Source organism: Paenibacillus sp. FSL P2-0136 (genome assembly GCF_037975325.1).
GTDB classification, from domain to species: domain Bacteria; phylum Bacillota; class Bacilli; order Paenibacillales; family Paenibacillaceae; genus Paenibacillus_AQ; species Paenibacillus_AQ silagei.
In genome coordinates, this window is sequence record NZ_CP150244.1 from 5,360,524 (window position 1) to 5,475,866 (window position 115,343).

Here is a 115,343-nt window from a genome sequence, read left to right on the forward strand (position 1 = left end):
ATCAGCCTGCACACGCAAGGTACGCGCCTGATGTTCATCTGCAAGCTCCTGCAGCTTTCTGTATTCCTCATTGCCTGAAGCCGCCTCGCCGGCCTCTTCAGCCGTGAATGAACCGCTGTCTGCTGTGGTATCAGTCTCTTCAGCCGCAAGATTGTCATTCATCGAGGGGTCATTCTTCTCATTCATTTCCTGAACCTCTTCCTCTTTCAAGTTGTCTTCACCTCCTTAGTATCATTCGCGATGGACTAGTACACTCTGTTCACTTATACCAGTGTGCCAGCATCGCTGTCAAATCCCGGGACAAAATCCCCAGAATACCCATTACACGTGCGTACTCCATACGGGTCGGACCCAGGATGCCGATGCTCCCCAGCGGCTTGCCGTCCAGTGAATAAGTGGCGGTAATCAGACTGCAGTTGGCAAAAGCCTCATGCTTATTCTCTGTACCAATGCGCACCTGCATTCCTGCTTCGCTGCTGGCCGGGGTGAGCATCTTGAGCAGCGTAGGCGTCTCCTCCAGCAGATCGAGAATCGTCTTCACCTTGTCGACGTCCTTGAACTCCGGCTGGGTCAGCATATTCGTGGCTCCGCTTAAGTAAATCCGCTGATCATGGTCGCTTTCCAGCGCCTTATCCAGCACCTGCATTAATTCTTCATAATGGGAGATGTGGCGCTGCATTTCTTCGCCCAGCTCGGAATAGAGCTGACTCTTCAGCTTGTAGAGCGGTACATTGACCAGCTTGCTGTTCAGCAGATTCACGACCTTCTCCATCTCGGAGACAGATATCTCCGGAGGAAGACTCACGGTTCGGTTCTCTACCTGCCCGGTGCTGGTAACGATAATCGCCACAGCGGTCTTGTCATCGAGCGGGAGCAGCTGGAAATGGCGCAATGAAGTATGAAAAACCTCCGGTCCCAGCAGGATGGAAGTATAATTCGTCATATTGGACAGGATCATTGCCGCATGTTGGATAACCTGCTCTGTAGCATTCAGCTTCTCGGCGAAAAAAGCGCGGATCGTGCCCAGTTCGGCCGTTTCGGCGGAATTCCACGGTACCAGATGATCCACATAATAGCGGTAGCCCTTATGGGACGGGATTCTCCCTGCCGACGTATGAGGTTGCTCCAGATAACCCAGATCCTCCAGATCGGCCATTTCGTTGCGGATCGTGGCTGGACTGTAGCCCACATCCCCGCGTTTCGAGATACTGCGCGAGCCTACCGGCTCAGCGGAAGAAATATAGTCATCGACAATGGCATTCAGTATCATTCTCTGGCGTTCAGTTAACATGTTATTCCCTCCTATCCGGCTGTGGCTCCGATTCGTTAGCACTCTAGTGAGATGAGTGCTAACCACTAATACAAAAATACCAAACTGACCTCGGCATTGTCAAGTGAGTTCAGCAACTTGATTGCGCCTATTTTAGTCAAAGCAAGATTTTGTATATTTCACCGCAACCATTTCCCGGACAATGCCGTCCAATACTCAGGGAGTGATAAAAATGCGTTTCAAGAAAACAGCATTATGGGCTATAATCGCAGGCCTCTTAACTGCATTAGCACTTACGGGCTGTACAGGTAAAATCTTACCGGTCAAGTGCATCGGTGTGGATGCGGATTATATATCCATCCTGCAATGGGACGGCGTGATGTACTACGATGATACCGGTCCTGACCCCGCCCCACTGGGCAAAGGCAAGGAGATCGGCAAAATTACCTACAGCAAATCCGAGCAGAAGTGTCCGCACGCTGGGCTGCAGGATGGAGATGCGACAACTCTTAAGACAGGCACACTGCTCTACGAGGTAGAAGGCTATAAGACATCGGCGAGACTCTGGGCGGGAGACCGGCTGTATGAAGCACGCAACAACCCTGACGCCAACACCCTTAACGATCTGCTGGATATCGAGGGAAAAATACAAACCGTCCGTTTTGTGAGCGGCAATGACGGTTCTGACCTGATGGACTTTACTCCGGAGGCCAACGCCGTGTTCATCCGCGAATTCCCCAAGCTGGAATACCTCCCGTTCGAGCAGCTCTACAAGCAGACCAAGGGTTGGGTGGGAGACAAATACTGGCTGGAGATTGAGATGACGGACGGGTCCAGCATCGGAATTACTTATAATACACTATCCCCTTCCTTTAACCCTTCCGCATATGCTACACCGGAGCTTGCCGAACTGGTAGAGCAACAGCGCAAGCTTATCTACGCACAATAAACCTGTATCCGCAAAAAACCACTGTCACCCTGAAGCAGCAGCGTCCGGGTGAACAGTGGTTTCTTATTATATAGTTTATTACCGGGGGCTAGAGCCCGCCGGATTAGTCCAGTCTCTTCAGCACGGCGATCTCGTCGCAGGCATGCTGCTTCTTGCAGTTCACACAATCGGTCCAGACCTTCTCGGGGAAAATCTCCTTCTGCACCACATCGAAGCCGTTCTTAAGGAAGAAGTCCACAGCATAGGTCAGGGCCATAATCTTCGGAATCTGCTGGCGTCTCGCTTCTTCAACCAGCTTCTCCAGGATCATCGTTCCTACACCTTTGCCCTTGCCAGCATCATTCAGGCCAATCGAACGGACCTCAACAAGGTCATTTCCGAGCCGGAACAAGGAACCGCAGCCGACAAACTTGCCGCCGATCTCGGCGATCACGAACTGGTCGATCTGGCGGGTCAGTGCTTGCCTTGAACGGGGCAGCATAATCCCCTGCCTGGCATACTCCTCTATCATCAGATACAGCGGCTCTACATCCTCCACCGTAGCATTTCTGCATATCACTTGCTGCTCTCCTGCTGGAGAAGCCTCTTGGAAATGATCCGTTTTGACAAGCACCTTGACTCACCCCTTGTTGTTAATATGAATAAATATACAACAAGGTGAATTACAATTCAAGAGGTATTTCAAAATTAAACCTCTGTCAAAGCACCGACAAATTCCCCGAAAACATCGTTGCCGAACAGGATTCCCTGCTTGCTCAGACGATAGGTTTCCCCGGCCTGCTCCAGCAGCCCGGCCTTCAGCATTTTATGCAGCGGTCCTGCAAAAACAGCCTCCAGCGGCTTTCCGAATTGTGAACGGAACGCCGCATCCGACACCCCTTCGCGCATCCGTAGGCCAACCATCATGAAATCCTCCATCGCCTCCTGCTCGGAGATCTCAAAGCTGTCCAAACGCGGCAGCCCGCTGCGCGAAGCCTCGTTATACGGGTTCACGCCCTTGATATTCATGTGCCGCTGCCGGCCCACATATCCGTGCGCCCCTGCGCCCAGGCCGTAATAATCCTCGTTGCGCCAGTACGTGATGTTGTGGCGGCTCTCCAGCCCCGGCTTGGCAAAATTACTGATCTCATATTGCGTATACCCCGCAGCCTCCATGGTAGACATAAGCAGCAGGTACATCGCCAGCTCATCCTCTTCATTCGGCAGCGGAAGCTTGTTCTTGTTGAACAGGGTGTGGAACAGCGTATTCTCCTCCACCTTCAGACTGTAGATGGAATAATGGGGAAGATCTAGCGCCAGCGCCTTGTCGATACTCTCTCTGAGCATATCCACCGTCTGGTTTGGCAGGCCGAACATCAGATCCAGCGACAGGTTATTAAGCCCGACCGCACGGGCATTCTCCAGACTGCGGTATACGTCATTCACATCATGAATCCGGCCGATTCCGCTCAGCAGCTCATTCTGGAACGCCTGCACCCCGAAGCTGACCCGGTTGACGCCGCCTTCCTTCATGACTCTGAGCTTATCAATATCGGTAGTTCCGGGGTTAGCTTCCATAGAGAACTCAATATTCTCGTCCCACTGCGGGAAATGCCTGCGGACCGATTCCAGGAAATAAGCCATCTCATCAGGCTTGAGGACAGTAGGCGTACCCCCGCCGACAAAAATCGTCTTGATCACACCCGGAGGCGTGTGCTGCACGGTCAGCTCCATCTCGCGGTCAAGCGCATGGAGATAGTCCATCACCGGCTGGTCCTTCAGCACGTAAGAATTGAAATCACAATAGAAGCATTTATTGGTGCAGAACGGGATGTGAATATATACGGCCTCAGGGGGACGGCCATGGTGTGCAGTGCTCGTAGCTGTATTCATTAGCTGTCTCCTTTGTTCTATTAATATACAGGCCTGCCACACTACCTGCTGCTAAAAAGCAAGAAGAAACGGCTGCACCGCCCTGCGTAGGACGGCACCCGTTTCTGCGATAAACCGAAAGCTCCGGGGGAGCTTATATGCTGCTACTCAATCTGAAGCACGGCCATGAACGCTTCCTGCGGCACCTCGACGCTGCCGACCTGCTTCATGCGCTTCTTCCCTTCCTTCTGCTTCTCCAGCAGCTTCCGCTTACGCGAGATATCGCCGCCGTAGCATTTGGCTAATACGTTCTTGCGCATGGCCTTAACGGTCTCACGCGCAACCACCTTCGTGCCGACGGAAGCCTGAATCGGCACCTCGAACATCTGGCGGGGGATAATACCGCGTAGCTTCTCACAGATGACCCGACCGCGGTTATAAGCGCGGTCGCGGTGAACGATGAAGGACAGCGCATCGACCTGCTCATTGTTCAGCAGGATATCCATCTTCACGAGATTGGACTGGCGGTAACCGGAGATCTCGTAATCGTAGGATGCATAACCCTTCGTGCCGGATTTCAACTGGTCGAAGAAGTCGTAGACGATCTCGGACAATGGAATCTCGTACGTAATGGTTACACGGTTGCTGTCCAGATACTCCATGTTGACGAATTCGCCGCGTTTGTTCTGGCACAGCTCCATAACGGTTCCCACGAAGTCGTTAGGCACGATAATGGCTGCTTTGACATACGGCTCTTCGATGAAGTCAATCGTCCCGATCTCCGGATAATGCGACGGATTGTCGATCTGAATGGTCTCCCCGTTCGTCAGCTTAATGCGGTAAATAACGCTCGGCGCGGTAGTAATCAGCGGCAGATTGAACTCGCGTTCGATCCGCTCCTGAATAATCTCCATATGCAGCAGCCCCAGGAAGCCGCACCGGAAGCCAAAGCCAAGGGCGCTGGAGCTCTCCGGCTCGAAGCTCAGGGAAGCATCGTTCAGCTGCAGCTTCTCCAGCGCTTCACGAAGGTCATTATAATCAGAGGTCTCAATAGGATAGAGACCGCAATAGACCATCGGATTAATTCTGCGATAACCCGGCAGCGGCTCAGCAGTCGGACGCTTGGCATCCGTCACGGTATCACCGACACGAGTGTCGCCCACATGCTTAATCCCGGCCACAATGAAGCCGACATCGCCGATGTTCAGCTCGGGTACAATGGTCATACGCGGCATGAATGCCCCCACCTCAATAACCTCAAAGGTTTTATCAGTGGCCATCATTCTGATCTTGGAACCGGCACGGATACTGCCATCCATTACGCGGACATAGACGATTACGCCCTTGTACGGGTCATAATGGGAGTCGAAGATCAGCGCCTTAAGCGGTTCTTCCGAGTTTCCAGTCGGCGCCGGAACCTGCTTCACGACCTGCTCCAGAATCTCCTTGATGCCGATGCCTGCCTTAGCGGAAGCCAGAACGGCTTCGCTGGCATCCAGCCCGATGACATCCTCAATCTCCTGCTTCACCCGTTCAGGATCTGCATTCGGAAGATCGATCTTGTTGAGTACCGGAAGAATCTCCAGATTGTTGTCAAGCGCCAGATACACGTTGGCCAGCGTCTGGGCCTCAATCCCCTGAGCAGCATCCACTACCAGAAGAGCGCCTTCACAGGCAGCCAGACTGCGGGATACCTCATAGGTGAAATCGACATGCCCCGGTGTGTCAATCAGATTCAAATAATATTCCTGGCCGTCATCGGCACGGTACGTCAGGCGTACGGCCTGCAGCTTGATGGTGATGCCCCGCTCGCGTTCCAGATCCATCTGATCCAGAACCTGCTCCTGCATTTCACGCGAAGTCAGCGCACCCGTATACTCCAGAATGCGGTCAGCCAATGTCGATTTGCCATGGTCTATATGTGCAATAATCGAGAAATTGCGAATTTGTTGTTGTCGTTTCTGAACGTCAGTCATTCCTTACCCCCACAGACAGCCTAATGTTAATCCACTTATTATAACAGTACGGGCTTCACCCATCAATCCCGCCGGACGCTGGAAAAGAAAGAAACCGCCTGAACCCTCTGCAATCGCAGGGTGAATCCTGCAAAAAAACACAAAAACGAGTGCGGACTTCCATCATCCGCAGCCGCTTTTGTCCTCAACCTCATTGCAGCCCGGGAGGTTCCGGGCAGTTCCTGCTCACTCCTCCGAGGAGTCGAAGAGGGAGACCACCCAGCGGATGCCCTTCTGCGAAGCCTGCTGGAGCAGGCCAGCGGTCTTATCCGCCAGCACATCCACAGTCGGCTTCTGCTCCTCCGGGATCAGAATCTGCTCAGGACTGAGCGCAGAGTAGTCCTTCACCTCCTGTTGCGGGAGGCTGCCCGTGCCGCCAGCCGTCTGCGCCTGTGTACCTGCAACCGGCTGCTTCATGGGCAGCATGGTGTAAGCGCCCGTTACGGGATCAATAGTCACGGGCACATATACATAAGCCTGGCCGCCCGTGGCTGTACTGGCAGCCGGAACGTACGCAGTTCCGGCCGGAACGTTCTGTCCAGGCGCGCTGCTCCCGGCTGGCTTACTCCAGTCCGGCAGTATACCGGAGACTCCCGAACCGCCGCCGCCGAACTGCAGTCCGATCAGCAGCCCCACGCCCGCCCATATTCCGACCATTACCAGCTTTTTACCGAACCGTGTCATATTCTCCGCTCCTTTTCAGCTATAATCCGTTCAGGAACCTGTTGATGTCTCTGCCCCGGTGCCTCCAGATTGCGTACTGCCCTGATCTGGCGCAGCTGCCTTCTCGGCATCCCGGCTGCTCCAGTACACATCAGCGATGGCATCCGCCAGAATATCCGCCGTCCGCTTCAGCTCATCGGCGCTGTTGTCAATTCCGCCTACCTCAATCAGCACACTGTTCGGGGACAACGTCTGGTTATATTCCCCATTATTCCCGTTTCCGGACGATTTCCCCCATATCCCGCGTGAAATTCCAGGATAATTTTTCTCCAGCAGCTGATGGATTTTATTGGCGAAGGCCTCGTTTTGTTTCCAGTTTTTATTCGCATGCCCCAAAATAAAATATACCTGGGCATAATTTTTCCCGTTAATCAAGGCTGTTGTTTTGCCGTGCCGCTGCGAATCACGGTGAATGTCAATCAGCTCACTCATATTCTGATTGGAGGCCATGGCCGATTTCACAGTCATACGTGAATATTTATAAGAGAAGTTCCAGTTGTAGCCCGGTACCTCTGTAGCATAGTCCTCCTGGGCATGGACAGTTCCGATCCCCCGCTCTTCCAGCCTCTTGGCAATATAGGAGCCTACCAGCATGACATTCTTGGAAGGGACTGCCGAGCTGGGGTTGTCGCTCTGTGCGCCAAGCAGCGGATTATAGGCCTCCCGGGGATGGGAATGATAAACGAGAATACGCTTGACCGAAGTATCTCCTGTGCCATTCTCCGCATCTCCGCTTCCGGAGTAGCCCTCGTCAGGTTCTGTACCGGACGGGTCAGGGACAGGCGAAGCCTCGGGCTCTACCACGCCTTCCCCCGGGCTGTCATGGCCATTATCAGTCTCAGTACCGTTCCCTGAATCCGGCGGGGCTCCAGGATCGCTCCCTGCTCCGGGATCTTCCCCGGTGGCCAGTTCATCGCCCCCCGGATGATAATCGGCCGGTGCTCCTGTACTTCCCCCTGAGCCTTGCCGCAGCAGGAAGGGATCATCGGCAGCAAGTCCGGGCATCTCACGGGAGACCAGACTCTTGGGATCACCAGGATCAACACTGGTAAGCAGCCGGAATACGAAGGAGGTCACCTTGTCCCCGGAGAAGGCTGAAGGCTCCTCGCCCTTCGGCAGATGGGGGACCTCCATGCCCAGCAGCTCCATGAAGAATCCACTGGAGAGCGAAGCCGCCAGACCTTTCATGGAAGGAATGGGCGAAGAATTCAGCTTCTGCCCGGCCAATCCGCCAGCTCCAAGCAGCATGAACAACACAAGCGAACCTCCGGCCAGCAGCAGCATCGTCCTTCCCAGCGACAGAATATCCATCAGCCGTCCGCGCAGCCGCCCTATATTCCATAGCTGAAACCATTTTCTGTTCATGATTGTTATGTCCTCCTCTAAGCCCTCTGTAATCTCTCATACTCCAAATCTATGAGCGGAAGGGTTGTGCTAGAACCACAGAATGAGAGATAGCAGGGAGCAATAGATAGAGAAGTGAAGCGGCAGCATTGCAAAAAGCCCGCCACCAGTTCTGCGTTATAGCAGACGGTGCGGGCGAGGTGATAAGTGACAGATCAGTGAGTGTAAGCTCCGACATTGCCCGGATCTACCGCTTCATGGAGTGCAGCATTCAGTCCGCTTGCCACAATGTTGGCGATCTCTTCAATGAATTCATCGATCTCTTTGGGGGTCACAATCAGGTCATGTCCCAGCGGCTCAAGCACTTCCTTCACCAGGGCGAGACGCTCCTGCTCAGATATATCGTCAAGGAGACCCATAATTTCTTTGGTGTGAGCACCGCCGTCCGCCATCTGCCCGAAATGGGTCCGCATCATTTCCAGCACATTGTTGACAATGGTGGAAGCATAGCAGACCGTCGGGACGCCGATGGCGATGCAGGGCACGCCCAGCACCTCTTTGGTCAGCCCTCTGCGCTTGTTCCCGATCCCTGAGCCGGGATGAATGCCGATGTCCGCAATCTGGATGGTGGTATTGATTCTCTCCAGTGAACGGGAGGCCAGCGCATCAATAGCTATAATGACATCCGGGCTGGTGCGGTCCACAATCCCCTGTACCACTTCGCTGGATTCAATCCCCGTCAGGCCGAGCACTCCGGGAGCAATAGCACTGACATTCCGGTACCCGGGCGAAATCTGGTCGGGCACCAGCTCATAGAACTGGCGGGTAATCAGCGCATTCTCAACGACCAGCGGGCCGAGCGAGTCGGGCGTCACATTCCAGTTGCCCAAGCCTACGATAAGGACCTTGGAATCGCGGTCAATGCCGATTTTATCCAGAAAGTGCTCGAATTCCCGGGCAAACACTGTGGAGACCTTCTGCTGCAGCCCGGTGTCCCCTCCGCGCAGCCCAGGCACCTCCAGGGTCACGTAATTGCCGATAGCCCGTCCAATCGCCTGAGAACCGGCAAGATCTGCTACAGCAAGTCTCGTGACCTTGATACCGTCCGCTTCTTCCACTTCCTCATTGACACCCGGGATCGGCGTATTGGCGTGCCGCTCTGCCATTTCCTTCGCTTCCACCGCCAAGTCCGTACGTACCGAATACAGCTGAAGATCCAGTTCCATTCTTAGTTCAGCCTCCTTTTGCATATTGCTGATAGTGTGCGAGAGAAAGCCTCCGTTTATACAAACCGCTCTAAGGGAATTACAAAGCTTTTTATCTTGCTTTTTGCTACCCTTCATGCTAAACTATTTTAAGTTGTGAATCATTTGTTGATTTCGAATGTCTTTCAGGAGGTGAATGCAATGCCAAATATCAAATCCGCGATAAAACGCGTCAAGACGATCGAGAAACGCCGTGCACTGAACGCTTCCCAGAAGTCCGCTCTTCGTACAGCTGTGAAAACTGCTGATGTAGCAGTGACTGGTACGGAAGTTGAAGTAGCTCAGGCTGCTTTCCAAGCGGCTTCCAAAAAGCTGGACAAGGCTGTAACTAAAGGCCTGGTTCATAAAAATGCGGCTGCCCGCAAAAAATCCCGCTTGGCTAAGAAATTGAACGCTCTCAAGGCTCAAGCCTAAGCCAAGGGCGACAATCATAACGAGCACTGAAGAACCTGACCGCTATGCTGCATACGGTTAGGTTTTTTTATGCTCGTTAACTTCCTTCATTAATACCGCTGTACAATCAAAGAGCCTGTCCATCCCATGATACACGCGGGTGGACAGGCTCTTTGATTCGTTCCATGTAAGGCCGCTCTATTCAGGCTCCAAGGCGCAGCATGAACATCTCCAGCCCCAGCACCTTATCGACAGCTCCCGTCTTCATCTGATAGTCCAGATCCGCCAGAATACTCAGGATCTGCCGCAGCCGCTGGCTTCCGAACTTATGAGCCTGCTCTCCGGCAAGCTTCACTGCATACGGATGCAGTCCGAGCTGGGAGGCAATCTGTCCCTGCGAATAGCTAAGGGCTGACAGATCCTTGACCTGCAGGATGATTCTGAACTGCCGGGCAATCAGCGAAGCGATCTTGATCGGCTCCTCCCGCTGCTTGAGCAGCTCATAGAGCGTATTCAGTGCCTTGTCCAGGCGCAGATTCGCGATATCCTCCACCAGTGTGAAGATGTTCTGCTCCGTCCCCCGGTGGACCAGACTCTCCACCGCTGCCGCATCCACCCGCCCGCCAGTACCGGCGAACAGACACAGCTTGTCCATCTCTGCAGACAGACCCTGGAGTCCGGTTCCGCTGCTTGCAATCAGAACCTCCGCTGTCCCCGGCGCAAGGGAGCAGCCGCGTTCGCGGAAGCCCTTCTCCACCCAGCGCAGCAGCTCCTCCGCACCCAGGGGATTGAAGGCCAGCACGGTGCCGGCGGTCTTGATGCTTTTGACGATTTTTTTACGTTCATCCAGCTTGTCGCCGTTCACCATAAATACAATCACACTGAACTCGGCAGGGTGCTGCATATATTCGCTCAGCATCTCCACGTTATGTTCCAGCTTCGCCTTCTCCTTGCCTGCCGTGAACAGAGCCGCATCCCGCACCAGCAGGAGCTTGCGTTCTACCATGAACGGAACCGTCTCCGCCTCTTCAATGACCGCCTGAACCGGAGTTTCGGAGAGATCGAACGGGATCACGGCGAAATCGCGGTCTTCTTTGGGGATCAGGTGTTCCTCCAGCATGGCCGCGAATTCATTCATCCGGAACTTCTCACTGCCGTACAGCAGGTACAGCGGAGAGACCTTTCCTTGCTTGATGTCTTTGGCCGCCGTTTTGGCATCCATCCCGCCACTTCCTTTTTCATTTACTTGCCTGGTCCGTATCAGACACATACATTCGTACATTTTAACAAAAAAACGGCTGAAAACATAGGTATCACCATTATCACTTTGTCCTGACCGGGGCGCAAGCCAAAACGGAGCAACCTCGGCAGCCAGGGCCAAAGTTACTCCGTTTCAGCGGCGCATCTATATAAACGACGGAGGGAGCAGCTCTAGAAACTCTCCCGGCCGCCGGTCATACCGATGATACTCGCATAGCCTGTAATTCATGTCCTCTTGCCTTAGCATATTCCGCAGGCCGGAAGAACGTTCCGGTTATTTATCGGACGTTGCCGCGTCCGGGGTAATAGCCGGGCTGGTGACCGGTGAAGCAGACGCCGCCGGAGAAGCGGTAGGCGCTGAAGAGTTGGCAGGAGCCGGAGAAGCGGATGGAGCAGGTGTTGCGCTCTCTGCCGGAACCGTGTATACCTTCGTCGTCTGCGTACCGTCCTCAAGCTGTAGCACATAAGTGAACTGGGTGCCGTCTTCCGACCACACACCGGAGACCCAGTTCCCCTCCAAAGGAAGCGAAGTTAATACTGTCCGTTGTTGTTCTTCTCCTTCTGCGGTTAAGCTATAGATTACAACATGCTGGCCAGTCATCTCAGCCATATGCTGCCCGTCGGGTGAAGTCCACGAGGCCTGCGCAGCCATCAGTGACAAGGCTCCTTCTGTAGGGGCTGAAGTCGGCGCCATCCGCTCATCCCCCGCAGCCGCCTTATCGTCCGCTATATTCTCTTGTGTTGGCGCACTCGACGTCGTGCTTTGGGGCTCCGCCGACCGGCTATCCGCTTTCTTGGTGCTCTTGGGGCGGTCCGCCGGAGGCGCAGTAGCGGCGCGGTTGCTGATCGGAGCTTCGCTTACCGCAGGCACCTTGTCTGAAGCCATACCACCGCCGGCTGCGGCTGGTTGATCAGCACCCTCACTGGGAGCAGGCGGTGCAGATTTCAAATTAACGTCTGCAGATTCACTAGGCGTGGCCTGGTCCATCTTATTAAGATCACTGCTGCTGCCGCTGTTATTCTGTCCGTCCGCCTGCGGGGCGTCTGCACTGCTCTCCGTACTCATGCTGGAGTTCGCCGCTCCGCCGCTCATTAGCTTAGATGACATATCCAAGTCTGCGCCTGGCAGACTCTTCGGCATATTGAATACGGCGATGAGCAGAATCACCGCTGCCGCCGCAGCACCAATGCCTGTCCGCGCAGCCAGTGAAGGGCCCTTGGACTTCTTGCCCCGGTTATTTGCACGGGAGAAGGGAATAACCTTCGGATCTTCCGGCTCCATTACGGCAGGCTCTTCCGGGACACCGCGGTCCAGCTGATCAAGCTGAGGCAGGATAGAGTCAACCAGACTGAAGGGGGGCTTCACATCCGGAAGCTGCTCCAGCTGCTGGGAGAGCAGCGTCAGCCGGTCCAAGACTTCCGCGCAGGAAGGACAATCGTCGATATGACGGAACATTTCAAGCATTTCTTCCTGACTGAGATCATGATCTAAATAGCGGTGCATCCATTCCATCACCTCCGCGCACTTCATCCTGACACACCACCTTTCTGATACTCCTGAAGTCTATTCTGCAGCTGCTGCCGCGCCCGGAACAGGTACGATTTGACCGTGTTCAGAGGCAGATCCAGACAGTCTGCAATCTCGTTGTAAGAAAAATCCTGTAAATAGCGAAGCACGATTACCGTCCGGTGATGCTCCGGAAGCTGGTCGATGGCCTCGCGGATATCCTCCGCCAGATAACCCGACATCACTTCGCGCTCTACGTTATGTTTTTTATCCTGGAACACCATTTCGTGTTCATCGATAGAAACGGTAGGCTTCGTTCTCCGGAATTTGTCTATACATATGTTGGTTACTATTCGCTGAACCCATGTTTTGAACTGCGCCTTCTCCTCATAGGAGCCGATCTTGGTGTACACCCGGATCAACGCTTCCTGGGAGGCATCCAGAGCATCCTGTTCATTATGCAGAATGTAGAAGGCCGTCTTATATACATGCCCTTCAATTTCTCGCAATAGGGTGATTAGAGCGTCGCGATCGCCCGCTTGAGCGGCTCTGATGAGTCCCTGCTCCACCACGAAGGTTCCCCCTCTCTATGCAATCTTACTGACGCGCAAGACTGCGAATTTGTTGCAAGCCTGTAATGATTATTTTAAAAGATAAAAACGATATGCTTCGCGCATAAATGTTCCTTATCTTTCCCGCTGAAACGGTACCGTCCTAAAAAAGGACGGCAAAGCCGTTTCTACTTGTAGTCCACAATCCCTACTAAGCATACAAGGGATGCTGCTATCATTCAAATACTCTTTTTATAGAAGTTAGTTACAGAAATGACATGAGAAGCAGACCGTCCCGTACCTGACTTACGCTACGACCGAGACGGCTCCTCTAATGTATATAATGTAGTTGCGCACACCAGGAGCACAGCATAATTCTCCCTGGAGTCATCATCAAGCACATATACTTCCCCCTGCTCAAAAAGTTGCGGATGATTATAGTTACGATACAGTTTATAGATGGCTCCCGCGCTCACCCTGCAGCCGTGGACTGCAGTTCGAATCTCCACATAATCGGCTTCTTCCACTACCAGTGTCGGGTACAGCTTGCTGCGAAGATCGTCGCCAGTCATGGCATCACCTTTCAGGTATACTTCTCAATGTCCGCAGGCGCCTCTGCACTCTGCCTCTATTATAAGTATTGCCCGAAGCGGCAGCAATTCCATCATTTAGGCATATCTACATTCAACAAAAAAATGCCCTGCCCCATAGGGGCAAGACATTTCTGTTGTACATGTATTTTACTTGCCTTGAATCTCCTTGAACTTCGCTACATACTGAGCAGCCAGCTCTGTGATCTGGTCATAGCGGCCTTCCTTGGCCGGTGCGGTCAGGTTGCCGCCGATGCCGACAGCGATGCAGCCGTTCTTGATCCATTTCTCCATATTGTTCAGATCCACGCCGCCGGTAGGCATAATGTTGACATGCGGCATTGGCCCCTTAACCGCCTTGACATAGTCCGGTCCGAACGCACTGCCAGGGAACAGCTTCAGCACATCCACACCCAGCTTCAGGGCTTCCTTCATCTCATTCAGCGTCATGCAGCCCGGCATGTAAGGAATGCCGTACAGATTACACATCTTAGCAGTATCCTCTTCAAAAGACGGGCTGACCACAAATTCCGAACCAGCCAGAATAGCTATTCTTGCCGTCAGCGGATCAAGTACAGTACCGGCACCAATCACGGCGCGGCCTCCGTATTCTTCCACCAAGCGCTTAATCGCTACTTCGGCTCCCGGAGTCGTGAAGGTCACTTCGATATTGTTCAGTCCGCCCTCGATACAAGCCACCGACATGGCATAAGCATCATCGGCATTATCCGCGCGGATAACGGCTACTACGCCAACAGAGGTGATATTCTGCAATACTTTAATTTTCTTCATGGTTGTTACTTCCTCTCTGGTTATATATTCATAAGAATAATAATTTAGATAAACTAATTTATCTATTTTACTAACATCAGGCTTTATCCTTCTAAGAAAATAGTAATAACATTGCCGCTAACAGTCAATATATATTTATTCAGGAAGCGTTATCAATCCTTCGAAAATATTCAAAAACGCTTATGTATCAAGGACAAACGAATGTATCCCCCTGTTTCCTATACAAAATAAGCCCGCAGAATGAGCATTGCTATATTGTACAAAACCGTTTTATGTGATAATTTCAACTTATATTCTATTCCAAACCATAAACTAGGATCTAATTATACCCCTGCTATGCTTCCGAAGCGAGTTTTGCGAAGAAGACGCAAGGAGTGTATGCTATCAAAACTTTTAGGAGGAACTATTCATGAATAAACAGCTGGATGCAGTCACCTTCGGGGAGCCGATGGCTATGTTCTACGCCAATGAAGCCGGCCCCCTGCATGAGGTCACTTCCTTCTCCAAGGCGCTGGCAGGTGCGGAGAGCAATGTAGCCACCGGATTATCACGCCTGGAGCATCTGACCGGTTATGTGACCAAGCTTGGCGAAGACAACTTTGGCCAGTTCATCACCTCGGCGCTGAACAAGGAGAAGATCGATACCGCGAGCATCACAACGACCAAGGAATTCTCCACGGGCATGCTGATCAAATCCAAGGTACTCACTGGAGATCCCAAGGTGGAGTATTTCCGCAAAAATTCCGCCGCCTCCAAGCTGAGTCTCGCCGACTTCGATGAAGATTACTTCGCTTCCGCAGGCCATCTGCATGTGACCAGCATCTCTTCCGCACTCTCGGCTTCGTGTCACGAGTTCTCGCTGCATGCCATGGAGTTCATGAAGCAGCGCGGCAAGACCGTATCACTGGACCCGAATCTGCGCCCGACCCTGTGGCCAGACACCGAAACTATGGTTAATACGATCAACGATCTGGCTACCCGCTGCGACTGGTTCCTGCCCGGACACGGAGAAGGCAAGATTCTCACCGGTCTTGAGACTCCGGAGGAGATTGCCGGGTACTATCTGGAGCGCGGCGTATCCCTTGTAGTGATTAAGCTCGGTCCTGAGGGCGCTTACTACAAGACCTCCGCTGGTGAAGAGGGTTATGTGGACGGCTTCAAGGTCGAGCAGGTTGTCGATACGGTCGGTGCCGGAGACGGCTTCGCGGTTGGGGTGATCAGCGCTATGCTGGAGAAGCTCAGCGTAGCAGAAGCCGTGAAGCGCGGCAATGCGATCGGCGCACTCGCCGTGATGTCGCCTGGCGATATGGATGGCCTTCCCACCCGTGCCCGGCTGGAGGAGTTCATGAGCGCAGGCGTATAGCCAAAGAGCAGGTGCTCTGCTGCCGGCAGAGCCAGGCTTCAGCATGAACACACATTAGCACAGCAAAAAGGGTGTCCCTGAGCCGACAGACGGCTGGGACACCCTTTTGTATATGTTATTGACTTACGGACCGGAGAGCCGTTATTTGGGGAATTGCTGCACTATAGCAAGCCTAACGGACTCAGATGACTTTAAGCCGCACTTCGCGGGCATCTAGCGCCCTAAATAGCAATTTAACGGCTCCTGAGTCCGTAAAACTTACAAAACCCTTCTTTTCCGCACAATAACGGCCCATGGGTCCGTAAAGCCGTGGATTCCTGAGCAGATTTCCTATATGTTGTCACCACGATGGACCTTTCGCCGCCCCGACCTGCTCTATTCCGGCTTAACCGGCGGCTGCACCGACTCCCCCTGCTGCAAGGAAGGCGGGAACCTGTAGGTGATGGGCATCGCGCTGTCCGCATCGTTGATCAAAGAGAGCATGATCTTGGCCGCCTGCATCCCCATCTCGTAAGCCGGCTGGCGGATCGTTGTAATATCAGGATTATAGATCCGGGCGAATTCGGCATCGTCAATGCCGATGACCGACAACTGGCCGGGGATCGCAATGGCATTGCGGTTCGCATATTTAAGAATTTCGCCCAGCACCAGATCATTGGCGGCAAGCAGCGCTGTTGGAGGCTCGGGAAGCTGCAGCAGCTCGTCCATTGCAGATGCGATGTCTTCGCGTGACACACTTCGCATATACGAACCCAGCAGCGGCAGACCCGCTTCCTCCATCGCTTTTTTGTACCCGCTCATTCGCTCCTTGCGCGGGGTAATCGCATGTACGCCAAGCGGTAGGGATAGAATAGCAATCGCTTCATGGCCGTGGCCGGTCAGCTCCCGGATAGCAGTCTTCACCGCCATCTCGTTATCCAGCAGCAGGCTCTGGGTCGTGATCCCGTCAACCAGCCGGTCCATGAAGACCAGCGGATATTCCGCTTCAATTAATCTGGTATAAGGCGCAGGCTGATCTCCCGCCGGAAAAATAATCAGGCCATCCACCTGACGGGCGACCAGCGTCTCCACATAAGTATTCTCCTTATCGGCATTCTCGTCCGAGTTACAGATGATCACCTGAATCCCATGGCGCTGCAGCTCATTCTCGATCGCCCGGATACACTGGATGGATAGCGAATAATCAATATTGGCCACAATAATGCCAACCATATGCGTGCGGTTCTGCTTGAGACTGCGGGCAAGTCCGTTGGGCTGGTAATTCAGCTCATCGATAACCTCGGCAATGCGGTTTTTGGTCGCCTCACTCATATACTTGAACCGTTTATTCAAAAATTGCGAGACTGTGCTTTTCGATACGCCCGCTTTCTTAGCCACATCCTCAATAGTCAGCTTCTTCATTGATCCCGCTCCACTCTTCGATATCGAACTCCAGAAGTAAACACAAATCACGTTTACTTAGAGATATTATCAAAAAGTATAGCTTTTTTTTAGTAAATTATCTATAGGGAATGGAATGAAGCAGCAGACAGAAAAAGAGAACCCCGTAGCCTCACCAGGATTCCTCTATTAGATGCTGCAAACACTGAACGCTCACTTCCCTGTCTTAGCGGGATCAATCTGCTGTCCGTGTTCCTGATAAAACCAATCATAATACCACTGCTGGCCGAGGAGCAAGACAACATCCGCTCTACGCTTCTTCCCGTTCACTTCATAAATTGCCGTCTGCAGCTGGCCTTGAACGTCGATACTGATTTTGCTGCTTATATTCTGTATCGCTCCAGTAGCAATATCATATAATGCACCATGCATATCATAACCGTTATTACCATTCTTCGTATAATATACAAGCAGCATCTCGCTGTTAAATTTGTCAAAAGCAATTAAAGATCTGTACACGGTATATTTGTCATCTAAGCTGCTTAAATCCAGCAGTTCCTGCGGGGTTACTGTTTCACCTGCTGCGGCTGATTTTAAATTCAGAACAGATAACTTTTCAGGTGTCATTCCTATGCCCTTCCCCAAGGTGATCGTTCCGATACCCAGCACTACATAGTCACCTCCGTCACAGATCCCCGTAAGTTCATAATAACGCTGCGAGCCGCCGGCATATAGCGGTAAGGTATAAATCCGTTTAGCAGTAGCTTCAGATAGCTCAGACTGGCCTATTGGAGACAGATACAATGTGTAAGGCTCCGTAGGATGGGTGTATTTGGGCTTGCTGTAATTGACCATCGGCGGCGGCGGCGACCAGACAATCCCGGCGTTAGTCTTAACAGCACGCGCGCGCGTCTTGTCTCTGTTCATCGGCAGGGGCATGTAATACTTCATTCCGCCAAGCTCGAACTCCGCAGAACCAACCGGCGGGCTGTAGGATTGCGGTGACGCTGAAGAAGCTGCGTTCGGAGATGCCGAAGGCTGGACCACAGCCGCTCCCGAGCCAGGCTTAAAGACCGCTGCCAGCCTCCCTGCAGGATCGAGCCCGTCCCCTGGGCCAAACGGCCAGATCAGCGTGACGAGCAGCAGGATGGCTGCCAATCCCCCAAGGGCGGCCACCCGCCCGAACGGGCGGCGTAGTCCGCTTTTGCCCGATGAGCCTTCTGCCGCAGCTTCTTCAATCCGCGCCATGAGCTGTGGCGTGAATCCAGGCTCTGCAAGCGGGTTCCGCCCGGCTTGCTTATACCAGTCCTTCTCCCCGCTCATCACCTTCACTTGCTCTTGCTCTTGTTTTGTCTTCACAGGTCTTCCTCCTTTATCGCCGTTCTCACTTTCTCTCTGGCCCGTCCGAGCCGGGATTTGACCGTTCCCTGCGCGATCCCGAGCAGAGCGGACATCTCTGCCACCGGCAGGTCCTGCTGAATATCCAGTACCAGCACCTCCCGGTACTTGTCCGGCAGCTCCATGATAATCTCCCAGATGCGGTTAGCGTATTGATTACCGATGGCCTCTTTCTCCGCAGACAGGGAGGCCCGGGTGTCCTCATGTTTACCCAGCGGAGCGAACCTCCGCCAGAAGCTGTTACGCCTTAAGCTGAATGCGGTATTGCGTGTGATGGTCAGCAGCCAGGTTTTTAGAGTAGCCTGTCCCCGGTACTTGCCGATGCTCTTGTATGCCTTAAGAAATACCTCCTGGCTGATATCGCTGGCCTGCTCCCGGCTGCGGGTTAAGAAAAAAGCATAATTCCATACATCCTGTCCGTAAGTCTCCATCATCTCGCGAAGCGATACCGATGAGGCACAGGTCATGCTATACGTTAGTTCTTTACTCTGCATGTTCTCTCCCCTCTCACCTAATAAGACTCCTGCCGGCGGATATGGTTCCCTGTTATTGTAAAACTGAATATGCGGATTGCACTTTCTGCAATAGAATTGCCGATATTTGCCGTTAATCTCCATTCTATTGTATTTCCTGCATTAGAATTTCGAGAATCTGCTCATTTAGCCCCTGTTAGCTGAAATCGAGTGTACAAAATACAACGGATCTGATTCCCCTCCTGAATTTAAGGAGCATCTAATGTATAAAGTGCAATGAAATTCATATCCCCCGGAGGCTAAACGCTTTCAAAAATCACAGCCGTTTCCCCTTCCCTGGAGCCCCTGTCTGCATCATTCCACAGCCCCGCAAATTGCTTAAAAAAAATACTAATTAATTATAAGAGAATAGAATGCAGGCGGGGCGTGGGATTGGAGGTTTTAAGCTCTGTTTGGAGGGGCCGCAGAGGTCTGTCTGTCTCTTGACTTTTCAATATATGGTATATAAAATGATTAAGCATTACTAAATATAGTGTATATAAGAGCTAAGCCCATAAATCTAGTGATTTCGCCCAAGTTCATTTGTCAAGTAGAAAGAGCTGTAGAATGGGCAACATGTTATAGGAGGTTAGGAGCCATGTTGATTGCTTACGATTCCAAGACCGGCAACGTCAGAAGATTCATTAATAAACTGAAGCTTCCGGCGGTTCAAATCGAAGAGCATATGACGATCGACGAGCCTTACGTGCTTGTTACATACACTACCGGATTTGGACAGATTCCAGAGAAGGTGTCAACATTCCTTGAACGAAACCATTCCAGGCTCAAGGGCATCGCCGCGAGCGGCAACAAAAACTGGGGCGAGCTATACGCGCACAGCGCAGACTTAATTGCACAGCGTTACAACGTACCGGTGGTCGGCAAGTTTGAATTGTCGGGAACCTTCGGGGATGTACAGCGCATAAAACAGGAGGTGGACCGGGTTGCGGCATATTGAATTGAACAACATGTTGATGAAGAGAGACGAAAGCGGCTTTTTCCAATTGGATAAGGACCAGGAGGCAGTAGCCGAGTTCATGCAGGATGTGGAGCGGCGTAGCCTGACCTTCACGGATACGAAAGCCAAGATTGATTATATGATTGCCAATGACTACTACGAGGACCTGTACGACCGCTACTCCGCTGCTGAGATGGAGGATGTCTACCGGATCGCCCATGAATATAATTTCCGCTTCCCTTCCTATATGGCGGCTTCCAAGTTCTATACCGACTATGCCGTCAAAACCAATGACCGTAAGCAGTACCTGGAGCATTATCCGGACCGCGTAGCGGTAGTGGCTCTGCATCTGGGACGGGGTAACGTAGAGACTGCCCGTACACTGGCCCGCTCGATGATGGAACAGCGCCTGCAGCCGGCGACACCAACCTTCCTCAATGCCGGTAAAAGCCGCCGCGGCGAGATGGTCTCCTGCTTCCTGCTGGAGATGGATGACTCGCTCAATTCAATCAACTATGTGCTGAATACCTGCATGCAGCTGTCGAAAATCGGGGGCGGCGTTGCGGTCAATCTGTCCAAGCTGCGCTCGCGCGGCGAGACCATTAAGGGTGTAGAGGATGCGGCCAAAGGCATTATGCCTGTCCTGAAGCTCATGGAAGACGGCTTCTCCTATGCGGACCAGATGGGCCAGCGTAAGGGTTCGGGTGCGGCTTATTATAATATTTTTGGCTGGGACGTACTTGAATTCCTGGACAGCAAGAAGATTAACGCCGACGAACGGACACGCCTGAAGACGTTGTCTATCGGCCTGATCGTGCCTAACCGCTTCTACAAGCTCGCGCAGGACAATCAGCCGCTGCATGTGTTCGCTCCTTACACAGTCTATCAGGCGTACGGTACGCACTTGGATGACATGGATCTGGACGTCATGTATGACACCCTCCTTGCTGATCCGCGCGTGAAGAAAAGAATCGCCATGAGCGCACGCGACATGCTGACCAAGATCGCCATGATCCAGCTTGAATCGGGCTATCCGTATATTATGAATAAGAGTAATGCCAATAACGCGCATGCCCTGCGTAATGTGGGCCAGATCAAGATGTCCAACCTGTGCACCGAGATTTTCCAGTTGCAGGAGACTTCAGAGATTAACGACTACGGTCAGCAGGACGAGATCCGCCGCGATATCAGCTGCAACCTGGCTTCCCTCAACATCGTGAACGTGATGGAGCACGGCAAGATCCGTGAATCCGTACATGAGGGCATGCTGGCACTGACGGCTGTCAGCGATATGACTACTGTCTCCAACGCTCCGGGCGTAGCTAAAGCGAACAAGGAAATGCACTCCGTAGGTCTGGGTGTAATGAACCTGCACGGCTATTTCGCCAAGAACAAGGTGGCTTATGAGAGTGAGCAGGCCCGTGATTTCGCACGCACCTTCTTCATGACTATGAACTATCACTCGATTGAGAAAAGTATGGAGATTGCCGCTGAGACCGACGAGACCTTCTATGGCTTCGAGCAGTCGGACTATGCGAGTGGCGTGTATTTCGACCGTTATATAACTACAGACTACCGTCCGGTTACGACAAAAGCACAGGAACTGTTCGAAGGGATCTACATTCCTACAACTGAGGACTGGAAGCAGCTGCGTGACCAAGTGATGAAGCACGGCCTGTACCATGCTTACCGTCTGGCAATTGCGCCGACCGCAAGCATCTCGTACATCCAGAATGCGACCTCCAGCGTCATGCCGATTGTAGAGCAGATCGAGACCCGCACGTATGCTAACTCGACCACCTACTATCCGATGCCTTACCTGCGTCCGGACAATGTGTTCTATTATAAATCCGCCTACCAGATGGACCAGTTCAAGGTGATTGATCTGATTGCGGAGATTCAGCCTCATATCGACCAGGGTATCTCAACGGTTCTGCATGTGAACAGTGATGTTACAACCCGTGAGCTGGCCCGCTCTTACCTGTATGCGGCGCACAAAGGGCTGAAATCCCTGTACTACACCCGGACCAACAAATTGTCTGTCGAGGAATGCCTGGCCTGCTCCATCTAAGAGGGGCACAGGTACAGAAAGGGAGAATATACGATTATGAGCGCAATCCAAGCCGTGAACTGGAACCGTCCCGACGACGATTTCTCGCTGATGTTCTGGAACCAGAATATTATGCAGTTCTGGACCGACGACGAAATTCCATTATCCGATGACAAAATGTCCTGGCTCACGCTGAGTGAGATTGAAAAGGACTCTTATATGAAGGTGCTGGGCGGACTGACCCTGCTGGATACGATCCAGGGCGGTGTAGGGATGCCACAGATTATGGAGCATGTGGACGGCTTGCAGCGCAAGGCGGTCCTCGGCTTCATGGGCATGATGGAGCAGATTCATGCGAAGTCATACAGCAGCATTTTCACCACACTGGCTTCGACTGAGCAGATTGACGGGATTTTCCGCTGGGTGGAGGACAATACGTTCCTGCAGTTCAAGGCGGAGACGATCTCGGAGTATTATCAAAAGATTGAGACCAAGAAAGACCTCTATCTGGCGATGTCCGCATCGGTTCTACTGGAGAGCTACCTGTTCTATAGCGGCTTCTTCTACCCGCTCTATCTGGCCGGACAAGGCAAAATGACCTGCAGCGGCGAGATCATCGACCTGATCCTGCGTGATGAGAGCATCCACGGCGTCTATGTCGGCGTGCTGGCCCAGGAGATTTTCGAAGAGCTGTCCGAAGAAGACCAGAGCGATGTCTACGAGACACTGGTCGGCCTGCTTCGTCTGCTCCACGCGAACGAGGAGCAATACACCGAGCAGATCTACGCACCGATCGGTCTGGTGGATGAAGTGAAGACCTTCCTGCGCTACAATGCCAACAAGGCGATGATGAACCTCGGCCATGATCCGCTGTTCGATGAGGAAGAGATTAACCCGATCGTCCAGAACGGAATCAGCACCCACACGAAGCAGCATGACTTCTTCTCGAAGAAGGGGAACGGGTATGTGCGGGCTATGAATGTGGAGCCTTTGCGGGATGAAGACTTTAAGTTTTAAGGGGTAGATTAAACTTGTAGTCTCTTTATCTTGGGATAGTCGTGACTCCAGAGAATATTTGGACTTCCGGCCGCTGTTGTATACAGATTTCCTTGATTAGACCGCTGTTCGCGGTAGAAATCCGTATACAAAGGCGGACGCTATCGCTCCTACAGTTCCAAAATTCCCTTCCGCCATTCATCCCTTAATTTGTATATTACAAGTTCAATCTATTTGATGGTATGTAGAATAAGTACCCGGTCGCTTGGACAAGCTGCCGGGGCTTTTTTTGTGATACACCTTTTCAGTTCCCTCAAAGGTTCTGAATAAACATCGAAACCCAAGCTTCACTTTTCATTGAAACGGTACCGTCCCGAAAAGGAAGACAAAGCCGGTTCTACTTATGAGACCATATTGTTACTGGGACGTAGGAGTAGGAGTGGCTATTTTACAAGAAAGAGGTGTAACGGGATGGCGATACATATTCAGGAGTACGGAGACCCGGATGGGGCTTGTCTGATGGTCTTCCTGCATGGCGGGGGTGTGAGCGGGTGGATGTGGGAGAAGCAGGTGGCGGCGTTCGCCGGGTATCATTGTCTGGTCCCGGACCTGCCGGGGCACGGGTTCAGCCGGGAGGATACGGAGTTCACGATCCGCAGCAGTGCGGAGGAGCTTCTGTTGCTCATTGAGGAGCGGGCTCAGGGACGAAAGATCGTTGTCACCGGCTTCTCGCTGGGCGCACAGGTGTTGGTTCAGATGCTGGGGTTAAGACCGGAGCTGATCGATTATGCCATCATCAACAGCGCGTTAGTGCGGCCCATTCCCTCCGCCAGCAAGCTGATCGGGCCGGCGGTCAGACTGTCTTTTCCGCTGATTAAGTACAGATGGTTCGCGAAGCTACAGGCTAAGACGCTCTATCTGGGCGAGGAGTACCTGGAACGGTATGTTGAAGAGAGCCGGCAGATGGAGCTGAAGACGCTGATCCGGGTGCTGGAAGAGAATATGTCGTTCCGCATTCCAGCCGGGTTCAGTGAGGCCACAGGCAAGATACTGGTTACTGTAGGTGAACGTGAGAAATCTGTCATGAAGCAATCCGCCCGGGACCTTGTAGCTGTGAATCCCCGCTGCATGGGCGTGGTGATTCCCCTGATGGGACATGGCCTCTCTCTGGCGAAGCCGGAGCTGTTCAATAAGCTGGTCGATGCCTGGATTCAGGGCGGGGAGCTGCCCGGGGAATGCAGAAGAATCTGATTCCCTCAGGCGCGAAGTGACGCTAGTTCAGATCCTCCCTGATTTTGTAGCGGACAGCAAGATAGCTTAGTATTAGAATCGCCGCAACCGCTACTCCGAATGTATGAATCAGGTCGGCCGTGCTGCCTAGATCCTTGACCCGTACGAGCGTGTTGATCAGCAGATATTGCGTCAGATGAGTGCCTGTGAACTGATTCTCCAGCGCCCCCAGTACCATCCCGATCACATTCAGGGCCAGAACGAAGCCGGCGCTCAAGCTGATGAGCAGGTTCTTAGTCATCATAGCAATGCAGAGAACAAGCAGTGAGAACGCCCAATGCAGCAAGAATTGGCTGGCCAGCAGAGTAATGAGCGTACCTGGATCTCCCATATCCGTCTGGTCAAAGAACATCCTTCTCCCGATCCCATCCGCAATTAACAGCGTCAGGAATAGCATTGCCACGAATAGGGCGAGAATCGCCATTTTGGAGAAGACGGAGTGGATTCTTGCCTGTCTCATGGAGATATAGTTCTTGTGGAAGCCGGAATTCCATTCGCTCATATAGAAATAGATCGTGAATACGGCGATATAGATCAGCATCCAGGAAGGCGGCTGTGAGATCGTGTACTGGATGAAGTCTATCTCCGTTAAATTTCCGATCTGAACACCGCCTTCCTCCACAGGCTGCGCGTATTGCTTCATCATATAGATGCCGAAGATCTGAAAGGCACAGAACAAAAGCAGCAGCAAGTACATAATCTTGTTTCGCGTGAAGCGGTACAGGTCCATCCGCAACAGATTAATCATGGCGTTCACCTGCACTTTCCGTGCGTTCCAGGAAATACTGCTCCAGGCTCTGCTTATGTCTTGAGATGGAATCTACCATTATCCCATGCTGCGCCAGCTCCTGGACGATCTGCCGGATGCGGATATGCTCGTCGTATACATACACCGTACGGCTGTCCACCACTTTATATTGTGTAATCTTCAGCTCGCGCTCCAGCACCGGGAGAGCCTCCCGGGCTTCCTCCACGCTAATCTCGATCCGTTCCTCACAGCGCTGCTGTAATTCTTCCTTGGAGATTACCTCGGCGAATTCCCCCTGATGGATAATGGCATACTTGGTGGCGATTTTGGAGAGTTCCTCCAGAATGTGGCTGGAGATCAGAATCGTCAGACCCGTTGCGTTCAGCTCCAGAATGAGCTCTCTAATCTCTACAATCCCTTGCGGATCAAGCCCGTTAATCGGCTCATCCAGAATTAGCACATCGGGACTTCCAAGCAAAGCCACCGCGATTCCCAGCCGCTGCTTCATGCCCATGGAATAGCTTTTAACTTTGGCGGTATTCTTAGGGTCCAGTCCTACGAGCCTCAGCAATTTCTCTATCGTGGTCTCCCTGTCACTTAGACCATATGCGATGGCGAGCAGCTTCAGGTTCTCATAAGCCGAGATATTCAGATATAACCCGGGCTGCTCAATCAGTACCCCCATCCGCTCAAAAAAAGACTGCTCCCCCGCCGCCGCACGGTTGAAAAAATGTAGCTCTCCCGAGGTCGGATATACGTGTCCGCTGATCATTTTGAGCAGCGTGGATTTGCCCGCACCGTTCTTGCCGATGATGCCGACAATCTCTCCTCTGTAGATTTTGAGATTGGCATTCCTCACCGCTGCTTTCGATCGGTACATCTTGGTCACTCCGCATAGTTCAATGATGCAATCTGTCATGTCTGCCACCTCCTTACCCTAAGTTAACAGGATGAAGACTAATAGTTCGCCAACAAAAGGTTAAGAAAGTTCAAAGTTCATCATGGACTCAACCGGAAGCCGATGCCCCAGACCGTATCGATATAGGCTTCGCTGTCGTGCGCTTTGATTTTATTGCGGATATTGCTGACATGTACCGTTATCGTCTTGTCCTCGCCCAGATAGATCTCCTCCCAGGCCAGCTCATAGAGATCCTGCTTCGTGAACACGCGTGAGGGATTCCTGACCAGCAGCTCGACAATCCGGTATTCCTGGCGGGTCAGAGCGAGCACGCTGCTATGAATTCTGACACTGTAGGCCGTGCAGTCCAGTACCAGATTTTTATGCCTGAACTCCTTCACCGGCTCACCGGCAGCTGTCCGCTGGATATGGACATGGATGCGGGCGATCAGCTCCTCCAGCTCAAAGGGCTTGGTCACATAATCATCAGCGCCCAGCGTGAACAGATCCAGCTTATGATCCAGCTGATCCTTTGCCGAGAGGACAATAACCGGAATCCGGGACTTCAGCTCCTCACGCAAACGATGCATAAATGCCTCGCCGGACAATCCGGGCAGCATCAGGTCCAGGACAATGAGGTGGTACTCCTGCTCTGCCAGATTCAGCATCCCTTCACTGCCCGAATAGGCCCGGGTACACTGAAAGCCTGCGGCGGTAAGCCCGTCATGCAGAATTGCGTTAATATGCTCGTCATCCTCAACGATGAGAATTCTTTTGCTGTTACTATTGAGAGGGATGCCCATGGGGGTGCTCCTTTCCCGCTTTTGCGAATTCGATATCAATGCTGAAGATACCGCTGGCGGAATTGGCCGATGCGTCGCCGTTCATTTTCTCCATCAGCGCCTTCACAATCGAGAGTCCAAGACCTGAGGAATGCCGGGTACGCGACGGATCTTCTCTGTAAAAGCGGGTAAAGATCTTCTCCGTATCCACACTGCTGCCTGGCTTAAGCCGATTGGTGAAGCGTATACACAGCATCTCCTGCCTGTCTTCAACCTCTACGGTCCACGGGCCTTCGCCGTGGATGAAATAGTTGCCGATGATATTGGTAAAGATTCGTTCCAGCGCATGGATATCCCCCATCACCCGGGGAGAACGCTCCGGCAGCCGAAGCTCAGGCTCATTCCCGGACCGGGTAAAATCATCAATGAACGTAAACAGGTTCCGCTTCAACACCTCCATAACGTCCAAGGGCTGCAGCTCCAGACTGTATTCGGGATTCTGCAGCTTGGTATAGAGGAACAGCTCGTCCACCAGCTTAATAATCTGCTGTATTCTCGACTGGGCAAGCGCTACGTACCGCCCCTTCTCCTGCTCCGCCTCTGTCTGCAGCGCCAGCTGAAGGTAACCATCCAGTGAAGTGAGCGGCGTGCGGATATCATGCGACAGACTGGTAATCGCCAGATTCATCTCCTGATTCTTGCGGCTGAACTGTTCTCCCATCGCTTGCTGGCGGCTTAACAGGTTATTGCACTCCCACACCAGCCTGCCGATCTCCTTTGGCTTCAACTGGGTCGCTACCAGCTTACGGGATTGATGCTCCACGATAAAAGACAGCTGGCTGCTAATCTGACCAACCTGTCTCCGGTAGTTCAGCATGTACACAGTCTGGGCAATCAGCAGCAGCAGGAGTCCTGCCAGAACAATAAGGATACGATCAACTCCTCTCATATGGTTTTATTATATACGATTACAGAGTCTTAGTCCGGGGTGGGGGTGCGCTTGTGGCGTATAGAGATTCCCTCCTTGCTCACTCTAAGCTGAATCTCCCCCTGCTGATCGGTCCGGTAGATCTCAGTATTTGCGTCAGCCAACCGGTCCAGTACACCGCCATTGGGATGCCCGTACATGTTATTCACACCGGCTGAGATTACAGCGGCCCCGGGGTTCCAGAAAGCGAGCCAATCTGCACTGGTGGCGGTTTTGCTGCCGTGATGGGCGACCTTGAGGGCATCGATGGGTCTGCCTTGCCGAATCCCGGATTGACTTGCGGAATGTAGGATGGCCTCCTCTGCAGCCTGATCCATATCTCCTGTGAAAAGAAAGCTCCGGCCGTTCATCTCCAGCCGGAACACCACCGATTCGTGGTTCTGGTCCTCCACTTCCTCTGGCAGGATCTGTCCATCCGCTCGCGGCTCCGGCCAGAGGAAGTTCAGCCGCGTGGCCTCGTCCGGAGCCAGCGACATGCCCTGCTGCACCGGATACAGCCGGACACCCGCGTCCAATGCGGTCGTCATCAGCTTGGTGTACGGCTCTGTGTCGGCTAATGTTCCGTTGAACAGCAGCGCCGATACCGGCATCCCTTCCAGCACCGCCTGGAGCCCTCCGGCATGGTCCTGATCGCCATGCGTCAGAATAACCGCGTCCAGCCGGTGGATACCCCGCTGCTTCAGGAGCGGCAGCAGCGTCTTCGCCCCGACCTCGAACGGGCTGCGGCGGATGCGCCATTCCTCCCGGTTGCCGAAGCTCACAGTACCGCCGCCGTCCACCAGGATATGCGTTCCACCTGGCGTGGTAATCAGACTGCTGTCCCCCTGGCCTATATCCAGGAAGCTGATGGAACCGGAGCCGTCGCGTATAGCCTTGGCGTTATAGCCTTTGTAGAGCAGAATGGTCAGGCCTACAGCGCACAGTATCGCTGCGGGATTGCTCCAACGCGTAGCTCCAGTCGGCGGATAGGCTTGAAAGGCCAGCGCGGCTCTTCTACTGTTCGCAATGGATAGCAAATCTGGCTGGTTGGTGGTGTTGATAGGGTTACCCGGCCTCTCCAGTTCCGCCAGCGGACGGGTCTCATCATCCATGAACTGGGGAACAAGCCTAGCTTCAGTCCTCCGCTTCAACGCAAGTAACAGACCGTACAGTAGCCCGTAGTAGAGACAAATCCACAGAAAGGAAGGGGAAGCCCAGATCAGCACCCCGGCGGTGAATCCGTTCACCCACTCCACTGCTGCAAAAGTGATATTATTCAGTATCTCTGCAAGCTGTGCCAGCAAAAGTGCTGCTGTATTCCAGATCCGCCCAAGGAGCAGTGCCAGTGTCCCCAGGGGCAGTACCAGGAAGGTGATGAAGGGAACCAGCAGTAGATTGGCGGCAACCGACAACAATGAGAATTGGTTGAAATAATAAATCGTCAGCGGAAACGAGACCAGCTGAGCAATAATCGTTACAGAGAGACTGCTGCCCAGCCAACCCAGTAACCGCCTGAATAGCGGCGCAGCGAGTGGCGTGTACACCATGAGTCCTGCCGTCACCAGAAAAGACAGCTGAAAACTGATACTAAGCAGCAGATAAGGGTTCCAGACCAACATCATCAGAGCGGATGCAGCCAGAATGTTCAGTCCATCCTTGAGCATGCCCAGCCTTGCCGCCAGCAGGGCAATCATGCTCATGATCCCGGCGCGGATCACGGACGGTCCGGCCCCGGACAGCAGCACATAGACCGGCACCAGCAGCAGGGTCACCGTCAGTGCGGTTTCTCTGGTTAAGCGGCAGCGGCGCAAGAGAACAAGGATCACTCCGACGTACACCGCCACATGCATCCCCGAGATGGCCAGGATATGGGTAAGCCCGAGCTGCGAGAACTGTCTGAAGGTCTCCGGGTCCAGTTCCTTTTGGATACCAATGACGAGGCCCTTCATATAACCCGCATGAGGCTCCTGAAATAAGCGGCTCATTTCTGCACCGAGCATTGAGCGTGCCCGATCATTCCAGCGTAGAATAGTGGACGGCTCCCACGAGACTTGGGGGTTAACCGTTACACTGGCTGTTCCCGTTCCTTTGAGCAGCCAGTGAATCTTTTGGGTGAGCAGATAGGCACGGTAGTCGAATCCGCCGAAGTTGCGCGCTATCTGCGGTTGTATCAATTCCCCCTCAATGACCACCCGGTCTCCCCGCTGCCACAAGGCAGCCTCAGCGATCTCACTCTCCTCCTGGAGCTTGATTTGTACGGTTACACGTTCACCTTCAGCACTCCTCTCCAACGCACGCTCTGCGCCTGTCTTTGCCGTATCACCCGAATTCACTTCGGCCTGCACTTCGCCTTCCGTTCCCGCTGCGGCGGCCAGCTCCCCCTGATGCAGCCTGATCCCAGACAGCTTCACGACAAAATCAACCCGGTCCCCGTCCCGCTCTACCGGAGAAGCGATAACGCCTGCGGCTGTTATATATGCTTCATTCAGTTCGCTCACCGGTTGCCCCAACACCTCAGGCAGCAGACTCACATTGCGTACCTCGCTGTATTTCCAGTATAAGGCTGCCACAATCAGTGCTGTCACCAACACCCCAGCCGTCCTCCAGCGTATTCCGCCGCTCACCGCCCAGACTACAGGCAGCAACAATAGCCCTGTGAGGCAGAACAGCAGACTGCGGCCAGAGAACAAACATCCTGCGGCACTTCCCGCTACCCAGCAGACCGTAAAGCTTAAGAGCGGCCTTCTGTTCATAATCATCTCTCCTTCCTAATTAGCACTAGACGCCAAAGAACCCCTGCATACGCATACAAATGCGTGTACAGAGGTTCTTCCCCTGAAGCCCGTCACTATTCTTTTCGCGTCTCGTTCAGCCAACTATGTTAAGCCCGTCAGCCCATCCGTAGGTGCTGCTTATTCAGATACCGAAATCATCGTTTCTTTAGGCGGCTCATAGTTCTCCAGTTGACGGAACACAATGCCTTTGGAGGAGAGCATCGCCTGTACCTTTTCCATGTCTTTCTTGTAAGGACGCAGGTAGACAATCTCCACGATCCCGCTGTTAGCCAGCATATTGGCACAGGTCCAGCAGGGTTCATCCGTCACATAGACTGTACTGCCTTCCCGGTCGCTCCGGTCTGTGAACAGCAGCAGATTCTGCTCGGCATGGATCGTGCGGATGCAGCGCTGCTTTTTGACCATTGTCTCTACACCGTCTATCATCTCACGCTCGTATTGCTCAGAGACCATACAGCCTGCTTCCGAGCAGTCAGGAACGCCCATCGGCGCACCGTTATAGGCCGTACCCAGCAGCTTCTTCCCCTGCACCAGCACCGCGCCGACATGGCGGCGGGGACAGCGCGAACGGGTGGAGACCATGCAGGCAATATCCATGAAGTATGTATCCCAGTTCTTGCGGTAAGCCACAGTCATCAGTAATCTCCACTTTCTCTTCAATAGTTGTTCATTATTGTAGCATACCCGGCTGCGTTTTCACTAGGATATTGATAGCCCGCAACAACCTACATTTCGCCTATCTCTCGCTTAGATCTCCCGTCCCGCCACTTCTACACCTCATTTGTTCATCCGTAGAGTGGGGTGTGATTGCACTTCATACAGTAGAAATTGCATTCTCAGCGCCTAAGTAACGTTCTGCTGCACTTCATACAATTGATTCTTTCATTTAGTCTCCAAAGAACCTCTTTTGCAAAATTCTAATGTACGAAGTGCAGCAGCTTCAGTTATCAGGCGGATTGTGGGCTAATCTAATGTACTGAGTGCAATTGCAGCTTACTGTGCCTCTGTCCATGCTCAGTATGGAGCCCGCTAAGTGGAAAAACTACAACTGTTACTGGTAAAAGCGCCGAATGTAAGCTAGTAGTTGGAAAAACGACACTTAATTCGTTACAAATCGCTGATTCAGCGCATTCGGACCAAATTAGATGCCCTAAATCCACTTACTGTTCGTCAAGGTAGCATTTAAGATTTATTAAGTGGAGGAAATCCAACTGCTTCCCCGACAGACGGGTTGTTCGGAGACGGAGACATTCGGGACGGCGGCCTTAAAATGCCACCAGCGGCTTCAGCTTCTCCAGCAGCTTGGGGCCGATGCCCTTCACCTTGCCCAACTCCTTCACGCTGCGGAAGGCTCCCTTACTAGTGCGGTAGTCGATAATTGCCTGTGCTTTCTTCTCCCCGATGCCCGGCAGATCCATAAGGGCTTTGGCATCGGCTTTATTCACATTGATCCGGCCGTCAGCCGCTGCCGGGGCTGCAGTGCCAGCGGCTCCACCAGTTCCAGCTGTTCCATCACCGGTGGCCGCACCGCCAATAACTCCGCTACCCGCTTCGCCTACAACATTCGCACCAGCAACTCCATTACCAGTCACACTCCCGCCAGCTCCTGTGTCCACTGTTGCACCACCCGTGACTGCGTTGCCAGTTACTCCACTACCCGCCGTACCGCCACCAGCTACCTCGCCACCTGCCTCTCCACTACCCGCCGCACCTGCAACACTCCAGCCAACTGCCCCGTCCCCCGCCGCACTCCCTCCAGTTACTCCACTCCCTGCCGTACCGCCACCCGGTACCTCGCCACCTTCCGCTCTGCTCCCTGCCGCACCAACCGTACTCCCGTCATTAGCCCCGGCGGCTGCACTGCCACCCTCACCTTCAGCCGCTACACCCAGCGCCTGCGCCATTCCGGCGTTCAGTGTAGACCATCCGGCAATGCCGGCGTCCTGTGCTCTATGGTCTGCGGCCCATACCAGGCCGCCGCCCAGCAGCGCGGCGGTGATGGCGCAGATGATCAATCTTTTATCCATCAGGTTGTCCTCCCTCAATAAACTGGAATTTTATTCAAAACTGTGATGAATACCTGTCATGTGTCCAAGTCTGGCCTGCATACATATAACGAAGAGTATCACTGTAAGCCAGCAGCATAAGAAAGGAGGTACCACAGGATGAAAGTGGGATTTATCGGAACAGGCAGCATGGGAAGTCTGCTGATCGACACCTTCCTTCGGTCGGGAGCCCTTGAGCCATGTGATGTGATGGCCAGCAACCGCAGCCCGGGCAGGCTGATGGAGCTGAAGAAGCTTCATCCCGGAATTACGATATGCTCCGGCAACATCGAAGCCGCCTCGGAGAGCGACCTGGTGTTCCTGTGTGTCAAGCCTTTGCAGTTCAAGCGGGTAACCGATGAGATCGCCCCTTATCTGCGCAGCGACCAGATCGTTGTATCGATTACAAGCCCTGTGCAGCTCTACCATCTGGAATCGGCCCTGCCCTCCAAGGTCGCCAAAATCATTCCCAGCATCACCCATTCCGTCCGAGGCGGGAGCTCGCTGTGCATCTTCGGTAGCCGATTAAATAAAAAAGACAGGCTGCTGCTGCTCCAGTTATTCTCCTGCATTGGTGTTCCGGAGGAAATTCCTGAGAATCATACGCGGATTGCCTCGGATTTCTCCAGCTGCGGTCCGGCCTTTCTGAGCTATTTCCTGGAGCGGTGGATTGAAGCGGCTGTAGAAGCAACCGGCATCGACGAAGCCCTGGTCACCCGGCTCGCAGGGGAGATGCTGCTGGGTACGGGTAAGCTGTTGACCGAAGGCTCGTTCACCCCGCAGGAGCTGCAGGAACGGGTAGCCGTCCGTGGGGGTATTACCGCGCAAGCCCTGAATCACTTGCAGACCAGTCTGGAGGGGGTATTCGAACGCCTGATCACTACCACACACGACAAATACGATGAGGATGTGGAAAAGCTCGACGAGCTGTTCGGACTCGGCAGCATTGCCCAGAGCCGGATAGACCGCTAAGGCATCCTGCCCCCTGCCTTGGCCCTGTCCCTTCCCATGCTGGCAGTCGTCACGCTTCACAGGCCGCCCTGAAACCAAGAAAGCCCGCAGCACGGAAACCTCCGTTGCTGCGGGCAGAATTGCGTTCTTCGCTTAACCCACTACGATATTTACCAGCTTGCCGGGAACGGCAATGATTTTGCGTACGGTTTTGCCTTCGACGGCCGCCTTCACATTCGGCAGGGCCAGGGCGTGGTCCTGCATCTCCTGCTGGCCCATATCCGCCGGAATCAGCGCGCGCTGGACGATTTTACCGTTGACCTGCACCACGATCTCAACCTCAGCATCTACGGTCCAAGCTTCATCATAGGATGGCCAGGCGACATAGCTGATACTTCCTTCATGGCCCAGCAGCTCCCACAGCTCTTCGGCAATATGCGGTGCCAGCGGGGACAGCATCTGTACGAACTGTTCTGCCGCTTCCTTAGACAGGCTCTCCTGCTTGTAAGCGTCATTGATGAAAATCATCAGCTGGCTGATTGCCGTATTGAAACGCAGATGCTCGAAGTCTTCGGTTACCTTCTTCAGCGTCTTGTGCCAGGTGCGTTTGAATTCATCCGTGCCGCCGCCCTCTGTAATCTTCGCGCTGAGGCTGCCGTCTTCATTCACGAACAGGCGCCATACGCGGGAGAGGAAGCGGTGAATGCCTTCGACACCCTTCTCGTTCCAAGGCTTGGTGGCCTCCAGCGGCCCCATGAACATCTCATAGACGCGCAGGGTATCTGCCCCGTAAGCTTCCACGATCTCATCCGGGTTAATGACATTACCGCGCGATTTACTCATCTTCTCGTTGTTGTTCCCCAGGATCATTCCCTGGTTGACCAGCTTGTGGAACGGCTCCTTGGTATCGACTACGCCGATATCATAGAGTACCTTATGCCAGAAGCGGGCATACAGCAGGTGAAGCACCGCATGCTCGGCTCCGCCGATGTACAGGTCAACCGGCAGCCATTCCTTCTGCTTCTCCGGTGAACACAGCTCCTGATCGTTGTGCGGATCGATATAACGCAGGTAGTACCAGCAGCTGCCGGCCCATTGCGGCATGGTGTTGGTCTCGCGGCGGGCTTTCATGCCGGTCTCGGGATCAACCGTCTCGACCCACTCGGTCACATTTGCCAGCGGAGATTCCCCGGTGCCCGAAGGCTTGATAGCATCCACATCCGGCAGAACCAGCGGCAGCTGATCCACAGGCACAGTCTTCATCGTGCCGTCTTCCAGGTGCAGAATCGGAATCGGCTCGCCCCAGTAACGCTGGCGGCTGAACAGCCAGTCCCGCAGGCGGTAGGTTACTTTGCCCTTACCGCTGCCCTTCTCTTCCAGCCAGGCGATCATCTGAGCCATCGCTTCAGTATTGGACAGACCGTCGAGGAATCCCGAATTGACATGCGGACCGTCGCCGGAGTAGGCTTCTTCTTCGATATTGCCGCCCTGCACCACTTCGATGATGTTCAGGCCGAACTGCTTGGCGAATTCCCAGTCGCGGGCATCATGGCCCGGAACGGCCATAATTGCTCCGGTTCCGTAGCCGGCCAGCACGTAGTCGGCAATCCAGATCGGCACCTGCGCACCGTTCACCGGATTAATTGCATACGCGCCGGTGAATACACCGCTTTTCTCCTTAGCCAGATCCGTGCGTTCCAGATCGCTCTTGCGGGAAGCCTTGTCGCGGTATTCGGCAACGGCTGCCTTCTGCTCATCCGTGGTGATGGCATCCACCAGCTTATGCTCCGGTGCCAGTACGCAATAGCTTGCTCCGAACAGGGTATCGGGACGGGTAGTGAACACTTCAAGCACAGCCTCATGCCCCTCAATCGCAAAGGTCACCTCAGCACCGGTCGATTTGCCGATCCAGTTGCGCTGCATATCCTTGATGCTCTCTTCCCAGTCCAGCTCCTCCAGATCCTCCAGCAGGCGGTCGGCGTATTCGGTAATCTTCAGAATCCACTGGCGCATTGGTCTGCGGACCACGGGATGGCCGCCGCGCTCGCTTTTGCCGTCGATGACTTCTTCATTCGCCAGAACGGTTCCCAGCGCCTCGCACCAGTTCACCGATACTTCGGCCACATAAGCCAGTCCACGATTGTACAGCTGGATGAAAATCCACTGCGTCCACTTGTAGTACCCCGGATCGGTCGTACTGATCTCACGGTCCCAGTCGTAGGAGAAGCCCAGCGACTTGATCTGGCGGCGGAAATTGTCAATGTTCTTGAAGGTAATGTCACGCGGATGCTGGCCGGTATCCATTGCATACTGCTCTGCCGGAAGTCCGAAGGCATCCCAGCCCATCGGGTGCAGCACGTTGTAGCCGCGCATCCGTTTGAAGCGGGACACGATGTCGGTGGCGGTATAGCCTTCCGGATGGCCTACGTGCAGCCCTGCGCCGGAAGGATACGGGAACATATCCAGGGCGTAGAATTTCGGCTTGCCTGATTCTTCACTTGTCTTAAAGGTCTTGTTCTCGTCCCAGAATTTCTGCCATTTCGGCTCGATGGTCTGGGCGCGGTATCCAATATTGTCGCTCATCTTGTGCTCCTCCTTGGAGTGTTGCTGTATTAGGTAACTCTATTGTAAAAAAATACTGTAAATAAGGGTCACTGCAGAAAGTTTTGGGCTTCCGCCCGCTGTTATACTCGGATTTCTGAATTATAAGCTTCCAGGTAGAAATCCGAGTATAAAGGCGGCCACTAACGTTGCTACAGCTCCAAAATTTCTTTCCGTTCCTTTATATTTACATAAATCTGTAATAACCAATTCACTTGCCCAGTGCAACAGCAAAACCCAAGAGCCGCCCATGATTCGCCGGGCCGTAAAAGCCACGGCAAGGCCATGTACCCGCCCATGATTCGCCGGGCCGGGAGCCGGAGCGAGTCAACATAATCGCTCGGGCCAGCTCAGGACACGCCGTTCCCCCAGGTTAACCACAAAAAAACCTCCCATCCCTAGCGTATAATCGCTAGGGACGAGAGGTATGAATTCCCGTGGTACCACCCTAGTTAGCGGCGGACATTCTTTGTCCGGCACTCACTTTGACACCCTGTATCGGGGGTGAGGCGACGGCGGTTCACTCGCCGGTCCCTCTAAGGAACCTGCGGCTCGCGCCATTACTCGGAGGTGAGTTCACTGCGGTCCGTTAACCGGCTCGCACCTGGGGTGCCGGCTCTCTGCAATAACGGTCTCACGAATTAATACTCCTCTTCATCGCACTGCTATGATGACTCTTCTTATCGTAATATTCACCACATTATAACCAAAAGATACATGTACCGTCAATCCTTTCACCCGAAGTAGCCGCAAGTCCCCTTGTTCCTGCATGTGACGGGATGAATTACGGCTGCTTTATGCCGGCCTTCTGCGGATATAATAGCCGATGATATGCTGAATGACCACCTTGGCGGCAGCGAAGAAAGGAACGGCCAGAATCAGTCCGATCATTCCGGCAATCTCCCCGCCGACCAGCAGCGCGAAGATGATCAGCAGCGGATGCAGATGCAGCTTCCGCCCTACAACCTGCGGAGAGATCACGTTGCTCTCCAGCATTTGGCACAGGGTATTCACCACCGCCACCAGCAGGACAAGGCGCCACGACAAGGTTGAGGCCATTATAATGGCCGGGGCCGCCCCCAGAAACGGACCCATATAAGGAATAATGTTGAATACTGCGACAACACAGGCGAACAACAGCGCATAAGGCATGCCGATAATCGCGTAGCCGATATAAGCGAGCACGCCGATGATGATGCAGACGAGAAACTGCCCGCGGATATAGTTGCCGAGCGCTTCATCAATGTCTTTTAACAGCATCACAATCGACTTGCGGCGCGAACGGGGCAGACAGGATACCACCATCCGTTCGAATACCTCGAAGTCCTTCAGAATATAGAACACGAGAAAAGGCACAATGAATGCGTTGAACAGCACGCCAATGGTCGAAGCGATATTATTAAGGAAGTGGGAGATGCCTTCGGCCAGGCGGTTCTCCAGCTGATAGAACCAGTTATTCATTCCCGTCTCCACCCCGGGCGGAATCAGTCTGGAATTCATGCCCTTCATCAGCCCCTGCGCGTGCAGCGTCATCTCCGGCAAATGCTCGTTAAGCTCCTCCAGCTGTTCAATGAACATCGGGATCAGATTGATCAGAATCACCGCAAGCGAGGTCAGAAACACCGCATAGATCAGCAGGACGGCTACGCTGCGCGGCATTTTTCTCCGGGAGAGCATAGTGACCACCGGATTCAGTACATATGAGATAATCATGGCAGCCAGGAACGGGGCCAGGATCGCTTTTAGAAACAGGAATACCCCATTCAGCATCGGACGGAGCAGCCAGACGAAATATAGAATAATCAGTGAGAGCAGCACGCCGATCATCCAGCGGAGCCATTTACTGCGGAACCACTCCTCCATAATCTCCCTCCTGAACGTGTACAGCCCTTAACCATCATGCATATTAGTATGTGTGGGAGGGGAATGAAATACTCCGCTCTGCAAAAAATTGGTTTTTTGTTATTTCAGTTCGCAGGTTGGTATAGTGGCCGGGCTCAAGGTTCGCTACAATCATAGTGTAAAACGCTTACATTATTGAGGAGGGTATTGTATATGAGGAGAACGCTACACAAGCTATTCGGTGCAGGGATGACCCTGCTGCTTGCCGGTCTGCTGACAGGAGCTCCGTCCGTTTCGGCGGCCACCGTCTTTGATGAGCCACTGACCTACTTCAACCCCGCAACCTGGCAAAAAGCAGACGGCTACTCGAATGGCTCCATGTTCAACTGTACCTGGCGTGCGAATAACATCTCTTTCACCAGTGGCGGACAGCTTCGTCTGGCCCTGACCAGTCCCAGCAATAATAAATTTGACGGCGCGGAGTACCGCTCTGTGTACAAGTACGGCTACGGCAAATACGAGGTCAGTATGAAGCCGGCCAAGAACAGCGGGATTGTCTCCTCCTTCTTCACCTACACCGGGCCTTCAGACGGCACGCCTTGGGACGAGATCGATATTGAGTTCCTCGGCAAGGACACCACCAAGGTCCAGTTCAACTATTACACCAATGGTGTTGGCGGTCACGAGAAGATTGTCAATCTCGGCTTCGATGCTTCCCAGAGCTATCATACGTACGCCTTCGACTGGCAGCCGGGTTATATTAAATGGTATGTAGACGGGGTCTTGAAGCATACGGCCACCAGCAACATCCCCTCCCGGCCCGGTAAAATCATGATGAACCTCTGGAACGGAACGGGTGTGGATTCCTGGCTCGGTTCCTATAACGGGGCAAACCCGCTGTACGCCTATTACGATTGGCTGAAATTCACAGGCAACTAACTTGCAGGCAGGAGATGGACCCCGGCGGTGCGCAAGCGGCATCCGCCGGGGTCCTTTTGTCTATGCGGACCATGGCGGCTCATCTTCAATATTTGTTATTCCAATCGCCACATTGGTATGGCGGCTGCTGCCGTCCTTCTGTACGATATATAGCAAGAATACAGCACAGGAGGAACAGATTCGGGTGGGGCCGCCGCCAGGCAAATAGGCAGAAGCACCCAAGCGTATCTACGACAAGAAACCGCCTTATTATAGAGGCGGTTTCTTGTCCCTGCGGTATTTAGCGGCTGCTGCGGTCCCAGGCATTGACTTCCATGGTTTCGGTAAGTCCGCCGTAGGTGTTCCACTTGTGCACGAATTCGTCGAATTCTTCAAGCGGGCTGTCCGCGAAGATAATTTTGATGAAGCTTTTCTGCTCCAGCTTCTTCAGCAGCTCGCCGTCACGCTTCATCGTCGCTGTCGGAGGTCCCGTGAACTGCTCCTTTCGGGAAGCCTCCTTCTGGCCCAGCAGCACAGGGGCAATGTCCTTCGGAATCTCCCGGATGACCCCGGAGGGAATCCGGGCCCCGTCGAAGGTTAGCGTGTACGAGGCTACCCGGATGCCGCCCAGCGGCAGCGCCGAAGATTGGGCGCTCGGCTGGCCGCCCGCCATGGACCAGTCATAGCCCTCTGCAAGGCCATGGGCGAACTCGCCGGTCGAGGTAGCGTATGAATCGAACAAATAATTCTGATACGTAAAAAAGATTTCAGGGTGCTTCATCTGCTTATTAATCAGAATGGCACCATTGACAGGCAGGGTCCCTCTTCTCATGGTGAGCCCACCTGGCCCCGAAGGGATGGCAATTGCCCGGATGTGCGCCTCAGCGTCACTCTTGGTCAGGGAGGACAGCGGCCAGCCGCGCATCCAGTAGGGTCCGGCAATGATGCCTGCCTTGCCGGAGATGAACTGGTTCGCTGCTCCCTCTTCGTCCAGCCAAGCGCTGTCAGCGCTCAGATAACCGCGCTGTACCCATTGCTTCATGAGATGGACAGCCTTCCTTGCCCCGGGCTGGATGGAGCCGTATTCCAGAGTGCCGTCACTCCGGCGGTTCCACTGCTCAGGAACCGTACCGTAGGCGCCGAACACCCAGCTGCTGTCTCCCATCCAAGTGCTGGGGCCGTTGCGGAATCCGACCGACAGGCCGTAGGTATCCTTGATTCCGTTGCCGTCCGGGTCCCGGTTGACGAAGGCATCCATGACCTGCTCCAGCTCATCCAGGGTCTGCGGGGCTTTCAGATGAAGCTTGTCCAGCCAATCCTGGCGGACCCAGAGCAGCGGATCGGAGTTATATTCATAATCCATAATGGGAATGGCATACCGGTGCGCGCCGCGCATGAAGGGGTTCCATGCCGAAGCATCCTCGGCAACAGCCTTCTTCCACACCTCGGACGCATGCTGCTCGAACAGGTCGCCAACTTCCATGAATTGCCCTGAATCAATCAGCTCCTGGATAATAGCGGCATCTCTGGTCGTTACGATGTCGGGCATATTGCCCTTGGCCAGCTCCAGCCTCAGCTTGTTGGCGTAAGTCTCTGAGGTCCCGGAGATCGTCCAGAGATAACGGATGCGGATGCCAAGCCGCTTCTCGGCCCAGGCCGTATGTACGTTATGCTCCAGGCTCTCCCCTTTGATAAAGTTCAGATTGGGGTTCACGGAGCCTACGGTATACAGGTCTACCGGAGGATCATATTTGCCTTCCTTAACATCGAAGTAAGGGGCTGTACTCTGCGGTGAAGCGGGCGGCTGACTATATTCGGTGCTGTCCCAGGAGCAGCCCGACAACATCAGGAGCATCAGGAGCAGCAGGAACAGCGGTGAACGGACTTTCATGTAACCACCTGCTTTTCGTAGAGTTCATAATCTTATGATACACTTCTCCATATTACAGCAAATGTCTTGCAAAGGATGATCTTTATGGTGGCATGGCGTCCCAACCTGTTCATTAAAATGGTGGCAATCCTGCTCTCGCTGATTGCCGCCACACTCTTATTCTACGGATCATCCTACCGTAAGGATGTCGGAGTCATTACAAGTCAGATCAAAACCACCGACCTGAATCATCTGGAATTTCTGACCCAGCAGATGGATAACAACATCAACCAGCTGGCAGGCAGCATGTATGCCCTGCAGCGAGACCCCACCATCCGCGATTATGAGCAGATTACGCAGCTGGGCCATCTTATTGATCCCGCCCAGACGATTATGACGGTGCTTGAGAAGCTGTCCCTCCAGACCAGCTCCAGTACGTGGGAGAACCGGATTGTCTTGTACAAGCCCTTCAGCGGGGAGACCTTGGGCTCGGATTCCTCGCTGTCCTTCGATGTCTCTGTCCTGCACAAGCCGCTCCCGGCGGGCTGGGAGTATATCTCGGAGGATCGGGCCGGCGCGGAGGCAGGCTTCCGGCTGCTCTTATCGGACCCTGCCCAGGCAACAAGCCAGCCGCGCGAGGCGCAGCTGCTGATGTCCATGTATTTACCAGTCTCCAATATTGAACGGATGTTCGATGCCTACCAGTCGCAGAACACGGGGGACACCTTCCTGTACCATCCGTCATTCGGCGTCATCCTCTCGCGGAGTTCGGACCGGCAGATGGCGGAGCAGGTCACCGCGGCACTGAATATCACGGCCGGGAAGAGTACCTCCGACATCTTCGATCTTAAGCAGGGCAGCTTCCTGGTCAGCTCGGTGCCCTCCTCGGCCATCGACTGGCAGGTCGTGCATTATTCACCGCTGAAGGAGATTCTTGAGCCGATCCGCAGCAGCCGCTCTTCCTTCCTGACAGGATCGGCTATCCTGCTGGTGATGAGCCTGCTTTTCTCCTTGCAGCTCTACCGCCAGGTGCAGCGTCCGGTGAGCCTTCTGCTGCGTTCGCTCAACCGGATGAAGGAAGGGCGCTGGTCTACCCGTATCCATACCCGGACCAACCCGGAGTTCACGCTGCTTAATGAAGAATTTAATGACATGGCCGAGAAAATTCAGTCGCTGATCGAGCAGGTCTATCTGGAGCAGCTCCGGGCCAAGGATGCCCATCTGAAGCAGCTTCAATCACAGATCAATCCGCATTTCCTTTACAACTGCCTGTTCTTCATCAAGAGCAAGGCTGCCATAGGAGATACCGAGTCCGTGGAGGCGATGGCACTCAGCTTAGGCGAATATTACCGCTATATCACCAGGGTCGATCATTCCCTCACCACCCTTCAGGATGAGCTGAAGCTGCTGGAGAATTACCTGAAGATCCAGAACCTGCGGAAGCAGCGTATCTGCTACGAGATGGATATGGAGAGCGAACTGCTGGACCTGCACATTCCGCGGCTGCTGATTCAGCCGCTAGTAGAGAATAGTATCATTCATGGCATTGAGCGAAAAATCGGCCCGGGCTCCATCCGGATCACCGGCCGCCATACCGAGGAAGCCATTCTCATTACCGTCGAGGACAACGGCGCCGGGATGACAGAGGAAGCCATTGCCGCACTTCAGGCGCGTATCAACGAAACTACGCGTGAGGATGGAGGCTGCGGGCTATGGAATGTCCAGCAGCGTCTCAAATTACATTACGGCGAGGCTTCCGGCCTGATGATTGCCCCTTCACCGGAAGGCGGTCTAATAACAACTCTCCGTATGGAGAAGAAAGAGGAACCTGATGCACCAAATTCTATTGGTTGACGATGAACCCTATGTGGTCGATGATCTGTCCATTTCGATTCCCTGGGCGGAGATGGGCTTCGGACAGGTCCACAAGGCTTATTCCGGGTATGAGGCGCTGGAGCTGCTCCAGCGTCATCCCATCGATATTGTAGTCACAGATATCAATATGCCGGAGCTGTCCGGCACCGAGCTGATTGCCGCCATCCGCAAGCGCTGGAAGCATATCCGGGTGGTCATGCTGACCGGCTATGCGGAGTTTGAATATGCCCGCAAGGCCATTGAGGAGCAGGCCAGTGCCTATCTGCTTAAGCCGATAGCCAATGACCAGCTGATCGCCGTCATCGGTAAGCTGCAGGAGAAGCTGCGCAGTGACTGGGAGGCCTGGTCCTCCCACCAGCGGACGATGCAGACCTTCCGCGAGCATCTGCCCATTCTGCGGGACCGCCTGCTCGGGGAGCTGCTGCAGGGACGGAAGCTGCCCGGGCCGCAGCTTCAGGAGCGGCTGGACCAGTTCGACCTGCCGTTCAGGGCCGGACAGCCGGTCTGTCTGGCCGTGGTCCGTCCCGAGGAATTCTTCCGCCGCCAGGATATGCACAGCATGCTGCTGTTTGAATATGCAATCATTAATATCGCCCAGGAGCTGTTCCAGGACCGGTTCCTGATCTGGTCCTGCAAGGATGTGCATGACTATCTCGTATTCCTGCTGCAGCCCAGGGAGGATCTTGAACATGGCGGCAATCCGGGAAATGAGGTGGCCCAGGCTGCCTATCAGCTGCAGAATCATGTCAGTACCCTGATGGGAGGCGGCCTGTCCGTGGTGACCACCGGCTGGGGAGACTTCCCGGATCAGGTCTACACTCTCTATCAATCCGCCATCTCGGCCATCCGCCAGCATATCGGGAGCGAGACCGGCATCTATCTCGATACTACGGATAACAGCAGCTCCCAGCCCGTGGAGATTCTCCAGCCGCTGTATGAGCCTCCGCTGCTGTTCCACATGTTCGAAGCGAACAACTGGCAGGGCATTGAAGATAAGCTGAACGCTATCGTATCGGAGCTGATCCACAGTCCCGAGCGGTCACTGGAGCATATCCAGGAAGCCCGTCTGCACTTGGAGACGGCCTTCTATTACTTCGCCCACAAGAATAACAAGCTGCTGAGCGAGATTGTCGGCAATCCGCTGCTGGAGCAGGCTCCCTTTCAGACGCCGGACAAGCTGCGGGAGTGGGCCATGGAGGTTATCCTTCTGCTGAGAGAGCATACGGATTCCGAACGGCGGAACAGCCGGACCGTGCTGATCCGCAAGGTACATGAGTATATCAACCGCAATCTGCACTATGTCTCCCTACAGGCCATCGCCGACCATGTCCAGATGCATCCGGTCTATCTCTCCAAAATGTACAAGCTGGAGACCGGCAAGCGGATCAGCGACTACATCAGTCAGGTAAAGATGGAAAAAGCGGCGTATCTGCTTATCCATACGCCGCTCAAAATTTATGAAGTTTCCTCGGAGCTCGGGTACTCCAACGCCCACTATTTCATCAAGCTCTTCAAGGAATATGCGGGGATGACCCCGCATGAATACCGTGACCGGGCGCTGTAATTCCGTCAGCCTGCGAAGGTAAGCTCTACCTCATGGGCGAAGCCGTCATCTACGGCCGGTACCAAGCCGTCCTCCAGTACCCGGCCGTCCAGCATCAGGCGGGCCGCCCCATCCTGCATGCGGTGGAAGCCCTCCGGCTTAAGGACCTGAATCCTGTAGGAGGAGCTGCCAAGCTTCAAGGTGTAGGTAAGCTCCGTCTGCTCTTCCCGCAGCACCGGACTCAGGGCTATGCCCTGCTCCGTATATTCAATACCCAGCGCTTCCATCAGCGAGAGGGTGAGCCAGGTCGAGGTGCCGCTAAGCATCGGACCGATGTTCTCACCAGTCTCGCTGTTGTTGTATTGGGTGCAGAACCGCGGATTCCCGCAGACGGCAAACGGATCATCCATCGTCTTGAACGGCATAATCCGGTCCAGCAGCCAGTAACCCAGGCGGCAGAGCTCTGCTGCCAGATCCGGGCTGGATACTTCCTTGGCCCCCTTGAACATAGCCGCAGCAGCCATCATGCAGGCATGCTTGAATACGCCGCCGTTCTCACGGTCACCCGGGAAGTATTCATCCGATGCCGTGTGCGTGGATACCCGGCCCAGCGCCACCGGCGAGACCAGCTTCATGCCGTAAGGCGTCATCAGATGCGCCTTCATGGTGTCCAGCATCACCGCGATCTGATTCTCATCTGCACAGCCCGCCAGAATGCTCCAGCTGAACGAATTCAGGAAGTACGAGCCGTCCTTCGCAGGATCGGAGGACATCCCGTCCCCGGCAGCGCCGAGATACGTGTATTCTCCGTTCGCATAGCGGTTAAACAGCACACGGGCGAAGAAATCCCCCTTCCAGGCATGCTCCTGGATGCGTGCGCGCAGCTTGACTCCGAAGCCGGTCAGCTCATCTGCATACGCCTGCTCGCCTTTGCGGGCGGCCAGGGCGGACAATTCATCGACCGCCACCTTCAGCAGGAAGGCATTCATGACGCTCTCGGAATAATCACTCTCCAGCGAATCCCCGAAGACACCGCCAGCCTCCAGCTGCTTCCGGTAGAGTGCTTCCTTGGCCGGGCCGTTCAGGTAGGTGTCATCGAGCTTCAGACAGTCGTTCCAGTCTGCGAAGTCGAGCAGCGGCAGGCCGTGGCGTCCGATCGAGATCTGTCCGGAATAGACAATAATGGCCCTCAGGGTCTCGAATACCGGCCGTTCTGTGTCCGTGCCTGCTACCGGACAAGACTCATCGAGGAACTCCGAATCTCCGGTCAGCATGACATAACGGTAGACAGCCTGGATCAGCCATAGCGCATCATCGGACCATTTGCCCGGCTCTTTGCCGGCCCAGAAGAAATTGTGATACGCATACCCCAGCTCGAAGACCATGCTGGTCCATTCTTTCAGCAGGCTCTTGACGAGACCGCCCCGGCCCATCCCGACGAAATAATACATCGAGGCATACATATCCTGAATTTCACGGAAGCCGATCTCCCGGTAGCCCTTCTGGGTCTGACAGAAAGAACGGGAGACAAAGCTCTGGTAGAGCACCTGAAAAGGCAGATTACGGTTCACGAACTGGTCGAAATCCGCGTCCCCGGAGGATACCTGCAGGAACCTGGAGTAATTCCGCACGAACTTCAGGGATTGCGCCAAGGCATCTTCCGCCGAGCTGCGGCTTGTGAAGCGGGCGATCAGCGCACCTACCTCTTCCTCCAGTACCGTATCGCTCCAGGATGCACCGCTCTTGTCGGAGACAAGGCCCGTCAGCTGGTCAACTGCTGCCGTGGCTCCGGCAGCAACCTGAATCTCCCCCGCTACCGCGAAGAAGCCCGGCCCCTTGCGGTGCAGAATGCTGCTTAGCTTCAGCGCGCCGGATGGGCGGTGAAGCGAGCCGGTGCCGACGAACTCATTGTAGCTGACGCAATATTCGCGGGGCAGCACCGGTCCGTCTTCCCCGTGGATGATCATCGTGTGGAAGCGCAGATCATGACGCCCGCCTTCCGGGTAGTAGTCAGGGCTGATTGCAGCCACGGCACCATCAGCGTCCTGCAATACGCCGCCTTGCATAATAACATTGCTATACAGCACATCCTCGAACAGAGCGCCCGGTGCTGCCGAACCGAACATGCCCGTGTACACCAGACGAAGCTGGCGGCTGCTCTCTCCATGGTTCGTAATCGTAACGCGCTGCAGCTCGGTCGCCAGCGGCAGACCCTCAGCATGCGGCAGAATGAAGATGGTGCGCGTAATCTCAAGTCCGCCGTACAGGCGGTACGTGATGATGGTTACATTCTGTGAATGGCGGCAGACCGCCGATTCAATGCCTTCTCCGCCCGGATCAGCGGAATAGAAGATCTGCTTCCCGTCCTCGAACAGATAGAATTGACGGTTGGCCGGGAAACCGTTCTCCTCCTGGCGCATATCCCAGCGGGTCGCCAGCACCTGGGTAGCCGCATGGGAACGGAAGCTGCCGCCGCCAAGGCGGTCTACCACGCTCTTCGGTGTAGTCTGGAGCGGATGAGGGAACTCCAGCCGGTTGCCCAGCAGCAGATTGACCGCGAAGTGCGGACCCGGAACGGGGGAACGCAGGTCAATCACATGCTCGCCTTCAGCGTTAAGGGCACCAGCCCAGCCCGGTGCAGCCTGAAGCTGCACCAGTGCCGCGTTTGCAGCCGCCTCCGGTATAGCTATTGCCTGTTCCTGTCTTCCGGCATGGCGGATATGCAGGGATAGCTCCGTACCTGTATCATTCACGGTGAACAGCGCCGATGCGCCAGTCTCCTTCGGCAGCAGCGCTGCCACCTCCGGGAGCTTAAGCAGCTCCTGAATGGCAGGCAGCCGAAGCGGAAGGCCCGCTACGCCAACAGCCCCGATGCACCTGGAATCCGTGAAGACGGCGCTTAGCTGGCCGCCCTCGTCTATCCGGTCTGCGAATGCCTGTCTCAGGATATCTTCAGGCGAAGCAGCCGCTGCTCTTGCGGTATTGAATTTCAGCATCATGAATGGTTCTCCTCTTTTCCTGTTTTCTATTGGATGATACTCATTCCCTGTTATGTATACTCATTGGGCCGAAGAATTGGGGAAGGTTCTGGACAAGCATGAAGAACGGTTGCCCGTTCTCCATGTAATGATTATAGAAGTGTATGCGGCCAGTCTAAATACCAAATCGTAAGCCTGAATAACAAAATCCAAAGCATGTTCAAGGTGCTTAAGGTGCAGCTGCTGTCCCGTTATTCGTGAGCACAATATCATCCACGTCCACCGTCAGATGCCCGGTGCCGCCATCCTTGATATCCCCCAGCTCGAAGGAAATGCGGCCGATGGAGGTGCTGCCTCCGGCAACATCGAATTCTACGGTATATTCCTGATATTCACTGCCCAGATCAACAATTTTGCTCGTATACCCGTGCCAGTTGTAATTGTCTGCTACATCCAGCCAGCCGATGCTGATATTCATTTTGCGTTCAGCCGATGCCTTGGCCTTGAAGGTAAGTGTATAATGATTACCTTCGTTGTAAGCGACTCCCTCATAAAAGACCTGCCGGTCCCAGGTGTTCGTGCCGGTGGAGCCCACCTTGATCTGCAGCGCTCCATCCACATTGTCAATGGCTAACTCCCCGTTGTCGGAGGAGTAGCTGCTCCAGCCCTTAAGCGGCTCTGAGAAATCTCCGTTTGGAATCAGATTCTCCCCGTAAGCCTCACCATCCAGCACCGGGCTTACCTGAAGCAAGGAGATATGGCTCAGGTTGACCGTATGCGCTCCCAGCTCTTCGGTGATCTTGCCCAGACTGAACTGGAGCACCGCTGCGGGATCCGTTGCCGGGGCAGTGAACAGATATTCATAGTGTCCGCCGTCTTGGCTGAGTCTCAGCTCCTGTTCCAGATAAGGAGTCCAGTTGCCATCGTCAGTCCCGTCATGCTGAACCAGCGCTTTAATATCCCGGCCTACCGAAGCATCCGCATCGAAGCGCAGCAGATATTTCTTGCCCTGCTCTACCGGGATGCCCGGTTGCTTCACCTGTGCATGCCAAGCCTCCGTTCCAGTTCCGCCGAGGCTAACCTGCAGTTCTCCATACACAGCCTTCATTACAGTGCTCTTCCCCGGGTCATTGTCATCCCAGTCCTTCTTGTATAGCGTCCAGTTGTCGGTGGAAGCGTCCTTGAAGCTGCCGTTCACCACCAGCTCGCGGGACAGATCCAGCCAGGCCAGATTGTAGCCGCTGCCGCCAAGACGGATGTAATAGCTTCCCGCAGGCAACTCCAGTGGTGCTCCAACGATCGCCCGGTAGGACTGAAGCCCTCCGGTATCGCCTACTGCCGTGCTGTAGACAGATTCCGTCACCACATTCTGCTTGCCGGCATCCAATACGGACAGGGTAAGCTCCGAATCCGCGCGCACACTGGATACACGGGTTACCGGAACAATGCTGCCTGCCTGTGGCAGTACCACCTTGTATTCCACATAGTCGCCCTTATCCATATCCGTGATATCCTTGCCTCCTTCACCGCTCGGAATCAGGCCGGTTCCTGAGGCGCTCCAGAACTGGTCTCCGCGCAGATGCAGGTAGTTAGTGAGCACTGGCGGATCGGTCATCCGTACCAGACGCACATTGTCAAGCTCGGTCTGTCCCGCAGCCGCGCCCAGAAGGAACGATAATGCAGCTTCCGTACCGGACCCGCCGGACAGCTCAATTTCTGCTGTATAACTCTTCCACTCCGGTGTCAACGTGAAGGTGGTTCCGTCAGGATAGACCGTCTGTCCACCGCTGCTTGCCAGCTTAATGCCAAGCGGCTGCGCCTCGGCCGATCTCGCATCGAAGGCAAGCTGGTAGACGGCTGCCGCCGACACAGGAATTCCTGCCTGGGTCAGCGTCACATCCTCCGGCGATCCTCCGGCCTTCTGCACGTCCGCCCGGAATTCCCGCTTCATCATCGGCAGGGCAAGTGTATTGGTTACATTGGCCTTCGCCGCTGCTTCCGAGCCCTGCCTAACGGCAAAGCTCCAATATCCGAGCCGCGCTTCTCCCAGATCGAAGCCTCCGTTATAGATCAGGTTGCCGTCAGCAAGCGGGGTGCGTACTACCGGCGGTGCTTCTGTCTCTACCACTCTTACATTCGCGAAGTAGGCGGAAATGTTGTTCAGACCCAGATTGAATTCAAAGCGGGCATTATTGTCCGAAGCCTTGGCCATTGTGAAGCTGTACTCATACGGCTGCCAGTCCGGTGTAAGCTGGAAATTGCGCTCCCCGGAGTAAGCCGTCCATCCGCCGCCGAATTCGGTCAGCTTGCTCATCAGCGGCCGGGCTGCATCCGCTTTGGCATCGAAGGTTACCTTATAGGCTTTGCCCCGCTCCAGCAGCAGCGGCTTCTGCGCAAGCTGAATGGAATAATTCTGTTTGCCGGCCTCATGGACGGCAACCTTCACCGCCTTTCCCTTATCCTGATCATCAATGACGGAGGCTGTTCCGCTCCCGCCTTCATTCTCAATTAATTCCCAATATTCCGGCTGACCCTGGGCTGCTACAGTACCCTTGAAGTCCCCGTTGTAGATCTGATTCCCGTCTGCCAGGGCAGGACGCTGCGGGGCCGAGTGCCCCGGATCGATCGGCCGCTTGCCTGTTACATCCGGCCATTGGTCCAGGTTCTTGTACTTGTAGACCCTTACATAGTCCACATACATCTTATCCGACTTGAAGTCGGCCTTCGGATCACCCGGCCAGTCGCCGCCCACGGCCAGATTCAGAATCATATAGAACGGCCGGTCAAACGGAGCAGGGTACGTATAGTAATCCGGCTGGCCTTTGGCCATCGTTCCCCAGTCTTTGGTTTCAAAATACATTTCATCGTCCACATAATACCGGATCAGGCCCGGAAGCCATTCCAGCGTGAAGTCGTGATAATCATCCGCGAAGGTCTGGCCCTCCGGCAGTACATAGGTTTTGGTCTGGGATGCGTGCGGAATGTCGTAGTGAATCGAGCCATGGACCGTTCTTGGATAGAGATCCGCCTCTGCCTTGCCGGCAACCGGTCCCGTCAATTCCATAATGTCCATCTCGCCGCTTCCCGGCCAAGGTCCATACTGCGTCTCGTCATCGGTTGGCATCATCCAGATGGCTGGCCACATGCCCTGCTGAACCGGCAGCTTGGCCCGCACGGTAAATTTGCCGTAGGTCCAGTCGCCCTTCATCTTCGAGGTCAGCTTGGCTGAAGTATAATTCTTCCCGCCGTAAGCCTGCTTCCGGGCTTCCAGCTCCAGTACGCTCTGCCCGCTCTCTGTCGTAAGCGAAGCGTTGTCCGGGTGATAATATTCCAGCTCGTTATTGTACACCGTGCCGGTATCCTGTACATTCCATTTGCCCTCATCAATGGCCTGGCCGTCGAATTCGTCATTCCACACCAGCTCCCATGGATTGTTCTGGGTTGGCGGAGTCGGGGCCGGCGTTGGGGTTGGTGTGGTAGCAGGCGCCGCTGTCGGCACCGGCGTCGCTGGTGAAGGTGTTGAGCTTGGCGCTGGTGTGACACCGCCTGCACTTCCGCCGCCCGCTTGGGCCGGGGCAGTGGTAGCCTTGGCACTTGCCTGCGCTGTAGCTCCCGTGCCGGACAAGTCCCGAAGCGTCTCGCCGGACTTGAGTGCCTGGCCGTTGAGCAGCACACGATCTGCCTGGTTCTCAAGCCGGCCGATCTGCCCCCGGCTCACGATCTCTGATCCTGCAGCGCCTGCGCCAATGAGCACAGTCTCTGCGCGTGAGCCCGCTCCGATCTCCACCTTCGCCGGCTTAAGCAATTCAATGCGCGCTGCGGTGCTGCCATCCTCCAGTACCATCCTTACCAGGGTGGTAAGCTTATTCAGCTTGATCTGTCCCAGGGTAGATTGGCGGAACACCACCGAATGGTCACCGCCTCCTGAGATATGTGCCGTTCCCTGCACCTTAATGCCCGAGAACGAGACTTCCCCTTCCCCTGCTCCGGCTGTGACGTAGAGATTGCCGCTGACCGGGCCGCCTTCGAGCTGCACATTCGCCCGGTTGACAATCACATTGCCGGACACGGCTCCAAGCTTCTGGCTTCCCTCGCCTGAGCTGATCCACCCGACCATCCGGCTCAGCAGCTCGGCCAGCTCGGCCCGGGTCATCTGCGCCTTGGGATTCAGCTTGCCGTCCGCATCGCCGCGCAGGTAACCGGCGTCCAGCATCGCACTCACGGCTTCCCGGGCATAGCCGCTGACCACTGCCGCATCTGACTGTGCAGCCAGCGCACCCGGGGAGCCCGCCTCCAGCGTGAACGCCCGGCTCAGCATGGTTACAGCTTCCTGGCGGGTGACCGCCGATCCCGGCTGGAACCGGCCGTCCGCGTAGCCTTGAATAACGCCTGCGGCATTCACGCGGCTTACATCCTTGCCATACCAGGAAGAAGCGCTTACATCACTGAACACAGTGCTGCCCGAATCCGAATAACGGAACACGCGGCTGATGATGGCGGCCATCTCTGCCCGTGAGACCGCTTTTCCCGGTCTGAATTGTCCTGCCTCGTCCCCTTGCAGAATTCCTGCGGCTGACAGCTTGTTCACTGCAGCCGACGCCCAGTGCTGTTTCATATCGGTGAACCCTGCCGCCCGGGCTGCATCTGCCTGTCCTGTACATGCAGACAGCCTGTCTGCGTCTTTCCCGTTATCTGCCTGCGCTATTCCTGTAGTTCCCGGAAGCTGAATTCCTGACAGCAGCAATCCGGCAATCAGAAGCTTCGATATTCCTTTGCGGTACATCTGAATATTCCCCCTCGTGTAGAACCTTGTTGAATTCTGGCCCCGTGCCAGTCGATTTCAGTATAGGGTCCGTGTCCCGGAGACGACATACCAATTCCTTAGCCCTTATAACAAAGATGCAACTTTCGTAGTGTTGTTTTGCAGACGGCAAAAAGCCCAAATACCGGACGGCTTCAAGAGCCGCCCGGTATTTGGGCACGGCGAATCTATGTAACTGTTAGCCGGTTATGAATCAGGCAATGCTCAAGAGGAGGCGTGGATTTGCGGGAAATCCTGTGCAACCTCTTCACCCGAGAACAGATCGTCAAGCGAGCTGAGCGTGCCATCCTCTTCAACCTGATACACCGACATTTTCTCGCCGTTGACCGTTAGTTCGATGAAACAGCCCCAGCAATAGAACTGGTGGGAGCCGATCTTGCCGATATCCTTGGAGTTGCAGTTTGGACACTTCATATAATACATTCCACCTATCCGTTAACAATATTAATGGCATTTTGGAGCCGTTCTTCACTCATCGCGGGAACCAGTACAGAATCCTCTCCGATAGTCATCTCTTCAGAACAAGGCAGCCATTTGCGGCCTTCGATCAAATCAGTTACAAGCCCGTCACTGATTTCCAGCGCTACTATTGTGTTTCCCAACTTTTGGTCAAAATAAACATCCGATATTCGCCCAAGCACCGTTCCCGATGCTGTAAGCACCTGCCTGTCCTTCAATTTGTTCTTTCCCAAGAGGAAAGTGTAGGATATATGGTCAGCGTCAACCTTAACAATCGACTCTTTATTGCGGATCATGACAGCATCTTCGCCATAAGCGGCAATATTATCCCATGCCACAACTTTCACAAGCCTTCCAAAAAAAGATTTACTTTCCAGTTCAATACCCGTAATATTCCAGTTTGAATCCAGTCCAATGTCGATTATTTCACCGACTTCCGTACCTTCTTCAACTTCATATACAGTGAGGCCAATCATATCTTGAAGCTTCATGGTATCCAAAGTCCCCTCACCTTAAGTATTGCATACGGGTCCCATGGGCCAAAGACCTCCCGAACGTCTGCCAGACTGCACGAAAACCTAGTCTTTTGTACGCAGCCGGTTCAAAACGGTTCCAACTTTCTGGGCCACAACCTGCATTTCTTCATTAGTATTACCCAAACCTGTACTAAAGCGAATCGCAGAGTTCAAAAGTTCTTCCGGAAGCTTCATCGCCTGCAGAACATGCGAGATTTCCAGAGATCCTGATGTACAGGCTGAGCCGCTGGCTGCCGCAATCCGTTCCATGTCCAGGTTCATCAGCAGCACATCTGTCTTGGCCCCGGGGAAGCTGATATTCAGAATTCCAGGCACCGTATGCTGTTCATTTCCGTTGACGACATATCTCTCTGCTCCGACCTGCTTGTCCAGCTCTTCCAGCAGTGTTCTGCGGAGCTCCAGAGCCTGCTCATGATGACCCGGCAGCCCTTGTACAACCAGTTCAACGGCTCTGGCGAACCCGGCGGTATGAGCCAGACTCTCCGTGCCCGCCCGCCGGCCGCGCTCCTGAAGTCCGCCATGCTGTCTTGGCATAAGCGGCGCCCCCCGCCGGACGTACAAGCCTCCAATCCCCTGCGGACCTCCGATCTTGTGGGCCGAGAAGCTCATATAGTCTACCGGCAGATCGCGGAGCACCAGGGGCAGCGTTCCCAGAGCTTGTACAGCATCTACATGCACAAGCACACCCCGTTCGGCCGCTAATCTGCCAATCTCTTCTATAGGCTGTACAGTTCCCACTTCATTATTCACATACATTATGCTAATCAGTACTGTATCCTCGCGCAGAGCCGATTCTACATCCTCCAAAGAGACACGGCCGGTAGAATCGACAGGAAGATAGGTGACCTCGAAGCCCTGCCCTTCCAGTTCCGCGCAGGTATGCAGCACTGCATGATGCTCAACCGCTGTAGTAATGATATGTCTACCCTTGGAAGCAGAAGCATAGGCCGCCCCGAACAGGGCGAGATTATCGCTCTCCGTGCCGCCGCTTGTGAACACCCACTCCTCAGGGGAACAGCCCAAAAAGCCCGCGATTCTATCGCGCGCCCCATTTATAATTCTCTTGGCAGACCGTCCGAACTGGTGCACACTGGACGCATTGCCGTACTCGTTCAACAGCATATGATACATAACCGCTGCCACCTCCGGATGAACCGGTGTTGAGGCGGCGTGGTCCAAATAGATGGGTTTCATAACGAAATTCTCCACTTCTTGAAATTCAGGATTTTCTTACAGGACTACTAGATTATACTGCTGAACTGCCTGTTTTACCACCTGTTAATAAACACAATATTGTAACATTTGTCCATGGTTGGCGCTCCCGATCAGCCCTCTAATTCCGGCAACCGCGCGGCAAGCTGCTCCTCGGAGATCACTTCAATACCATGCAGCCGCAAGAGGGCTGTGGTCACCCCTTCTCCGGGGATTTTCCCGCCCGCAAATTCTCCGTTATAGATCCTTGAGCTGCCGCAGGAAGGGCTGTTCTCCTTAAGGACAACAAGCGTGGCAGCTAAGCTGCGTGCCTGCTCCAGCGCGGCATGCGCGCCTTCTATATACATTGCGGTTACATCATTCCCTGTTCTGTCAACCACCCGGGCCTGCCCCTCCAGCACATCTCTGCCGCTGCCGCCTATAATCTCTGCCGGTTCTCTTGGGGTAGAGAAGCCGCCCAGCAGCTCGGGGCATACTGCAACCGCCTGCCGGCTGTCCAGCAATTGCCGGATGCCCTGCTCCAGACAATCGGTTCCATTATATCTGACCTTCATTCCTGCCAAGCAGGAGCTTACGATAATCATGTGCTGCCGTCCCCCTTCGCAATCTTCAGTCTCATCTTATATAATTCTAATATAATGCTAAGACAAGCTGTTCAGTCTGTAAACCGTTAACTACCCAGGGAGGCATAGATAAAATGTGCGGAAGATATACGATTACGGTAACGCTGGAGGAGCTGATCGCCAAGTATTTCATCCGGGAGCATCCGCTCATCCAATATGCGCCAAGGTATAACGCGGCTCCGATGCAGCATATTGCTGCGGTTATTCATGACGGCACACAGAATAAGCTCGGAGAACTCCGCTGGGGGCTGCTCCCTTCCTGGTCCAAGGAGGACAAGAACGCTGCCAAGCTAATCAATGCACGCAGTGAGACGCTGCTGGAGAAGGCTTCATTCAAAGGGCTGGTGGCCTCCCGCCGCTGTGTGATTCCCGCAGACGGCTTCTATGACTGGAAGGCCCTGGAAGGCGGCAAGCAGCCGATGCGGATCACGATGCGGGACGGTAAGCTGTTCTCCATGGCTGCACTGTATGATATCTGGACCAGTCCGGACGGCGGCAGAATCTCCACCTGCACGATCATCACCACCGCTCCGAACACTCTCATGAAAGACATCCATGACCGGATGCCGGTCATTCTGGATGCAGACGGGGAAGCGCAGTGGCTGGAGCGCAACAACCGGAATATTCCCTACCTGATGAAGCTGCTGCGGCCTTACGATGCGGAACAGATGATGGCTTATCCCGTCTCCCCAGCCGTGGGCAATGCTCGGAGTGACTACCCGGAGCTGATCCGCAGAGCCGGGCCGGAGCCGGTGCAGGGCACCCTATTTTGACTGCTGCCTGGTGAAATATCTGCTGTTTGAAACCTCCGGTCCCAGGGTATTAACTAAAGCTCATACCTCATAATATCCATCCACAATACGTATCCCAGGAGGAATTTCATATGGCTCCCAGCAGACAAGCAGTGTCCTTAAGCGCATCCGGCGCCTCCATCGAGCTGGAATGTCTCTATCATTCAACGCAGGGGCGATGGGCGTATGCCTATAACAAGGACACCTACCACTTAAGAATCCGCAGCAAAAAAAACAATGTAGACCGGGTATTTGCCCTGATCGGCGATAAATACGACTGGGAGCAGCATCATCAGGAGCTGAGCATGCGCAAGGTGGCTACCGACAGCTTCTTCGATTATTGGGAAGCAGAGATCTTCCCCGAATTCAAACGTTTCTCCTATGGCTTCCGGCTGGAAACCGATCAGGAAACCGTATGGATGCTAGAATCCGGCTTCTTTACAGACGGGCTGCCCGAGCCTGCCGGAGGCTACTACGAAATGCCTTACCTTCATGAGGCCGACCTGCTCCAGGTTCCCGAATGGGCGAAATCTGCGGTCTTCTATCAGATTATGCCGGACCGCTTCGCTAACGGAGATCCGGCGAATGACCCCGAAGGGACGCTCGAATGGGGGGCACCGCCCACCCACGACAGCTATTTTGGCGGAGACTTGCAGGGGATGATTGACCATCTGGATTATATTGCCGAGCTTGGCGTAACGGCGCTGTATCTGACCCCGATCTTCCAGGCTCCCAGCAACCATAAATATGACACCGTTGACTACGGAACGATTGACGCCAGCTTCGGGGATCTTGATAAGCTCAAGCAACTGGTTGATCTCGCCCATTCCAAAGGGCTTAAGGTGGTCCTCGATGCCGTCTTCAATCATACCAGCTCCGAGTTCGCACCGTTCAAGGATGTGCTGGAGCATGGAGCGGATTCCAAATACGCAGGCTGGTTCCATGTCCATGATTATCCCGTTCAGGTGCTGGACGGCAAGGCCAACTATGATACCTTCGGCTTCTTCAGCGGAATGCCCAAGCTCAACACTGCCCATCCGGAAGCCAGAGATTATCTGCTGGATATCACCAAATTCTGGCTCAAGGAGGTACACATCGACGGCTGGCGGCTGGATGTAGCCAATGAGGTGGACCATGTATTCTGGCGGGATTTCCGCAAGGCGGTCAAAGAAATTAACCCGGAAGCGTTCATCATCGGCGAGGTGTGGAGCGACTCCCTCAGCTGGCTGCAGGGCGACCAGTTCGATTCGGTAATGAACTATCCCTTCTCTGACCGGCTGCTGAAGTTCTTCGGGACCGACGAGGAGGTTGATCCCGGAACCTTCGCTGCTCAAATCTACGGGCTGCTCATGCGTTATCCCCGGCAGGCGAATGAGGTGCTGTTCAATCTTCTGGCGAGCCATGATACCCCGAGAGTGCTTAACCGGCTCGGCGGGGACAAGGGGCGGCTGAAGCTTGCGGTCACCTTCCTCTTCACCTTCACCGGGACGCCGTGCATCTTCTATGGGGACGAGATCGGACTTACCGGCGGAGACGACCCGGACTGCCGCAAATGTATGATCTGGGAAGAGGACCGGCAGGACCGTGAGCTGCTGCGCTTTTATCAGAGCCTCATTGCCCTGCGCAAAGAGCACGAGGTGCTGCGCACCGGCCAGTTCCGCTTCCTGCGGAGTGATCCGGGCAGCCGGGCCCTAGTGTATGAACGCTGGAATGAGCACACCCGCTTCACAGTCTGGATGAATAATTCCGCTGAACCGCTGACGCTTACGCAATCACTGAGCGGCGGAGCTTGGCAGGATGCCTTTAGCGGTGAGCCGGCCAAGATGAACGGAGATCAGATCCGCCTGACGCTGGAGCCGCTGGAATACCGGATTCTGTATAGCGGACAAGCTGGCGGCGAAGCCTGATTACCTGCGCACCAGCACAATGTATGCTGTTTTTGGCATACATTCGGGCCAATCAAAAACAAAGACAAGCCCCGGGAAGGGGCTTGTTTGTTTATAGCTGTTTGTTACACCGAACCAGACAACCAGAGGTGGTAGACTTTTGTAAGGACAATCGTTCTTCACACACTATACAATGACAGGAGAATCGCCCTATGAACATGAGAACCGCAACTGAAGCCGATTATGATTATCTCGCAAGCCGTGACCGCCATATCCTGAACTCACTTCTTCTCTCTAAAATAAACCAGCAGGAGATTTACATACTGAGCGAGGGTAGCCTGGACATTGGCTGGCTGCGGTACGGGTATTTCTGGGACCAGATCCCCTTCATGAATCTGCTGTGGATTGATGAGCCTTATCGCGGCGCAGGCTTTGGCAGACAGGCGGTGCAGCACTGGGAGCAAGCGATGCAGGCCATGGGCCATAAGCAGGTTATGACCTCCTCGATGGCGAGTGAAGAGGCACAGCATTTCTACCGGAAACTGGGCTACCGGGACTCAGGCTGCCTGCTGCCGGATAATGAGCCGCTGGAGATTTTCTTCACCAAAGCGCTATAGCTGATACTAACTGCTCAAATGCTGGTTTTTCAGACCGGCTCCAAGCTCCGCCGTGTACCTGGTCAGCCGCAGGCTGATCTCGGTGCGCATCACATCCCGGGTAAGTCCGAAGCGTTCCTGATAGCCCCGGCAAAAGATTTTGTAATACACCAGGAACTCCTCCTGCTCATCGGCCAGCACCCGGATATTATGCTGCTTCAGCTCTTTCTGGAGCTGGTAGGTATCCTGCATAATACGCTGCTGAATCGCCTGGCCGGCGAGCATGAAAGCCCGCTTAAGAATACTATTGGACAGCTCAAGCTCCTTCAGACTTTTGCTGACCATCGTATCCAGGTAAGGAAGCAGAATGAGGTCACGCACCATCGTCCGCTCCTCTACCGTAATCATTTTCCTGCCCTCTGTCCCCTGCTTCTGCTCATACTGCTGGACATGCTCTGTCATTAACATTTTGGATTTCCACCGCTCATTTCCGTCTAGCTTGCTCATTTATAGTGCCCCCCAATCTGCTGCGCCCGTTCCAGAGCAACCCCAGACTCCAGCAAAGAAGACGCGCGGATCAGCGCCCCGCTTCCGTACCGGTTCTTGATCTGATCAATAGCCCGTTCTCTGCTACTGCTCCGCATCCGGTCGTCGAACAAGGTCAGCTGCATCACGCTGTCATCTGTCAGCTGGGATATGGAGATAGTCAACCGGCTAATCGGCAAGCCGCTCCAATGATCCACGAATAGCCGGTAGGCTGCCGCTGCCACCTCATGGGTTAACGACGAAGGCTCCGGCAGTGTCGTCTGCCGGCTGTAGGCATTCGAGGTGTTGCCGTCTGTCTCTACTACCGCAACAGACACTACCGCCCCCATGTACCGGTACTTCCGCGCCCGCCGGCAGACCTCAATCACCAGCTCCAGCAGCACCACCTCAATCTCCGGCAGCCGGGTATACAGATTCCAGCGCAGCGCTTTTCCATGGCCGACAGACTTCATCTCATGGCGTATCCCGGTGACCACCGGGCTGGGATCGATGCCGCGTGCGGTCTGCCAATAATATTCCGCTTGAATATCGCTCTGCTTGCCCAGGGTGCTGCGCATTCTCCGCTTCAGCTCGCCCAGCTCCATCCGGGCAATATCTCCAATGGTCGTAATGCCCATACGATAGAAATTCTTGGTCATCCGGCCCGCCACCATGAACATTTCATGCACCGGGCGCGGCCATAGCTCTGTGTCCAGATTATCGTAATCCAGCCGGAAGGTTCCGCCTGCCTTCTTCTTGGCGAAATTATTGGCCATTTTAGCGAGGATTTTGGACGGGCCGATGCCCACCCGGGTCCACACTCCGGTAGATAACAGAACATGCTGCTGGATCGAGTAAATCAGCTCCGGCAAATCCCCTCCGAACACGCGCAGAGAACCGGTCACATCCAGGAACTGCTCATCAATGCTGAACGCCTCCACCAGATCGGTATACCCCTGGTAGATCTCTGAGATCAGCAGCGAGACCTGAATATACGTCCCCATCCGCGGCCGGATGACCACGAGATCCCGGCATTTCGTCAGGGCTTCGCCCACGCGTGATGCGGTAGTTACGCCATAGGATTTCGCAAGCGGGCAGGCGGCCAGCACAATCCCGTTCATCCGCGACGGATCACCCACAGCGACAGGCTGATCCGCATATTCGGGATGGGCCGCCTTCTCGACGCTGGCATAGAAGGACTGGCAGTCCGAGAGCAGAATAATCCGGTCCTTAGGCATACCTCCGCCCCCGTACCGGATGCCACGACAGAATATTGGCGGTTAGGAATACACGGGGCTGGCCGGTACTCAGACAGGTGGCACGTATGCGGCCGTCACGAATGCCGCGCACTTCAATTTTCCGCTGCGTAATCTGGCCCGCTTTGTCCAGGTATATGATTTCTATGGTTTGGCCGATGCTCATCTTCATGACTAATCGCCTCCGAGCTTAAGTAAGAACATTTGTTTGTATTATAACCAGGATTAAGATTTTTAAGCAATGGTAAAATAGAACAAATGTTCCCGTTAAGATAAGGGTATGCTGAGTCGGGGATAGTTAGAACCGGGAAGGAACATTTAGAGATAGAGAAAAGCTGGAACAAACAGGAATTCCACCGCATTCCCTAGATGGAACTGAAACCCAAAAGGAGGAAATATTGAATAATCTCATACCCCTTCAAAGGAGAACGTCCATGCTTCTAAAAGCGAGTCTCCAATCGACTCTCATTTTCGTTTTTTTGTTAGCCCTGGCCGCCTGTAGCAAGGGGGATAATGTTTTAAAAGGGAAGGTACACACAGTAGATGTAGAGAATACAAGGATCTTGGTAATCGCTCAGTTGAAAGAAGAAGACTTGAATAAGAATTACAAGGAAGTTCTAGAAACTAATATGTATTCTCAAGCCATTTGGGTAAATGGAGTTTCACCTTCTAAATATAAAAAGGGTGAAGAAATTGAAGTGTTCTATCAAACAAGTGATGATTCGTTTCCGGCACAAGTTACCGCCAGCAAAATTGTAAAATCAAAAATTGAGCAATGAAGCCTGCAAGCCAAGCAAGGGGCCCCGAGCTACTTCGGTTCCTTACGGACCAGAGAGCCGTTAATTTGAAGAAACAGGAACTTCTTGCGGAGTAACGGACCGAGTGGACCTTATTGTCTCTCTAAAGAACGTTTAGGAGCGGAATATTCGTTAATAAGGGCCGTGGTGTCCGCAACTTGCCCAAGTTGTGACTCTCCTTCGAAATAAGCGCGTCTCAGTCCGTAACGCCGAGCCGACCGTCCCATTAAGACCGAACCCCGTCGGAGTATGAGCATACACTGATCAAGGAGAATAGAGGATGAATGGATTGATCTAGTATAAAAAATCCCGCCGGCCAATTAAGGCTGACAGGTTTTTTTTCTTTTATCCAGTCGAAACGCCGGAAAAGGTCACGGGTCCGGTAACACTGGCAGTATTGAGCAGAACATTGGTGCTGTTATTGGCCACACCCAAAGAATAGGCATTGGATGGATTGCAAGTACGATTAACACATTAATGTGTGTGGATAGAGGAAGCTCGATTACTGAGGGGCTGGACTGCAACTGTCCGCCTTGCTTGGGCTAACGAAGATAGCTTATACTTCCTTTGTCCTCTGCAAGGGACATAAACTACCGGTAAAGAGAGGTTAACCATCATGCTTCAAGGCAAAACGAGGACGGCCGTTTGGACCGGTTTGGTTCTGTACACGGGTCTCACTCTGTTTTTCTTATTTGTCGGCTTCAACCGCTCATCGGCTCTGCCGGAGACAGGCTTACGGTATCACCTGTCTTTTGACGGGATTCCGTTGATATTTCCGGGCTATGGTTATTCGGAGCTTTGGGTCTTCAGCCTGGGTAACTATCTGGCCTTCGTACCGTTCGGGCTATTCATTCCGCTACTGGTCCGCTCCCGGTTCCTGCCGTTCCTCTTGGTCTTCATAGCAGCCATCACCGGGGTAGAGCTGATTCAGATGGTGACCCATTTGGGTGCGTTCGACATTAACGACATCGTCGTTAATACGCTCGGTGCAGCTGTCGGCTACGGCGCCCAGCGGCTGATCCGCCGCGACCGGTGGGCGCCAATAGGTATGCTCAAGCTCCTGTCCTCAGGCGCGGTCTTGACACTACTTGTCTACTCCGCCGTGAGCGGTATCAATTATTATCTGGAGCATGGCCGCGGGGAGATCAGGGCGCTGGATCAGCTCCCTGTTGAACGTGGTAAAATACAGTGGGAACAAAGGCTCAACAGCTTCACTATGGCCCAAGAACAGATCGAACCAGCTATCAATCTGTACAGCCCTAATCATCCGGGACTCCACGAGTTCTCACTGCGCCTGGATGGACAGTATAAGGAGTTAACCGGGAATTTCGGCGTCCCTGACGATGCTATCCCTGCTAAGGGCAGCGGCACCAGCAGCGTCATGATCAGCGCCGACGGAGAAGAGCTTTACTCCCTGGATGTGAATATCGCACCAGGCGAGAATCAGCCGCTGTCTTTTCAGGTGCCGCTTGAAGGCAAACAGGAGCTGACCCTTACAGTCAAAACTGATGCTGCCGACCCTCGAACCCATGCGGTATTGTGGGACCTTACGCTCGTAGAGGCCAATGCCGGCCAAAAGCTGGCAACGCGGCTTCAGCGGCTGTTGGGCGGGGGATAAAATAAATAGGCCCGCTAGCCAGATAGCTCCTGCAGATAGAAACTTATGCGTGCCCCTTCCAAGCCGTGGATGGCCCGAGGGGTCTTTTTCGCATTTGTGAATGAGATTATTTAAGCGCTTCGTTAAACGCACTTTCGATTTGCTCCGCATTCTTGGAGACCGTAAACAAAATATATGGGCCTTTGACCTTTAATATATGCTTTTCGACGAGGTAAAATTGCTCAGGACGGTAGTCCTTCAGCTTGACCTTTTGAGCCTCAATTCTTTTCATGATTTTCTCCTTAACGCTTTCCGCCTGATTCTCTTGCTTCACCCTGATCACGGCCAGCTCATTTGCTTCGACGTTCGATTCTGCCGTATAGAGCACAAAATCCTGAACTTCCTCTACATTAAAATGATAGAGCTTCTTAAGCCTGTTCATATCCCCTTTTTCCATGGCTTCCATAGAAGCCGCTTGCTTGATACGCTCCTCAATGGTATGGACAGGAACATCCTTGGCGTCTTCCTTCTTACTGGAGCATCCGATCAGAATGCCACATAAGCTCATGACTGCAGCCAGGACAACTAAGTATTTCATTCTCTTTCCCGGAAACATCGTTACTCAACCCCTTTATGGATTATTCCACAGAATCTGCTAATGATGTAATAGATGGATCTTCAACAAATGTGGTGATGTTATACAAAATCAGCATGTCGCGGATTTGCCGTTCTTCCGTAAGCTTCAGTAGATCCCCATCATAATAACGGAGGTCTACCACATCAATTTCACTGAAATGCGATGTTAAAAAAGGGATCAGGCTGTTGGCATACGAATCTTTAACAATAAGCAGTCTCCGCCCTTCCGTATGTCCGGTTGTTATGCGGATCAGGCTATGATTCCCATTGAAAAAAACAGTGTATTTATCCTTCTTTGTGAGGTTTTCCATAACGTACATCGAATCCGCACTTTGCTGTTCGTGGGCATAATCCACGGACAGGGCCGCCGGTCTCTTGGGATAATACAGCTCTATAGAATCCGGCTGTACGTGCCTGAATCCGCTTTTCGAATACAAAGATCCGTAGAACTGACCGGGGACCTCACGAATGTTGAAATCGTCTTCGTTCTTGGGGGTAAAACTTATGGATGCACCCAGCTCCCGATAGGCTAGAAAAGTGCCTTTGGTCGTCCAGTGATGGTCAGTTTTGTAATAGAGCGGCTGCTCCTTGTTCGCCTCCAGCGCGGGGAAAACATCGATCCAGTGAATATTCCCGAGATCAGAAGCCTTTATCTTGTTCCAATAGACCCTCTCACCGCCCCCGGAAGCATAAGGCGGCAATTTATCCTCAAGTATGGAAGCTGCCGTCGGCACCAGCATCATATATTTGCGCAGACCAGGCGTAGCCTGATCAAAGGCTTGAATGGCTTTCACCTTGTCTTCCAACTCTCCTTCCCCGGGAGGAGTAAATTTTTGAATTAAGTATCCGTCCTTGCCGATGTAAACCCCGTTGCTCTCTTTCCTTCCCAATCCCCGGTCCGCGTCAGATTTCAGTCCAATCCAAAAGTCCCTCTCCATAAACTGATCCGATAGATACGCTTCAAATTCGGAAGTAAACTTGCCTGATTCTAAGGCTTGAAGCGAGAAGGCCGGGAGCTGCTGCAGCATCCGGTTCTCTGATTCGGAAAATACCTTTCCCGGGGTCAGAATATTGACAACCAATACCGCCCCGGTAAACATAAGCAGTACAATGGCGAGTGCGCGGTAATAGACTTGGTCGTATTTCTTCAATCAAATCACCTCCAGCAAAAACATCAAAAACGAAAGTATAAGAATGGATTGTACGTTGCATTGACCAGATACGCTGTTGAGGCCACGATGAAAATGCAGTAGATGACAAGCGTGGCAATCGTGCCGGACCGGGCAAATCTGGTTCGGATACGGGCCAAGGCTTTGCCGGGTAACGGAGTGGCACAAACCGTGAGGATCAGCAGCAGCAGGGCATTCCCCGACAGATCGTAGAGCGCCCGGTTGTCAGCGAATCCATGTGTTCCGGCACCAAACATCGTTCCGATGAAGGTCAGGGCTGCGGGCAATTGTTCAAATTCGAAAAATACCCAGCCGATGATCACGATCATCAGGGTGTAGACATGGCTTACCAAGACAGGCAAGCGCTGAAGCTGTTTCAAGAGAATTAGCTTTTCAAGTGTGACAAAGAGACCGAAATATAAGCCCCAAATGATAAAATTCCAGCTCGCTCCATGCCACAATCCGGTTATAAACCATACCACCGCCAAGTTTCGGAGCTGTTTCAGCTTACCCGCCCGGTTCCCGCCGAGCGGGATGTAGATATATTCACGGAACCAGGCACCGAGCGAAATATGCCATCTCCGCCAAAATTCCGTAATGCTCCTGGAAATATAAGGATAGTCAAAGTTCTTCATAAATTCGAACCCGAACATTCTACCCAGACCACGTGCCATATCCGAATACCCGCTAAAATCGAAATAAATTTGAAACGTGAAGGCGACAATGCCGAGCCATGCAGAAAGAACCGACAGCTCCCCCGCAGGCACCGCTTTGACGCTTGTCCACAGCAAACCGATATTGTTGGCAAGCAATACTTTTTTAGCAAGCCCCCTAATAAATAGTTCCGCTCCTTCGCCAAAACGCTCCAACGTCACTGTGCGCTTAGCGAGCTGTCCCGCGATATCTTCATATTTAACAATCGGTCCCGCCACAAGCTGCGGAAACATCGTTACGTAGGCGCCGAAGGAGATCAGGTTCTTCTGAACACTCACTTTCCCCCGATAAATGTCGATTACGTAAGACATCGTCTGGAACGTGTAGAACGATATGCCCACCGGAAGCGGAAGATCTGCTGCCTGCAAATGCAGGTTAAAGAGCGAATTGATATTATCGAACACGAAGCCCGCGTATTTAAAGAAGCCAAGAATCCCCAGGCTGCCCATCATGGACAGGATCAACACTCCGCGTGCAATCACTTTACGATGCCTGTATCTATCGATCAGAACCCCGTTCACATAGTCGAATATCGTCGAGAAGATCATCAGGAAAATGTAGACGGGCTCGCCCCATGCATAGAAGATCAGGCTTGCGGCGAGCAGAACAGCATTTCTAATCCTCATAGGCGAGATATAGTAGATCAGCAGGGTGACCGGCAGAAAGAGAAATACAAATATAAGGCTGCTAAAAACCAATCCCCGTCACCTCCAGAGCTTCACCTGGCTGCATGTTATTTCACCCGATCTTTCAGCAAATCGAGCATACGTGTATAGAATTCCGGTTTAAAATGAATGCCGTCCGAGCTATACAAATGTTGGCCGTCATCAAAGATCGAAGATAAATCGGCAAATCCAACCTGCTGCTTGTCCGCCAGCTCTTGTAAGCCTTGGTTGTAATCGCTGATATTTTTGTAACGTGGCTCCACTTGTTCAGCCTCTGGCGTGACCGGAGTGACCGGCAAAACCGTTATGGATGCCTCCGGAAGCTTCTCCCTGATACTGTCGATCAATTCGGCGTAAAACTTCAGCGAATACTGCTTCGGGTTATCGGTAATTTGGGGCGGCAACAGGATATCATCGGACCCCAGCATGATAAATACATATTGCGGCTTCCGCTCTGCCAGCTTGTCCACATCTCCACTCATCAGAGATAGCTCGGTAGTCTTTCCGGCACCTGCCACTACATTGAACTCGTCCAGAATGTCATGGTAAGATAGTGCCTCTGTAATCGAATCTCCCAGAAATACGCTGTTCTTAAATATCGTTTTATAGGAAGTCTGGTTTGACTTCTCCACCTGAGCTGTGTCATTGGCTTGCGGCTGAGACGTCGCGCTTTGCGGGTTTTGTCCACTCCCGCATGCTGCCAGGGTGAGTACGGTGCTGCCTATAACTAGCGTTGAAATGATTTTTTTTAACATGAACATGGTCCTCTCTTTATATAAAATTAGGTAAAGATAGTAAGGCTCTTGCCCCTCTCTGATAGAAAGAGTAACAGGGAGAGATGCAGAACAAGTGCAGAGGATATCAAGGCGGTATCAAAAAAGAACAAAAGAAAAAGCGCAGAACCAAGGTCTGCACTTTCTTCCGTATTGCTACGCCTTTTTATTCAATTGAAAATAAAAAATCACTCCATCGGAGGTATTGTTCACGCCGTAAGGCACATCGTGCATCTCCAAAATTTTCTTGGATATGGCAAGACCAAGACCCGTCCCACCAGTAGACCGGTGGCGGGAGGTTTCACCGCGGTAGAAACGGTCCCATACTTTCTCCAGCTGCTCATCGGGGATATGGGCGCCTTTATTTTCGATACAAATTAGAATGGTGTCCCTCTCTTCCGAAGCGTTGACATATATAGATTCTTGCTCCGGCGTATACGAAATCGCATTGGTCAGGAAATTGACGATGACCTGCTCTATACGGCGCTCGTTCCCCTGGACTTGGGCAGGGATAAGTGAAGTGTGGAGAAGTAGCTGCTTGGCTGCAAAATCCGGCGTTAATTTAGTACACACCCGGTTGATGACTGCATCGATAGAGAACGAGCCGGTGTCCATTTTATAAGTATCCGATTCATATTTGGCCAATTCCAGCATATCGTCAATCAGCACATTCATCCGGCCGACCTCGTCTTCCATCGCCGCAAAATAATGCTCCCGCTTATGGCTTGCAACCCCGTCATTCAAAATGGCAAGGCAGCTCTGAATGACGCTTAACGGAGTCTTCAGCTCATGCGATACGCCGGATATAAATTCTTTCCGCGTATGCTCCAGCTGCTTTTCCTTCTCGATGTCCTGCTCCAGCTGGAGAATATGCGAGTGCAGGCGCTCGGAAAGCTCGTTAATGTTGCCCGACAAGTCTCCGATTTCATCCTTCGTGGTGACGGGAATTTTCTCCGAAAAATCGAGCTCTGCCATTTGCCGGGTGGTACGGCTGATACGCAGCAACGGGCGGGCAATCTGACGGGAGTAGTAAAACGATGTCAGCAGTACAAGCAGCAAGGCCGCAATAATGATATACACATAGTAGTCGTTGATGATCCCAGCGGCTTCATTAACCGGCTGCAGCGATGTCATCGCAAACAGGTATGCCGGATTTCCGTCGCGATCCCGGGTGTGGTCCACGATAATTTTGTAGTTCACGTGATTTTCTTCAACATCTATAACCTGTTTTGCGTTCGCGGCATCCTTCAAGTCACCGTACAACAGATCCGCCTGAAAAGCTTTGATGCGGTCCAGAAACAGGTGATTGGTGTAACGCGAGACCCCAGCCCCTTCCGGCACCCGGACTTTCGTAATCGTTCCTGTGACCAGAAAGGTGGAATATTGCTCACGATATTGGACCGCACCCAATCGGCCCAGTACCTCGTACTCTTTGCTCACCATCTGATGATTCTCCAGCCGGCTCTCATCTCTCAGATTGGCACGAATCCTTCCCATCCGCTGGATCACTGGCTGATTGTTGATGATTAAGCCTTCCATGGCGATCATTCCCCCTTCTTCAATCCAGGGAGTGAGGAACGTTTGATTGCTGCTGAAGTCCTCTACGTTAATAAAACTGTATAGCGGCACGGTTATCGTTGTATCAGCAAGCGCCGGTTCGTCCGAATGATCCAGCTTAATGTCCATGAAGAAATCATCTGCAAACTTTAAATTTCCGCGGGAGTCCAAAGCCGTGATCCAGGTGTTATGCTTTTGAAAAAAGTCTTGCTCCAGCTTGGCCATCTCCTGCGTGTTCGAGCCATGATCCAGGTAGTCTTGTTCATAAGCCTGAAGTGCCGCGTTAACGTCTTTTATTTTCTGATGAACGTAGAACTGTTTGAAAAATACGGTCTGCAAGATGAAAATAACGGCGATCAGGAACAGGCACAATCCTGCTGTCAGCAGGAACAGTTTAAGCACAATCCCCTTTTTCATAGCTCTTCCTCAAATTTATATCCTGAACGCACAACCGTAACAATCTGCCTGGCATGCTCCCCCAGCTTGGAACGCAAATTGCGGATATGACTGTTAACCGTACGATCATCGCCCGCGAAATCATATCCCCAAATTTTCGTAATCAGCTGCTCTCTGCTGATAATGATCCCTTTGTTTTGCAGTAGATAGGCTAATATTTCGAATTCCGTATGCGTTAGATCAGAGCTTTTGCCGTCAACCGAAACGGTCCGGGATGGAAAATGGATTGAAATGCCTCCGCCGGACACCCTGTCGCTTTCATGCTCATGCGTATGCCTGCTCTCCAGCAGCCGCTTGGCCCGGGCCAACAGAATGAGCGGGCGGTAAGGCTTGGTCACGTAGTCGTCAGCGCCAAGCTCGAACCCCAGCAACGTATCGTCCTCATCCGAACGGGCCGTCAATATGATAATCGGCACATTCGACGTCTTGCGGATTCGCCTGCATACGGACCATCCATCCAATTCCGGCAACATGATGTCCAGCAAAATCAAGTCCACCTCATGCTCCTGAAATAACGAGATTGCCTGCTTTCCGTCAATGGCTTCAATCACGCGATATCCCTCTTCCAGCAGATAATCTTTCATAATTTCACGTAGAATATTTTCATCTTCCACAATCAATATTGTTTTTGACATATGATAACCTCACCCTTTTTTTGTAGAACCAGGAACATAAAACGCATAGAACTACCAAAGTATACAATAAGGTTACCCTATACAGATAAAGATCATATGCAGATGAACTGCAGATCAAATAAAAAGACAGCGAGATAAAAAAAGATCCTCCCCAAGTTTCTTGAGAAGGACGATTTAAAGACATTTTTATATATAAAACATGTAATTATCCGCCTGGCTCTCTTCCTTGAAGTTGATCAGGTCGGACAAGGTGGTGGAGTCCAGCACATCGGCGATGCTGTCGCGGATGCGCAGCCAGAGGTCGCGCTTGGCCGGGTCGTCTTCTTCGGTGAAGTCTACCGGGGAGATCGGGCCTTCCAGGACGCGGATGATATCTCCGGCGGTAATGGTGTTGGTCTCGCGGGACAGAATATAACCGCCGTAAGCTCCGCGGATGCTCTTCACCAGGCCTGCATTGCGCAGCGGGGCGATGAGCTGCTCCAGGTAATGCTCGGAGAGTCCGTTTTTCTCGGCGATGCTCTTAAGTGATGTAGGCCCCTCGCCGAATTTCAGGGCAAGCTCCATCATAATGGTTAATCCGTAACGTCCTTTGGTTGAGATTTTCAAAGGGGCACCTCTTTCGGTTTAGTTGCATATCAATGTATTCCGATGTCTGCTCTCAGCTTATGTTATCATATCTATGGACACATTTGAAACAGCAAACGGCAATAATTCACGATTTTGTTCTCCACTGGTGGACAAATTGTCAATTTCGGACCGTTTTTCGCTATATTTCATAGCAGTAGTGTCCTCGTTTGGGGTAGACAGGTATGTTATAATACACAATGAGCCGGGTGTTCAGTGAGAACGCCGGTATTTTGTGTACAGAAAATGGTGATCACGATGACAAAAGCTAATCAGGATATCCGGGTCGTCGTCGGGATGTCGGGCGGAGTGGATTCCTCTGTTACAGCGCTGCTGCTGAAGCAGCAGGGATATGACGTCATCGGCATCTTCATGAAGAATTGGGATGATACCGACGAGTTCGGCGTATGTACGGCCGAGACCGATGCCGAGGATGTGCGCCGCGTCTGCGAGCAGATCGATATTCCTTACTATACCGTTAATTTCGAGAAGGAATACTTTGATAAAGTCTTTTCCTATTTCCTTGAAGAATATAAGGCTGGCCGGACCCCGAATCCGGATGTGATGTGCAACCGCGAGATCAAGTTCGGCGAATTCCTGAACAAAGCACTGCAGCTTGGCGCAGATTATGTCGCTACGGGGCATTACGCCCGGGTCGTGGAAGAAGACGGCCTGTTCAAGCTGCTGCGCGGTGTGGACAACAACAAGGACCAGACGTATTTCCTAAATGCGCTGAACCAGTACCAGCTCTCGAAGGCCATGTTCCCGATCGGACATCTGCCGAAGCCGGAGGTACGCCGGATTGCCGAGGAAGCCGGACTCTATACCGCGAAGAAAAAAGACAGCACCGGCGTCTGCTTCATCGGAGAGCGCAATTTCCGCGAATTCCTCAGCCAATACCTGCCTGCACAGTCAGGCAATATGGTCGATATCGCTACGGGCGAAGTGAAGGGCCGGCATGACGGCCTCATGTACTACACGCTGGGCCAGCGCCAGGGGCTTGGTATCGGCGGCTCGGGGACAGGTGAACCCTGGTTCGTGGCCGAGAAGGATCTGGCAAGCAATACCCTGTATGTGGTGCAAGGTGAGAAGCACATCAGCCTGTACTCGACCAGTCTTATAGCTTCAGGGGTGAACTGGATTGATCCGGACACCCTTGGTGATGAGCCGCTGAAATGTACTGCCAAGTTCCGCTACCGCCAGCCGGATCAGGGCGTTACGCTGACGAAGCAGGCCGATGGAACCGTCCATGTGGCCTTTGACGTTCAGCAGAAGGCGATTACGCCCGGACAAGCCGTGGTCTTCTATCTGGGCGAGACCTGTCTTGGCGGCGGAACCATCGAGACGGCCGACAAAGTCGCGCCACTGGCGCAGGTCTGATTGCACCCCAGCCAGAGAGCTACCCTACTAAAGAAAAACTTTCTAACGGGTGAACAGTGCTGGTGCCTACCCCATTATGTTCGGTTTTTCGCATACAGTTTCTTATTTCGCTTAAAAAAGAACCTTCAACACCACAGCGCGTGGAGTTGAAGGTTCTTCGTCATTGATGGGTCAGGACACGGAGTCACGCCGGGGCTGACTCACAAGGCTTCAGCCTTATTCCGGCTGAACGCCCCAGACCAGCACACCGTTCAGATACAGCGGCACCCGGTTCCAGTCTGTGAAAGACGTTTTGGTTGCATCATAGGAGTAATCGTCAGCCTCATTGTAATTGCTCCAGTCGTTCTTGTTAACGCGCAGTTGAATCTCGCCGGTATTCGCACCCGGAGCAAGACTGCCCGCGCCCGCACTAAAGGAAATCTCCACATAGTGGTCCGCTCCTGTAACTGCAGGCTCAAGCTTCACGAAGCTGCCCAGCACATTGCTGCCGCCGAGAGCCGCATAATCGACATTGAACTGCTGTGCCCGCTCGCCGTCAATCGTGTAGTAATACCGTACCTTAACCTTGCTGAGGTCTACCGCTGTGGTCCCGTTATTGACAATCCGCAGCTGCGGACGGAACTGCGGGTCTGTGGCGTTCGTATCCGTTGTACGGTATTGAACAACCAGATTCCCTACGGCAGGCGTAGCGGTTGGTGCGACTGTCGGTGTAGCCGTTGGCACTGTTGTCGGTGTAGCGGTTGGCACTGTTGTCGGTGTAGCTGTCGGTGCGACTGTCGGTGTGGCTGTTGGCACTGTTGTCGGTGTAGCTGTCGGTGTAGCCGTTGGCGTGGTTGTAGGGGTAGCTGTTGGCATAGGGCCGCTGCCGTTATTAATCAGCCGGTCATACTCGGCATAGGCCGTAGCCATGTCCACCTGAGACCAGAAGCGGTGATAGGTGAACTCAGGTGCGCCACCCTCCCAAGTCTTGGTGGTTTTGTTGTAGGAGGTATTGTATTTGTCTTCAAGATAACTCCACTTGGGATCATTTTTGATATCTGGATACACATCGGTGTAGCTCGCATACACTCCGTTTCCACCCTTGGCCGGATCAGAAGGTACGGTAGCGTTGCCCGGTATGGTATTTCCTTGGCCGAAGGTACCTGTCCAGCCCGCTGGGAAGTATACCTCTTTGGTGAAGAAACGGAAATAATCCGCACGCTTCTCAAGTGTCGTAATGCCCACCCCGTCATTGTAGCCCCAGGCCGTATCCAGCAAGGATTTGGCCAATTGTGAAGCGGTTCCGCCGAGCGCAGTATTGTTGCCATGCTCTGCTTTGTTCCCTGCGGCGAAGAAGGTGAGGGCTTTGATATAGCTGCCCAGTACGCCGGTATCCTGCCCCGGGTCTTTGGTCACTGCCTTCAGGCTGCTGTTACCGTTAAAAGAGCTGAAGCTGCTCCAGGTATTCGGCTGGCCGGACCACTCCACATTGCCTGGAAGCCAGAACTCGCCAGGTGCGGGAACAGTGGCAACCTGCGCATTGGTTCCGCCCAGAATCCGGTTGCCCTGCTGATCCAGATAATAGCCCGCAGCATCCGATACCGGACGGCTGTCTGCAAAGACATAATCCTTGGACCAGTTAATCCAGTTCTCAATGACCCGTTTGGCCATTTTGAAATTGTCTGAGCTGGTATCCCCGCTGGAAGCCAGGATGTAGTACAGCTCAGCCATCCGCTCCATACTCCAGGACTGCATCCCGAACCAGTTGTTGGACGGCGGGTCATGATACACAGGGGCCTCTTCGTAGGCCATGCCGTAGAAGGTGCTTTTACCGGCCGGATAAGCGCTATACGAGCCGCCGTAGCTGTTGGTGGCCCCGCCCGCAATCGCCCCTTCGGCGGATTGCAGCCAGTTGTAGAATTCCAGCTGGCGGGTCAGTGATTTGCCCCAGTCCGTTCCGGCTGTCGCCGAAGACGGAATCAGCCCTCCGGCTGCGGTGGACAGCGCATAGGCTGCAACCACATTCTGATACCCCTGGTGCGCATGGCTGGCGCCAATTCTCCAGGCCCAGTCCCCGCCGGTTCCGAGACCACCGCCCCAGGCCGTATACCAGGCCAGGAGGTATTGGCTGGAATCCTTACCGGTTCCCGGCTGCGGCGAACCGTTAGCAGCACTGCCGATCTTTTGGAAATACTTGTCGTACATGCCGTAACGCAGGAAATCGCCCATTTTTTTGGCTTTGTTCAGATAGACCGTATTGGTATAGCCAAGATCCTTAGCCCAATACATGGCTTGCACAGCGCGTGCATCGGCATCCGTAGCGTTAGTGTAACGCCATTGTGCTGAAGGTACGCTATTTTCCTTGGTGAACAAGCTCATAAAGCCTTCATTGGCTTTACCGAACGTTTTGTTATCCTGTGAGGGGTGGCCTACTGCTTCCCAGACCGATTCCTGCACTCCGCGCTGGAAGGTGTTCACATAACTGGCGGTATGGGTAGGGTTCAGCAGGTTGCCGAAGCCATACCAGTTGTCCACATCCACCAGCCAGTGCATCAGATAAGTCTGGTTATTGCCATAGGTGGACTTCAGCTCTGCATCGAGCGGGTCCTTCCCCGGGGTATACTTGCCGTTCAGCGCGCTTGGATACTGATCCGGCTGAGGGAGCTCCGAGGCGTAGGTGGCCGGGCTGTTCGGGTTGTAGCTGCTCATGGTCGGCTGCTCCTGCACGCCGTCGCCTTCATTAATCGGAATAATGTATTTCTCCATGTTGTCCCAGGCTGATTCGAGCTTGCTCCAGTCCCCGGTGTTATGGCCGTACAGCACTTCAAGCCACATCCAGTAGCTATAGGCCTCGGAGGTAGTCATATGCCCATAGTTGGGCGCCTCGCTGAGCAGGGTCTCTACCGCATGATACGGGATGCCTTCAGCCGAGAAATACCCGCTGGCCGGGTCCTTCAGCTGGTCATACAATTGCAGGAATCTGGTCTTCTCCACCGATTCCGCCTTGGCGGTTCCCGGATGGAAATTGATGATCCCGCTGGTGAGAGACAAGGTGAGGACAGCACTCAGCGCGATAGAAAGCGGTTTCTTGAATGAACTTAGCTTCATCATTTCGGCATACTTCCTCTCTGGTATGGTTTAGGGTTCGAGGCCCCAGACAAGTGTTCCTGCACGGTACAGCGTGACTTTATCCCAATCCGCGAAGCTTGCTTGGCTTCCTCCATACGAATAGTCGTTGCTCTCATTGTAATTGGTCCAATCCGACTTGTTGAAGCGCACCTGAATCTCCCCGCTGTCTGCTCCCGGAGCCAAACTTCCTGCCCCTGCGGCAAAAGAAATCTCCAAATACGAATCGGCCAGTGCCACAGGCGTACTCAGCTTCCCAAAGGTTCCGCTCACATTGCCGCTGCCGACTTGGGCGTAATCACAGTGGAATTCCTGCGGCTTGTCCCCGTCCACGGTGTAATAATAGCGCAGCTTAAGGCCGCTGAGCGGAATGGCCTCGGTTCCCGTATTGACAATCCGGAACTGGCTGCGGATCTGGGAATCCCCGGGACTTGTGTCATTGGTGCGGTACTGCACACGCAGAGCGCCGGCAGGCACAGTAATCTCGCGCGGCTTGGCAGTCACCTGGGCAGACGCTGTACTCTCGCCTACACTGTTCGTTGCAGTCACCACATAATAATAGTCCACACCATTGGTCAGCCCGCTGTCATTGTAGACCGCTGCGGTTGCCGTACCCACTGTAGTGTACGGTCCGCCGCTCACCAGAGAGCGCTTGACCGTATAACTGGAAGCACCGCTGACCGGAGTCCAGCTCAAGGCTACACTTGCATTGCCGGGCACGGCCTGCAGGCCGGACGGACGGGCCGGAACCTGCGGTTCACCCGGTGTTCCGCCGCCGGAAGGCAGCTCGCCGTACACTTTGACACCTGCATCGTATACCGGGATATACGGGTTCTTCGTTGCCGCTGAAGCATTCGCAGCCACTCCCTTGAAGGAGAAGTCATTGCTGTTGTCCCAGAAGGTAGTATTCAGCGGTCCTGCAATCCGGAACTGTACTTCCTTGCGGTAAGCAGACTGTCCGCCCGGATAGATCGGGGTGCCGGAGAAATCTACTTTGGTATAGTAGATATGGTTCGCTTCATCGTAAGGCAGCAGCTGCGAGACGGTGGCTCCCTGGTTATAGCCGCCTGCCTTGACGGTGATATCGCCGGGGCCATATCCTGCGGCAACAGCCTCACTGATGTCCAGATAGTAGTTGAAGGACAGCTGGCTGCTGGAGCGGGCAGGCCATGCCGAACGGTTATTGAGAACCGCGCGGATCTCCACAAAATTGCTGCCGCTGGCATTCACAGAAGTCTCCGTGAACATCTCATCCTCACGCGTTTCGGCCGGCGGGAAGTTCGCAAGCGGGCTCTGCCCCTGCCCGTGGAGCATCATCATCCGGGCCAGAGAGCCGGTAAAGGCTGAATTGTAATCGGTTGCAACTTCGTTTGAAACATAATCGCTGATCGCATCGGTATAAGCATCGGTCTTGGAGGGGCCGCCAACGAGTGCGCCGTAGAGCACATGCCGGTGGTTGGCCGGAGTGGTCTGGCTGTCGCTCCAGGAGCCGTGTGAGGTACGGTGGTGAGGATGCTCAGGTGCATTCGCGCCGAAGCCGATGACATAGCTGCTATTACGCGGATTATCGCCCAGCATATAGTTAATCTGGCGCTCTGCGAAGGCCTGGGCGGTATTTTTTTTCACCGGATCAGTAACCCAGTCTGCATAGACAAAAGCAAGAAAAGCATGGTTGGCTGCATACCGCAGCGCCCCCCATTGATCCAGATGGGCCAGCCCGCCTGGAGTATACGCTACCCGGTCAGAGGTGCCGTTCACCCCGGTCGTCCAGAACTGCATATTGCGTTCCGTGGACTGGATAAACTTCGGGTCCTCGGTGATGCGGGACAGCAGGAGCTGCGCACCATAATGCTTGTCATCCCAGGATTGGGTCCATTGGTAGCCCCAGTCACCAGCCTGGTTGGTGCCCCACAGATCACTGGCGGCAATCGCCTTATCGAGATAGGTCTGCTCACCGGTCGCCAGGTATAGCCAGATACCGCCCCAGCTTAACTCATCCGCGTAACTACTCCACGAATTGTAATACTGCTTGGCGTCAGTGATGGTATCGGAGTAAGCTCCCCGGTACGTATCGGCAAAATTGTATAATTGCTTGGCATGCAGCAGGAGCTTGTCCGCATAGGCGGCATCTGAATCCCTGAAAATAATGGAAGCCGAGGCAAGGGCGGCGGCAGTCTCACCAGCCAGGTCCGAGCCGGGATGTGCAGCATCAATCTTGTAAGCCGGGCGCGCCATAGGCATGACCTCCGCCGGTCCCCACCAGTTATGGTCCGCCGTACCGTTACCCACCTGGCCCCACAGCTCATTCGGTGCAGTATGCGCTTTCACAAAATAGTCTGTGGCCCAGCGGATATTGTCCAGAATCTCCTCCAGCTGTCCGGACTGCACGTAACCATCCTTGTATTCATAGACCGACCATGCCAGCATAGTCGCGGTGTACGCCATCGGAAATCCGAATTTGACATGATCCCCTGCGTCATACCAGCCACCCGTCAGGTCATGGCCGACATCAGCACCATCCTGCAGCCCCGAGTCGCCTCTCCATTCCACGCGGTTGTCCGCCGGCAGCTCACCCGAACGCTGGGCCTCGTAGAAATAAATCGATTTCTGCAGTGCCTCTGCATAATTAAATCCGGCGGTTGCCGCTTCGGTGACAGACGGGCGGACAGCCGTCCCTGATACAATGGTGAAGGCTAACATCAGACTTAGTGAAGCGATACAGCCGGTCTTCCGTTTACTTTGACTCATCCTTACTCATCTCCCTTCGTTTTCTTGCTTGTTCAGTCCTTCAGGACTCAGGCACGCACAAATACCTCCCCAGTGTCCATAATTAGACATAGTATTTGAGCACGTTCCATTTACCACCTCCATATTACAAATTAAGGTAAAATACCCCCACCTACACATATACCACATACAGTAAATTAATTCTATATATTTACATTATATTTTTCTGAGAATACCGGTTTTTTGTCAAAATATTTCCATTTTTATCATATTTACAGCGTCAAAAAGAGCAGCCTCCTCCAGTTATGGAGAATGACTGCTCTCTGTTTGTAAAATGTACAGTTGGCTGGAACAGACGGCACGAACTATCATCGAAGCCCTATTGCCCGCGCCGCAGCTGCTGGTTATGGCGGATCTTGGCCTCGTTGCCCTGCTCGGTGGCCTGATAGAAGATCTTGCGGGAGATGGCCTTCGGCAGATAGTCCTGCTTCACATAATGGCCGGGAAAATTATGCGGGTACTGGTAGCCCTCATGGCCCAGCTGGGCCGCACCTTTATAGTGTGTATCCCGCAAATGCAGCGGCACCTCGGCCGACTTCAGATCCTCCAGACTGTTCATGACGTTGGCGATAGCGGTCACTACCCCGTCTGATTTTGGGCTCTCTACGGCGAACAGAATCGCCTGCGCGATATTCAGCTTTGCCTCCGGCCAGCCGTTATTGCGGTAGGCATCCAGCGCACTGACCGCCTGGACCATCGCCTGCGGGTTGGCCAGGCCGATATCCTCGCTGCTGGCCGCGATCAGGCGGCGGATGAAGGTCATCGGGTCCATTCCCAGCTTCTCCACCGCGTAGAGGAACCAGAACAGGGCGGCGTCGCTGGAGCCGCGGATGCTTTTGTGAAAAGCGGACAGCACATCGTACTGTGTTGACTCGTCCGCTTTGACAATCGGGCGGCGGATCGACTCCTCCGCTACCTCCAGCGTAATATGCACGCTGCCGTCACGCTCAGGGGCCGTAGTCATCGCCGCCAGCTCCAGGGCGTTCAAGGCCCGGCGGATATCGCCGTTCGCCATCGCGGCGATATGCAGCAGCGCGTCTTCGTCTGCCTTCAGATCCATGAAGCCGAGGCCCTTCTGCTCGTCAGCAAGCGCCCGCTTCATCGCAATCAGGCTATGCCCGCTGGTCAGGGACTCCAGCTGGAACAAGGTCGAGCGGCTCATCAAGGCCCCGTTCACATAATGGAACGGATTCTCTGTGGTCGCACCGATGAAGGTAATCGTCCCCTTCTCCACGGCCGGCAGCAGCGCATCCTGGCGGGAGCTGTTGAAGCGGTGTACCTCGTCCAGGAACAGAATCGTCTTCGAGCCGTACAGCGCCTTATTGCTCTGTGCGCGTTCAATGACCTCCCGCACATCCTTAACCGAAGCCTCCACTGCATTCAGCCGCACGAATTCACCTTGGGTGTGATGCGATATGATATGGGCCAGAGTGGTTTTGCCGCAGCCCGGAGGCCCGTACAGCAGGATCGAAGAGACCTGGTCCGCTTCAATCGCTCTGCGCAGCAGCTTGCCCTTGCCTACAATATGCTCCTGTCCGATATATTCATCCAGATTGCCGGGCCGCATCCGGTCTGCAAGCAGCCGTCCGCTCCCGTTGTCTTCACCCTGCGAGAATAAATCCATCCTTACACTTCCTTGCTATCATCTAAGATTTCAATAGAATACATACACTTCTCCTATCATACCATACCTGTCCCAAACGCAAGTAGAAACGGCTTTGCCGTCCTTTTAAAGGACGGTACCGTTTCAGCGAGAAATAGAAGGATAAGTTATCGTGTGCAACCTATAAATTCTTTTATTTTTAAAAAGAGCATGACCCCGCCGCCACCGGCGGGAGCCATGCTCTTTGTTCTATAATTAGAACTCATATCCGTTCCAGACTAGCGGTTCATCGCCAGCCGCGTTTGCCGCATTTTTGAAATGATCTTGCGGATGCTTTCTTCGGATAAGTGATATCTCTTCTGCAGCTCGTTCACCGAGCAGCCGCTGCTGTGACTACAGAAGATCTCTTCGTTGCGGGCAGCAATCTCTTGCCGGGAGCCGCTGTTCTCGCCCCATCTTACCCGTTCTTCCGCTTTCTTCGGGATGTATAACAGCTCACCCTGTATGTAACCCTGCAGCTCTTCGAGCAGCCCCGGGGGGAGCACATCCTTTCCATTGACGTAACTCACGTTCAATTTCCTCCTTCAACAGGTGTATTCCGTTCAGTCCGATCACTGTACTGTTCTGAATAATCATTCCACCTGCCTCCTTTCTTCTCCTCAAATTTGGTAAATCACCTAAATTCATTATATTAAACCCTACGGTTATCGTCTACATTCATTATGGATCAGCGGTCTGTCAGTGGTTGGTCAGTGTCATTCTTTATATTGTAGTAACCGGAATTACATATCCGCTCGTGTTCGCTCATTATACATAAGGAGGCCTCGCGGCCTCCCGTTTAACAGGTCTCCGTCTTAGACGGAAACCACCTCGTATTCTGAAAACATATCTTCAGCCTCCTTCCAGAAGTAATCTTGCCCGGCCGGACACTTATTATTAAGCCACAGGCCGCCCCGGGTTACAAGTTCAAGAATAGTTATAATCGTTCTCCACCTGAAGGCTGGCACGCGAACTCCTTTGGAAAGAGGGAGAATTGCAGAAATATTGGAGTACATTTTTTGACGAAAAACTAATTATTTAGTCGATCCCTGTCGAAATATATATTAAAATATCTAGTTACTTCGAGATATGGAAATAAATTTTAACGTCCATCCATTCAGAAATTCAGGAGGAACTTCCATGCCAACACCGAAAAACCCCCTAAAGCGCCTATTCCGTATCACGAAGCTCAGAACTGAACTGATGCTGCTTATCATTACAGCCATTGTACTGCCCTCGCTCGCTCTGGTGGCCATATCGACACAAACCTCAGAATCGGCTCTGCGCTCCAAAATGGAAGACACCACACGCTCCAGCATCCACCTTCTGGATAAAACACTGTCGCAGCTGATTCTGCTGGAGAGCGCCGGAGTGAATGAGCTGGCATACGAGATGAGCAGCGCGGGGCTAACGAACAATTCTCCACAGCTGCGCAAGCTGATCGACAACTTCAAGCTGGAGCATCCTGAGGTAGATATCGTGGCAATAGGCAACGAGGACGGGAAATACATGTTCGCGCCGGATTCCAAGCTGGACAATTATGATCCCCGCATACGCGACTGGTACATAGATGCACTTAAGACCCCGGAGACAACATCGGTGATCGATCCCATTTTCTCCAAAGTAACGAACAGCTACATTCTGCCGATCTCTAAGGCTTTTCCGGACGGTAAAGGTGCGGTTACGATCAGCATCAGCATGAAGGAGCTTATGGAGCTGGCGAAGAATGTCAGTCTGGGCGATAGCGGATATGTCTTCATCCTGGACGGCAATAACAAGGTGATCTACCACCCTGCCATGGAGATTGCATCGGAAGCCACAGGCGCAATGACAGCAGGAATTAAGCAAGGACCGGCGGGTAAAATCTCCTACAAGGATGCTGCAGCCGATACGCAAATGGACGGATACTACATTACCAATGAGCTGACCGGCTTCACCTTGGCCGGAGTGCTTCCAGAGAGTGAATATACGAAGGCGGTCTACCCGATTCTGTACAAATCAGCTATCGTTCTCGTGGTTGCGCTGCTGCTCGCTGCAGTAATTACCTTCCTGATTATCCGCCGGATAACCGGGCCGGTAGAACGCCTGAACCGTTCGGCCAAGCGGGTAAGCGAAGGGTATCTGGATGAATTCGTCCAGACCAGCCGCAGGGACGAGATCGGTCAGCTTGCCGGCAATTATAATGAAATGGTCTCTTCGCTGCGCACCATGGTGCAGGAGGTTGCCGAGACCTCCGGCCAGCTCGCCGCTGCCAGTGAACAGCTCACAGCCAGCACGGCCGAGAACAGCAAGGCAGTCGAGTATGTGACGGAGCTGGTGGAGGAATCCACCCGGGGCGTGGAGACCCAGGCGTATGCTTCCGCCGAAGTCGCTACAACGATGGAGGAGATGTCCATCGGCATCCAGAAAATCGCTTCTGCTTCAGAGGCGATTGTGAGCGCCGCTATACTTACGGAAACGGATGTCTCGACCGGCAGCTCCAGAATGCAGGAGGTGGGGGAGCAGATGAAAACGATCCGCGAATCGGTACAGCAGTCCGGCACCCTGATCGCTGAGCTTAACGGCTTAAGCACCAGAGTCGCTGAGACCAGCACGGCGATCTCCGCCATTGCCAAGCAGACCAATCTCCTGTCGCTGAATGCCGGCATCGAGGCGGCCCGGGCCGGAGAACACGGCCGAGGCTTCGCCGTAGTGGCGGGTGAAGTGCGCAAGCTCTCGGAGGCTACGAATAGCAGTGCCGGGCAGATTCAGGAGACCATCTCCGAGATGGTGGGGCTGATCGCCAGCGCTTATGATGTGATGAAGCATAAGGTGGCAGAGGATGTGGAGCAGGGCATGGCGCTTACTCTGGAGGCAGGTGAAGCCTTCCGGCAGATTGAGCAGTCCACCCGGCAGGTCGGCGAGCAGATCCATGAGGTCTCCGCCATTACGGAACAAATGTCGGCCAGCAGCTCCGAAGTAGCCGCTTCCGTCCAGGAGATGGCCACCATCGCCCGGGCGGCGCTCGACTCCTTCCAGAGCGTAACCGCAGCTACCGAGGAGCAGCTTGCTTCGATGGAGGAGATCACCTCCTCCGCTGCGGCACTCTCCGGTATGGCTGCGGACATGCAGGGACAGGTGGAGCGCTTCCAGTTCGATGCGAAGGATAAGGCTTAAGCTTAGGCCCAGGGGGATGATATGTGGTAGATAGTATCCGGCGGCTTGGATAAATGTTTGGATAGGCGCTTGGAGGACAAATAGATAGCTTAGAGAGGCGGCTTGGGCGGGCGCTTGGGGGACATTCCGCTGTTTAAGCGGGAGAATTCACTCAATCTTAATCCATGATGGAAGAAACTATGCGACCCGTGCATCCTTTAGACAACCTCCCATCCTCCATCTTTCATTCGCCTTTCGCCTACCTTTGTCGGCATCTGGCGTAGTAAGGTGCACTTATGCTCTTCATTCCCTCATTTGGGTAGCGTCCAGTGAATTCAGGTGCACTATTGCTCCACATTTCCTCATTTGGCCCGTGTCCAGTGAATTCAGGTGCACTATTGCTCCTCATTCGCTCATTTTGGCCCGCGTCCAGTGAATTCAGGTGCACTATTGCTCCCCATTCGCTCATTTGGCCCGCGTCCAGTGAATTCAGGTGCACTTATGCTCTTCATTCCCTCATTTGGCCCGTGCCCAATGAATTCAGGTGCATTTTCCCTCTTATCTCACCACCTGGCCCGATTTCAGCAGAATCAGAGGGATTTTTCCCTCTAATCTCACCGTCTAGCCCGATTTCAGCAGAATCAAAGGGATTTTTCCCTTTAATCTCACCGTCTAGCCCGATTTCAACAGAATCAAAGGGATTTTTCCCTTTAATCTCACCACCTAGCCCGATTTCAGCAGAATCAGAGGGATTTTTCCCTCTAATCTCACCACCTAGCCTGATCTCAGCAGAATCAGAGGGATTTTTCCCTTTAATCTCACCAGCTAGCCTGCTCTAACCATGCAGTCAACTTCCGGTGTACAAAAGAAACCTCTCCTTTGAAATGGCGGATTCCATTTCTTGAAAGAGAGGTTTCTTGCGTTTTTTAAGATTGCACTAAGCCTTAATTCCCTTCAGGCTCCGGCCAGCCGGAGACGCTCTCCTCTGCGTTCAGTTGAACGTAAGGCGGCAATTCGCCGCCCCGCAGCAGCCATAGCTCATGCAGGGCACGTGTGCAGCCCACATACATCAGCTTCGCATCCCAGGCCGCCGCTCCATAATGGGCGCTGTCTGCGTCTGCAAGAATGACGGCATCGAACTCCAGTCCCTTGGACAAGTAGACGGGGAGAATCGACAAGCCGCCGCGATATTCCGTGATGCTGCCGTCAATCAGATGAAGATCCTCGAACTGCGTGGCGAGCTCAGCGTACAGTAGAGAGGCTTCCCGCAGGCTGCGGGTCAATACCGCCACCGTGCGGTATTCGCGCCCGGAGAGCTGCGCCAGCGCGCTCTTGACCGCGCTGAGCCGCTGATCCGCCGATGCAGCCGCCGCCGCTCCCGGCAGCACATCCTCCTCATAGGAGATCAGCCGCACAGGATTCCCGCTGCGGAAGACCGGCACAGCCAGCAGCTCGCTGCCGACGCCCGCAGACAGAATGCCATTGGCAAACTCGATGATCTCCATCGTTGATCGGTAGCTTCGGGTCAGTGCATGGTATGCGGTGTATTCTTCGGCGAACAGCGTCTGCATCTCTCTCCAGGCATGTACTCCCTTGTAGGCGTGGATGCCCTGCGACAGGTCACCCAGAATGGTGAAGGAATGCCCCTTCACATACAGATCCAGTACGGCAATCTGGAACGGCGAGAAATCCTGCGCTTCATCAATCACGATATGGTCAAAGCGTTCCGTACCCTCATTGCCGTTCAGCAGATAATGAATATAGAGCAGCGGAGGAAGATCCTCCTCGCGCAGAATCCCCTTCTTCAGCTCTTTGACGGTCTCCTTCAGCACGGATGGCGGAATCTCCTCCGGTGCTGCCGCCGGCCAGTCCTCCGGCACTTTCGCCGCCCGGAAGATCTGCTTATAGATGGCGAGCGGCTCGTATTTCGGCCACTTGGCGCTGTAGGCCTTCTCGCGGGCCGCGCCCTTCTTCTTGCGCTCCTTCAGCGCAGCCGCTGAAGGGCTCTTCTTCAGCTCCATCTCGATCCAGCGGTGAAGCCGCGCCATGACGCGCTCCTTGCGCTTCGCCGGAGGATACGGTGCGTATTCCTCATTGTGCCAGCGCAGAATCACCTGGCGGCTCAGCACCGCCCCGTCCCAAGGACTGAAATCGCCCTCCGGCACAGCACTGGTCTCCAGCAGCTTGACGCTGGATTCAATGACGCTCATCAGCACCGTTGAGCCTTTGAAGCGCCCGGGGGTCTCTTCCGTGATGGCCGGCATTGCTCCCGCCGTCTCGAACCAGCGGCTCATGACCTCCGAAGCATCCTGCTCCGGCAGCGTGACATCAAGCACTCCGGCCGCCCAGTCCGGGAACGTGCTCTGGGCAATATTGCCGACGCCCAGCTCCGGCAGCACATCCGAAATATAGTCCAGGAACATGCGGTTCGGGGCGAAAATAATCATTTTCTCCGCCGAGACCTGCTCCTTGTATTGATACAATAAGAACGCCAGCCGGTGCAGCGCAACGGTGGTCTTGCCGCTTCCTGCGACCCCCTGGATGATCAGCGCCGTATTCTTGGCCGCCCGGATAATCTTGTCCTGCTCCTCCTGAATCGTGGAGACGATGTCCCGCAGCCGGTTATCCTTGTTCTCCCCCAGCCGGTAGACCAGGAATTCATCCGATACCGCCGGTGCGTCGCTGTCACGGTTATAGGTATCCGCCACCCGCTCCAGGATCTGCTTGCGGATCACCACGTTGCGCTTGAGATAGACCAGCCCTTCGATCAGCCCCTCCGGCGCTTCATACGAGGCGGCTTCCGTTCCTCCGGTAAAAGAATAGAACAGGCTTGCCACCGGTGCCCGCCAGTCAATGACAAGCGGACGGTCGCTAACCTGCTCGCGGTCTACGCCGATTTTGCCGATATACAGTGCCTTGCGGTCTTCCTCGTCATTGCCCTGAAAATCAAGCCGTCCGAAATAAGGCTCCTGCCTAAGCTTGGCAAGATCTTTGCGCTTCTGTTCCCTTGAATCCTCCAGCACCTGCTCGGTATAATCGTGTCCTGTGTACACCGGTGTTGAACGCAATCGCTCAAGGGTGGAGTCAATCTCTGTCAGCACGTGGTTCAGCCTGTCTTCTTCCTCTTGATAGGCACTTTGAAAGTTGTCTTCCAATTTCAGTTACCTCCTAAAAGTTTTGCGGGCATTAGCTTCCTGAATCTCTCCAAGCAAAACTCGCTTCGGAAGCATGCACCTCAATTGATGTGAGCTGTACATCATAACACAGCAGAGCGGGGAAAGCCATATTTTTCAAACTGCCCTCCACGCGGGGGACAAGCGGATGAGAGAAGGGGTGCTTCCCCCTTCCGCCTTTGCTGTTAGCCCATCAGCGCATGCAGCACGAAGTTCGCAATGAACAGTCCGGCAATACCATACAAGGCAGGAGGAACCTCCTTGCCTTTGCCGGTAGCCAGCTTCACCAGCGGATAGGTGATGAAGCCAAACGCCATGCCGTCCACGATGCTGTAGGTGAAGGGAATCATCACCATGACCAGGAACGCCGGGAACAGCTCCGTCATGTCGCCGAGATCCATCTCGCGCACACTCTGCACCATCAGCCCGCCGATCACGATCAGAATCGGCGCAATCGCGCTGTCCGGCACATAAGCCAGCAGCGGGATGAACAGGAAGGTCGCGCCGAACAGCAGGCCGGTGACGAGTGAAGTTAAGCCGGAGCGTCCCCCTGCCGCAATCCCGGCGGTGGATTCGGCAGCGGCGACCACCGGGCTGCTGCCGAACAGACCTGCCGCGATGTTGGCGAGCGAGAGCGCCCGCAGACTGCTTTTGAAGCGTTCCGGGCGTCCTGCCATCAGTGTCTGGGAAGAGATCAGGCCGATATTCTCAAACACCACAATCAGCAGCAGCAGGAAGACGGCAATCCAGAAGACGAGGCTGACGAATCCGCCCCAGTCCATACTGGCGAACACGCTGCCATAACCGCTGAACACATGTCCCGGCTCGGTATTCTTCGGCGCATGAGCGGCCCCCAGCAGATAGGCAAGCCCTGTGCCCACGAGCATACTGATCAGCAGACCGCCGCGTGTGCCGCGGATGAACAGCACCAGCGCCAGCAGCAGCGTCACCACCGAGGTAATGACCGCAGGATCACTGAAATGCCCGATGGCGACGAAGGTGGTGGCGTGAGCAATGACAATCCCGCTTTTTTGCAGGCCGATGAAGGTCAGGAACAGCCCGATGCCAACTGTGATCGCATGCTGCAGATTATGGGGAATCGCATCGCTGAGAATGCGGTAGAGCGAGGTGAAGGCCACAATGGTAAACAGCACCCCGGTCACCACTACCACGGCCAGCGCCTCACGCCAGTCCAGCTTCATGGAATGCACCAGCGTATAGGTGAAAAAGGCATTGATCCCCATGCCCGGGACCACGATAATCGGCGTTTTGCCGCCAAACGCCATGAGCAGGCAGCCTGTGATGGCTGTCAGCAGCGTAGCAACCATCCCGGCCCGCAGCGGCATGCCTGCATCTGCCAGGATCGCCGCGTTAACCATTACAATATATACCGAAGCGAAATACGACAGGATGCCGGCCGCCCATTCCTGTTTCCAGTTGTCGCCCGGCTCCATTCCCACACTATTCCGCCAAATATTCGATTTCATGTAACAACCTCCACTTAAGTTCTTCTCATAGGATGTCAAGTGTCTCTCCACAAAACATACCGTAAAAATATCCCCGCAAAGTGAGGGTTTGCTTCGATGTTTACTCAGGTACTTTGCGGGGGGCCACAAAACATACCGTAATAAAAGGGCATATAGCCGGAAGCCGGCTACACACCCTTTTACCTGATAGAATTCATTCAAATGTAATGCCGCCCGTTTCGAGCAAATCCCGTACCGTTACACTGACCATAATCAGGCCGACTACAGGGGGGACAAAAGAAGTACTGGCCGGAGGCTGCTTCGCCTTGCGCCGATCCGGCGCATTCGCAGGCACAATCTGCTCCGTCACATCTTCGCGCGGCTTCACAGGCTTCTCGGTAGAGAAGACCACCTTCACGCCCTTCTTGATGCCTTCCTTACGCAGTCTGGTGCGGATCACCCGGGCAATCGGGTCCATGGTAGTCTTGGAGATGTCGGCGACCTGGAAGCGGGTCGGGTCCATCTTGTTGGCCGCTCCCATGCTGGAGATCAGCGGGATCTTCCGGGCCAGACATTCCTTGATCAGGTGAATCTTATAGATAATCGTATCCGAAGCGTCAATCACATAGTCCAGCTTGTATTTGAACAGCTCCTCATACGTCTCTTCGGTGTAGAACATATTCAGCGCAATCGCTTCGCAATCCGGATTAATCAGCTTGATGCGGTCCACCATCAGATCGGTTTTGTTCTGGCCGATGGTCGTGGTCAGCGCATGGAGCTGGCGGTTGATGTTGGTAATATCGACCGAATCCTTATCAATCAGGATAATGCGGCCGATTCCGGTCCGGGCCAACGCTTCCGCTGCCATAGCGCCAACTCCGCCGATTCCCAGCACAGCTACTGTGCTGTTCTTCATGATCGCCAGGCCTTCCGGCCCGATCGCCAGCTCCGTACGCGAGAACTGATTCAGCATGATGTCAGCCTCCTTAGGCAAGGCTTCCGGGACGTCCCTCTGCTCTCCTGGAGCGCCCCGTCAGTCCATAGTTAATTTATTTCTTTTCTTTCTCCGGTTTCGGTGCCAGCTTGATGTGCAGCTGCTCCAGTTGTCCGGCATCCACCGGGGATGGGGCATCCATCAGCAGGTCCGTTGCACTTGCCGTCTTAGGGAAGGCAATGGTCTCACGCAGGTTCGTGCGGCCCGCCAGCAGCATAATCAGACGGTCGAAGCCAAACGCGATGCCGCCATGCGGAGGCGTGCCGTATTCAAAGGCATCCATCAGATAGCCGAATTTCTCATAGGCCAGCTCCTGCGAGAAGCCGAGTGCATTGAACATTTTCTCCTGAACTTCACGCTTGTAGATACGCTGGGAACCGCCGCCCACCTCGTAGCCGTTAAGCACCAGGTCATACGCCTGTGCGCGGATGGCGCCAGGATCGGTATCGAAGAGGTGCAGGTCTTCGTCCATCGGACGTGTGAACGGGTGATGCTCAGCCACATAACGCTTCTGGTCCTCATCGTAGCCGAGAAGCGGGAATTCCGTTACCCAGGCGAATTTGAACACACTGTCGTCGATCAGACCAAGCTGGCGGCCGATCTTCAGACGCAAGGCGCCAAGTACATCGGCTACCACTTTCTTGGTATCCGCGGAGAACAGCAGCAGGTCGCCTTCTTCGGCACCTGTGCGCTCCTTCACGGCAGCGATTTCTTCCTCGGAGAAGAACTTCACAATCGGTCCCTTGAACTCGCCGTCTTTGACCTGAATCCAGGCCAGACCCTTGGCGCCGTAGCGTGCAGCGTATGGTCCAAGATCGTCAATCTCCTTACGTGTCCAGGTGCCACAGCCCTTGGCGTTCAGACATTTCACTTCCCCGCCCTTCTCGATCACGGAAGCGAATACCTTCACGCCGCTCTCAGCAACGATATCATTCATCTCTACCAGCTCCAGGCCAAACCGCAGGTCCGGCTTGTCCGAGCCGTATTTGCCGATCGCTTCGGCATAGGTCAGCCGCTGGAACGGTGCGGATACCTCAACCCCAACCGTCTCCTTCAGCAGACGCTGCATGAGCTTCTCCATCATCGACAGCAGCTCATCCTGCGGCATGAACGAGGTCTCGATATCGAACTGCGTGAATTCCGGCTGGCGGTCAGCACGCAGATCCTCATCGCGGAAGCAGCGGGCCATCTGGTAATAACGCTCGATGCCGCCGACCATCAGCAGCTGCTTGTAGATCTGCGGTGACTGTGGAAGCGCGAAGAATTCCCCTTCATGCACACGGCTTGGCACGAGATAGTCACGTGCGCCTTCCGGCGAGCTTTTGGTCAGGATCGGCGTTTCCACATCGATAAAGCCTTCGTTGTCGAGGAAATCGCGGAAGATCTTCGCTGCCTTGGAACGGAGCAGCAGCGTCTTGTGCATCTCCGGACGGCGCAGATCCAGGTAACGGTATTTCATACGCAGGGATTCGTCTACTTCCACTCCGTCTTCGATGAAGAATGGAGGCGTCTTGGCTGCATTCAGCACTTCGATGTCTGTAATCTGCACTTCGATCTCACCGGTCGGCAGGTTGCGGTTAACGGTCTCCTCATCGCGCTTAACCACCGTACCTGTCACGGACAGCACGTATTCACTGCGGACCTTATCGGCAATCTGCAGCGCTTCTCCGGAATAGTCAGGGTTGAATACAATCTGTACAATCCCTGTCCGGTCGCGCAGATCAATGAACAGCACCCCTCCAAGGTCACGGCGGGTCTGCACCCAACCGTTCAATGTTACTGTCTCACCGATGCTCGCTGTCGTTAATTGTCCACAGTTATGGCTTCTGGTCATCTTTTATCCTACCCCTTCATGATTAAAATTACATATACTCGCCTTTTCGCCTAATTCTGAATCAGCGCCTCTGCCAGTTCGTCCAGCTTCACAGTCCGCTGCTCGCCGGTCTCCATCGACTTCAGTGCGATGACGCCGCTATTCAGCTCGTCTTCACCGAGAATCGCCGTATACCGGGCTGACATACGGTCCGCCGACTTCATCTGCGCCTTCATCTTGCGTCCCAGGTAATCGCGCTCCGCAGAGAATCCAAGACTGCGCAGACGGAACAGCTGCTTCGTGATCTCCAGATCTGCTGCTTCACCTAATGCGACGAAGTACACATCCAGCGGCTTCGCCGCTTCCAGCTCCACACCCTGATTCTCCAGAATCAGCAGAATCCGCTCCAGTCCAATCCCGAACCCGATGCCCGGCTGATCCGGTCCGCCGATCTCCTCGACCAGACCATTGTACCGGCCGCCGCCGCCCACCGTGTCGATGGAGCCAATGCCTGCCGCTTTATACTCAAACGCTGTATGCGTGTAATAATCAAGGCCGCGCACCAGGCGGGGGTTGATGCTGTATTCCACACCCATCACATCCAGGTGCCCCTTCACCTTGGCAAAATGCTCTGTACACTCTTCATCCAGACTGTCCAGAATAGAAGGCGCTCCGCCGAACTTGTCCTGATCAACCTTGCAGTCCAGCACGCGCAGCGGGTTGCGTTCCATCCGCCGCTGGCAGTCGCTGCACAGGCTCTCTCTCATCGGTCTCAGGAAATCCAGCAGCTTCTCGCGGTAAGCCGCACGGCTCGGCGCATTGCCGACCGAATTCAGCTCTACCCGCACATCCTTCAGCCCCAGATCAATGTAGAACTGGTACCCTAGCGAGATGACTTCAGCATCAATCGCCGGGTCCACCGCGCCGAAGGCTTCGATGCCGAACTGATGGAACTGGCGGTATCTGCCGGCCTGCGGACGCTCATAACGGAACATCGGTCCGATGTAATACAGCTTGCTGACATCCGGCTCCCCGTACAGCTTGTTCTGGACATACGCGCGTACCACGCCTGCTGTCCCTTCGGGACGCAGCGCCAGATCGCGGTCGCCCTTATCCTTGAAGGTATACATCTCACCTTCTACAATATCCGTTGTTTCGCCGACTCCGCGCTCGAACAGCCCGGTGTGCTCGAAGAGCGGGGTGCGAATCTCCCGGTAATTGAAGCGGCGGCACAGCTCTCTGGCCTTAGCCTCCACAACCTGCCATTTCTCTACTGCACCCGGCAGCACATCCTGTGTACCTGTTGGTTTCTCGAATCTTTCTTTAGCCACAGTCTATCCCTCCTGAAAATAACCCCTTAAAACAGCAAAAAACCCCTCATCCCTGTTAAATTACAAACAGGGACGAGGGATTATCATAACCAATAATTCACCCGTGGTACCACCCACATTCCGGGCTTAGCAACTTGCTCTGCGTAAGCTCCGCTCTAAGCGGTTAACGCCCGCCTACGCGCAATCGGCTACTGACTATAGGCAATCCTGCTGCCTGCGTTCGCCGTGCGTTCTCGGGGAGGTCATTCGTCCGTTCATCAACAGAATCCTTACAGCCTTGCGGATCAGCGTGCGGTCCTCCTTACCTGGACGACAGCCATGATCTGCGGGATTCCTCTCTGGGGTTGTGGGTTACGGATTACTTGGTCCCGTCATCAAAACAATATAAACTTACCGTATACTGTTAGATTCTACTGAACCACTGCGCTAAAGTCAAGGATTGAATAAAATAAGCTGCCACCAGCGTTCCTTCCGCCAAGTGGACAGAGATTCCGCTATTGCGGCAAAAACTCAACATTCTCAGCTTAAGCGGACTCAGATTCCGTTATGTGCCTACATCTGCCTCGTTAATCGCTCAAATCAACCTAATAACGGAATGTCAGTCCGCGTCTGCCTCAAAATAACGGTTCTTGGACAAATAGGCGCTTCTCAGTCCGCTTCACTCTGCTGGCACTCACTCTAATGACACTCCATGTTGCTTATAATCCCCTAAAAACAAAAAAGTGACCTGCAGCCGATTGCTGCAGGTCCATCATCATATATTATAAAAAAGGGGGTCATGCTTCTATTATAAACACGCTATATTAAGGAATCATGAATGTAGTGTTACAGTTGCATTACAGAAAAGAAAGCGTTTCACCAAGCCGTCCAAATCCCCGCTGTCATGCTAATCCATAGGTTACACCATCCCTCAGCTCCTGTCTAGATCTATGACGCTGTCCTCCCTTTTATGCTGCATATAAAACAGCTCCAGCCTCTCCATAACGGAGGGCTGGAGCTGAAATGTATACCGGCGGGAACCGCGGTCCCTTTTAATCAAAAATCTCCACATAGGCCTGCTTGCCGCGCAGAACCTCTACAACCTCGTTGTAATGATTCTCGGCTACCTTGAGATCCATCACATAATGCAAGTGCTCCAGGTCACTGCTTGTCAGCTCTTGCCCTCTATGCACTTCGCCCTCCGTGCGTACTTCATCGGCGCGTACTTCATCCGTACGTTTCAGATCATCCTCTGCCGCAACTGCCGGAACAATGGCCGCTCCCGAGCCCATACCAGTCGCACCTCCAGCAGCGTACACGCCCCCGGCACCTGTTGAAGCGGTATTCGTGGAGCCCAGCGGTATTAGAATGTTGCGCCGGTTATTTACTCCATTATCCAAAGGGTCCGTTAAAGCCGATACCTCAATCCCCTCTACACCGTAAGGAATCAAAGAAGTCTTAGCACCTTCCGCTGCATCTTCTGTACTGAAATAGGCTTGGATTCTTCTAGTCATTGTAAATCCCTCCCATAAAGTTGTATTATGCCAAACGGGTTATGCATGTATTTCTTGTATTACAACACCTTAAGCAGCTCACGCACAAAAGCGGGCTCATCCTTGGGTGTGCGTGAAGTAATGTAATTGCCGTCTACGACGACCTCTTCATCCTTGAACTCCGCACCGGCATTGATCAGATCATCCTTCAGCGGCGGATAGGAGGTAAGCGTGCGGCCTTGCAGCAATTCAGCGCTGATCAGAATCTGCGGGCCGTGGCAGATCGCGGCAATCGGCTTGCCTGCACGGTCAGCATCCTTCACGAATTGCAGAATATCCGGGTCAAGACGAAGATTCTCCGGCGAAGATCCGCCCGGAATGACTATCGCATCATACTCTGCGGCTGTGACCTCGCTGATCGCTTTATCGGCGGTATAGGATACGCTTCCTTGTTTGCCGAGCAGGGTCTCATTTTTCTTCAGACCGATGATTTCTGCCTGATGTCCTGCCTGTAAAACTTCTTCGTAAGGAACCTTCATTTCAGAATCTTCAAAGTCATTGGCGAGCAGAAAAGCTACTTTACTCATGAGATCCATATCTCCTCTCTAGGCTGCTGTCGTCTCGTCAATCTATTACCCTCATTCCCCCGCTTTATAACGAAGCCTAAGCAGTTCCCGTAAATTCTGTTCCGTACGTACTGCCTACGCGCCAAGTGGAAACGGCTTTGCCGTCCTTTTAAAGGACCGTACCGTTTCAGCGAGAAATAGAAGGATAATGGATCTCCCCGCATACCTTCGCTCCAGTTAGGTACGCGGCAAAAGACCGCGGCCTCTACGCTGGAGTCCCTGCGGTTCCTTCGGGTCCCCGGCTTCCTTGGCTGTCGCTGAGGCTTCGGTCATCGACCCGGCCACGTGGGCCTGAATCATGTTCCACATCCATGCTTTTGGTGCTTGTCTCATTCTGCTTGCTCCCCGCACTTGAATAATGGTGCATCATTCATAGTCTATCCAGCCAGGGCTGCTGCTATCCCGCTTGGTTAACTAGAAGCAAAAAAGACCCCACCTTGTGGAGTCCCGTGATGTATCTTATCAAGTGGAAACGGCTTTGCCGTCCTTTATAGCGGCGTCTGCCCGCTCTAATCCTAACCCTTGCTGTCCAGCAGCAGCGTAACCGGTCCCCAGTTGGTCAGGGCGACATCCATCATCGCTCCGAACACGCCGGTCTCAACCTGTAGCCCTCCGGCACGCAGCACCTGGTTGAAGTAGTCGTAGAGCCGCTCTGCCTCAGCCGGAGCCGCTGCCGCCATGAAGTTGGGGCGTCTGCCCTTGCGGCAGTCCCCGTACAGCGTGAACTGTGAGACGGACAGAATGGCCCCGCCGGCCTCCGTCACACTATGGTTCATTTTACCGGCCGCATCCTCAAAAATCCGCAGTCCGGCAACCTTGTCAGCCAAATACTTGGCGTCCTTCTCCGTATCCTCATGGGTTACGCCGACCAGCAGCAGCAGGCCCTCTCCAATCGCTCCGGTCACTGCTCCGTCCACCGTCACACTGGAGTTCCTGCAGCGCTGCACAACGACTCTCATCTATCCTTCAGCTCCTTGCCTTAGTACCTTATTGCATGATGCGGTTAACGGTATATACATCCTTGACCCGCTTCACTTTGTCGACCACAGACTGCAGGTGATCGGTATTGCGGATCAGAATCGTCATATGGATCATCGCCATCTTGTTCTTGTCGGAGCGCCCGGTGACCGCTGAAATATTGGTCTTGCTCTCCGATACCGCCTGCAGCACTTCATTCAGCAGCCCGTTGCGGTCATGGCCGGTAATCTCAATATCGACGCTGTAATTAGCCTCCATACTGCCTTCCCACTCCACTTCAATCACGCGCGCTGCTTCCTCCCCGTCCATCTCGTTCGGAATGTTCGGACAATCCTCACGGTGTACCGATACGCCCCGTCCACGGGTCACATATCCGATGATATCGTCGCCCGGCACAGGATTACAACATCGTGCGAAGCGTACCAGCAGATTGTCGATCCCCTTGACACGGACCCCGTTGGTCGGCTGGTTGCGCTTCTCTCCGCTGGATTTGATCGCCTTCATCTCGGAGGTAAGCTCCAGATGGCCTGCGGCCTCCTCCTGGTCCTTACGCAGCTTCTCAGTCAGCTTGGAGGCGATCTGCGCTGCGGTAATCCCGCCGAAGCCGACCGCTGACAGCATATCCTCCACATCATTGAAAGCGAACTTCTTCGCAGCCTCGGACAATTTGTCCTCCGTCAGCCAGTCAGAGACCTCCACGTTCAGGCGCTTCAGCTCGCGTTCGATGGCCTCCCGGCCCTTCTCCACGTTCTCCTCGCGCTTCTCCTTCTTGAACCACTGCTTGATCTTGCTCCGCGCATGTGAGGACTGGGCAATCTTCAGCCAATCGCGGCTCGGACCGTAAGAATTCTTCGAGGTCAGAATCTCCACGATATCCCCGGTCTTCAGCTTATGGTCAAGCGGAACAATACGCCCGTTCACCTTGGAGCCGATTGTCCGGTTCCCGACCTCGGTATGAATGCGGAACGCGAAATCCAGCGGCACCGAGCCGGCAGGCAGCTCCACTACCTCACCCTTAGGCGTGAATACGAAGACCAGATCAGAGAAAAAGTCCATCTTCAGCGATTCTACAAATTCTTCGGCATCCTTGGCTTCGTGCTGCAGCTCCAGAATCTCGCGGAAGAACGGCATCCGGTTCTCGGGATTGACGTTGTTGTTGCTGCCTTCCTTATACGCCCAGTGGGCGGCGATCCCGAATTCGGCCGTGCGGTGCATCTCCCAGGTGCGGATCTGAACCTCCGTCGGCTCTCCTCCCGGACCTACTACGGTTGTATGCAAAGACTGATACATGTTCGCCTTGGGCATAGCAATATAGTCCTTGAAACGGCCAGGCATCGGCTTCCAAAGCGTATGAATAATGCCCAAAGTGGCATAACAATCCTTAATATTGTCGACGATAATGCGGATAGCCAGCAGATCATAGATCTCGTTGAACTGCTTGTTCTTCGTGTTCATCTTGTTATAGACACTGTAGATATGCTTCGGGCGTCCCGAGAGATCGCCTTCGATGCCCATTTCATCCAGCTTGGCGCGGATGCGGCCGATGACACTGTCAATGAACTGCTCGCGTTCTGCCCGCTTCTTGTGTACAAGATTCGCAATCCGGTAGTACTGCTGCGGGTTCAGGTAACGGAGTGCAATATCCTCCATCTCCCACTTGATCGCAGAGATCCCCAGCCGGTCCGCAATGGGACAAAAGATCTCCAGCGTCTCATAAGAAATCCGGCGCTGACTCTCTTCAGACTGGTATTTGAGCGTACGCATATTATGCAGACGGTCCGCCAGCTTAATCACGATCACCCGGATATCCTGGGCCATAGCGATGAACATCTTGCGGTAGTTCTCGTTCTGCTGCTCTTCCTTGGAGCGGAAGCGGATGCGTTCCAGCTTGGTCAGGCCGTCTACCAGCATGGCGCAGGTATCGCCAAATTTCGTGCGGATCTGCTCCAGGGACACCGTCGTATCTTCCACAACATCATGCAGCAGCGCAGCAATGATGGATATGACATCCATTTGCATATTGACGACAATATCTGCGACCGCCAGCGGATGCAGAATGTATGGCTCCCCCGACTTCCGTACCTGCCCGTGATGAGCCTGATCGGCGAATTCATAAGCTTCACGGATGCGGAGAAGATCTTTTTCTTTTATATAGGCGCCAGCCTTTTCGGTTAGTTGCTCTATGCCCATTCTCGTCGTATCCGTTTCCCTTCTATAATAAAATGAACCTGCAAGCATGCAGAATTTGCAGGTTCCATACGTTCCCGGCTGCATTGCGCTCAGGTTAAAGTTGTCTATAATTATGACGCTTACGAAGGATTCCGTCAACACTTGCCATAGCGTGGTATTCCTGTCAGGGAAAGGGTCAAGAAAAGACAATTTTGTGGCACGGATAAAAATGTTGTTGTAAAAACCCGCTGTTCTATTTAATCTAGTAAAGGCGGTTTTTTAAAAGATAAGAATTGTCAAATCAAATTAGATCAGAAAGAGAAGTGAACTCCATTGCAACGCGAAATTCAAGTTAACGAAAGACTCCCTTGGGGCCCGGGCTTCCTCCTGAGTCTTCAGCATCTGTTCGCCATGTTCGGCAGCACCGTGCTTGTTCCCAACCTGTTCGGGGTAGATCCCGGCATGATCCTGCTGATGAACGGTATCGGCACCTTGCTCTACATTCTGATCTGCCGCGGCAAAATCCCCGCCTATTTGGGTTCAAGCTTTGCCTTCATCTCTCCGGTGCTGCTTGTGCTGAAAGAGCATGCCGGCGATCATGAGCGCGGATATTCGCTTGCACTGGGCGCTTTTATCGTGACTGGTGTTATCTTCATTCTTGTGGCCTTAATTGTACGTTATGCCGGTACCGGCTGGATTGATATTGTATTCCCTCCGGCAGTTATGGGAGCGATAGTTGCCACGATTGGACTGGAGCTTGTGCCTGTAGCCGCACGGATGGCCGGACTGATTGCTCCAGATGGTGTGGCCACCGCCGACTGGACTCCTGACGGCAAAGCCATTACCCTGTCGCTCGTCACGCTTGGTGTTACCGTGCTCGGCTCCGTGCTGTTCCGCGGCTTCCCCAAAATCATTCATATCCTCATCGGTATTGTTACCGGCTATGTACTCGCTTATATCTTGGGTGAGGTGAATACTGGTGCCATCTCTCAAGCAAGCTTCCTCTCGCATCCCACGATCATTACTCCATCCTTCAACTGGCAGGTCATTCTGACTATTATTCCTGTATCGCTTGTGGTCATTGTGGAGCATATCGGCCATTTGCTGGTCACCAGCAATATCGTGGGCAAGGATCTGACCAAGGACCCGGGACTGGACCGCTCACTGATGGGTAACGGGATTTCAACAGTACTCTCCGGGTTCCTGGGGTCTACGCCTAATACAACCTATGGTGAGAATATCGGCGTTATGGCTCTGACCAAGGTGTACTCGGTATATGTTATCGCGGGCGCTGCTGTAATCGCCATCGTGCTGTCGTTCTCCGGAACGTTCTCCTCGGTCATTGCCAACATTCCGCTGCCGGTTATGGGCGGTGTATCCCTGCTGCTGTTCGGTGTTATTGCGGCGTCGGGTCTGCGTATCTTCGTGGAACAGAAAGTCGATTTCTCCAAAGCCACCAACATGATTCTGGCTACGCTTGTCCTGGTGGTCGGCATCAGCGGCATTTCGCTGAAGCTTGGCGGTGTAGAGCTGAAAGGCATGGCACTGGCCACTATCGTAGGTATGGTCCTCGCCCTGCTCTTCAAGCTGATCGAGGTTCTGGGCCTGTCCAATGAACAGGAAGCTGACAAATCGGCACATTAAATAACTCACATCTGTTATTATCCACCCAGCGCATCAACAAAAAGCGGACTGCTGTCGTCATTCGACAGCAGTCCGCTTTATATTTCCCGGGAAAAGTTGCCGGGCACGACGATTAATCCTCGTAAGTCAACAAGGTAACCACTTCAATATCCGACAGCTTGTCCCGTCCGGCCAGAGCCGTCAGCTCGATCAGGAATGCAGCGCCGACCACTTGTCCGCCAAGCTGTTCCACCAGGTTTACCGACGTAGCAATCGTCCCTCCGGTAGCCAGCAGATCATCCGCAATCAGCACCTTCTGGCCGGGCTTGATCGCATCGGTATGCACAGCGAGGGTATCCTTGCCGTATTCCAGATCATAGCCCACTTCGATTGTCTCATAAGGAAGCTTGCCGCTTTTGCGGATCGGCACGAAGCCTACACCCAGCGCGTAAGCCAGCGGTGCGCCCACTACAAAGCCACGCGCCTCCGGTCCGGCAATGACATCGATCTCCAGGTGGGCCACGAGAGCTTTAAGCTCATCGATGGCTGCACGGTACGCAGCGCCGTCCTTCAGCAGTGTAGTAATATCTTTGAAGCTGATTCCAGCCTGGGGGAAATCCGGAATTACGCGAATATTGTTTTTGAAATCCAACATCATCATCTCCTAAAAGTAAGCGGGGATCACCCCCGCTGAAGTTACTCAAACCAAATGACCGTGACAGCATGTGTAGCTGTTATGAGGCCCCTAAACGCCGTGACAGCATGAATTCCTGCAATTCACTGCGGCTGCCTTCCATGAAATACTGCTCCATCTCCGCCGTCTTGCCCAGTCTGACGAAATGCTCTGATGTGCTCAGACTCTTGGCGGCAGGCTGCGGGACAAAGGTGATCTTGCCGCCGCTGCGCTCAATGAAGTCAAGCTCATCGAACACATCCAGCATTCTGCTCACCATACGCACGCCAAGCGCCGACTGGCGGCTGAGCCGCAGCAGCACTTCTTGCTCAGGAGTTGGAGATGCAGCGATTGCGGCAATCCATTGATATAACGATTTGAAATGATCACGGGTGGGAACCTGCAGCCGGTCACGCCCGTCACGGATTGAATGCAGCAGGGCAATGTTCTCCGCCCCCGGAAAAGCAGTGAACAGTGCTTCCAGCTGCTCCGGAGACTCCGGCATATCAAGCACACAGAGCAGTGACAATCCCTCTTCGTCACGCGTGCCCTCCGGCTGATGTACAGCCGAGATCCCGGCAGACTCATCGTATACCCAGAGGGACATGTCCTTCAGATCACGCAGCGGCGTTGTCCGGCTGTTCTGGAAGACCGCTGCACTCCGGCCGGGACTGCTGCCGCTATAGGTGCGGAGCAGCTCCTGAATATGCGCCGCCTGCTTGACGGCATCGGCCGCGCCGCGCAGATCGAACAGCTGCGCCTTCGGCACCGCAAGATCCTGCAGCATTAGCTGAGGCTTGCGCGAGCCGTTCCATTCATTGACGGACAGCTCTGCCAGAACATCCACGACTGTACCATCCGGAAGCAGATCAGCCAGCGGCCCCTTGCCGAAGGCTACAGCTTCAATCGTCAGCTTGTCCTGCTGGAGCACAAGCTTCAGGTGCTTGCCCTCCTGGCCCATCTTCCGTGTCTCCTTCACAACTGCTCCGCGCAGAATGAATCTCGGCAGCGGATTGGCCATGCCGAACGGCGCAAGCCGCTCCAGCTCAAGCGCAGCCTGGAGGGTCAGATCGGCAATGGATACCTCCCCGTCCGCAGCCGTAACAGCTACGAAGTCCTCCGGTGTCAGAACAGACGAAGCATAGCTATTCAACGCCGCATCGAAGGCTTCCAGCTTGCCCTGCGGCACACTCATCCCGGCAGCGGCCGGATGTCCTCCGAAGTGGTCCATCAATTCGGCGCATGAGGATAAGGCTGCATAGATATCCAGACCCGGGATGGAACGGGCAGAGCCCTTGCACATCCCGGTCTCCGGATGAATGTCCAGAATAATAACCGGACGGTAATACCGCTCGAGCAGCTTGGAGGCCACAATGCCGACTACGCCGACATTCCAGCCCTGGTCCGCCAGCACTATAATATCCGGCAGTCCGCTCCGGCTGATTCTCTCCTCCAGCTTAGCTGTGGCTTCGGTGACAATTCGCTCGACAACCAGTTGGCGTTCCTTGTTCAGCAGATCCAGCTCTCCGGCAAATTGCTCAGCTTCTGCCGCATCTTCCGTGGTCAGCAGTGTAACCGCCCGGCCAGCATGATCCAGTCTTCCGCTGGCATTAATACGCGGCGCCATCCCGAAGGCGATATTCACCGCACTGACGGTGTTCATCGCAATACCGCCCACCGAGAGCAGCGCACGGATGCCCGGGAACGACGAATTCCGCATGCTGCTGAGGCCTCTGCGCACCAGACTGCGGTTCTCGCCCAGCAGCGGCATCAGATCAGCAACGGTACCTATAGCGGCAATCTCACACCATTCCTCAGGCACTTCACTGCCAAGTAGCGCCTCAGCCAGCTTGTAAGCCACCCCCACTCCAGCCAGACCCTTGAAGGGATACGGGCAGTCCGGCAGCTTCGGGTTAATCAGGGCATACGCCTCGGGCAGCAGCTCGGGCGGCTCATGATGATCCGTGACAATAACATCAATGCCCAGCTCCGAGGCATAGGCAATCTGATGATAGGCACTGATACCAGTATCCACCGTAATGACGAGAGATACACCCTGCTGGACCGCCCAGTCCAGCGCATGATTATGAAGTCCATAGCCTTCATTGGAGCGATGGGGAATATAAATATCAAAAGAGGCCCCAAGATGACGCAGAAGGTAGATCATCAGCGCAGTGCTGGAAACCCCGTCCGCATCATAATCACCATACACCAGAATATGTTCTTCCTCTTGCAGTGCCTTCTGTATCCGCGGCACCGCTTCAGCCATTCCTTTAAGCAGGAATGGATCATGTCTATCTTCCGCTCCTGAATCCATGAATACCCGTGCCTTGTCGGCGGTATCCATCCCTCTTTGCACCAGCAGTGAAGAAAGGAGCGGAGAAATAGAAAGGCTCCGGGCCAGTTCCGAAATACGCTCGGAATTGGCTGCCGGAGATTGCCAGCTTGTTTTAGAATGAAGCAATACAGTTCACCTTTCTCTCACCTTGCAGACTACTGAAGCAGCGTGGGAATATCGTTGTCCACAAGCTCGTGATTGCTTTTATAAGGATAACCCGGATCATACGGCACAACATCCATATGAACCTCGCCTACATGAACGAATCGGTGCTGCAGCAGCTTGCGGGCACATTCTGAAATATCCTGGGCCTCCATCACGCTGATCCGCGGATTCACACTAATCTTCACATGCAGATTCACATAACTGCCTTCCTCCAGCGCCCGGAGCTGCTCCACCCGGATGACTCCATGCACCCGCTGAACCGTCTCAATGAAGCTGGCAGCTTCCTCGGAAGGAAGCTCCTGAATCTTCTTGCTGTATACAGAGGAAGCAATTAACGAATAGCCTTTGCGGAGAATCAGACATCCGGTCAGCAGAGCTGCAATGGGGTCCATGTAGAGCAGAGGATGCCAGTTCAAGTATCCTCCAGTTATGGCCAGGGCAATTCCGATAAATACAGTTATAGAGGTGTACAGGCTGAACCGGTGGCTATCGGCATAAGCAGCATGACTGCCGTCACCCTTTTTTTTGAAATAACGGTACTGGTATTGAAATACAGCCTCTTTGAACACAATGCACAGCAGGACAGCAACAAGCGCTGACTCCTCCGGTGCCGACAGATGTCCCCTTGTCAAATCACGGATAGCCGAGAAAGCAACCTGCAGCCCGCCCATAATAATCAGCACAGAGAACAGAATAGCCGCCATCGGCTCCTTGCTTCCTTGCGCAGCCCGGCCGCGTTCCGCTGAGCCTTCTGCCTTGTGGCTCTGCTTCAGGTTCCACGGAATCACCCCCGCCAGTCTGGCAGCGGCATCGGCTCCGGAATAGATTGCATCCCCCAACAATGCCTTGCTGCCTGACAGATAACCGATACTACCCTTGGCTAGAGCGAGTAGAACATCACTAAGGATTCCGGTCCAGGCAACAGTTTGTTTCCGGGGTAATGGTTTGTCATTCATAACGAGGCCCTCCTTACCACTAGCAGGTAAACTCATGATGATGAAATCAAGCAAGACGCCCTGACCCGAAGATTCCGAAAAGCCGCGTCGCTACAGACGCGGCTTACAGAATAACCGGGTGTTAGGCTTTGGCCGGGGTCTTCGCCGCAGGCTTCTGGTTCTTTTTCAGGAGCAGCCAGAGCGGACTTGCGATGAAGATCGATGAATACGCTCCGAAGAGCAGACCGATAACCATAGCAAGCGAGAACATACGGATCGACTCCCCGCCCATAATCAGCAGGAAGAATGCGGCAATAAATACGGTGAAGGCTGTATAAAGAGAACGCATGAGTGTCTGCATTACACTTTTGTTAACCAGGTGCTTCAGATCCTCATAAGACTTCTGCTTGCCGAAGCGCAGATTCTCGCGTATCCGGTCAAAGATAACGATGGTATCGTTAATCGAGTAACCGATAATGGTCAGCACCGCGACAATGAAGGTGATGTCTACCTCCAGACGGAAGATCGAGAAGACCGCCACTACCATGAATGCGTCATGAAGCAGCGCCACAATGGAAGCCAGCGCAAAACGCCATTCAAAACGGATACTTACATAGATGATAATCCCGATACTGGATAACAGCACGGAATAGATCGCATTGCGGGCCAGTTCCTTAGCCATCTCAGTATCTACGGTATTGATTTCAAAAGACGCCTTGTCATCAATCTTGTTGATTGACTTCTTGAGGGTCTCACTTTGTGCATCACTCAGCTCTTGATCATAGCGGATGTTGACCCGCTTGTCGCCGATGGTAACGGTTGGTTCATGCTCGATGCCCGCATCCTTCAGAGCCGGCTGCAGCTCAGCCAGCGTGACACTCTTAGAAAGCGCTACGTCCACATTGGACCCGGCCTTGAAGTCAACGCTGTAGTTCAGGCCGAAGGTTGCCAGAAAGACGAGCCCCGCCACAGTAAGGGCAATCGAGAAGATATAGAAGAATTTACTTAAATGTACGAAATCAAGCTCTTTCTTAAAGCGCACTGATGTCACTCTCCTTTACCCCAAATTGCTTCGGCTTGTTGAGTGCGCCGGCTTTAACCAGCACAGTCAGCAGCCAGTGGGCAAAATAAAGGTTTGTTACAATACTAAGTACAATTTCCACGATCAGAATCAGTGCGAAGCCTTTAACCGCACCCGTACCGAAGGCGAACATGACAGCCGCTACGATAATAGTAGTTACATTCGCATCCATAACTGTACGGAAGGAGGTCTTGTTCCCTGCTTTGACGGAAGACATAATGCCCTTCCCGCTGCGCATTTCTTCCCTGATCCGTTCATTGGTAATGATATTGGCATCGACGGCCATCCCTATACCGAGGATGAACGCGGCGATTCCGGGAAGGGTCAGTGTAAAGTCTGCAAGGACAAATACCAGAATCAGCAGCCAGGTGTGCAGGATCAGCGCAAAGCTGGCCAGTACGCCCGGAAGACGGTACATAAGCAGCATGAAGATCAAAATAATCACAGAACCGACAATCCCGGCTCTGACGGTCTCATCCAAGGATTGCTTACCCAGTGTAGCCCCTACGCTCTGGGAATATTTCTCTGTCAGCTTCAGCGGCAAAGCACCGAGGTTGATTGTATCGGCAATCTCACGGGCTTCATCCAGTGTATATCCCCCGGAAATCGAAGCCTTACCATCGGTCAGGACAGCTCGTACCGTTGGAGGCGAAGATAACAGGTTCTCATCCAGATAGATGGCGAGTTCCTTACCCAACAGGCGCTCGGTAATCTCTGCGAATTTCTTCTTGTCTTTGATGGAGATGCTGATTTCGGGACGGTTCAGTTGATCGCGTTGAACCTCTGCCGCACCTTCAACAAAGTCACTGCCTACAAGCTCAATCTTGCTGTACACCCCGGGAGCATCCCCTTCATTGGCACTGCGGAAGGTCAGAACTGCGGGTTCTTTCATTTTCTTGCGGACCTCTGCTTCGTCGGTTACACCTGCGATCTTCAGACGGATGCGGTCCGTACCTTCGGTGGTCACCTCAGGCTCGCTGGTTCCGAGTGCATTCGCCCGCTTCTCGAGGCTCTCTGCAGTCTTCTGCAGCGAAGCGCGGGTCAGAGTTCCTCCCGTATCCATTGGCTCGGCGTGGTACAGAATTTCGAATCCGCCCTTGAGGTCAAGACCCAGACGGACTCTGTCCAGCAGCCCGGGAGTAGTAAATACCATGACGCCCGTTAGAACGACCACGGTAATGATAAAGCTCAACATTCTCTTCATGCTCTAGCTAGTTCCCCTTTCATTACTTCAATATTCCTATTATAGCTACGTGCGAAATGACCGTCAATTCAGAAGGAATGACGGTGTCTTGATTCACACAAAGAAACGGCAGGTTCTGCTGCAAAGCGTGGATACCTCCGTTTGATAGGACAAGTCTGAACACTCTTTACTTACTTTACTGCTTCCTGTACCCGTTTGCAAAAGAAAATCGTTCCTTTTGGCAAATCCCCCCGTTAATTCAATCCCCGGTAGGCCGCCAAGGTCAGATAAGTCATATAACTGCCTGACTTGAGTGAATAAATGTCATTGACCAGCCTGTGCAGGGGAGGTCTTCCCTCTTTGGCATAATTGCGGCTGATGCAATCCCAAATATCCTTACCGGTCACATATTCATAGCCGAGGAGCCGGAATTCCTCCGCTTTGCTGATGCACATGGCTTCGATATCTTCACTAAGCTCGTCATATCTCCATTGTTCCGATTCCACGTGCAGGCACCTCCAAAGATTCCTCAATTACGTATGCTCAGTGGTACGTATTCGACCCTGCGCTCATACTTTCCTGCTTCTGGCCAAAAAACTTGTCTATGGAATGCTTGTCATGGAGTAGGCCTGTACCGGCATATCCTTATACAAGCCTGGCTTGGTTATGGCGGTAATTCACCTGCAGTTTCATCTCATATGTAGGAAGAAGGAGTGCCCTGTGAGGAAACAGACCTTTATACAAGGAACGATCATCCTGCTGCTAGCCGGTATCATTAACCGGATGCTTGGCTTCATTCCCCGGATTGCCCTGCCCCGGATCATCGGCGCTGAGGGGGTGGGTCTGTATCAGCTCGGATACCCGTTTTTCATTGTGCTCATTACGGTAATTACGGGGGGAATCCCGCTGGCGATTGCCAAGCTGGTTGCCGAAGCCGAAGGGGAAAACCGCCCGGAGCAGTCGCGCAAAATCCTGCAAACCGGCCTCGCTCTCAGCCTGTCGCTGGGCATTGTGTTCACCTTCGTCGCCCTGTTCAGCGCCTCCTGGGTATCCAGCGTTCTTCTGACGGACCAGCGTGTCTATTATACCTTCGTCAGCATGACCCCCATGATCGCCATCGTCGCCGTTTCATCCATCTACCGGGGATACTTTCAAGGCAGGCAGAACATGATTCCCTCGGCCTTCTCCTCCGTGCTGGAATCGGTCATCCGGATCTTCTTCATGCTGTGGTTCTCCTGGATGCTGCTGCCGAAGGGCATCGCCTTTGCGGCCGCGGGTGCCATGCTTGGCGTGACTGTGGGGGAGATCGCCGGAATGCTGGCCCTGCTGGGGCAATATTATTTTAACGACAAAAAAGACAGGTCTGAACTCCCGCCTAACGTGGAACCTATGGTTCAGGATACGCAGGGCAGTGCGGGACGCGAACCCGCGCAGACAACTACACCTGTCTTCAAGCGTCTCATCGGCATTTCAATACCGGTAACTGCCGGACGACTGATCGGCTCATTCTCTTACCTTCTGGAATCGATTATTACCGTGCGCAGCCTCGCGCTTGCCGGAATCGCAGCCGCAGCCGCAACCGCACAATATGGTTCCTTGCAGGGAATGGTGATTCCGCTGCTGCTGCTGCCGGGTGTGCTCAGCTCCTCGCTGGCCGTCTCCCTTGTCCCTTCCTTATCCGAGGCCGCCGCCCGCAACGATTTGCCTACGATTCACAAAAGAATGCACCAGGCTCTGCGGCTGGCCATGGTGACCGGTGCCCCGTTTGCTGCTGTTATGTATATTCTTGCCGTACCGCTCTGTACGCTAATGTACGGCAATGCGGCGGATACGGCCCCTATGCTTAGGATGATGGCCCCGTTCGCTGTGTTTCTCTATGTCCAGGCCCCGCTGCAGGCTGCCCTTCAGGCCATGGACCGCCCAGGCAAGGCACTGATCAATACGCTGATAGGAGCCGTTGTCAAAATTCTGCTGATTCTCCTGCTGGCCTCCCGGCCCGAGTACGGCATTCTGGGCGCCATCATCGCCATTATGGTCAACAGCTTACTTGTCACGCTTCTGCACGGCTACAGTGTAGTCAAGCTCACCGCCATGTCCTTGCGCTGGTCGGACCCGCTCAAAATCCTGGCCGCTACGGTCATCATGGCCGCCGGGATGTCGTATGTGTATACGTCCGTTCCGATCTCCCCGTCGCATTGGATACAATTCTTAGCCGCTGCCTTCTGCGGCATGGCCATCTATCTGAGCATCTGCCTGTTATCCGGGCTGATCTCCAGACGTGACCTGGAACGGGTGCCCTTTTTCAGACGCTGGCGCAGTTAGGTTGGCTTCCCCTTATCCGGGCTGATCGGGGCAATATAGAGTTCTCCCTTATGATCCACGGAGCACAGGAAAACATCCCGGAAATCAGAGACACCCTTCTGCCGGATCTGGGTTCTAAGCCAGAACCGGTTCTTGCCGATCATCTCAAGATTGCCGTCCTGCACCTTCCCGTCCATAATCAGCGGAATCGGCAGTCCTTCATAACGGATCTTATGCTTCGGCAGCTTCACCGAAGCAGAGTCACCGCCGGATGATTCAGCATCGCCGGAGTCCTTCTGGCTATCGCCGTTCTTCTCCTTCCGCTCTGCGCCGGAGCTGCTGTTGCCCGACTGATTGGATGAGGTGACGTTGGCATTCTTCTCAATCACCGTTAACTGCCCGCTTGTCTCCAGGATAGCGAACTCCACATCTGCCGGACTGACAATATTCTGCCCGCGGAGCTGCAGCAGCAGATCATCAATATTATACCGCTGCCTGCGCATTTCGCCCCGGTGAATCTTCCCGTCCGAGATCAGAATGCTGGGCCTGCCATCCACCATTAAGCGCAGCTTCCGGCTCTTCAAGCTGAGCTGTGCGACCAGCACTTGAATCAGCACCAGAGTCGCCATAGGAACAACACCATCATAGATGGGGCGCTCGATATCCTCAATTACAAAGACAGCAATCTCGGCAATCATGATGGAAATGGTCAGGTCAAATACAGACAGCTTGCCGATTTCACGTTTGCCCATGATGCGCATGCTCAGGAAAATGAAGATATACATCAGCACGGTCAGAAAGATATGGGTCGTAATATGCTGGAACATATTCTCTTCGCTCCCCTTCCGCTACTCCCCCATACTGGCGGATTAATGTACCCCTATTCTGACCTGACCGTAAAGGGAACATTCGGAAAGCTGCTGATTAATTACTGGTAAAAGTCATACCGCCTATTCTTGTACTATTGGGGCAAGCCTCCCCATACAATAATTAGTATCCGGTTAACAAACTTTTAGGGGGTTTTACCATGTCTCTGATCAGGCGTCTATTCTCATGGAAAATATCTAGTCCGGTATTATCGGGTTTAATCCGCTCGTTCCTGTGGATGATGCTGGGTGCGTTCATCCTCTCCCTCCTGCTCTGGGGCAGCGGACTGCAGGAACAGGATCTCACCATGTACACCTACATTGTGCACGGCGTCGCTGCCGCATTCGGAGGCTTGACCGCAGGCAGCAGGGCCGTCCGCAGAGGCTGGTACCAAGGAGCACTCACAGGCATGTTATACGGACTGGCTGTACTGCTGATCGGATTTTTGGCGCTTGACAGTTCACCCGGAGGAATGGACTTCCTGTGGGTTCTGGCGGCTGCAGGCATTAGCGCACTTGGAGGAATGTTTGGAGTTAATTTACAAAAATCCTAATTAATATAATTTTCAAAAATTGAAACCTTCCCTTGAAAATATGGTACACTACCTATGTCTGACTTCATATGAGCGATTATCAAGGAGGCTTCGAATGCTTTGCTGTATCAGTCCATGAATCTTGTAGTTGTATATACCGTTGCCATTGTTGTGATCTTAATCTGGATCGGCGCACGGCGCAATCCGCTGATGGCCTTAGTTGAAATCGGGAGAGAGCTGCTGAGATCCTATAAATTCACACTCATTATTATAGGCATGTTCAGCATTCTTGCCCTGAATAAATATGAGCTGCAGATCGAAGAAAAGATGCGGCTGACCGCAGATTACACAGGTTTTATCTTCGGCCTGGAGGGGCATTTCGTCCGGATGGTTCAAGAGCTGTTCTACGCTCCCTGGCTGACACCGGTGATTGTCTTCTTCTATATCTTCATGCTGCAGGCCGTGCTGGCAGCCTCACTGGGGATCTATCTGCTGGACAAAAACCGTGTGATCCTCTATGCGACCTGCTACACCATTATTTTAACCTATGCTATCGCTATTCCGTTCTATCTGTACTTTCCGGTCAATGAGGTGTGGTCCTATGCGCCTGCCGGGGTTCGGTTCATCATGCTGGATGTTTTCCCGAAGTTTGAACAGGAATACCGGCCGCTATCCGGCCTCAATAACTGCTTCCCGAGCCTACATACCGCTATCTCCGTATCCATGGCTCTGCTCGCTTACCGCTCAGGCAACCGCCGCTGGATGGTGATCAGTACAATCTCGGCCGTTATTATCGTGTTTGGAATCTTCTATCTCGGCATTCACTGGCTGACCGACATGATTGGCGGCACCCTGCTGGCTGTACTGTCCACGGCTATCGCCGTACCCCTTGCCAAGCTTACCCTGCGCAGCGGGGAACAGGGCTTGAGAGTGCGGGGCCGGGTCACCAATACACGTTAAGGCCCTCAATTCCGTATATGACGTATAAAAAAATCGGCGTTCTCTCGTAAGAGAAACGCCGATTTTTATGTAATTTAGCAGAGAGACTATTACATCTTGTCTTCTACTTCCACAACTGCGTGACTGATCGAGCCCCGGTCAAACGTCAATCGGGTTACATCATTAACCCGCAGAATAACGATGTCATCCGAAATCTCCATGATCGTTCCGTGCAGACCGCCAATGGTAACTACCTTATCGCCCTTCTTCAGCGCTTTGAGCATTCCGTTGCGTGCCTTGGTCTTCTTCTGCTGCGGACGAATCAGCAGGAAGTAGAACACAACAAACATCAGTACAAACGGACCTACCAGACCCAGTATGCTGCCTCCGCCGCCTGTACCTGCTGCCATATAAAACTGTGACATATCATTTCCCCCCTTTCAAGAATAAACATGAACACTCCGTACTCTCTAGAAGCCTTTTAGATTATCATATAATCCGTATTGTGCAAAAAACTCATCGCGAAAATCAAGCAGCCGATCTTCCATGATGGCTTCACGCACTTTACGCATCAATTCCAGCAGGAAGTGTAAGTTATGGTACGTTGTCAGCCGCAAGCCGAAGGTTTCGTCGGCCTTAATCAGATGACGCAGATAAGCACGGGAATAGTTCCGGCAGGTGTAACAGGTACACTCCGGGTCCAGCGGCCCGAAATCACGGGCATACTGGGCGTTACGCACTACGAGTCTTCCCTGACTGGTCATCGTTGTTCCATTACGGGCAATACGGGTAGGCAGAACGCAGTCGAACATGTCTATTCCGCGGATTGAACCTTCCAGCAGCGCATCCGGTGAACCTACGCCCATCAAATAGCGCGGTTTCCCTTGCGGCAGCAGCGGAACCGTGTAATCCAGCACCTCATACATAAGCTGCTTGGACTCTCCGACGCTGAGTCCCCCAATAGCATACCCCGGGAAATCCATGGAAGTCAAATCAGCCGCGCTCTGGCGGCGGAGATCCTCATGCATGCCTCCCTGTACGATAGCGAACAGTCCCTGGTCATTCGGACGGGCATGGCTTTTGAGGCAGCGTTCGGCCCAGCGGGTGGTACGTTCGAGCGATTTTTTCACATACTCATATTCAGCCGGATAAGGCGGGCATTCATCGAAGGCCATCATAATATCGGAACCGAGCGCATTCTGGATCTCCATAGCGACTTCGGGAGACAGAAACTTCTTGTCCCCGTTCAGATGGGAGCGGAAATGAACCCCTTCTTCGGTGATCTTACGCATGTCGCTCAGGGAGAATACCTGGAAGCCGCCGCTGTCGGTCAAGATCGGGCGGTCCCAGTTCATGAACTTATGCAGGCCGCCCGCTTCGCCGATGATCTCATGACCCGGACGAAGGAACAGATGGTACGTATTACTCAGAATAATCTGTGCTTCCATCTGCTTAAGCTCTTCAGGACTCATCGTCTTGACAGTAGCCTGGGTGCCTACAGGCATGAAGGTCGGTGTCTCAATAATTCCGTGCGGGGTGTGGACTCTTCCGAGCCGTGCCCCGGATTGCTTACAGGTCTTAATGTGTTCGTAAGTGATTGCTGCCATTGGTTTAACCCTTCCTCTTGCTTAATAAATGAACATTGCATCGCCAAAGCTGAAGAACCGGTACTGCTGCTTAATCGCTTCTTCATATGCGGCGAGAATCAGCTCCCGGCCAGCCAAAGCGCTTACTAGCATGACCAAGGTTGACTTGGGCAGATGGAAATTGGTGATCAGTGCATTAACGACAGTAAATTCATAACCCGGATAGATAAAAATATCCGTCCAGCCGCTGCAAGCCTCAATCGGCCCGCCCTGGCATTGTCTGCCTACGGTCTCCAGGGTCCGGCATGAGGTTGTGCCTACAGCTATTATTCTTCCGCCCCTTGCTCTGGCTTCATTAAGCACATCCGCCGCTGCCTGGGACAGCTCGAAATATTCGGCATGCATGACATGCTCTTCCACAGTCTCGACAGACATGGGACGGAAGGTCCCGAGACCAACATGAAGTGTGACATAGACGATATTCACACCGATGGCTGCAATCTGCTCCAGCAGCTCGGTGGTGAAATGCAGTCCGGCTGTCGGTGCTGCCGCCGAGCCTTCATGCCGGGCATACACGGTCTGATACCGCTCACGGTCATCCAGAGCTTCCTTGATATAAGGAGGAAGCGGCATGGAGCCGAGCCTGTCCAGAATCTCCTGGAAAATCCCCTGATAGATGAAGCGGAGTGTCCGCCCGCCCATATCTGCTTCATCTTCAATCACGGCACGAAGCTCTTCACTGAATACAATGACCGCGCCGGTCTTCAGCTTCTTGCCGGGCTTCACCAGCGCCTCCCAGCGGTCCCCTTCGAGATTCTTAAGCAGCAGGACCTCCGCCTTGGCTCCGGTATCTTCCTTGACTCCGAACAGTCTGGCGGGAATAACCCGTGTATCATTAAGTACAAGCGTATCGCCCGGGCGGAACTGCCCCAGTATATCCGTGAAATGACCGTGGTCCAGTTGCCCGTTCTCCTTGTCTACCAGCAGCAGTCTGGATGAACTGCGGTCGGCAAGCGGAGTCTGGGCAATCAGCTCCTCCGGCAGATTGAAATCATAAAGTTCAACATTCATAATAGGATCTTCATTCCTTAATTCTTAATTATAGTAACGTTATTAAAATAGTGTTGCAATATTTGCTTATAATCATACCCTTTGTCGGCCATTCCCTTCACGCCCCATTGAGACATGCCGAGTCCGTGCCCGTAACCCCAGCCGATGAAATAGAAGCCCGGACTGCCGGTCACGACTCTTGCGGTCTGATCCGCGCCCATCACGACCGTACCGCTGCCGCTGGACGTCACTTGGCCCGAGGCAGACAGCACTCCGGCCGGGCTGGTGCTGCCGATAGCAGCTGTAGAGCCGTCAGCGCCTAATACAGTATAACTTCCGGCAGGTACAATATCAAACAAGGTGCTAGGCAATCCTCCGAAGGAGGAACGGAACAGATCCGGGTACTTCACCTGCAGGATCTGGCCGTTCGCCTTGACCTCCACTGCTCTTCCTGATGGCCCGCGCCGGGTAACCTCCAGAGTGGTTATAGAAGAGGGCAGAGTGCCGCTGGTCTTGCCGGCCAGGCTCTTCAGCAGTTCGGCTGAAGAATACGGACCTTTGATCCAGCTGTAGCTGCCGGATTCATAGACCTGATTCAGCACTACGGCGTTCTGTCCGGGATTCAGCTTGCCTGCCGGAGCAGCACTGCTGTCAACGACAGGCAGCGGCCGGATATTCACATCCTTGGCAGTGGCTGTGGCAATGGGGAGCCCTGCGGCTGTCTTGCTGCCTGTTAATTTGATGTTATCTTCCCGGGCATAGCCGGAGACGCCGCTGTCCAGCAGTACATAGTACCACTTCTTAGCAGAGCCCACCGCAGCCACATCCTCTGCGCTGGCCACACTGGCATAGTTGCCGCCGCTGTTCCATACTTCCGACGGGTCAGCCGTAACGCCGCCGCTGTTCGAGGAGAATACCGCCTCTACGACCTTGCCGCCGCTCTGCAGCACTTCACCTGCAGTGGCATCGACCGCCTTGATGATTGTGGGTGCTTCGGCACCGATTCCGTTATAGACCTGACTGAGCGTTGTATCCACCACATTGGCAACATCGAAGCGGTTCCCTTGGGACAGCGCGTAGCTGCGCGCCGCTACAGCCTGGGCCTTCAGCGCTTCCTCCGGCCAGCCGGAGGATACCTCTCCCCCCACTACCGCATACAGATATTGCTCCAGCGGAACCACGTTAATGACAGACAATGAACCATTCAGATTTCCAAGCTCCATATCGCCGCGATAGATCCGTTTGGATCGCTCGGTTAGCATAATTCCCTTCTCATTGCCGGACAAGATGAACTTTGCGTCACTTCCGGATAACAGATAATGAAAGGCCTGGACTTCGCTGTTGAAATCGAGCCCTGCGTCCATACGGATCATTACTCCGGGTGTACCCGGAGCCACAGGCGTCAGAGCAAGCTGAGGAAGCAGCGCAGCTGCCGAAGCAGAGACCGCCGCAAGCTCGCTGTCACTTGACGCCTCGCCTACCCATACCTCGGTACGCGCACTGCCGCCCTCACCGGATATGAATACCGGCCAGGCATCTAAGCCGGCAGTGGTCAGGCTGCCCACTACCGCCTGGGCTTCCTCGAGTGTAGCGTAGGAGCCCGCAGACAGATGCTTGGTTCCGGCCACCGCAGGGGTCTGCCCCTCAGGAATTGCCAGACCGGCCTTGAGGACTGCGTTCAGCCCGTTATTGGCTGCACTCTCACTGGCATAGCCTCCAGTGTATAGCTGATATACCTTGGCTCCGCCTCTCGCAGCCATAAAAATCTGCGGCTTATTGGAAGAAGACTGGAGCTTCTTCGCCGCATCCGCAGCGGTCTGCCAGCTTGGCGTCTCCAGCACCTTCACCCGGTACCCGTCTAGACTGACACGGACCTTGTTCTGGGCCGGAACCGACAATAACGGGCTGCCGCCGGCTGCCGGAAGCAGGCTGAAGCTCTGCTCGGACTGCAGGGTTACCAGCGGTACGGTAGATTTATATTTGCTGCCAATATCGGCATACAGTGCAACCCGGATCGACCCGCCGGAATCGGCGCGGGCGTGATCTGCCGGGATGAGCAGACTGCCTGCTGCAAGCAATGCAGCCAGCGCCCCCCGGCCCAGCAGCCCGATTCCTGTTGTTGTCCACTTCGCAAGTTTCATTGTAGGCCTCCTATAAATATTAATGATATAAACACGCACTTAAGATTTGAACTTGCAGCTTGGTCGTCGTTGCGGTGAAGTTTTGGCTTTCCGCAGGATTCTCAGTAATCAGTTCTGCTGCGGGGGAAGCGGAAGGCCAAGATGATGATACGCTGCAGGCGTAACAATGCGCCCGCGAGGCGTGCGCTGCAGGAAACCGATCTGCAGCAGATAAGGCTCGTATACATCCTCAATGGTCTGGCTCTCTTCGCCTATCGTAGCGGCGATGGTATCCAGTCCGACAGGCCCGCCCCGGAAGGAGCTGATCATGGATTGCAGCATCTTATGGTCAATGCTGTCCAGTCCCCGGGGGTCCACCTGGAGCATCTTCAGCGATTCAGCAGCAATCTCAGGGGTGATGATTCCGTCGGCCCGGACCTGGGCATAATCGCGTACCCGCTTCAGAAGACGGTTGGCAATCCGCGGTGTCCCCCGGGCCCGCAGGGCAATCTCTTCCGCTGCATCGCCCAGAATCTCGATGCCCAGCAGTTCAGCGTTGCGCGCCACGATGAAGCTCAGTTCATCGATGGTGTAATACTCCAGCCGGCTGACCACTCCGAAGCGGTCACGCAGCGGAGCAGACAGCAGTCCCGCACGTGTCGTCGCCCCAATAAGCGTGAAGGGCGGCAGGTCCAGCCGGACTGACCGTGCGCTTGGCCCCTTGCCGATCATGATATCCAGCGCGAAATCCTCCATTGCCGGATACATGACCTCCTCCACCGTCCGGTGCAGACGGTGAATCTCGTCAATGAACAGCACATCGCCTTCCTGAAGGTTCGTCAGCAGTGCTGCCAGATCGCCGGGCCGTTCAATCGCCGGACCGGAGGTGGTCCGCAGATTGACACCCAGCTCGTTGGCAATAATATTGGCCAGCGTCGTCTTGCCGAGACCCGGAGGCCCGTACAGCAGGACATGATCCAGTGCTTCACTGCGCATCTTGGCCGCTTCTATATATATTTTCAGGTTCTCTTTCACCTGGTTCTGGCCGATATATTCACCCAGATAACGGGGACGCAGACTTAATTCCACCGCCTGCTCGTCCATCATCAGATTAGCCGATATAATCCGGTCATCCATTCTTCCTCACTCCGTTCTTCAGGGACCTATTTGGCGGTATACAGCAGCCCCAGCGCCTTCTTCATCAGCACATCCACCGGTCCGGTATCCGTGCCTTCCTGCTTCATCTTCAGATGCACCCTGTCCAGCTCGGCATCGGTATAACCGAGCGCCTTCAGCGCATCCCTGGCTTCTTCCCACGGCAGCGCCTCCGCCTTGCTCTGCGCTTCAGCCGCTACTGCGAACAATCCCGTCTGCAGGGCTGCCCCGCCGAAGCCGTCCAGCTTGTCCTTCAGATCCAGAATCATCCGCTGCGCCGTCTTCTTGCCAATCCCCGGCAGCTTCGTCAGGAAGGTGATATTCTCCTGATAGATGGCCGCGATCAGCTGATCCGGCGTTCCGCCGGTCAGAATGCCCAGCGCAACGCGCGGGCCGATGCCCGATACCTCAATCAGCTTGCGGAACAGGCGCTGCTCCTCGCGTGAAGGGAATCCGAACAGAAGCGTAGCATCCTCGCGGGTCTGATAATGAATGAACACAGTCACCGGACCCTCAGTCTTGGCAAAAGCGTACGGATTCGGGCAGAATACCCGGTACCCCACGCCCTGCACATCCAGCACAACGTATTCCGGCTCCAAATGTGCAACCGGTCCTCTAAGAAAATCTATCATTTTCGCAATACCTCATTTAATTTGGAATTAAGACTCACGGAATGGGCATGGCATACCGCCACCGCCAGCGCATCCGCCACATCATCGGGCTTCGGCACAGCCGTCAGCTTCAGCAGCAGCTTAACCATCTCCTGCACCTGCTTCTTCTCCGCCTTGCCGTAACCGACTACAGCCTGCTTCACCATCATCGGGGTGTATTCTGCCACGGGAAGCCCGCGCTGCACGGCTGCCAGAATCAGTACCCCGCGTGCCTGCGCCACCGGTAAGGCTGTAGTCACATTGCGGCTGAAGAACAGCTTCTCTACCGCTACTGCGTCCGGCTTATATTTATCAATCAGCTGCACCATGCCTTCATAGACATGCAGCAGACGCTCTTCTTCCGGGGTATGTGCCTCTGTCTGGATGCAGCCGTATTGGACCGGTGTTAATTTGTTGCCAACCTTATCTACGAAGCCAAAGCCGACAATCGCCAGCCCCGGATCAATCCCCAAAA

The 115,343-nt window shown here is 53.9% G+C and carries 92 protein-coding genes (2 of these 92 only partly in view); 22 read left to right on the forward strand and 70 right to left on the reverse strand.

Annotation, left to right across the window (positions count from 1 at the left end; all coding sequences use genetic code 11):
- Positions 1 to 210 carry the beginning of a nucleotide exchange factor GrpE gene (gene grpE, locus NYE26_RS22750; protein WP_036732234.1) on the reverse strand. Its footprint begins 378 nt before the window's first position, so only the first 210 of its 588 coding nucleotides appear in the window; the start codon lies at positions 208 to 210; its stop codon lies beyond the left edge, outside the window.
- Between the two features lie 49 nt (positions 211 to 259).
- Entirely contained in the window at positions 260 to 1,291 is a 1,032-nt protein-coding gene (gene hrcA / locus NYE26_RS22755; protein ID WP_036732236.1) for a heat-inducible transcriptional repressor HrcA, read from the reverse strand.
- Positions 1,292 to 1,502: 211 nt separating this feature from the next.
- On the opposite strand from hrcA, the gene NYE26_RS22760 reads away from it, so the two are divergent.
- Positions 1,503 to 2,219, forward strand: a complete 717-nt coding sequence (locus NYE26_RS22760) for a hypothetical protein (RefSeq protein WP_339250312.1) — start codon at positions 1,503 to 1,505, stop codon at positions 2,217 to 2,219.
- A gap of 103 nt (positions 2,220 to 2,322) precedes the next feature.
- On the opposite strand, the gene NYE26_RS22765 is transcribed toward NYE26_RS22760, so the two are convergent.
- The 6 genes from NYE26_RS22765 to gpr form a co-directional block, all read right to left on the reverse strand.
- Entirely contained in the window at positions 2,323 to 2,730 is a 408-nt protein-coding gene (locus tag NYE26_RS22765) for a GNAT family N-acetyltransferase (RefSeq protein WP_339257594.1), read from the reverse strand.
- A gap of 176 nt (positions 2,731 to 2,906) precedes the next feature.
- A complete protein-coding gene (gene hemW, locus NYE26_RS22770; protein WP_339250314.1) occupies positions 2,907 to 4,091 on the reverse strand; it encodes a radical SAM family heme chaperone HemW in 1,185 nt (394 codons plus the stop codon).
- Positions 4,092 to 4,234: 143 nt separating this feature from the next.
- A complete protein-coding gene (gene lepA, locus NYE26_RS22775; RefSeq protein ID WP_036732242.1) occupies positions 4,235 to 6,046 on the reverse strand; it encodes a translation elongation factor 4 in 1,812 nt (603 codons plus the stop codon).
- Between the two features lie 225 nt (positions 6,047 to 6,271).
- Complete coding sequence (locus NYE26_RS22780) at positions 6,272 to 6,769, reverse strand: hypothetical protein (protein ID WP_339250316.1); 498 nt, start codon at positions 6,767 to 6,769, stop codon at positions 6,272 to 6,274.
- Positions 6,770 to 6,799: 30 nt separating this feature from the next.
- Positions 6,800 to 8,173 (reverse strand): stage II sporulation protein P, encoded by a 1,374-nt coding sequence (locus NYE26_RS22785; protein WP_339250318.1) that lies wholly within the window; start codon positions 8,171 to 8,173, stop codon positions 6,800 to 6,802.
- 194 nt (positions 8,174 to 8,367) lie between these two features.
- Positions 8,368 to 9,378, reverse strand: coding sequence for a GPR endopeptidase (gene gpr / locus NYE26_RS22790; protein ID WP_036690456.1), 1,011 nt, complete (start codon positions 9,376 to 9,378; stop codon positions 8,368 to 8,370).
- Positions 9,379 to 9,558: 180 nt separating this feature from the next.
- Between gpr and rpsT the strand changes: the two genes are divergently transcribed.
- Positions 9,559 to 9,831 (forward strand): 30S ribosomal protein S20, encoded by a 273-nt coding sequence (gene rpsT, locus NYE26_RS22795; RefSeq protein ID WP_036732246.1) that lies wholly within the window; start codon positions 9,559 to 9,561, stop codon positions 9,829 to 9,831.
- A 181-nt stretch (positions 9,832 to 10,012) separates the two neighbouring features.
- Here rpsT and holA read toward each other — a convergent pair whose 3' ends face one another.
- The 5 genes from holA to NYE26_RS22820 all read right to left on the reverse strand — a co-directional run bounded on the left by holA (position 10,013) and on the right by NYE26_RS22820 (position 14,510).
- On the reverse strand, positions 10,013 to 11,032 hold the full coding sequence (gene holA / locus NYE26_RS22800) for a DNA polymerase III subunit delta (protein ID WP_036732248.1): 1,020 nt from the start codon (positions 11,030 to 11,032) through the stop codon (positions 10,013 to 10,015).
- 312 nt (positions 11,033 to 11,344) lie between these two features.
- On the reverse strand, positions 11,345 to 12,601 hold the full coding sequence (locus NYE26_RS22805) for a zf-HC2 domain-containing protein (protein WP_339250321.1): 1,257 nt from the start codon (positions 12,599 to 12,601) through the stop codon (positions 11,345 to 11,347).
- Positions 12,598 to 13,149, reverse strand: a complete 552-nt coding sequence (locus tag NYE26_RS22810; RefSeq protein WP_036690462.1) for a sigma-70 family RNA polymerase sigma factor — start codon at positions 13,147 to 13,149, stop codon at positions 12,598 to 12,600. Before NYE26_RS22810 ends, NYE26_RS22805 begins: the two co-directional genes overlap by 4 nt.
- A 290-nt stretch (positions 13,150 to 13,439) precedes the next feature.
- Positions 13,440 to 13,700, reverse strand: coding sequence for a hypothetical protein (locus NYE26_RS22815; protein WP_036732251.1), 261 nt, complete (start codon positions 13,698 to 13,700; stop codon positions 13,440 to 13,442).
- A 168-nt stretch (positions 13,701 to 13,868) separates the two neighbouring features.
- The gene (locus tag NYE26_RS22820) at positions 13,869 to 14,510 is read right to left on the reverse strand and encodes a bifunctional 2-keto-4-hydroxyglutarate aldolase/2-keto-3-deoxy-6-phosphogluconate aldolase (protein WP_036732253.1); all 642 of its coding nucleotides are present in this window, start codon (positions 14,508 to 14,510) and stop codon (positions 13,869 to 13,871) included.
- Between the two features lie 409 nt (positions 14,511 to 14,919).
- Between NYE26_RS22820 and NYE26_RS22825 the strand changes: the two genes are divergently transcribed.
- Entirely contained in the window at positions 14,920 to 15,873 is a 954-nt protein-coding gene (locus NYE26_RS22825) for a sugar kinase (protein WP_339250324.1), read from the forward strand.
- A gap of 375 nt (positions 15,874 to 16,248) precedes the next feature.
- Here NYE26_RS22825 and NYE26_RS22830 read toward each other — a convergent pair whose 3' ends face one another.
- From NYE26_RS22830 to NYE26_RS22840, 3 genes are all read right to left on the reverse strand, one after another.
- Positions 16,249 to 17,274: a LacI family DNA-binding transcriptional regulator gene (locus NYE26_RS22830; protein ID WP_339250326.1), complete on the reverse strand. Its 1,026-nt coding sequence runs from the start codon at positions 17,272 to 17,274 to the stop codon at positions 16,249 to 16,251.
- 192 nt (positions 17,275 to 17,466) lie between these two features.
- Positions 17,467 to 18,612 carry a hypothetical protein gene (locus NYE26_RS22835; protein WP_339250328.1) on the reverse strand — a complete coding sequence of 382 codons (1,146 nt, stop codon included), beginning with the start codon at positions 18,610 to 18,612 and terminating at the stop codon, positions 17,467 to 17,469.
- Positions 18,609 to 19,145: a sigma-70 family RNA polymerase sigma factor gene (locus NYE26_RS22840; RefSeq protein ID WP_051478639.1), complete on the reverse strand. Its 537-nt coding sequence runs from the start codon at positions 19,143 to 19,145 to the stop codon at positions 18,609 to 18,611. The genes NYE26_RS22835 and NYE26_RS22840 overlap by 4 nt, the downstream gene beginning before the upstream one ends.
- Positions 19,146 to 19,761: 616 nt before the next feature.
- Between NYE26_RS22840 and nrdI the strand changes: the two genes are divergently transcribed.
- The 4 genes from nrdI to NYE26_RS22860 all read left to right on the forward strand — a co-directional run bounded on the left by nrdI (position 19,762) and on the right by NYE26_RS22860 (position 24,418).
- Positions 19,762 to 20,121, forward strand: a complete 360-nt coding sequence (gene nrdI, locus NYE26_RS22845) for a class Ib ribonucleoside-diphosphate reductase assembly flavoprotein NrdI (protein WP_036732265.1) — start codon at positions 19,762 to 19,764, stop codon at positions 20,119 to 20,121.
- Positions 20,108 to 22,192, forward strand: a complete 2,085-nt coding sequence (gene nrdE, locus NYE26_RS22850) for a class 1b ribonucleoside-diphosphate reductase subunit alpha (RefSeq protein WP_339250332.1) — start codon at positions 20,108 to 20,110, stop codon at positions 22,190 to 22,192. Before nrdI ends, nrdE begins: the two co-directional genes overlap by 14 nt.
- A 36-nt stretch (positions 22,193 to 22,228) precedes the next feature.
- Positions 22,229 to 23,188 carry a class 1b ribonucleoside-diphosphate reductase subunit beta gene (nrdF, locus tag NYE26_RS22855; protein ID WP_339250334.1) on the forward strand — a complete coding sequence of 320 codons (960 nt, stop codon included), beginning with the start codon at positions 22,229 to 22,231 and terminating at the stop codon, positions 23,186 to 23,188.
- Between the two features lie 450 nt (positions 23,189 to 23,638).
- Positions 23,639 to 24,418 carry an alpha/beta hydrolase gene (locus tag NYE26_RS22860; RefSeq protein WP_339250336.1) on the forward strand — a complete coding sequence of 260 codons (780 nt, stop codon included), beginning with the start codon at positions 23,639 to 23,641 and terminating at the stop codon, positions 24,416 to 24,418.
- Positions 24,419 to 24,440: 22 nt separating this feature from the next.
- Here NYE26_RS22860 and NYE26_RS22865 read toward each other — a convergent pair whose 3' ends face one another.
- From NYE26_RS22865 to NYE26_RS22895, 7 genes are all read right to left on the reverse strand, one after another.
- A complete protein-coding gene (locus NYE26_RS22865; protein ID WP_339250338.1) occupies positions 24,441 to 25,205 on the reverse strand; it encodes an ABC transporter permease in 765 nt (254 codons plus the stop codon).
- The gene (locus NYE26_RS22870) at positions 25,198 to 26,124 is read right to left on the reverse strand and encodes an ATP-binding cassette domain-containing protein (protein ID WP_339250340.1); all 927 of its coding nucleotides are present in this window, start codon (positions 26,122 to 26,124) and stop codon (positions 25,198 to 25,200) included. The genes NYE26_RS22865 and NYE26_RS22870 overlap by 8 nt, the downstream gene beginning before the upstream one ends.
- A gap of 80 nt (positions 26,125 to 26,204) precedes the next feature.
- Positions 26,205 to 26,906 carry a response regulator transcription factor gene (locus NYE26_RS22875; protein WP_036732277.1) on the reverse strand — a complete coding sequence of 234 codons (702 nt, stop codon included), beginning with the start codon at positions 26,904 to 26,906 and terminating at the stop codon, positions 26,205 to 26,207.
- Positions 26,887 to 27,834 carry a HAMP domain-containing sensor histidine kinase gene (locus NYE26_RS22880; RefSeq protein WP_339250342.1) on the reverse strand — a complete coding sequence of 316 codons (948 nt, stop codon included), beginning with the start codon at positions 27,832 to 27,834 and terminating at the stop codon, positions 26,887 to 26,889. The genes NYE26_RS22875 and NYE26_RS22880 overlap by 20 nt, the downstream gene beginning before the upstream one ends.
- A 29-nt stretch (positions 27,835 to 27,863) precedes the next feature.
- Positions 27,864 to 30,605 (reverse strand): ComEC/Rec2 family competence protein, encoded by a 2,742-nt coding sequence (locus tag NYE26_RS22885; protein ID WP_339250344.1) that lies wholly within the window; start codon positions 30,603 to 30,605, stop codon positions 27,864 to 27,866.
- Between the two features lie 159 nt (positions 30,606 to 30,764).
- Positions 30,765 to 31,283: a dCMP deaminase family protein gene (locus NYE26_RS22890; RefSeq protein ID WP_076082103.1), complete on the reverse strand. Its 519-nt coding sequence runs from the start codon at positions 31,281 to 31,283 to the stop codon at positions 30,765 to 30,767.
- Positions 31,284 to 31,912: 629 nt separating this feature from the next.
- The gene (locus NYE26_RS22895; RefSeq protein ID WP_339250346.1) at positions 31,913 to 32,674 is read right to left on the reverse strand and encodes a helix-hairpin-helix domain-containing protein; all 762 of its coding nucleotides are present in this window, start codon (positions 32,672 to 32,674) and stop codon (positions 31,913 to 31,915) included.
- A 138-nt stretch (positions 32,675 to 32,812) separates the two neighbouring features.
- Between NYE26_RS22895 and comER the strand changes: the two genes are divergently transcribed.
- Positions 32,813 to 33,664 (forward strand): late competence protein ComER, encoded by an 852-nt coding sequence (gene comER, locus NYE26_RS22900; RefSeq protein WP_339250348.1) that lies wholly within the window; start codon positions 32,813 to 32,815, stop codon positions 33,662 to 33,664.
- 132 nt (positions 33,665 to 33,796) lie between these two features.
- On the opposite strand, the gene leuS is transcribed toward comER, so the two are convergent.
- Both leuS and NYE26_RS22910 read right to left on the reverse strand, forming a co-directional pair.
- A complete protein-coding gene (gene leuS / locus NYE26_RS22905) occupies positions 33,797 to 36,226 on the reverse strand; it encodes a leucine--tRNA ligase (RefSeq protein WP_339250350.1) in 2,430 nt (809 codons plus the stop codon).
- 813 nt (positions 36,227 to 37,039) lie between these two features.
- A complete protein-coding gene (locus NYE26_RS22910; RefSeq protein WP_076082115.1) occupies positions 37,040 to 38,107 on the reverse strand; it encodes an AI-2E family transporter in 1,068 nt (355 codons plus the stop codon).
- Between the two features lie 228 nt (positions 38,108 to 38,335).
- On the opposite strand from NYE26_RS22910, the gene NYE26_RS22915 reads away from it, so the two are divergent.
- Positions 38,336 to 39,025, forward strand: a complete 690-nt coding sequence (locus NYE26_RS22915) for a glycoside hydrolase family 16 protein (protein WP_036732455.1) — start codon at positions 38,336 to 38,338, stop codon at positions 39,023 to 39,025.
- A gap of 280 nt (positions 39,026 to 39,305) precedes the next feature.
- Here the strand turns inward: NYE26_RS22915 and NYE26_RS22920 are convergent, their stop codons facing one another.
- A complete protein-coding gene (locus NYE26_RS22920) occupies positions 39,306 to 40,895 on the reverse strand; it encodes an extracellular solute-binding protein (protein ID WP_339250352.1) in 1,590 nt (529 codons plus the stop codon).
- An 84-nt stretch (positions 40,896 to 40,979) separates the two neighbouring features.
- Between NYE26_RS22920 and NYE26_RS22925 the strand changes: the two genes are divergently transcribed.
- The gene (locus NYE26_RS22925; RefSeq protein WP_339250354.1) at positions 40,980 to 42,728 is read left to right on the forward strand and encodes a sensor histidine kinase; all 1,749 of its coding nucleotides are present in this window, start codon (positions 40,980 to 40,982) and stop codon (positions 42,726 to 42,728) included.
- Entirely contained in the window at positions 42,706 to 44,313 is a 1,608-nt protein-coding gene (locus tag NYE26_RS22930; RefSeq protein ID WP_036732293.1) for a response regulator, read from the forward strand. Before NYE26_RS22925 ends, NYE26_RS22930 begins: the two co-directional genes overlap by 23 nt.
- Before the next feature lie 5 nt (positions 44,314 to 44,318).
- On the opposite strand, the gene NYE26_RS22935 is transcribed toward NYE26_RS22930, so the two are convergent.
- From NYE26_RS22935 to NYE26_RS22960, 6 genes are all read right to left on the reverse strand, one after another.
- The gene (locus tag NYE26_RS22935) at positions 44,319 to 47,291 is read right to left on the reverse strand and encodes a hypothetical protein (protein WP_339250356.1); all 2,973 of its coding nucleotides are present in this window, start codon (positions 47,289 to 47,291) and stop codon (positions 44,319 to 44,321) included.
- 208 nt (positions 47,292 to 47,499) lie between these two features.
- A complete protein-coding gene (locus tag NYE26_RS22940; protein ID WP_339250358.1) occupies positions 47,500 to 52,053 on the reverse strand; it encodes a carbohydrate binding domain-containing protein in 4,554 nt (1,517 codons plus the stop codon).
- Between the two features lie 243 nt (positions 52,054 to 52,296).
- On the reverse strand, positions 52,297 to 52,506 hold the full coding sequence (locus tag NYE26_RS22945) for a hypothetical protein (RefSeq protein WP_036690502.1): 210 nt from the start codon (positions 52,504 to 52,506) through the stop codon (positions 52,297 to 52,299).
- A gap of 14 nt (positions 52,507 to 52,520) precedes the next feature.
- Positions 52,521 to 53,042 (reverse strand): PRC-barrel domain-containing protein, encoded by a 522-nt coding sequence (locus NYE26_RS22950; RefSeq protein ID WP_036732295.1) that lies wholly within the window; start codon positions 53,040 to 53,042, stop codon positions 52,521 to 52,523.
- Positions 53,043 to 53,129: 87 nt separating this feature from the next.
- Positions 53,130 to 54,281, reverse strand: coding sequence for a cysteine desulfurase family protein (locus NYE26_RS22955; RefSeq protein WP_036732296.1), 1,152 nt, complete (start codon positions 54,279 to 54,281; stop codon positions 53,130 to 53,132).
- 131 nt (positions 54,282 to 54,412) lie between these two features.
- The gene (locus NYE26_RS22960) at positions 54,413 to 54,883 is read right to left on the reverse strand and encodes a DUF523 domain-containing protein (protein WP_036732298.1); all 471 of its coding nucleotides are present in this window, start codon (positions 54,881 to 54,883) and stop codon (positions 54,413 to 54,415) included.
- Between the two features lie 113 nt (positions 54,884 to 54,996).
- On the opposite strand from NYE26_RS22960, the gene NYE26_RS22965 reads away from it, so the two are divergent.
- From NYE26_RS22965 to NYE26_RS22975, 3 genes are all read left to right on the forward strand, one after another.
- Complete coding sequence (locus NYE26_RS22965) at positions 54,997 to 55,695, forward strand: SOS response-associated peptidase (protein WP_339250363.1); 699 nt, start codon at positions 54,997 to 54,999, stop codon at positions 55,693 to 55,695.
- Between the two features lie 110 nt (positions 55,696 to 55,805).
- On the forward strand, positions 55,806 to 57,620 hold the full coding sequence (locus NYE26_RS22970; RefSeq protein ID WP_339250365.1) for an alpha-glycosidase: 1,815 nt from the start codon (positions 55,806 to 55,808) through the stop codon (positions 57,618 to 57,620).
- Positions 57,621 to 57,811: 191 nt separating this feature from the next.
- Positions 57,812 to 58,216 carry a GNAT family N-acetyltransferase gene (locus tag NYE26_RS22975; protein ID WP_339250367.1) on the forward strand — a complete coding sequence of 135 codons (405 nt, stop codon included), beginning with the start codon at positions 57,812 to 57,814 and terminating at the stop codon, positions 58,214 to 58,216.
- Positions 58,217 to 58,222: 6 nt separating this feature from the next.
- Here NYE26_RS22975 and NYE26_RS22980 read toward each other — a convergent pair whose 3' ends face one another.
- Genes NYE26_RS22980 through NYE26_RS22990 form a run of 3 tightly spaced genes read right to left on the reverse strand, consistent with a single transcriptional unit; the run spans position 58,223 to position 60,148 of the window.
- A complete protein-coding gene (locus NYE26_RS22980) occupies positions 58,223 to 58,702 on the reverse strand; it encodes a hypothetical protein (protein WP_036732304.1) in 480 nt (159 codons plus the stop codon).
- Positions 58,699 to 59,958 carry a DNA polymerase IV gene (locus NYE26_RS22985; protein WP_339250369.1) on the reverse strand — a complete coding sequence of 420 codons (1,260 nt, stop codon included), beginning with the start codon at positions 59,956 to 59,958 and terminating at the stop codon, positions 58,699 to 58,701. The genes NYE26_RS22980 and NYE26_RS22985 overlap by 4 nt, the downstream gene beginning before the upstream one ends.
- Positions 59,951 to 60,148: a hypothetical protein gene (locus NYE26_RS22990; RefSeq protein WP_339250371.1), complete on the reverse strand. Its 198-nt coding sequence runs from the start codon at positions 60,146 to 60,148 to the stop codon at positions 59,951 to 59,953. The genes NYE26_RS22985 and NYE26_RS22990 overlap by 8 nt, the downstream gene beginning before the upstream one ends.
- Before the next feature lie 262 nt (positions 60,149 to 60,410).
- Here NYE26_RS22990 and NYE26_RS22995 point away from each other — a divergent pair, with 262 nt between their 5' ends.
- Together NYE26_RS22995 and NYE26_RS23000 are read left to right on the forward strand one after the other, a co-directional pair.
- On the forward strand, positions 60,411 to 60,755 hold the full coding sequence (locus NYE26_RS22995) for a DUF3221 domain-containing protein (RefSeq protein WP_339250373.1): 345 nt from the start codon (positions 60,411 to 60,413) through the stop codon (positions 60,753 to 60,755).
- Between the two features lie 634 nt (positions 60,756 to 61,389).
- On the forward strand, positions 61,390 to 62,391 hold the full coding sequence (locus tag NYE26_RS23000) for a VanZ family protein (RefSeq protein WP_339250375.1): 1,002 nt from the start codon (positions 61,390 to 61,392) through the stop codon (positions 62,389 to 62,391).
- A gap of 106 nt (positions 62,392 to 62,497) precedes the next feature.
- Here the strand turns inward: NYE26_RS23000 and NYE26_RS23005 are convergent, their stop codons facing one another.
- The 7 genes from NYE26_RS23005 to NYE26_RS23035 all read right to left on the reverse strand — a co-directional run bounded on the left by NYE26_RS23005 (position 62,498) and on the right by NYE26_RS23035 (position 69,581).
- Positions 62,498 to 62,968 carry a DUF4358 domain-containing protein gene (locus NYE26_RS23005; RefSeq protein ID WP_339250377.1) on the reverse strand — a complete coding sequence of 157 codons (471 nt, stop codon included), beginning with the start codon at positions 62,966 to 62,968 and terminating at the stop codon, positions 62,498 to 62,500.
- Positions 62,969 to 63,008: 40 nt separating this feature from the next.
- Positions 63,009 to 64,157 (reverse strand): DHHW family protein, encoded by a 1,149-nt coding sequence (locus NYE26_RS23010; protein ID WP_339250379.1) that lies wholly within the window; start codon positions 64,155 to 64,157, stop codon positions 63,009 to 63,011.
- Between the two features lie 23 nt (positions 64,158 to 64,180).
- The gene (locus NYE26_RS23015) at positions 64,181 to 65,587 is read right to left on the reverse strand and encodes an MBOAT family protein (RefSeq protein ID WP_339250381.1); all 1,407 of its coding nucleotides are present in this window, start codon (positions 65,585 to 65,587) and stop codon (positions 64,181 to 64,183) included.
- Positions 65,588 to 65,622: 35 nt separating this feature from the next.
- Positions 65,623 to 66,309 carry a GDSL-type esterase/lipase family protein gene (locus tag NYE26_RS23020; RefSeq protein ID WP_339250383.1) on the reverse strand — a complete coding sequence of 229 codons (687 nt, stop codon included), beginning with the start codon at positions 66,307 to 66,309 and terminating at the stop codon, positions 65,623 to 65,625.
- 174 nt (positions 66,310 to 66,483) lie between these two features.
- Positions 66,484 to 68,301, reverse strand: a complete 1,818-nt coding sequence (locus NYE26_RS23025) for a HAMP domain-containing sensor histidine kinase (protein WP_339250385.1) — start codon at positions 68,299 to 68,301, stop codon at positions 66,484 to 66,486.
- Positions 68,298 to 68,975: a response regulator transcription factor gene (locus tag NYE26_RS23030; RefSeq protein ID WP_036732321.1), complete on the reverse strand. Its 678-nt coding sequence runs from the start codon at positions 68,973 to 68,975 to the stop codon at positions 68,298 to 68,300. The genes NYE26_RS23025 and NYE26_RS23030 overlap by 4 nt, the downstream gene beginning before the upstream one ends.
- A gap of 186 nt (positions 68,976 to 69,161) precedes the next feature.
- A complete protein-coding gene (locus NYE26_RS23035) occupies positions 69,162 to 69,581 on the reverse strand; it encodes an Rrf2 family transcriptional regulator (protein ID WP_036732323.1) in 420 nt (139 codons plus the stop codon).
- 276 nt (positions 69,582 to 69,857) lie between these two features.
- Here NYE26_RS23035 and mnmA point away from each other — a divergent pair, with 276 nt between their 5' ends.
- The gene (mnmA, locus tag NYE26_RS23040; protein ID WP_036732325.1) at positions 69,858 to 70,979 is read left to right on the forward strand and encodes a tRNA 2-thiouridine(34) synthase MnmA; all 1,122 of its coding nucleotides are present in this window, start codon (positions 69,858 to 69,860) and stop codon (positions 70,977 to 70,979) included.
- 216 nt (positions 70,980 to 71,195) lie between these two features.
- Here the strand turns inward: mnmA and NYE26_RS23045 are convergent, their stop codons facing one another.
- The 4 genes from NYE26_RS23045 to NYE26_RS23060 all read right to left on the reverse strand — a co-directional run bounded on the left by NYE26_RS23045 (position 71,196) and on the right by NYE26_RS23060 (position 79,043).
- The gene (locus tag NYE26_RS23045) at positions 71,196 to 74,066 is read right to left on the reverse strand and encodes a glycoside hydrolase family 48 protein (protein WP_339257597.1); all 2,871 of its coding nucleotides are present in this window, start codon (positions 74,064 to 74,066) and stop codon (positions 71,196 to 71,198) included.
- A gap of 30 nt (positions 74,067 to 74,096) precedes the next feature.
- Positions 74,097 to 76,832: a glycoside hydrolase family 9 protein gene (locus tag NYE26_RS23050; protein WP_339250388.1), complete on the reverse strand. Its 2,736-nt coding sequence runs from the start codon at positions 76,830 to 76,832 to the stop codon at positions 74,097 to 74,099.
- A 358-nt stretch (positions 76,833 to 77,190) separates the two neighbouring features.
- Positions 77,191 to 78,495 carry a replication-associated recombination protein A gene (locus NYE26_RS23055; protein WP_339250390.1) on the reverse strand — a complete coding sequence of 435 codons (1,305 nt, stop codon included), beginning with the start codon at positions 78,493 to 78,495 and terminating at the stop codon, positions 77,191 to 77,193.
- A 257-nt stretch (positions 78,496 to 78,752) separates the two neighbouring features.
- The gene (locus NYE26_RS23060; RefSeq protein WP_036690524.1) at positions 78,753 to 79,043 is read right to left on the reverse strand and encodes a CD3324 family protein; all 291 of its coding nucleotides are present in this window, start codon (positions 79,041 to 79,043) and stop codon (positions 78,753 to 78,755) included.
- Positions 79,044 to 79,653: 610 nt separating this feature from the next.
- Here NYE26_RS23060 and NYE26_RS23065 point away from each other — a divergent pair.
- On the forward strand, positions 79,654 to 81,669 hold the full coding sequence (locus tag NYE26_RS23065; protein ID WP_339250392.1) for a methyl-accepting chemotaxis protein: 2,016 nt from the start codon (positions 79,654 to 79,656) through the stop codon (positions 81,667 to 81,669).
- 923 nt (positions 81,670 to 82,592) lie between these two features.
- On the opposite strand, the gene NYE26_RS23070 is transcribed toward NYE26_RS23065, so the two are convergent.
- The 10 genes from NYE26_RS23070 to NYE26_RS23115 form a co-directional block, all read right to left on the reverse strand.
- A complete protein-coding gene (locus NYE26_RS23070) occupies positions 82,593 to 84,803 on the reverse strand; it encodes a UvrD-helicase domain-containing protein (protein WP_339250394.1) in 2,211 nt (736 codons plus the stop codon).
- Between the two features lie 203 nt (positions 84,804 to 85,006).
- Entirely contained in the window at positions 85,007 to 86,308 is a 1,302-nt protein-coding gene (locus tag NYE26_RS23075) for an NCS2 family permease (RefSeq protein WP_339250395.1), read from the reverse strand.
- A 193-nt stretch (positions 86,309 to 86,501) separates the two neighbouring features.
- Entirely contained in the window at positions 86,502 to 87,260 is a 759-nt protein-coding gene (locus tag NYE26_RS23080; protein ID WP_036732338.1) for a tRNA threonylcarbamoyladenosine dehydratase, read from the reverse strand.
- Between the two features lie 76 nt (positions 87,261 to 87,336).
- Complete coding sequence (aspS, locus tag NYE26_RS23085; protein ID WP_036732340.1) at positions 87,337 to 89,115, reverse strand: aspartate--tRNA ligase; 1,779 nt, start codon at positions 89,113 to 89,115, stop codon at positions 87,337 to 87,339.
- Between the two features lie 50 nt (positions 89,116 to 89,165).
- On the reverse strand, positions 89,166 to 90,425 hold the full coding sequence (gene hisS / locus NYE26_RS23090) for a histidine--tRNA ligase (RefSeq protein ID WP_036690531.1): 1,260 nt from the start codon (positions 90,423 to 90,425) through the stop codon (positions 89,166 to 89,168).
- A gap of 1,031 nt (positions 90,426 to 91,456) precedes the next feature.
- Positions 91,457 to 91,918 (reverse strand): hypothetical protein, encoded by a 462-nt coding sequence (locus NYE26_RS23095; RefSeq protein WP_339250398.1) that lies wholly within the window; start codon positions 91,916 to 91,918, stop codon positions 91,457 to 91,459.
- Between the two features lie 59 nt (positions 91,919 to 91,977).
- A complete protein-coding gene (locus NYE26_RS23100; protein ID WP_339250400.1) occupies positions 91,978 to 92,484 on the reverse strand; it encodes a type 1 glutamine amidotransferase domain-containing protein in 507 nt (168 codons plus the stop codon).
- A 216-nt stretch (positions 92,485 to 92,700) separates the two neighbouring features.
- Positions 92,701 to 92,856, reverse strand: coding sequence for a hypothetical protein (locus NYE26_RS23105; protein ID WP_209872300.1), 156 nt, complete (start codon positions 92,854 to 92,856; stop codon positions 92,701 to 92,703).
- A 182-nt stretch (positions 92,857 to 93,038) separates the two neighbouring features.
- Positions 93,039 to 93,482: a D-aminoacyl-tRNA deacylase gene (gene dtd / locus NYE26_RS23110; protein WP_339250403.1), complete on the reverse strand. Its 444-nt coding sequence runs from the start codon at positions 93,480 to 93,482 to the stop codon at positions 93,039 to 93,041.
- Positions 93,483 to 93,510: 28 nt separating this feature from the next.
- Positions 93,511 to 95,691: a bifunctional (p)ppGpp synthetase/guanosine-3',5'-bis(diphosphate) 3'-pyrophosphohydrolase gene (locus NYE26_RS23115; protein ID WP_339250405.1), complete on the reverse strand. Its 2,181-nt coding sequence runs from the start codon at positions 95,689 to 95,691 to the stop codon at positions 93,511 to 93,513.
- A gap of 312 nt (positions 95,692 to 96,003) precedes the next feature.
- Here NYE26_RS23115 and uraA point away from each other — a divergent pair, with 312 nt between their 5' ends.
- Positions 96,004 to 97,314: a uracil permease gene (gene uraA, locus NYE26_RS23120; RefSeq protein ID WP_076081673.1), complete on the forward strand. Its 1,311-nt coding sequence runs from the start codon at positions 96,004 to 96,006 to the stop codon at positions 97,312 to 97,314.
- 112 nt (positions 97,315 to 97,426) lie between these two features.
- Here uraA and NYE26_RS23125 read toward each other — a convergent pair whose 3' ends face one another.
- The 6 genes from NYE26_RS23125 to NYE26_RS23150 all read right to left on the reverse strand — a co-directional run bounded on the left by NYE26_RS23125 (position 97,427) and on the right by NYE26_RS23150 (position 104,174).
- On the reverse strand, positions 97,427 to 97,945 hold the full coding sequence (locus NYE26_RS23125) for an adenine phosphoribosyltransferase (RefSeq protein WP_036732465.1): 519 nt from the start codon (positions 97,943 to 97,945) through the stop codon (positions 97,427 to 97,429).
- An 82-nt stretch (positions 97,946 to 98,027) separates the two neighbouring features.
- Positions 98,028 to 100,430: a single-stranded-DNA-specific exonuclease RecJ gene (gene recJ / locus NYE26_RS23130; RefSeq protein WP_339250408.1), complete on the reverse strand. Its 2,403-nt coding sequence runs from the start codon at positions 100,428 to 100,430 to the stop codon at positions 98,028 to 98,030.
- A gap of 29 nt (positions 100,431 to 100,459) precedes the next feature.
- A complete protein-coding gene (locus NYE26_RS23135) occupies positions 100,460 to 101,425 on the reverse strand; it encodes a cation diffusion facilitator family transporter (RefSeq protein ID WP_209872317.1) in 966 nt (321 codons plus the stop codon).
- Between the two features lie 121 nt (positions 101,426 to 101,546).
- Positions 101,547 to 102,446, reverse strand: a complete 900-nt coding sequence (gene secF / locus NYE26_RS23140) for a protein translocase subunit SecF (protein WP_076081676.1) — start codon at positions 102,444 to 102,446, stop codon at positions 101,547 to 101,549.
- A complete protein-coding gene (gene secD, locus NYE26_RS23145; protein ID WP_339250412.1) occupies positions 102,436 to 103,689 on the reverse strand; it encodes a protein translocase subunit SecD in 1,254 nt (417 codons plus the stop codon). Before secD ends, secF begins: the two co-directional genes overlap by 11 nt.
- Positions 103,690 to 103,922: 233 nt before the next feature.
- A complete protein-coding gene (locus NYE26_RS23150; RefSeq protein ID WP_036690543.1) occupies positions 103,923 to 104,174 on the reverse strand; it encodes a post-transcriptional regulator in 252 nt (83 codons plus the stop codon).
- 214 nt (positions 104,175 to 104,388) lie between these two features.
- Between NYE26_RS23150 and spoVB the strand changes: the two genes are divergently transcribed.
- Positions 104,389 to 105,990 (forward strand): stage V sporulation protein B, encoded by a 1,602-nt coding sequence (spoVB, locus tag NYE26_RS23155; RefSeq protein ID WP_339250414.1) that lies wholly within the window; start codon positions 104,389 to 104,391, stop codon positions 105,988 to 105,990.
- On the opposite strand, the gene NYE26_RS23160 is transcribed toward spoVB, so the two are convergent.
- Complete coding sequence (locus NYE26_RS23160; protein ID WP_036732361.1) at positions 105,987 to 106,796, reverse strand: DUF421 domain-containing protein; 810 nt, start codon at positions 106,794 to 106,796, stop codon at positions 105,987 to 105,989. The two genes, spoVB and NYE26_RS23160, sit on opposite strands and share 4 nt — an antisense overlap.
- Positions 106,797 to 106,996: 200 nt before the next feature.
- On the opposite strand from NYE26_RS23160, the gene NYE26_RS23165 reads away from it, so the two are divergent.
- Positions 106,997 to 107,389, forward strand: a complete 393-nt coding sequence (locus tag NYE26_RS23165) for a TIGR04086 family membrane protein (RefSeq protein WP_209872331.1) — start codon at positions 106,997 to 106,999, stop codon at positions 107,387 to 107,389.
- 114 nt (positions 107,390 to 107,503) lie between these two features.
- Entirely contained in the window at positions 107,504 to 108,328 is an 825-nt protein-coding gene (locus NYE26_RS23170) for a phosphatase PAP2 family protein (protein WP_051493143.1), read from the forward strand.
- An 89-nt stretch (positions 108,329 to 108,417) separates the two neighbouring features.
- Here NYE26_RS23170 and yajC read toward each other — a convergent pair whose 3' ends face one another.
- From yajC to ruvC, 7 genes are all read right to left on the reverse strand, one after another.
- Positions 108,418 to 108,732, reverse strand: coding sequence for a preprotein translocase subunit YajC (gene yajC, locus NYE26_RS23175; RefSeq protein WP_036732365.1), 315 nt, complete (start codon positions 108,730 to 108,732; stop codon positions 108,418 to 108,420).
- Positions 108,733 to 108,777: 45 nt separating this feature from the next.
- Positions 108,778 to 109,914: a tRNA guanosine(34) transglycosylase Tgt gene (tgt, locus tag NYE26_RS23180; RefSeq protein WP_036690552.1), complete on the reverse strand. Its 1,137-nt coding sequence runs from the start codon at positions 109,912 to 109,914 to the stop codon at positions 108,778 to 108,780.
- A 21-nt stretch (positions 109,915 to 109,935) separates the two neighbouring features.
- A complete protein-coding gene (gene queA, locus NYE26_RS23185; RefSeq protein WP_209872337.1) occupies positions 109,936 to 110,964 on the reverse strand; it encodes a tRNA preQ1(34) S-adenosylmethionine ribosyltransferase-isomerase QueA in 1,029 nt (342 codons plus the stop codon).
- Positions 110,965 to 110,981: 17 nt separating this feature from the next.
- Positions 110,982 to 113,084 (reverse strand): SpoIID/LytB domain-containing protein, encoded by a 2,103-nt coding sequence (locus NYE26_RS23190; protein WP_339250419.1) that lies wholly within the window; start codon positions 113,082 to 113,084, stop codon positions 110,982 to 110,984.
- Between the two features lie 108 nt (positions 113,085 to 113,192).
- Positions 113,193 to 114,200, reverse strand: coding sequence for a Holliday junction branch migration DNA helicase RuvB (gene ruvB / locus NYE26_RS23195; RefSeq protein WP_339250421.1), 1,008 nt, complete (start codon positions 114,198 to 114,200; stop codon positions 113,193 to 113,195).
- A gap of 26 nt (positions 114,201 to 114,226) precedes the next feature.
- Positions 114,227 to 114,850, reverse strand: coding sequence for a Holliday junction branch migration protein RuvA (gene ruvA / locus NYE26_RS23200; RefSeq protein WP_209872343.1), 624 nt, complete (start codon positions 114,848 to 114,850; stop codon positions 114,227 to 114,229).
- Positions 114,847 to 115,343: the 3' portion of a crossover junction endodeoxyribonuclease RuvC gene (ruvC, locus tag NYE26_RS23205; RefSeq protein WP_036690559.1), read on the reverse strand. The gene runs 7 nt beyond the window's last position; the window shows 497 of its 504 coding nt (coding positions 8-504); the start codon falls outside the window, past its right edge — the gene reads right to left on this strand; its stop codon occupies positions 114,847 to 114,849. The genes ruvA and ruvC overlap by 4 nt, the downstream gene beginning before the upstream one ends.

Excerpts from the sequence above, each read along its gene's own strand:
- hrcA (WP_036732236.1), bottom strand. The coding sequence starts at position 1,291 with ATGTTAACTGAACGCCAGAGAATGATACTGAATGCCATTGTCGATGAC.
- NYE26_RS22760 (WP_339250312.1), top strand. The coding sequence starts at position 1,503 with ATGCGTTTCAAGAAAACAGCATTATGGGCTATAATCGCAGGCCTCTTA.
- NYE26_RS22765 (WP_339257594.1), bottom strand. The coding sequence starts at position 2,730 with ATGATAGAGGAGTATGCCAGGCAGGGGATTATGCTGCCCCGTTCAAGG.
- hemW (WP_339250314.1), bottom strand. The coding sequence starts at position 4,091 with ATGAATACAGCTACGAGCACTGCACACCATGGCCGTCCCCCTGAGGCC.
- lepA (WP_036732242.1), bottom strand. The coding sequence starts at position 6,046 with ATGACTGACGTTCAGAAACGACAACAACAAATTCGCAATTTCTCGATT.
- NYE26_RS22780 (WP_339250316.1), bottom strand. The coding sequence starts at position 6,769 with ATGACACGGTTCGGTAAAAAGCTGGTAATGGTCGGAATATGGGCGGGC.
- NYE26_RS22785 (WP_339250318.1), bottom strand. The coding sequence starts at position 8,173 with ATGAACAGAAAATGGTTTCAGCTATGGAATATAGGGCGGCTGCGCGGA.
- gpr (WP_036690456.1), bottom strand. The coding sequence starts at position 9,378 with ATGGAACTGGATCTTCAGCTGTATTCGGTACGTACGGACTTGGCGGTG.
- rpsT (WP_036732246.1), top strand. The coding sequence starts at position 9,559 with ATGCCAAATATCAAATCCGCGATAAAACGCGTCAAGACGATCGAGAAA.
- holA (WP_036732248.1), bottom strand. The coding sequence starts at position 11,032 with ATGGATGCCAAAACGGCGGCCAAAGACATCAAGCAAGGAAAGGTCTCT.
- NYE26_RS22805 (WP_339250321.1), bottom strand. The coding sequence starts at position 12,601 with ATGAAGTGCGCGGAGGTGATGGAATGGATGCACCGCTATTTAGATCAT.
- NYE26_RS22815 (WP_036732251.1), bottom strand. The coding sequence starts at position 13,700 with ATGACTGGCGACGATCTTCGCAGCAAGCTGTACCCGACACTGGTAGTG.
- NYE26_RS22820 (WP_036732253.1), bottom strand. The coding sequence starts at position 14,510 with ATGAAGAAAATTAAAGTATTGCAGAATATCACCTCTGTTGGCGTAGTA.
- NYE26_RS22825 (WP_339250324.1), top strand. The coding sequence starts at position 14,920 with ATGAATAAACAGCTGGATGCAGTCACCTTCGGGGAGCCGATGGCTATG.
- NYE26_RS22830 (WP_339250326.1), bottom strand. The coding sequence starts at position 17,274 with ATGAAGAAGCTGACTATTGAGGATGTGGCTAAGAAAGCGGGCGTATCG.
- NYE26_RS22840 (WP_051478639.1), bottom strand. The coding sequence starts at position 19,145 with ATGCAGAGTAAAGAACTAACGTATAGCATGACCTGTGCCTCATCGGTA.
- nrdI (WP_036732265.1), top strand. The coding sequence starts at position 19,762 with ATGTTGATTGCTTACGATTCCAAGACCGGCAACGTCAGAAGATTCATT.
- nrdF (WP_339250334.1), top strand. The coding sequence starts at position 22,229 with ATGAGCGCAATCCAAGCCGTGAACTGGAACCGTCCCGACGACGATTTC.
- NYE26_RS22860 (WP_339250336.1), top strand. The coding sequence starts at position 23,639 with ATGGCGATACATATTCAGGAGTACGGAGACCCGGATGGGGCTTGTCTG.
- NYE26_RS22865 (WP_339250338.1), bottom strand. The coding sequence starts at position 25,205 with ATGATTAATCTGTTGCGGATGGACCTGTACCGCTTCACGCGAAACAAG.
- NYE26_RS22870 (WP_339250340.1), bottom strand. The coding sequence starts at position 26,124 with ATGACAGATTGCATCATTGAACTATGCGGAGTGACCAAGATGTACCGA.
- NYE26_RS22875 (WP_036732277.1), bottom strand. The coding sequence starts at position 26,906 with ATGGGCATCCCTCTCAATAGTAACAGCAAAAGAATTCTCATCGTTGAG.
- NYE26_RS22880 (WP_339250342.1), bottom strand. The coding sequence starts at position 27,834 with ATGAGAGGAGTTGATCGTATCCTTATTGTTCTGGCAGGACTCCTGCTG.
- NYE26_RS22885 (WP_339250344.1), bottom strand. The coding sequence starts at position 30,605 with ATGAACAGAAGGCCGCTCTTAAGCTTTACGGTCTGCTGGGTAGCGGGA.
- NYE26_RS22890 (WP_076082103.1), bottom strand. The coding sequence starts at position 31,283 with ATGACTGTGGCTTACCGCAAGAACTGGGATACATACTTCATGGATATT.
- NYE26_RS22895 (WP_339250346.1), bottom strand. The coding sequence starts at position 32,674 with ATGGATAAAAGATTGATCATCTGCGCCATCACCGCCGCGCTGCTGGGC.
- comER (WP_339250348.1), top strand. The coding sequence starts at position 32,813 with ATGAAAGTGGGATTTATCGGAACAGGCAGCATGGGAAGTCTGCTGATC.
- leuS (WP_339250350.1), bottom strand. The coding sequence starts at position 36,226 with ATGAGCGACAATATTGGATACCGCGCCCAGACCATCGAGCCGAAATGG.
- NYE26_RS22910 (WP_076082115.1), bottom strand. The coding sequence starts at position 38,107 with ATGGAGGAGTGGTTCCGCAGTAAATGGCTCCGCTGGATGATCGGCGTG.
- NYE26_RS22915 (WP_036732455.1), top strand. The coding sequence starts at position 38,336 with ATGACCCTGCTGCTTGCCGGTCTGCTGACAGGAGCTCCGTCCGTTTCG.
- NYE26_RS22920 (WP_339250352.1), bottom strand. The coding sequence starts at position 40,895 with ATGAAAGTCCGTTCACCGCTGTTCCTGCTGCTCCTGATGCTCCTGATG.
- NYE26_RS22925 (WP_339250354.1), top strand. The coding sequence starts at position 40,980 with ATGGTGGCATGGCGTCCCAACCTGTTCATTAAAATGGTGGCAATCCTG.
- NYE26_RS22930 (WP_036732293.1), top strand. The coding sequence starts at position 42,706 with ATGCACCAAATTCTATTGGTTGACGATGAACCCTATGTGGTCGATGAT.
- NYE26_RS22935 (WP_339250356.1), bottom strand. The coding sequence starts at position 47,291 with ATGATGCTGAAATTCAATACCGCAAGAGCAGCGGCTGCTTCGCCTGAA.
- NYE26_RS22940 (WP_339250358.1), bottom strand. The coding sequence starts at position 52,053 with ATGTACCGCAAAGGAATATCGAAGCTTCTGATTGCCGGATTGCTGCTG.
- NYE26_RS22945 (WP_036690502.1), bottom strand. The coding sequence starts at position 52,506 with ATGAAGTGTCCAAACTGCAACTCCAAGGATATCGGCAAGATCGGCTCC.
- NYE26_RS22950 (WP_036732295.1), bottom strand. The coding sequence starts at position 53,042 with ATGAAGCTTCAAGATATGATTGGCCTCACTGTATATGAAGTTGAAGAA.
- NYE26_RS22955 (WP_036732296.1), bottom strand. The coding sequence starts at position 54,281 with ATGAAACCCATCTATTTGGACCACGCCGCCTCAACACCGGTTCATCCG.
- NYE26_RS22960 (WP_036732298.1), bottom strand. The coding sequence starts at position 54,883 with ATGATTATCGTAAGCTCCTGCTTGGCAGGAATGAAGGTCAGATATAAT.
- NYE26_RS22965 (WP_339250363.1), top strand. The coding sequence starts at position 54,997 with ATGTGCGGAAGATATACGATTACGGTAACGCTGGAGGAGCTGATCGCC.
- NYE26_RS22970 (WP_339250365.1), top strand. The coding sequence starts at position 55,806 with ATGGCTCCCAGCAGACAAGCAGTGTCCTTAAGCGCATCCGGCGCCTCC.
- NYE26_RS22975 (WP_339250367.1), top strand. The coding sequence starts at position 57,812 with ATGAACATGAGAACCGCAACTGAAGCCGATTATGATTATCTCGCAAGC.
- NYE26_RS22980 (WP_036732304.1), bottom strand. The coding sequence starts at position 58,702 with ATGAGCAAGCTAGACGGAAATGAGCGGTGGAAATCCAAAATGTTAATG.
- NYE26_RS22985 (WP_339250369.1), bottom strand. The coding sequence starts at position 59,958 with ATGCCTAAGGACCGGATTATTCTGCTCTCGGACTGCCAGTCCTTCTAT.
- NYE26_RS22990 (WP_339250371.1), bottom strand. The coding sequence starts at position 60,148 with ATGAAGATGAGCATCGGCCAAACCATAGAAATCATATACCTGGACAAA.
- NYE26_RS22995 (WP_339250373.1), top strand. The coding sequence starts at position 60,411 with ATGCTTCTAAAAGCGAGTCTCCAATCGACTCTCATTTTCGTTTTTTTG.
- NYE26_RS23000 (WP_339250375.1), top strand. The coding sequence starts at position 61,390 with ATGCTTCAAGGCAAAACGAGGACGGCCGTTTGGACCGGTTTGGTTCTG.
- NYE26_RS23005 (WP_339250377.1), bottom strand. The coding sequence starts at position 62,968 with ATGAAATACTTAGTTGTCCTGGCTGCAGTCATGAGCTTATGTGGCATT.
- NYE26_RS23020 (WP_339250383.1), bottom strand. The coding sequence starts at position 66,309 with ATGTTAAAAAAAATCATTTCAACGCTAGTTATAGGCAGCACCGTACTC.
- NYE26_RS23025 (WP_339250385.1), bottom strand. The coding sequence starts at position 68,301 with ATGAAAAAGGGGATTGTGCTTAAACTGTTCCTGCTGACAGCAGGATTG.
- NYE26_RS23030 (WP_036732321.1), bottom strand. The coding sequence starts at position 68,975 with ATGTCAAAAACAATATTGATTGTGGAAGATGAAAATATTCTACGTGAA.
- mnmA (WP_036732325.1), top strand. The coding sequence starts at position 69,858 with ATGACAAAAGCTAATCAGGATATCCGGGTCGTCGTCGGGATGTCGGGC.
- NYE26_RS23045 (WP_339257597.1), bottom strand. The coding sequence starts at position 74,066 with ATGAAGCTAAGTTCATTCAAGAAACCGCTTTCTATCGCGCTGAGTGCT.
- NYE26_RS23050 (WP_339250388.1), bottom strand. The coding sequence starts at position 76,832 with ATGAGTCAAAGTAAACGGAAGACCGGCTGTATCGCTTCACTAAGTCTG.
- NYE26_RS23055 (WP_339250390.1), bottom strand. The coding sequence starts at position 78,495 with ATGGATTTATTCTCGCAGGGTGAAGACAACGGGAGCGGACGGCTGCTT.
- NYE26_RS23065 (WP_339250392.1), top strand. The coding sequence starts at position 79,654 with ATGCCAACACCGAAAAACCCCCTAAAGCGCCTATTCCGTATCACGAAG.
- NYE26_RS23075 (WP_339250395.1), bottom strand. The coding sequence starts at position 86,308 with ATGAAATCGAATATTTGGCGGAATAGTGTGGGAATGGAGCCGGGCGAC.
- NYE26_RS23080 (WP_036732338.1), bottom strand. The coding sequence starts at position 87,260 with ATGCTGAATCAGTTCTCGCGTACGGAGCTGGCGATCGGGCCGGAAGGC.
- aspS (WP_036732340.1), bottom strand. The coding sequence starts at position 89,115 with ATGACCAGAAGCCATAACTGTGGACAATTAACGACAGCGAGCATCGGT.
- NYE26_RS23095 (WP_339250398.1), bottom strand. The coding sequence starts at position 91,918 with ATGACTAGAAGAATCCAAGCCTATTTCAGTACAGAAGATGCAGCGGAA.
- NYE26_RS23100 (WP_339250400.1), bottom strand. The coding sequence starts at position 92,484 with ATGAGTAAAGTAGCTTTTCTGCTCGCCAATGACTTTGAAGATTCTGAA.
- NYE26_RS23105 (WP_209872300.1), bottom strand. The coding sequence starts at position 92,856 with ATGAGACAAGCACCAAAAGCATGGATGTGGAACATGATTCAGGCCCAC.
- dtd (WP_339250403.1), bottom strand. The coding sequence starts at position 93,482 with ATGAGAGTCGTTGTGCAGCGCTGCAGGAACTCCAGTGTGACGGTGGAC.
- NYE26_RS23115 (WP_339250405.1), bottom strand. The coding sequence starts at position 95,691 with ATGGGCATAGAGCAACTAACCGAAAAGGCTGGCGCCTATATAAAAGAA.
- NYE26_RS23135 (WP_209872317.1), bottom strand. The coding sequence starts at position 101,425 with ATGAATGACAAACCATTACCCCGGAAACAAACTGTTGCCTGGACCGGA.
- secD (WP_339250412.1), bottom strand. The coding sequence starts at position 103,689 with ATGAAGAGAATGTTGAGCTTTATCATTACCGTGGTCGTTCTAACGGGC.
- NYE26_RS23160 (WP_036732361.1), bottom strand. The coding sequence starts at position 106,796 with ATGTTCCAGCATATTACGACCCATATCTTTCTGACCGTGCTGATGTAT.
- NYE26_RS23165 (WP_209872331.1), top strand. The coding sequence starts at position 106,997 with ATGTCTCTGATCAGGCGTCTATTCTCATGGAAAATATCTAGTCCGGTA.
- NYE26_RS23170 (WP_051493143.1), top strand. The coding sequence starts at position 107,504 with ATGAATCTTGTAGTTGTATATACCGTTGCCATTGTTGTGATCTTAATC.
- yajC (WP_036732365.1), bottom strand. The coding sequence starts at position 108,732 with ATGTCACAGTTTTATATGGCAGCAGGTACAGGCGGCGGAGGCAGCATA.
- tgt (WP_036690552.1), bottom strand. The coding sequence starts at position 109,914 with ATGGCAGCAATCACTTACGAACACATTAAGACCTGTAAGCAATCCGGG.
- queA (WP_209872337.1), bottom strand. The coding sequence starts at position 110,964 with ATGAATGTTGAACTTTATGATTTCAATCTGCCGGAGGAGCTGATTGCC.
- NYE26_RS23190 (WP_339250419.1), bottom strand. The coding sequence starts at position 113,084 with ATGAAACTTGCGAAGTGGACAACAACAGGAATCGGGCTGCTGGGCCGG.
- ruvB (WP_339250421.1), bottom strand. The coding sequence starts at position 114,200 with ATGGATGACCGGATTATATCGGCTAATCTGATGATGGACGAGCAGGCG.
- ruvA (WP_209872343.1), bottom strand. The coding sequence starts at position 114,850 with ATGATAGATTTTCTTAGAGGACCGGTTGCACATTTGGAGCCGGAATAC.